At 50.9% G+C, this 88,433-nt stretch carries 77 protein-coding genes, 1 tRNA gene, 3 rRNA genes, 1 pseudogene and 1 riboswitch; of the genes and pseudogenes, 32 read left to right on the forward strand and 50 right to left on the reverse strand.

The window, feature by feature from the left end:
* On the forward strand, positions 1-205 hold a 205-nt coding region (locus tag A9B99_RS24180; RefSeq protein ID WP_231889171.1), incomplete at its 5' end, for a hypothetical protein.
* Between the two features lie 355 nt (positions 206-560).
* On the opposite strand, the gene A9B99_RS08740 is transcribed toward A9B99_RS24180, so the two are convergent.
* On the reverse strand, positions 561-1,511 hold the full coding sequence (locus A9B99_RS08740; RefSeq protein ID WP_064596694.1) for a LacI family DNA-binding transcriptional regulator: 951 nt from the start codon (positions 1,509-1,511) through the stop codon (positions 561-563).
* A gap of 291 nt (positions 1,512-1,802) precedes the next feature.
* Between A9B99_RS08740 and A9B99_RS08745 the strand changes: the two genes are divergently transcribed.
* From A9B99_RS08745 to A9B99_RS08765, 5 genes are all read left to right on the forward strand, one after another.
* Entirely contained in the window at positions 1,803-2,117 is a 315-nt protein-coding gene (locus tag A9B99_RS08745; protein WP_064596696.1) for a PTS sugar transporter subunit IIB, read from the forward strand.
* A gap of 13 nt (positions 2,118-2,130) precedes the next feature.
* Positions 2,131-3,456 carry a PTS sugar transporter subunit IIC gene (locus A9B99_RS08750; protein ID WP_064596697.1) on the forward strand — a complete coding sequence of 442 codons (1,326 nt, stop codon included), beginning with the start codon at positions 2,131-2,133 and terminating at the stop codon, positions 3,454-3,456.
* 18 nt (positions 3,457-3,474) lie between these two features.
* The gene (locus tag A9B99_RS08755; protein WP_064596699.1) at positions 3,475-4,863 is read left to right on the forward strand and encodes a glycoside hydrolase family 1 protein; all 1,389 of its coding nucleotides are present in this window, start codon (positions 3,475-3,477) and stop codon (positions 4,861-4,863) included.
* Positions 4,864-4,869: 6 nt separating this feature from the next.
* Positions 4,870-5,172, forward strand: a complete 303-nt coding sequence (locus tag A9B99_RS08760; protein WP_064596701.1) for a PTS lactose/cellobiose transporter subunit IIA — start codon at positions 4,870-4,872, stop codon at positions 5,170-5,172.
* A gap of 160 nt (positions 5,173-5,332) precedes the next feature.
* A complete protein-coding gene (locus A9B99_RS08765) occupies positions 5,333-6,709 on the forward strand; it encodes a carbohydrate porin (RefSeq protein WP_064596703.1) in 1,377 nt (458 codons plus the stop codon).
* Between the two features lie 932 nt (positions 6,710-7,641).
* On the opposite strand, the gene A9B99_RS08770 is transcribed toward A9B99_RS08765, so the two are convergent.
* From A9B99_RS08770 to soxR, 3 genes are all read right to left on the reverse strand, one after another.
* A complete protein-coding gene (locus A9B99_RS08770) occupies positions 7,642-8,991 on the reverse strand; it encodes an NCS2 family permease (RefSeq protein WP_064596705.1) in 1,350 nt (449 codons plus the stop codon).
* Between the two features lie 334 nt (positions 8,992-9,325).
* Entirely contained in the window at positions 9,326-9,988 is a 663-nt protein-coding gene (locus tag A9B99_RS08775; protein WP_064596707.1) for a glutathione S-transferase family protein, read from the reverse strand.
* 347 nt (positions 9,989-10,335) lie between these two features.
* Complete coding sequence (gene soxR / locus A9B99_RS08780) at positions 10,336-10,794, reverse strand: redox-sensitive transcriptional activator SoxR (RefSeq protein ID WP_064596709.1); 459 nt, start codon at positions 10,792-10,794, stop codon at positions 10,336-10,338.
* A gap of 84 nt (positions 10,795-10,878) precedes the next feature.
* Here soxR and soxS point away from each other — a divergent pair, with 84 nt between their 5' ends.
* Positions 10,879-11,202 (forward strand): superoxide response transcriptional regulator SoxS, encoded by a 324-nt coding sequence (soxS, locus tag A9B99_RS08785; RefSeq protein WP_064596710.1) that lies wholly within the window; start codon positions 10,879-10,881, stop codon positions 11,200-11,202.
* 9 nt (positions 11,203-11,211) lie between these two features.
* On the opposite strand, the gene A9B99_RS08790 is transcribed toward soxS, so the two are convergent.
* Complete coding sequence (locus A9B99_RS08790) at positions 11,212-12,801, reverse strand: EAL domain-containing protein (protein WP_064596816.1); 1,590 nt, start codon at positions 12,799-12,801, stop codon at positions 11,212-11,214.
* 358 nt (positions 12,802-13,159) lie between these two features.
* The gene (locus A9B99_RS08795; RefSeq protein WP_064596712.1) at positions 13,160-14,575 is read right to left on the reverse strand and encodes a GGDEF domain-containing protein; all 1,416 of its coding nucleotides are present in this window, start codon (positions 14,573-14,575) and stop codon (positions 13,160-13,162) included.
* A 617-nt stretch (positions 14,576-15,192) separates the two neighbouring features.
* Here A9B99_RS08795 and A9B99_RS08800 point away from each other — a divergent pair.
* Positions 15,193-15,474: a YjcB family protein gene (locus A9B99_RS08800; protein ID WP_064596714.1), complete on the forward strand. Its 282-nt coding sequence runs from the start codon at positions 15,193-15,195 to the stop codon at positions 15,472-15,474.
* Positions 15,475-15,645: 171 nt separating this feature from the next.
* On the opposite strand, the gene A9B99_RS08805 is transcribed toward A9B99_RS08800, so the two are convergent.
* The gene (locus A9B99_RS08805) at positions 15,646-16,233 is read right to left on the reverse strand and encodes an SMI1/KNR4 family protein (protein WP_064596716.1); all 588 of its coding nucleotides are present in this window, start codon (positions 16,231-16,233) and stop codon (positions 15,646-15,648) included.
* 113 nt (positions 16,234-16,346) lie between these two features.
* Positions 16,347-17,369, reverse strand: a complete 1,023-nt coding sequence (gene malI / locus A9B99_RS08810) for a Mal regulon transcriptional regulator MalI (RefSeq protein ID WP_064596718.1) — start codon at positions 17,367-17,369, stop codon at positions 16,347-16,349.
* 236 nt (positions 17,370-17,605) lie between these two features.
* On the opposite strand from malI, the gene malX reads away from it, so the two are divergent.
* Positions 17,606-19,177 (forward strand): maltose/glucose-specific PTS transporter subunit IIBC, encoded by a 1,572-nt coding sequence (malX, locus tag A9B99_RS08815; protein ID WP_064596720.1) that lies wholly within the window; start codon positions 17,606-17,608, stop codon positions 19,175-19,177.
* A gap of 75 nt (positions 19,178-19,252) precedes the next feature.
* The gene (locus A9B99_RS08820) at positions 19,253-20,431 is read left to right on the forward strand and encodes a MalY/PatB family protein (protein ID WP_064596722.1); all 1,179 of its coding nucleotides are present in this window, start codon (positions 19,253-19,255) and stop codon (positions 20,429-20,431) included.
* Positions 20,432-20,538: 107 nt separating this feature from the next.
* Here A9B99_RS08820 and ssb1 read toward each other — a convergent pair whose 3' ends face one another.
* On the reverse strand, positions 20,539-21,087 hold the full coding sequence (gene ssb1 / locus A9B99_RS08825) for a single-stranded DNA-binding protein SSB1 (RefSeq protein ID WP_064596724.1): 549 nt from the start codon (positions 21,085-21,087) through the stop codon (positions 20,539-20,541).
* Between the two features lie 259 nt (positions 21,088-21,346).
* On the opposite strand from ssb1, the gene uvrA reads away from it, so the two are divergent.
* Positions 21,347-24,172: an excinuclease ABC subunit UvrA gene (gene uvrA / locus A9B99_RS08830; RefSeq protein ID WP_064596726.1), complete on the forward strand. Its 2,826-nt coding sequence runs from the start codon at positions 21,347-21,349 to the stop codon at positions 24,170-24,172.
* 7 nt (positions 24,173-24,179) lie between these two features.
* Here uvrA and A9B99_RS08835 read toward each other — a convergent pair whose 3' ends face one another.
* From A9B99_RS08835 to dnaB, 6 genes are all read right to left on the reverse strand, one after another.
* Positions 24,180-24,533, reverse strand: coding sequence for an MmcQ/YjbR family DNA-binding protein (locus tag A9B99_RS08835; protein ID WP_064596728.1), 354 nt, complete (start codon positions 24,531-24,533; stop codon positions 24,180-24,182).
* A 5-nt stretch (positions 24,534-24,538) separates the two neighbouring features.
* Positions 24,539-24,955 (reverse strand): secondary thiamine-phosphate synthase enzyme YjbQ, encoded by a 417-nt coding sequence (locus A9B99_RS08840; protein WP_064596730.1) that lies wholly within the window; start codon positions 24,953-24,955, stop codon positions 24,539-24,541.
* Between the two features lie 134 nt (positions 24,956-25,089).
* Positions 25,090-25,800, reverse strand: a complete 711-nt coding sequence (aphA, locus tag A9B99_RS08845) for an acid phosphatase AphA (RefSeq protein WP_064596732.1) — start codon at positions 25,798-25,800, stop codon at positions 25,090-25,092.
* Positions 25,801-25,966: 166 nt separating this feature from the next.
* Positions 25,967-27,160, reverse strand: coding sequence for an amino acid aminotransferase (locus tag A9B99_RS08850; protein ID WP_064596734.1), 1,194 nt, complete (start codon positions 27,158-27,160; stop codon positions 25,967-25,969).
* Positions 27,161-27,388: 228 nt separating this feature from the next.
* On the reverse strand, positions 27,389-28,468 hold the full coding sequence (gene alr, locus A9B99_RS08855; RefSeq protein ID WP_064596736.1) for an alanine racemase: 1,080 nt from the start codon (positions 28,466-28,468) through the stop codon (positions 27,389-27,391).
* Positions 28,469-28,482: 14 nt separating this feature from the next.
* The gene (dnaB, locus tag A9B99_RS08860) at positions 28,483-29,898 is read right to left on the reverse strand and encodes a replicative DNA helicase (RefSeq protein WP_064596818.1); all 1,416 of its coding nucleotides are present in this window, start codon (positions 29,896-29,898) and stop codon (positions 28,483-28,485) included.
* Positions 29,899-30,032: 134 nt separating this feature from the next.
* Between dnaB and A9B99_RS08865 the strand changes: the two genes are divergently transcribed.
* A complete protein-coding gene (locus A9B99_RS08865; RefSeq protein WP_064596738.1) occupies positions 30,033-31,016 on the forward strand; it encodes a quinone oxidoreductase in 984 nt (327 codons plus the stop codon).
* 212 nt (positions 31,017-31,228) lie between these two features.
* Here the strand turns inward: A9B99_RS08865 and pspG are convergent, their stop codons facing one another.
* Positions 31,229-31,474 (reverse strand): envelope stress response protein PspG, encoded by a 246-nt coding sequence (gene pspG, locus A9B99_RS08870; RefSeq protein ID WP_036116536.1) that lies wholly within the window; start codon positions 31,472-31,474, stop codon positions 31,229-31,231.
* Between the two features lie 129 nt (positions 31,475-31,603).
* Positions 31,604-32,587: a tRNA dihydrouridine(20/20a) synthase DusA gene (dusA, locus tag A9B99_RS08875; RefSeq protein WP_064596740.1), complete on the reverse strand. Its 984-nt coding sequence runs from the start codon at positions 32,585-32,587 to the stop codon at positions 31,604-31,606.
* 265 nt (positions 32,588-32,852) lie between these two features.
* On the opposite strand from dusA, the gene A9B99_RS08880 reads away from it, so the two are divergent.
* From A9B99_RS08880 to A9B99_RS08895, 5 genes are all read left to right on the forward strand, one after another.
* On the forward strand, positions 32,853-33,260 hold the full coding sequence (locus A9B99_RS08880; protein WP_064596742.1) for an anti-virulence regulator CigR family protein: 408 nt from the start codon (positions 32,853-32,855) through the stop codon (positions 33,258-33,260).
* A gap of 200 nt (positions 33,261-33,460) precedes the next feature.
* The gene (locus tag A9B99_RS24375; protein WP_269448063.1) at positions 33,461-33,583 is read left to right on the forward strand and encodes a hypothetical protein; all 123 of its coding nucleotides are present in this window, start codon (positions 33,461-33,463) and stop codon (positions 33,581-33,583) included.
* Positions 33,580-34,233: a metal ABC transporter ATP-binding protein gene (locus A9B99_RS08885; RefSeq protein WP_064596744.1), complete on the forward strand. Its 654-nt coding sequence runs from the start codon at positions 33,580-33,582 to the stop codon at positions 34,231-34,233. The genes A9B99_RS24375 and A9B99_RS08885 overlap by 4 nt, the downstream gene beginning before the upstream one ends.
* Before the next feature lie 22 nt (positions 34,234-34,255).
* Complete coding sequence (locus tag A9B99_RS08890; protein WP_064596746.1) at positions 34,256-35,134, forward strand: metal ABC transporter permease; 879 nt, start codon at positions 34,256-34,258, stop codon at positions 35,132-35,134.
* The gene (locus tag A9B99_RS08895; protein ID WP_064596749.1) at positions 35,131-36,009 is read left to right on the forward strand and encodes a metal ABC transporter substrate-binding protein; all 879 of its coding nucleotides are present in this window, start codon (positions 35,131-35,133) and stop codon (positions 36,007-36,009) included. Before A9B99_RS08890 ends, A9B99_RS08895 begins: the two co-directional genes overlap by 4 nt.
* 44 nt (positions 36,010-36,053) lie before the next feature.
* Here A9B99_RS08895 and A9B99_RS08900 read toward each other — a convergent pair whose 3' ends face one another.
* Both A9B99_RS08900 and A9B99_RS08905 read right to left on the reverse strand, forming a co-directional pair.
* Positions 36,054-37,307, reverse strand: coding sequence for a conjugal transfer protein TraF (locus tag A9B99_RS08900; RefSeq protein WP_064596820.1), 1,254 nt, complete (start codon positions 37,305-37,307; stop codon positions 36,054-36,056).
* Positions 37,308-37,477: 170 nt separating this feature from the next.
* The gene (locus A9B99_RS08905; RefSeq protein WP_064596750.1) at positions 37,478-37,975 is read right to left on the reverse strand and encodes a cupin domain-containing protein; all 498 of its coding nucleotides are present in this window, start codon (positions 37,973-37,975) and stop codon (positions 37,478-37,480) included.
* Between the two features lie 107 nt (positions 37,976-38,082).
* Between A9B99_RS08905 and zur the strand changes: the two genes are divergently transcribed.
* Positions 38,083-38,595 carry a zinc uptake transcriptional repressor Zur gene (gene zur, locus A9B99_RS08910; RefSeq protein WP_064596751.1) on the forward strand — a complete coding sequence of 171 codons (513 nt, stop codon included), beginning with the start codon at positions 38,083-38,085 and terminating at the stop codon, positions 38,593-38,595.
* 57 nt (positions 38,596-38,652) lie between these two features.
* Here the strand turns inward: zur and A9B99_RS08915 are convergent, their stop codons facing one another.
* Positions 38,653-38,862, reverse strand: coding sequence for a CsbD family protein (locus A9B99_RS08915; RefSeq protein WP_064596753.1), 210 nt, complete (start codon positions 38,860-38,862; stop codon positions 38,653-38,655).
* Positions 38,863-39,127: 265 nt separating this feature from the next.
* Between A9B99_RS08915 and A9B99_RS08920 the strand changes: the two genes are divergently transcribed.
* Positions 39,128-39,565 (forward strand): MarR family winged helix-turn-helix transcriptional regulator, encoded by a 438-nt coding sequence (locus A9B99_RS08920; RefSeq protein ID WP_064596754.1) that lies wholly within the window; start codon positions 39,128-39,130, stop codon positions 39,563-39,565.
* Between the two features lie 96 nt (positions 39,566-39,661).
* Entirely contained in the window at positions 39,662-39,949 is a 288-nt protein-coding gene (locus tag A9B99_RS08925; RefSeq protein WP_064596756.1) for a DUF1330 domain-containing protein, read from the forward strand.
* Positions 39,950-40,652: 703 nt separating this feature from the next.
* Here the strand turns inward: A9B99_RS08925 and dinF are convergent.
* The 3 genes from dinF to A9B99_RS08940 form a co-directional block, all read right to left on the reverse strand.
* Positions 40,653-41,978 (reverse strand): MATE family efflux transporter DinF, encoded by a 1,326-nt coding sequence (gene dinF / locus A9B99_RS08930; RefSeq protein WP_064596758.1) that lies wholly within the window; start codon positions 41,976-41,978, stop codon positions 40,653-40,655.
* A 100-nt stretch (positions 41,979-42,078) separates the two neighbouring features.
* The gene (gene lexA, locus A9B99_RS08935; RefSeq protein ID WP_064596760.1) at positions 42,079-42,693 is read right to left on the reverse strand and encodes a transcriptional repressor LexA; all 615 of its coding nucleotides are present in this window, start codon (positions 42,691-42,693) and stop codon (positions 42,079-42,081) included.
* 168 nt (positions 42,694-42,861) lie between these two features.
* Positions 42,862-43,230: a diacylglycerol kinase gene (locus A9B99_RS08940; protein WP_064596762.1), complete on the reverse strand. Its 369-nt coding sequence runs from the start codon at positions 43,228-43,230 to the stop codon at positions 42,862-42,864.
* A 129-nt stretch (positions 43,231-43,359) separates the two neighbouring features.
* Between A9B99_RS08940 and plsB the strand changes: the two genes are divergently transcribed.
* Positions 43,360-45,798, forward strand: coding sequence for a glycerol-3-phosphate 1-O-acyltransferase PlsB (gene plsB / locus A9B99_RS08945; RefSeq protein ID WP_064596764.1), 2,439 nt, complete (start codon positions 43,360-43,362; stop codon positions 45,796-45,798).
* A gap of 126 nt (positions 45,799-45,924) precedes the next feature.
* Here plsB and ubiA read toward each other — a convergent pair whose 3' ends face one another.
* From ubiA to malK, 5 genes are all read right to left on the reverse strand, one after another.
* Complete coding sequence (ubiA, locus tag A9B99_RS08950; RefSeq protein ID WP_064596766.1) at positions 45,925-46,806, reverse strand: 4-hydroxybenzoate octaprenyltransferase; 882 nt, start codon at positions 46,804-46,806, stop codon at positions 45,925-45,927.
* Entirely contained in the window at positions 46,791-47,318 is a 528-nt protein-coding gene (gene ubiC, locus A9B99_RS08955) for a chorismate lyase (RefSeq protein WP_064596768.1), read from the reverse strand. The genes ubiA and ubiC overlap by 16 nt, the downstream gene beginning before the upstream one ends.
* A 183-nt stretch (positions 47,319-47,501) precedes the next feature.
* Positions 47,502-48,422, reverse strand: coding sequence for a maltose operon protein MalM (malM, locus tag A9B99_RS08960; RefSeq protein WP_064596769.1), 921 nt, complete (start codon positions 48,420-48,422; stop codon positions 47,502-47,504).
* A gap of 121 nt (positions 48,423-48,543) precedes the next feature.
* Positions 48,544-49,818, reverse strand: a complete 1,275-nt coding sequence (locus A9B99_RS08965; protein WP_064596771.1) for a maltoporin — start codon at positions 49,816-49,818, stop codon at positions 48,544-48,546.
* Positions 49,819-49,857: 39 nt separating this feature from the next.
* Positions 49,858-50,967 (reverse strand): maltose/maltodextrin ABC transporter ATP-binding protein MalK, encoded by a 1,110-nt coding sequence (gene malK / locus A9B99_RS08970; RefSeq protein ID WP_064596774.1) that lies wholly within the window; start codon positions 50,965-50,967, stop codon positions 49,858-49,860.
* A gap of 375 nt (positions 50,968-51,342) precedes the next feature.
* On the opposite strand from malK, the gene malE reads away from it, so the two are divergent.
* The 3 genes from malE (at position 51,343) to malG (ending at position 55,057) form a co-directional block, all read left to right on the forward strand.
* Positions 51,343-52,533 (forward strand): maltose/maltodextrin ABC transporter substrate-binding protein MalE, encoded by a 1,191-nt coding sequence (gene malE / locus A9B99_RS08975; RefSeq protein ID WP_064596776.1) that lies wholly within the window; start codon positions 51,343-51,345, stop codon positions 52,531-52,533.
* Between the two features lie 76 nt (positions 52,534-52,609).
* Positions 52,610-54,154, forward strand: a complete 1,545-nt coding sequence (gene malF, locus A9B99_RS08980; RefSeq protein WP_064596778.1) for a maltose ABC transporter permease MalF — start codon at positions 52,610-52,612, stop codon at positions 54,152-54,154.
* Positions 54,155-54,166: 12 nt separating this feature from the next.
* A complete protein-coding gene (gene malG, locus A9B99_RS08985) occupies positions 54,167-55,057 on the forward strand; it encodes a maltose ABC transporter permease MalG (RefSeq protein ID WP_064596780.1) in 891 nt (296 codons plus the stop codon).
* A 134-nt stretch (positions 55,058-55,191) separates the two neighbouring features.
* Here malG and psiE read toward each other — a convergent pair whose 3' ends face one another.
* On the reverse strand, positions 55,192-55,605 hold the full coding sequence (gene psiE / locus A9B99_RS08990; RefSeq protein WP_036102976.1) for a phosphate-starvation-inducible protein PsiE: 414 nt from the start codon (positions 55,603-55,605) through the stop codon (positions 55,192-55,194).
* Positions 55,606-55,747: 142 nt separating this feature from the next.
* Here psiE and A9B99_RS08995 point away from each other — a divergent pair, with 142 nt between their 5' ends.
* On the forward strand, positions 55,748-56,401 hold the full coding sequence (locus tag A9B99_RS08995; protein ID WP_082917849.1) for an aspartate/glutamate racemase family protein: 654 nt from the start codon (positions 55,748-55,750) through the stop codon (positions 56,399-56,401).
* Between the two features lie 44 nt (positions 56,402-56,445).
* Positions 56,446-57,006, forward strand: a complete 561-nt coding sequence (locus A9B99_RS09000; protein ID WP_064596782.1) for a GNAT family N-acetyltransferase — start codon at positions 56,446-56,448, stop codon at positions 57,004-57,006.
* Here A9B99_RS09000 and A9B99_RS09005 read toward each other — a convergent pair.
* The 10 genes from A9B99_RS09005 to kduI all read right to left on the reverse strand — a co-directional run bounded on the left by A9B99_RS09005 (position 56,993) and on the right by kduI (position 67,810).
* Complete coding sequence (locus A9B99_RS09005) at positions 56,993-59,083, reverse strand: YjbH domain-containing protein (RefSeq protein WP_064596784.1); 2,091 nt, start codon at positions 59,081-59,083, stop codon at positions 56,993-56,995. The two genes, A9B99_RS09000 and A9B99_RS09005, sit on opposite strands and share 14 nt — an antisense overlap.
* Entirely contained in the window at positions 59,083-59,838 is a 756-nt protein-coding gene (locus A9B99_RS09010; RefSeq protein ID WP_082917851.1) for a capsule biosynthesis GfcC family protein, read from the reverse strand. Before A9B99_RS09010 ends, A9B99_RS09005 begins: the two co-directional genes overlap by 1 nt.
* The gene (locus A9B99_RS09015) at positions 59,838-60,473 is read right to left on the reverse strand and encodes a YjbF family lipoprotein (RefSeq protein ID WP_064596786.1); all 636 of its coding nucleotides are present in this window, start codon (positions 60,471-60,473) and stop codon (positions 59,838-59,840) included. Before A9B99_RS09015 ends, A9B99_RS09010 begins: the two co-directional genes overlap by 1 nt.
* 62 nt (positions 60,474-60,535) lie before the next feature.
* Positions 60,536-60,871 (reverse strand): exopolysaccharide production protein YjbE, encoded by a 336-nt coding sequence (gene yjbE / locus A9B99_RS24495; protein WP_082917852.1) that lies wholly within the window; start codon positions 60,869-60,871, stop codon positions 60,536-60,538.
* Positions 60,872-61,245: 374 nt separating this feature from the next.
* On the reverse strand, positions 61,246-62,895 hold the full coding sequence (gene pgi, locus A9B99_RS09025; protein WP_064596828.1) for a glucose-6-phosphate isomerase: 1,650 nt from the start codon (positions 62,893-62,895) through the stop codon (positions 61,246-61,248).
* Between the two features lie 262 nt (positions 62,896-63,157).
* On the reverse strand, positions 63,158-63,943 hold the full coding sequence (locus A9B99_RS09030; RefSeq protein WP_064596787.1) for an IclR family transcriptional regulator: 786 nt from the start codon (positions 63,941-63,943) through the stop codon (positions 63,158-63,160).
* A gap of 85 nt (positions 63,944-64,028) precedes the next feature.
* Positions 64,029-65,336 carry a TRAP transporter large permease gene (locus tag A9B99_RS09035; RefSeq protein WP_064596789.1) on the reverse strand — a complete coding sequence of 436 codons (1,308 nt, stop codon included), beginning with the start codon at positions 65,334-65,336 and terminating at the stop codon, positions 64,029-64,031.
* 3 nt (positions 65,337-65,339) lie between these two features.
* Entirely contained in the window at positions 65,340-65,849 is a 510-nt protein-coding gene (locus tag A9B99_RS09040; RefSeq protein ID WP_064596791.1) for a TRAP transporter small permease, read from the reverse strand.
* Positions 65,850-65,911: 62 nt separating this feature from the next.
* Positions 65,912-66,901: a TRAP transporter substrate-binding protein gene (locus tag A9B99_RS09045; RefSeq protein WP_064596793.1), complete on the reverse strand. Its 990-nt coding sequence runs from the start codon at positions 66,899-66,901 to the stop codon at positions 65,912-65,914.
* A 60-nt stretch (positions 66,902-66,961) separates the two neighbouring features.
* A complete protein-coding gene (kduI, locus tag A9B99_RS09050) occupies positions 66,962-67,810 on the reverse strand; it encodes a 5-dehydro-4-deoxy-D-glucuronate isomerase (RefSeq protein WP_064596794.1) in 849 nt (282 codons plus the stop codon).
* 310 nt (positions 67,811-68,120) lie between these two features.
* A riboswitch (Lysine riboswitch) is annotated at positions 68,121-68,314 on the forward strand.
* 154 nt (positions 68,315-68,468) lie between these two features.
* On the opposite strand from kduI, the gene lysC reads away from it, so the two are divergent.
* Together lysC and panS are read left to right on the forward strand one after the other, a co-directional pair.
* Positions 68,469-69,830, forward strand: coding sequence for a lysine-sensitive aspartokinase 3 (gene lysC, locus A9B99_RS09055; RefSeq protein ID WP_064596797.1), 1,362 nt, complete (start codon positions 68,469-68,471; stop codon positions 69,828-69,830).
* A gap of 127 nt (positions 69,831-69,957) precedes the next feature.
* Complete coding sequence (gene panS, locus A9B99_RS09060) at positions 69,958-70,890, forward strand: ketopantoate/pantoate/pantothenate transporter PanS (protein ID WP_064596799.1); 933 nt, start codon at positions 69,958-69,960, stop codon at positions 70,888-70,890.
* Positions 70,891-70,951: 61 nt separating this feature from the next.
* On the opposite strand, the gene A9B99_RS09065 is transcribed toward panS, so the two are convergent.
* Positions 70,952-72,580, reverse strand: a complete 1,629-nt coding sequence (locus A9B99_RS09065; RefSeq protein ID WP_064596802.1) for a Na/Pi cotransporter family protein — start codon at positions 72,578-72,580, stop codon at positions 70,952-70,954.
* Positions 72,581-72,739: 159 nt separating this feature from the next.
* Positions 72,740-73,699, reverse strand: coding sequence for a LysR family transcriptional regulator (locus A9B99_RS09070; RefSeq protein WP_064596804.1), 960 nt, complete (start codon positions 73,697-73,699; stop codon positions 72,740-72,742).
* A gap of 81 nt (positions 73,700-73,780) precedes the next feature.
* Here A9B99_RS09070 and A9B99_RS09075 point away from each other — a divergent pair, with 81 nt between their 5' ends.
* Together A9B99_RS09075 and A9B99_RS09080 are read left to right on the forward strand one after the other, a co-directional pair.
* Complete coding sequence (locus tag A9B99_RS09075; RefSeq protein ID WP_064596805.1) at positions 73,781-74,602, forward strand: MBL fold metallo-hydrolase; 822 nt, start codon at positions 73,781-73,783, stop codon at positions 74,600-74,602.
* A 3-nt stretch (positions 74,603-74,605) separates the two neighbouring features.
* A complete protein-coding gene (locus tag A9B99_RS09080) occupies positions 74,606-75,946 on the forward strand; it encodes an amidase (RefSeq protein ID WP_064596807.1) in 1,341 nt (446 codons plus the stop codon).
* A 127-nt stretch (positions 75,947-76,073) separates the two neighbouring features.
* Here the strand turns inward: A9B99_RS09080 and metH are convergent, their stop codons facing one another.
* Positions 76,074-79,757 carry a methionine synthase gene (metH, locus tag A9B99_RS09085; RefSeq protein ID WP_064596830.1) on the reverse strand — a complete coding sequence of 1,228 codons (3,684 nt, stop codon included), beginning with the start codon at positions 79,755-79,757 and terminating at the stop codon, positions 76,074-76,076.
* Between the two features lie 197 nt (positions 79,758-79,954).
* Here metH and iclR point away from each other — a divergent pair, with 197 nt between their 5' ends.
* Together iclR and A9B99_RS23820 are read left to right on the forward strand one after the other, a co-directional pair.
* Entirely contained in the window at positions 79,955-80,791 is an 837-nt protein-coding gene (gene iclR / locus A9B99_RS09090; protein WP_064596809.1) for a glyoxylate bypass operon transcriptional repressor IclR, read from the forward strand.
* Positions 80,792-80,827: 36 nt separating this feature from the next.
* Complete coding sequence (locus tag A9B99_RS23820) at positions 80,828-81,427, forward strand: hypothetical protein (protein ID WP_156519027.1); 600 nt, start codon at positions 80,828-80,830, stop codon at positions 81,425-81,427.
* 57 nt (positions 81,428-81,484) lie between these two features.
* Here the strand turns inward: A9B99_RS23820 and aceK are convergent.
* From aceK to A9B99_RS09130, 8 genes and pseudogenes are all read right to left on the reverse strand, one after another.
* Positions 81,485-83,206: pseudogene (gene aceK, locus A9B99_RS09095) on the reverse strand (bifunctional isocitrate dehydrogenase kinase/phosphatase); the annotation flags it as partial.
* A 90-nt stretch (positions 83,207-83,296) separates the two neighbouring features.
* The gene (gene aceA, locus A9B99_RS09100) at positions 83,297-84,604 is read right to left on the reverse strand and encodes an isocitrate lyase (RefSeq protein ID WP_064596811.1); all 1,308 of its coding nucleotides are present in this window, start codon (positions 84,602-84,604) and stop codon (positions 83,297-83,299) included.
* 102 nt (positions 84,605-84,706) lie between these two features.
* Positions 84,707-86,305 carry a malate synthase A gene (aceB, locus tag A9B99_RS09105; protein WP_064596812.1) on the reverse strand — a complete coding sequence of 533 codons (1,599 nt, stop codon included), beginning with the start codon at positions 86,303-86,305 and terminating at the stop codon, positions 84,707-84,709.
* A gap of 252 nt (positions 86,306-86,557) precedes the next feature.
* Positions 86,558-87,487, reverse strand: coding sequence for a homoserine O-acetyltransferase MetA (gene metA / locus A9B99_RS09110; RefSeq protein ID WP_064596814.1), 930 nt, complete (start codon positions 87,485-87,487; stop codon positions 86,558-86,560).
* Between the two features lie 387 nt (positions 87,488-87,874).
* Positions 87,875-87,990 (reverse strand): 5S ribosomal RNA (gene rrf / locus A9B99_RS09115).
* A gap of 34 nt (positions 87,991-88,024) precedes the next feature.
* Positions 88,025-88,100, reverse strand: a tRNA-Thr gene (locus A9B99_RS09120).
* Between the two features lie 36 nt (positions 88,101-88,136).
* A 5S ribosomal RNA gene (gene rrf / locus A9B99_RS09125) occupies positions 88,137-88,252 on the reverse strand.
* A gap of 98 nt (positions 88,253-88,350) precedes the next feature.
* Positions 88,351-88,433: ribosomal RNA gene (locus tag A9B99_RS09130) — 23S ribosomal RNA — on the reverse strand; the annotation flags it as partial.

The raw sequence follows: 88,433 nt of genomic DNA on the forward strand, positions 1-88,433 counted from the left end.
GGACATTCGGCTTACCCCGGCGGCCTGTTCGGGTACCGCTCCGAGTCGGCTTCCTGCCTCCCGTCGCTCTGCCTGCGTCCTGCAGGCAGCCCCGGCCCGCCAGGCACGCCTCAACGATTTAGAGGCCACACCCCACACCCGCCTGTCATATCTCAGCAAAAATCAAAGAAAACAGACAACGCATAAATCCAACAGCCACACCTGACAACACAAAAAACCCCGCTACTTGCAGCGAGGCCTGTATCGCGTAAGACCGGTGAACCGCAGAAAGGAAGACAAGGTTATTCCGCCCGGATGGCGGAATAAGGCGAACCGAGGCATGGACGCCGAGTCGAGCCGGCCGCAGGCTGACTGCCCGGAGGTGAACGCAGTGCGCAGCACCGGTCGCCAGCGAAAACGGGGATTGCAAAGGGGGCGAGCCCCCTTAGCCCGTTCACTGGCTGTGAAGCCACATTAGCCCCATCACTTCAGGTGAACGGAACTTTCACCACACTGGAAGTGAATGGAAACAGCGACACATTACACTAAGCAAAGTGAACCGCCCCCCACCACACTTATTCTCAGCGCTTACGCATATCCGGAATAATCAGATCGCCACGGAGTACACACCCACCAAGCATCTGCGTTTTTTCATCCAGCCAGGCCACAATTCTTGCTGCCATCGCATCCAACGAATATTCAATTGCCGGTATCGTCGGTATGCCCGGTAAATGCAGTGAACCTGCCAGGCTAAACACCATGACATCCTCAGGTACTGATTTATTAAACGCCTGTAATTGCGGAATCACTCGCTGGGCTTCCAGCTCATTAGCAACCAGCAACGCATTGAAATTGAACGTACTGGCATTGTTAAGCAGTTCCTGCAATGCCACAGAAGACGAGGAAGAGCCCATAAACACCAGGTTGCGATTAAACGGCAGGAAGTTTTTCTCCAGTGCCTGTTTATAACCGAACAACACCTGATCGGCAAACCCACTACTGAGCGGGTGAATCAATGCTATCTGGTGACGCCCCTGACTTGCCAGGTAGTTGCAGGCAGTTTCCGCTGCAAAGGCATGATCAAACTGAATATTATTGGAATTCTCTTGCTCTATACAATCGACCAGAATGACGTTTTCTTGTTCAATATTGAGCACAAAACGCGCACCGATGATGAGTATGTCATCACACAGACCACTAGAAAGCTCATGTAGAGCACGTAACACTTCCGCTTTAGTATTCGCAAATCGCAACAGCAAATGTTTTTGGTGTTCGCTAAGCTGCTTTTCCAGTGCGTAAAGATAATCGGTTGTCTGATGAATATTATCCTGTGCACAAATCACACCGATACAGCCAGTGGACTGACTGAGCAACGACTGTGCAATCACGTTGGGTCGGTAGTTCAGTTCATCAACCGCTTTTAGTACCGCCTGACGACTCTCTTCCTTTACACCGCGCGAACCACTCAACACCCGTGACACAGTGGCTTTGGACACCCCGGCCAGACGTGATACATCGTTGATTGTAGACATCGTTCTCCCCTGACAAGTCTCACATAATCCTTGTAATTGTGAATACGGCATAGCTCATCGTGCCGATTTTTCCAGTATATCTGTTTCCGTTTTTCATGGAAACCGATTTTCCACACCAGTACTAAGCGCTGTAAAAATAAGCAATTCCGTGAGGTAAATCTGATTATTTACCCTATTAATTAGTAGAAATTGATAAGCATCACACTTCTTAATCTCAAAAATGGAAACCGGTTTCCACATGATATCCAATCATGAGCGCAACAACTTTTTATCTTTCGAGGATGGTCGTCAATGTTCAAGATTATGCTGTGCTGCTCTGCCGGGATGTCCACCAGCCTTCTGGTGCGGAAAATGGTTGAAGTAGCCGAAGAAAGAAATCTGCAAGTCAAGATTGATGCATATGGTGTTTCCGAATTTGACACTCAGTTTCCACAATATCAGGTAGTGCTTCTCGGGCCACAAGTTAAATATATGTTAAAAACACTCTCTGATAAGGCCGCCACTCAAGGCATTCCTGTACAAGCCATCGATATGATGGATTACGGCATGCAGCGTGGCGATAAGGTACTCGATTTTGCTCTGTCGCTCATCGACGCGACGCACTAAGTAAGGTGAATTCATGAGTTCGTTATATCAGTCTATGATTGCTTTTATTGAGCAATCCCTCACTCCTCTGGCGGGGAAACTCGGGCAGCAAAAATACGTTATCGCGATTCGTGATGGTTTTACTGCCGCGTTACCCTTTATGATAATCGGCTCGTTTATGCTGGTATTTATCTTTCCACCCTTTTCTGCTGATACCACTAATTCATTTGCCCGTGGCTGGTTGGATTTTTCCCAAACATATCGTGCACAACTGATGTTACCGTTTAACCTCAGTATGGGCGTGATGACATTCTTTATTTCGGTTGGCATTGGTGCCAGCCTTGGACGTCAGTTCAACCTTGACCCGGTGATGTCTGGTCTGCTGGCATTCATGGCATTCTTGCTGGTCGCTGCACCGTATGCAGATGGTAAAATTTCCACTCAGTACTTGTCTGGCCAGGGCATTTTCACCGCCCTGGTCACCTCCATCTACTCAACGCGAGTCTATGCATGGTTAAAACAGAATAATGTGACTATTCGCCTGCCAAAAGAAGTACCAACCGGCGTGGCACGCTCATTTGAAATACTGATTCCGGTACTGGTAGTTATTGCCACATTGCACCCATTAAACTTGTTTATTGAAGCGCAAACCGGAATGATCATTCCGCAGGCGATTATGCACTTACTGGAACCACTGGTTTCCGCATCAGACTCCTTGCCTGCAATCCTGCTTTCCGTTTTACTCTGTCAAATCTTCTGGTTCGCGGGTATCCACGGCTCACTGATTGTTACAGGCATTATGAACCCGTTCTGGATGGCTAACCTGTCTGCAAACCAGGCTGCACTGGCCGCAGGCGTGGCACTACCGCACGTCTACCTGCAGGGTTTCTGGGATCATTATCTGTTAATTGGCGGCGTGGGCTCCACTTTACCACTGGCTTTCCTGTTACTGCGCAGCCGTACCACACACCTGCGTACCATCGGCAAGATGGGTATCGTCCCCAGTTTCTTTAACATCAACGAACCTATCTTGTTCGGTGCCCCTATCATCATGAATCCGATGCTGTTTATCCCTTTTGTCTGCGTGCCGTTGGTTAACGCCGTGCTGGCGTATACAGCAACCCGACTGGGCTGGCTGGAACAGGTAGTTTCACTCACACCCTGGACCACGCCCGCACCAATCGGCGCGTCGTGGGCAGCTAACTGGGCATTAAGCCCGGTGATTATGTGCCTTATCTGTATGGTGGTTTCTGCTCTGATTTACCTTCCATTTTTGCGCGCGTATGAGCGTTCTTTAATGAAAACAGAAGAACAGAAAACGCAAGCGAGAGTAGGTGCTGCAGAAACTATCAGTAACTGAGACGCAGAGGTAAGAATAATGAAATATGTATTCCCCGAAAATTTCTGGTGGGGCAGCGCCAGCTCCGCACTACAAAGTGAAGGCGAAGGTTATTACACCAGCAGAGGGGAGACCACATGGGATCACTGGTTTGCCCGCCAACCCCACCGGTTCCATCAGGAAATTGGCCCTCAGGATACATCCCAGTTTTACCGTTACTGGCAAGAGGATATTCAGTTACTGAAACAGCTTAATCACAACAGTTTTCGTACATCTTTAAGCTGGGCACGTCTTATCCCGGACGGCATTGGTGAGGTTAACCCTGAGGCAGTTACCTTCTATAACCAGGTTATTAACGAGTTAATTGAACAGGGCATTACACCTTTTATTACTCTGTTCCACTTCGATATGCCGATGGCAATGCAGGAAATAGGCGGATGGGAAAACCGCGAAGTTGTCGATGCCTATGCCCGCTACGCCAAAATCTGCTTTGAGCTGTTCGGAGACCGGGTTCTGCACTGGTTTACCTTCAACGAGCCCATTGTGCCAGTGGAAGGGGGATATCTGTATGATTTCCATTATCCAAATGTCGTTGATTTTCGCCGTGCTGCAACAGTGGCATATCACACTGTACTGGCACATGCTAAAGCTGTTCAGGCATTCCGGGCAGGGCATTATGCGGGAGAAATCGGTATCGTTCTGAATCTCACGCCATCTTATCCACGCTCACAAAATCCGGAGGACCAAAAAGCAGCACATCATGCGGATTTACTGTTTAACCGCAGTTTTCTCGACCCGGTACTGCGAGGCAAATACCCTGCTGACCTGGTGGAGTTACTCAAAGACTACGACCAGTTACCAAAATGCCAGGAGGAAGACAGCGGCACTATTGCTGAAGGAAAAATCGACCTGCTGGGTATTAACTACTATCAGCCACGCCGTGTGAAATACCGTGATAGCATCGTGAACCCCTTAATGCCATTTATGCCGGAATGGCTATTTGATAATTACGAAATGCCGGGAAGGAAAATGAATCCGTATCGTGGATGGGAAATCTATGAACCCGGCATTTACGATATCTTAGTTAATCTGCGCGATAATTATGGTAACCCGCGATGTTTTATTTCAGAAAATGGAATGGGTGTTGAAAACGAACAGCGTTTTATTGAAAACGGGCAAATTAACGACCAATACCGCATCGACTTTATTTCCGGCCATCTTAAATGGTTACACAAAGGAATTAGCGAAGGTTGTAATTGTCTTGGTTACCATATGTGGACATTCATTGATAACTGGTCGTGGTGTAATGCATATAAAAACCGCTACGGTTTTGTACAACTGGATTTAGCTACACAAAAACGCACTATCAAGAAAAGTGGAGAGTGGTTTGCCATTACCGCTTTTAATAATGGTTTCAATGAGGAGTAACTAATAATGGTTGAATTGGAAGATGCAGTAATGGAAATAATCACCAACGCAGGTCAGTCCAGAAGCTTATGTTTTGAAGCCCTGCATGCTGCGCGTACTGGTGATTTTGACGGGGCAAAAAAACTGTTACATGAGGCCGATGGTTATGCTCGCCGGGCGCATCATATGCAAACTAAATTGATAGAACAGGATGCAGGAGAAGCTCGCCAGCCGATGACATTAATTATGGTACATGCACAGGATCATTTAATGAATTCGCTACTGGCCCGTGAATTATGCGAAGAGATTATTCACCTTTACCAGCGTTAACAGCCACAATATTTATCATGGAGAAATTATTCCGGTAATTTTTTAATACTCTGTACCTCTGGATCTATTCCTGAATACTGATGACAGATGAAAATTCTGTCATACCAGTACAGGATGATTATTGCCAAAAAAAATAACTTAATATAATGAGATAGACAAAATGAAAATGAAAAAACTCCCATTAATAATGGCAGTTATGGCTGCATTTTGCCCAATATCCGTACTCGCACAAGAATTTACTCAGGAGCAAATTGACGCCATAGTAGCAAAGGCCGTTGATAAAGCACTGGCAGAACGGCAGGCAAAAATAGATGCAGCAACCGACAAAAAAGCCGATGTCATCACTGAGCCACAAAGTGCGGCCCAGTCGCCGGATATGGCGATTCCGTTTGGCGTGAAATTTACTGGTTATGCCCGCTATGGTGCGCATTTTCAGTCTGGCGATCAGAAATACGTTGGTGTGGATGGCTCCTATAATGGTGCGTCGGCAATTGGGCGGCTTGGCAACGAAGGTAATGGCGGTGAATTCCAGCTTTCTAAAGCGTTTAAAGGCGATAACGGCGCAATCTGGGACGTTAACGTCATGTTTGACCATTGGGGTGACGAAGTTAACCTGAAAAAGGCTTATGCTGGGGTAACAAACCTGCTGGACTCTAACCCGAACGCCTACTTCTGGGCTGGTCGGGATTTCCACCAGCGCCCTCAACAAGGTATCAATGACTATTTCTGGATGAACCACGACGGCCAGGGTGCCGGGGTGAAAAACTTTGATATTGGTGGTGTTCAGTTTGATGTCGCGGCCGTGGCGGCGGTGGAATCCTGTAGCCCGGAAGTGATGCAGGATGAGACTAACCCGTCTCGTATCACCTGCACCGGTGGCTCAGGTACTGGCGATAAAGGCAACTACGCCCTGACATCCAAAATCCACGGTATGAAAGTCGGCCCACTTGATTTGGAACTGTATGCTAACTATGGGTTTGATTCCAAAGCAATTGATAGCAGTGAGCGAATGAAAGCCTGGCAAGGAGGTGTGGTGTTGAGCCATACCAATGACAGTGGAGTGAACAAAATTATCGCCCGTTACTCTGATCATTCAGATAACAGTGTATTCAACAAAACCAAAGATCTCACAACTGTCTATGCCAGCTTTGAGGGTCTGCATAAATTCTCGCAACGTGCGCAAGTTGAATACCTGCTGGCGTTCCACGATTACGATAACAAAGCAGACAATACTGACAACCGTAAGAACTATGGTGCAATTATTCGTCCAATGTACTGGTGGAACGATGTTCATTCTACCTGGCTGGAAGCGGGTTATCAGCTTGTCAGGTATGATCAGGGCGGAGAGAATAAAGGCTGGAAGTTGACACTCTCACAAAATATTTCGATCGCGATGGGGCCGGAGTTCCGCCCGATGTTGCGCTTCTACGTGACAGGGGGCCAGGTGGATAACCAACGTACTGCGCATGTTAGCGGTACAGATGACCAGACTCTCGATGATTTCAACGTTGGCGCAATGTGGGAAGCCTGGTTCTGATGCTTTGCACTGTCTCCCGCAGTTCACTGGCTGCGGGAGTACCAGTCGTGGTGAACGAAACAGTCACCACACTGGTAACAGGTTCAGTAATCAGTACTCCGCCACAGTAAAATGCTCTGCCAGCACGGAGCAAATTGCGCGCCGAATCTATTACACTGCTTCCTCTCGCCAACTGCGCCCGGCGCCCGCAGGGGGCACTGGCCCCCTGCCCCCCCTTTTGTGGCCGGCAAAATCGCCGCTTCGCGGACATTCGGCTTACCCCGGCGGCCTGTTCAGGTACCGCTCCGGCCCGCCAGGCACGCCTCAACGATTTAGAGGCCACACCCCACACCCACCTGCATGCTCACAGCAAAAAACACACAAAGACATACCAGGCACAAATCCCCCAGCCACACCAGACAACACAAAAAGCCCCGCTACTTGCAGCGGGGACAGTTCGCGTAAGACCGGTGAACCGCAGAAAGGAAGACAAGGTTATTCCGCCCGGATGGCGGAATAAGGCGAACCGAGGCAGGACGCCGAGTCGAGCCGGCCGCAGGCTGACTGCCCGGAGGTGAACGCAGTGCGCAGCACCGGTCGCCCGCGAAAAACCGGATTGTTAAGGGGCGGGGCCCTTAACACGTTCACTGGCTGTGAAGCCACATTGAGCGCATCACTTCAGGTGAACGGAACCTTCACATCAGTCCAGGTGAACGGAAACAGCCACACTGCAAGTGAACGAAAATAACCACCCCCGGTGAGCATACTATACTGCACCGGTTGCCCGCGAAAACGAGGATTGCAAAGGGGGCGAGCCCCCTTTAGCCCGTTCACTGGCTGTGCAGCCACATTAGCCACCCGACTTCAAGTGAACGGAAATAAGCACCCCCGGTGAGCGTACTACACTGCACCGGTCGCCCGCGAAAACGGGGATTGCAAAGGGGGCAAGCCCCTTAAATCGCCCATCCCCCGGCATAAAACACCACCAAAGCAACGGCAATCACCAGCGTACCCACATTCAGCTTACGCCACTCACCAGACACAATACGGCCAATGACCAGCGCAGCAAAACCCAGCATAATTCCGGTCACAATGTTACAAGTCAGGACAATAAACACCGCTGTGATAAGTCCTGCCATTGCATCTACAAAATCATCAAAATCAAGGCGGGACACATTACTCAGCATCAGCAGCCCCACATACATCAGTGCCGGTGCAGTAGCATAAGCAGGCACCAGGTAAGACAGTGGAGACAGGAACATAATCAACAGGAATAACAACCCAATCACCACAGCTGTCAGGCCGGTTTTCCCGCCAGCCGCTGTACCCGCAGCAGACTCAATATAGACAGCCGCAGGCGCGGCCCCCACCAGCCCGGAGAACACACTACTCACAGAATCACTGGTCAGTGCTTTACCGCCATCAATAATCTGCCCGTCTTTGTCCAGCAGATTTGCCTGCCCTGCCACAGCGCGAATAGTACCGGTGGCGTCGAATACAGCGGTCATAACCAAAGCCAGCACACTGGGTAAGACAACCGGGTTCAGCGCCCCCATGATATCCAGACTGCCAATCAGTGAATGCCCATGCTCATCCTTCAGAGAAGGCATTTGGAAGAAACCGTGAAAATGAACTGAAGGGTCGAAAATCAGCCCAACAACAGAAACCCCAATGATAGTTATCAGAATCCCGCCCGGCACTTTCAGTTTTTCCAGGCCAATTATCACTGCCAGACCAATCAGTGACATAATCACAGGGAAACTGGCAAAATCCCCCAGAGCAACCGGCAGACCATCCAGTGGGTTTTTAATCACCAGCCCCACCCCATTGGCGGCAATCAATAACAGGAACAGACCAATCCCAATTCCGGTGCCTTGCGCAACGCCCGCTGGCAGGTTACGCAGGATCCAGCTACGAATGCCCGTAGCGGAAATAACGCTGAACAAAACCCCCATCAGAAATACCGCTCCCAATGCAACCGGGATACTGATGTGTTGACCCAGCACCAGACTGAATGCCGTAAAAGCAGTTAATGAGATAGCGCAACCAATAGCCAGTGGCAGGTTGGCCCACAGCCCCATAAGCAGGGAACCAAAACCCGCGACCAGGCATGTTGCCACAAATACGGCTGTGGGTGGAAAACCTGCTTTACCGAGCATGCCTGGTACGACAATAACGGAGTAAACCATGGCGAGGAAGGTTGTCAGGCCAGCGATGACCTCCTGGCGCACGGTGCTGCCACGAGCTGAAATTTTGAACCAGGCGTCGAGAGAGCCCCCGGCACGCGGAGAAGGTGTAGACATACTGAAAATCCTCTGAGATTTCTTGGCTGGTTTTACTGCGAAGAGGCAACCCGGTAAACATAAACTTCCCGCAACTGACGTGAGGTAAAGCGAGGCACCACAAAAGCAAACGTTTAACTTCGCAAGCGAAAACACTGACTGTTTTTTAAGGCCTGCGATTATCAAGCCTTCTCACAGCCCTTTTCAACTTTACTGTGCAGCTTTTAGCGAAAAAAAACGTTCTGTTGACCAGAGATTAACCAGCTCATGCGCAATCGTTATCGTATATGCGCAATGCTGCAACAATATTGCAGCATTCAACCTGCCAGAGTGGTAAAAGGCACCACACTTGTCATCAGGTGCTTAGGGCCAGAGGCCCGCCAACCTCGATAGCTTTCTGCCAGGCTACGCGTGATTCCACCGCGGTAAGCCAACGGCGAGTGTGAGGCAACTCTTCGGGAAGGCTCCGGGCAAGCATGGCAATCACCGGGAAGCTCATTTGAAAGTCCGCACAACTGATAGCGTCGCCAGCAAACCATTCATGAAGCCCCAGGTGTTTTTCAATGAAATTAACATGAATATCAATTCGACGATTAAGCCAGGTTTTTTGTACTGCCTCACCGAACATCGCGCCAATCGTGCGGAAGGTTTCTGGTACCGGGGGCTTATCCAGGTTACCAAATACCGTTTTCATTACCATCAGTGGCATCAGCGAGCTTTCAGCATAATGCAACCAAAATCGGTAATCGGCACGAGACTGGGTTGAGGCTGGTTTAAATCGACTTTCAATGTCATAGGTCTCCTGGAGATATTCCAGAATGGCCCCCGACTCTGCGAGCACAAGGCCATTATCTTCCAGGACAGGTGAGCTTCCCAGAGGATGGACCCGTTTCAGTGCATCCGGCGCTAACAATGTACTTTCCCGTTTATAACGCACCAACTCATAGGGTAAGCCTAACTCCTCCAGCATCCAGAGGACCCGGTGAGAACGTGAGTTAGTGAGATGATGCAGTTTCATACTTGTCCCCTAAAAAGAACACACTGCTTTAACTATATTCAAAATAAGCAAATTTGCCGGGAGGCAATGCGCAAAACAAACCATACACTGACAATATCAAACTGAAAACTATAAAGAAGTGTCGGCAAACTTATGAAAATATTTAGAGAATAAATACACAACAAAAAATTGTGTGTTTTTCATACAATGAACTATAATTACTGATGTCGGGGTATACCGGTACCTGAAAGCACAGGCTGTAAGGGGCTCCGATGTCGGGGGAAACCCTCCTGCCCAATGCGGGATAGAGCGAAAGACAACCGGCAAAACGAAAGCGCCAGTAATGGCGCTTTCGTCGTTATTGCCGCTTACTTATCTTCCAGCAGACGAGCACCGCTACCTTGCTCGCCCAGTTTATCGCCCGGGTTGCGCAATGGACAGTCACTGCGCGACAAGCAGCCACAGCCAATACAACCATCCAGTTCATCCCTCAGTGCTTCCAGCGTTTTGATACGATGATCCAGTTCTTCCCGCCAGCCCGAGGAAAGCTGTTTCCACTCCGCGGGAGTCAGGCGGTGCCCTTCCGGTAAGACACTAAAAGCATCACCAATGGTTGCCAGGGGAATACCTATACGTTGCGCAATCTTGATAATTGCCACATAACGCAGCACATCACGCGTATAACGCCGCTGATTACCACTATTTCGCGTACTTTTGATTAGGCCTTTAGTTTCATAAAAATGCAGCGCAGAAACCGCCACGCCACTACGTCGGGCAACCTCACCAGGCGTGAGGAGCGCTTTTATACGGGGAGATTTATTTTGCATAATTCGCTTTACCTCAAGTTAACTTGAGGAATTATACTCGCCCCAGATGAAACTTTCTAATTGAGAGCAACGCGAGGGAGTCTTATGTCACATCAGGATATTATCCAGACGCTGGTTGAGTGGATTGATGAACATATTGATCAGCCTTTAAACATTGATGTTGTGGCGCAGAAATCAGGCTATTCGAAATGGTACTTACAGCGGATGTTTCGGGGAGTAATGCACCAAACGCTGGGCGATTATATCCGCCAACGCAGGCTGGCAATGGCAGCGGAGGCGTTACGAACAACCGAACGCCCTATTTTCGACATCGCCATGGACTATGGCTATGTGTCGCAACAAACCTTCTCACGCATTTTTCGTCGCCAGTTTGACCGGACACCAACCGACTACCGGTTACAGGCCTGACTGGAAAAATTAAAAGACCCAGTGTGGCTTGCCGGGAAAAACAGCTTTTCGGGCAAGCCAGGCTTCAAACTCATCAGAAGGCATTGCCCGGGCGAAATACCAGCCCTGGCAATACTGAACCCCGCGCTTAAGCAACCAGGCTACCTGCTCCATATTCTCAACACCTTCCGCTATCGTTTTGAGTTGCAGGCTGTGCGCCATTTCAATGATATGTTCCGCAATCAGGTGGCTGGTATTCGGCCCAATCAACGTATCAATGAAGGATTTATCGATTTTAAGAATATCTACGTTCAGGGAATAGAGATTTTGCAGGTTAGAGTACCCGGTACCAAAATCATCAATCGCCACTTCAAATCCCGCAGCACGAAAGGCCTGAATAACCGGCGTTGTTTTCGCTACATCAATAAAACCGCGCTCAGTCACTTCAATCTTGATTTGACCTGTTTTCACGCCAAACTGATGTGCTTTATCAGAAATCCAGTCAATCAAATACGGGGAGTGAAAATCCGTGGCAGACAGGTTGATGGAGATGTAAATATCCGGCGTTTTTGCCAGGTAATCACCCAAATCGTCAAAAACGTAATCTATGACATATTCAGTCAGGTGAGACATCAACCCTTCCCGCTCAGCGACAGGAATAAACACCGCAGGGCTCACCAGAGGACCAGAATAACCATGCCAACGCAGTAACGCCTCCGCCCCAACACAACGCCCAAGCTTTATATCGACAATTGGTTGATAATGCAGGTGAAATTGTTTTTTCTTCATGGCATTCATCAACAGACGACGGGGTGAATTCAGTTCCCGCTGCGCCCACGACCAGCCCATAAAGATCAGTAAACTTAAAATAACCCCCAGAGGTACAGTCACTGTCATTTGATGGGACCAGAAACCGTAAAACAGGGCATTTGAGGTGGAAACAATGACAGCAACTGGCCGTTTGGCATGACTTATGCTGTAAAAACGCTGGTTGGCACGAAACATCTTGCTGTCATGCCGGATTAGACCAGACAAGGCCTGTGCATCGACACCGGGGCTCAAAGAGAAAAAACGCATCGTTCGGGTATCGAAAATCCCCCACTGCATTGATTTGTCGTTGGTCATGACATTACCAAACGCCAGCGGGTTCACCACCGCAACATAATTCCCCTTCCGCATATAAACCATTTTGTGACCGGAAAAAAACGGCGTATCGCGGAAATAATAAATAGCGACATCTCCTTCACGAGAATAGTCCGGAGAGCCAAGGTAATAAGGGTGCGACGGGTGTAAAAAAGTAGAACACAGCAGATCATCGTTGTGCGCGTAAATCAGCTCCTCCACATCCATGGAGGTCCGCAGACTACTCAGCATACTTACCTGATGAGCAGGAGAACAAGGGATCCCACGGAAACGGCTGGCATCTTCACGAACATCGTTCACATGGCTAATCACACTTTCACTTTTTTCGAGAACCATCGAGGCAAATGCCTGCAAGTGCTGTTGCGTATCATTTTCAGCACGGATTCTCGCGAACCAGATTGCAAAGACAATTGGTAGCATGACTATCAGCAAAACGCCGATTATTCGCAACGTTTTCTTCCACGGCTGGAGAGTCATAGATGCCTCATAAGCGCGGTTATAGCACCTGGTAATGAGAATCAGTAAAAATAGACGTTTACGTTGCATGAATCGTTAAAAATTAGCAATAGGGAATACCTTTAATTTTCTTAAATTTCAGAGAAAAAGCCGTCACTCGTCATAAATTAACGTTATAAATAAAATGATCTGGCGTTTTGATAATCAATTGCAGGTATTGACTGAGAAATACGCTAATGAAGAGGAAACCATGATAATGGAATGGTAGACATGATAAAAACGAACCCTAAGGGAAATAATAGTCAGAACACCACCAGAAACAGATAAAAACAGCATTTTCATATCATACAATTAAGATAATTCTTAATTGTATGATGCCTTAGCTACCCATTGCGGGAGTATCTCCGGCGATAACAGACATACCGCGGCCATTGCGTTTCGCACCATACAGCGCTTCATCCACTTGCTTTAATACTTCACTGACAGGCATGACCTCTCCAGAACGCAAAGAAATAATACCAGCACTGAAAGAAATACGCAGATCATAGTAGCCTGGCATTACCTGGCTGTTGGTGAGACGCTGGCGAAACTGCTCAATAAACCGCCAGGCTAACTGGCTATCAGCAGCGGGTAAAATAGCCAAAAATTCTTCTCCACCAAGGCGACCGGCAACCATGCCAGGGAGAGGGTGTGCCTGTAATTCCCGACCAAAACAAGATAAAGCAATATCACCAACCGAGTGCCCCCAGCGGTCATTAATGCTTTTAAAATAATCCAAATCAAACATAACAACCGACATACCATTTTGAATCGCATGATGCCTGTTACGCAGCAGAATCTCATTAAGTTGCGCAAGAATACCAGCCCGGTTGAGGCACTGAGTGAGGTCATCGGTAATAGCTTTACGCGCCAGTCGCTGCTCTTCACGTTTACGAGCCGTAATATCAACACCAATATTTAAAATAGAATGATCCGGCAATAAAATATTTGACCATAAGGTGGTTAATACGCGCCCATTTTTATCAATCGGGTACCATTCCTGCATTTTTTCCCCAGGCACCGTTGTTACCGAAGCCCGTACCCGCTCACGAACTGCCAGGTCAGGATAAAAAAGAGCCAGTGGGTCCGGAAAATGATTTAATTCATCTTTGCTCCAGCCAAACAATCTTTGGCATTCTCCGTTCCATAATATACAACGATTTTCTGCACTAAATGAATTTATTAATATTGGCGCATTAAAAAAAAGAGTTGTGTATTGCGCAACTATCTCTTGTTTATCGTTTGAAAAAAATGAGTTCACAGAATGCTTAATTAAGTATTCCTTTATTGCACTGGAGATAATCGCAGAAATATTTCGGAGTAATTTTTGTGAATAAAATCGATGGGAAAATGCGAGAAAAAAATAACCAGCAACATCACCTTGTTGATAACGAAGCTTACCTAAAACAGCAGACTCAAGGGCACACAAGTTACCCTCAGACTGGGAAAAAAAATGCTTACCCACACCATGTTCCCAGACCACAGTATTCCACTTGTATGCCTGCAGGCGTCGGTCCGCAAGCATTTGGTAAACATCCTGCTCCCGGCAAGGACAGTAACCACTCACCCTGACACTAAGAGTTTGTGGCTGCTCAATAAGCGCCACCCAACCCAGGCGCGCATCAAGTGCACGGGTAAAGGCCCCAATCACTTGTTCAAGAGATGTACTTTCAAAAATAGCCGGAAGCACCCCGGCCAGAGCATTCAATACTGCATCAGGCATCTGTATATAGTGCTCAGTATTATCATTTTTCATTTAGAATTATTCACATAACCATATGAATTCGAATATAATTTACTGAACAACGCTATCGCATTACACTATAAATACAGACTTAAAACAGCTTTGGATACAGTGTGATGCGCCCAAAAAATATAACGATATTAACCAATATTTAGAAAGGTTCCGCAGGGTCTGAAAAAACCCACCATGATATAACACAGTGTAATAGGTCATAAAAAAGTATTAGTAATCAGTATACTGGCATACAAGCGCAGTTAATAATCACTCCGGTCATAATAAGTCAGCCTGATACTGCTGTAAATAACACAGCACAGAGCTGACCATATAATGCTATTCTTAATTATCTGATTTTACTTATATAATTAGCGACAGCCAGGATTATTCCCAGCAGCTTTTCCATCCGCAACAAATCGGGCCAGTATTTTCCCTTTATAAAATAATCACATAAAACATCGGTGTGTTTTATAAAAAAATTATCACCGTCAACTGGTGAATAAAACAACAAATGTGATATAGTTCACAAAAATAAGTTAAACAACGCTTCATCACCTGCAATGTTACAGTGCTTTCTCAAGGCTGACGTCAGAGACCTGCCTCAGAAAGCCACCGAATTACTGAGGATTGTTTTCATGGCTACTCTAACAACGAGCGTAATGCTGATGCGCTGGCCACTGTTCAGCGCGGTACTGATGTTTATGGCCAGTACTCTTAATATTCGTTTTCGCCGTAATGAACGTTACGCACTGGCGTTTGTCAGCACCAGTTGTGGCCTGGCAGCATCTTGCTGGTTTGCAACGACCTTACTGGGGCTGTCATTGGTTGATTTGAGTATCTTCTGGGCGCATTTCAAAGATGTGATGGTTGATATTATGAGCCATACTCCCCCGGAATGGCCGGTCATGGTTAGCTAGGTTCAGCGGTAATCTTCCCTCATCTTCTGCAATAGCGGATCAAAGCGAATAAACAAAACGTTATCGAAAAACGTGATAATTTTTATCGATCTGGCAGAATAATACTGCCAGAGAGTGAACATCCTTGTTCTTATACTCAGGATGATACTTTTTATTTCACTTTCTGGTGAGTTAATACTCGCTGACAAACGCGTAATTGCTTTCCAGTACCCCGGCTATATATGCTTCAAAGCTCTCTGCCAGCACGATATAACTGTCAGGGTCATGCAGAAAACGCACCACCTGCCCACAAGTACCACCTGGGGCCGGGTGGAAATCAATATACAGGCGGGAAGTACCACCATTATTCAGGCAATGAGCAAAGCACAGCCGTTCACTCATCGCGACAGAGGTATCAATCCGGTTGTCTACATAAATGGCATCCGTTTGCCCAAGCCACTCACCATAAATGTCGCTAATTGAATCCCCAAAATGTTGCTCTTCCTGAATTTGCTCACAGGAAAGCAGGTAGTAGCCAAAATCCTCACCGGCATCGGATGCCAGTAATAGCAAATTAACCATCTTCCCGTCATACTTTTTCCAGTATGTACCATCAACCTTACTTAACAGTTGCTGTAATTCAGGCGGACACAGTGGATAAAGCTTTACCAGTTGCGCAAGTGCCTGTTCTGTTGCACCACACAACACAGCCCACTGTTTCTGGTTTTCCTCACTCAGATGTAACCTGACTTTTTCGAGGTGGCGTTCAACCAACGTCATACCCTCTCCCTGATGCATAATTAACCAAGGCGCTATCTTGTGTTTTCCAGGTGAAGGCGTCAATCAGCCTGAAGCTATTTCTTCCAGATGCTCTTATTGTATTGTTTTACAGCCTACGCCGATTCGCGAATGATAAGTTTTGGCGGCAGGATCAGGCTGTATGTTTCACTGTTACGCCGCCCAAACTGGCTGATTAACCGTCTGGCAGCCTGTCGCCCCATTTCACGCGCATTGAAATTGACAAAAGTAAGAGAAGGTTCAGTTAATTCCGCTTCTTCAACATCGTCAAAACCAATCACGGAAACTTGCTGACCAATAAACTGATCTTTGCCAATTGACCGCCCCGCCCGGTGTACACCATAAACCGCACCCAGCGCAGTTGAAGAATGGTGACACAGCATCGCGGTCACTTGTGGCTGCGCTGACAGTAATTGCTCTACCGCCTGAGCGGCAGACGACTGGCTTTTCCCGCATTCCACCACCCACTCAGGCCTGAATGGTAAACCAAACTGCAAGAGTGTTGAGCAGTACCCACCAATACGTTCAGCCCGGCACAAAGAGTGGCTTGCCCCGCCAATGTAAGCAATTCTGCGGTGCCCCTGGCGGATAAGATGTTCAGTCGCGAGTTTCGCCGCAGACATATTATCCGGCCCGACATAATCAACCTGCTTATACACTGGCGCACGGGCAATACAGACCAGAGGTAAATCATACTGTTGCAGATTCTCAAGATTGAATGGCTGGCTTTCGTCAACAGGGCAAAACGCAATACCGCCAACGCCTTGCCGCGCCATGGTTAACAGACACTTCTCGAATTTTTCCTGGCTGTCACCACTCTGAGCCAGAAACAGCATAAAACCCTGCCGCTCTATCTCCTCACTGATACCAGAGGCCACTTCTGCGTAGTAAGGATCACTGATATCTTTCAGTATTAATCCAATGATTTCGCCCACCCCGGAACGCAGGTTAGCCGCAGCCCGGTTACGTATGTAACCCAGCTCTTCAACTGCACCATTCACTTTTTCTATCGTGTCAGTAGAAATCCGCCCTTTGTTGCCCAACACCATCGACACAGTAGAAACCGATACACCGGCATGTTTAGCCACTTCTGTGATGGTCACCTTTTTTGCAGACATAGATTCACTTTCGGGATGAGAAAACGTTTTATCAGAAAACTTTAACCCTGGAAGCCAGATTTTAAAAGCTCACCTTTTCAGTAAAACAAACTTGTTTAACACGATCACAGATATTTTGATAAAACGTTTTATCAAAATTTTACCTCTGTATATTGTGCGGATAAAGACAAAAACCCCCTGCACATAACCAGTTGATGGCTTGTGCGCTAAAAGTTCTCAAACTCTGGAGACGTGATATGTCGAATGCTAATAAATCGACCATTTGGGAGTTCCTGCAAAGCCTGGGCAAAACCTTCATGTTACCCGTGGCACTGCTGGCATTTTCCGGCATCTTACTCGGGGTCGGTAGTTCATTTTCAAGCTCGGCGGTGAAGACAGCAATTCCTTTGCTGGATAATAACGGGTTGCAATACTTGTTCATGTGGATGACCAAAATTGGTCTGGTCGCCTTTATCTTTTTGCCGGTGATGTTTGCCGTTGCCATTCCACTGGGTTTAGCCCGCGAAGAGAAAGGCGTCGCAGGGTTTGCGGGGTTTGTTGGCTATGCAGCATTCAATCTCGCCATCAATTTTTTCTTAACTGTCGCGGGCGTGCTGGATAACCCAACCGCGCGCGCAGCTTATAGCGTAAAGAATATTATCGGTATTGAGTCTATTGATACCGGTATTCTTGGCGCAGTTATTGTGGGTGTCATTGTTGCCAGGCTCCACCAGCGTTATTACACGTTCAAAATGCCGGATGCGCTGGCTTTCTTCGGCGGTGCGCGCTTTGTGCCAATCATTTCAGCCATTGTTCTGGGTGTGGTGGGCGTATTTATTCCCTATATCTGGCCTTACTTCGCTGCGGGGATTAACAGCATAGGACATATCATTGAAAAGGCCGGGGTCTTTGGCCCAATGCTGTTTGGCACTGGCGAGCGCTTGCTGCTTCCTGTTGGGCTTCATCATATTTTGGTGGCACTTATTCGTTTCACTGAAGCGGGCGGCACAATGGATGTCTGTGGGCAAACCGTCTCTGGTGCGCTCAATATCTTCTATTCTGAACTTTCCTGCCCCACTACCACGGCTTTCACGCCAGAAGTTACTGCGTTTCTGTCTCAAGGGAAAATGCCTGCTTTCCTGGGCGGCTTACCTGGCACAGCCCTGGCAATGTACCATTGCGCACGCCCGGAAAACCGGTCAAAAATCAAAGCGCTGCTTATTTCTGGGGTTGTAGCCTGTGTTATTGGTGGCATTACCGAACCACTGGAATTCCTGTTCCTGTTTGTTGCGCCGGTTCTGTACTTGATTCACGCCATCCTGACGGGCATTGGTTTTATGCTGATGGGGATGCTGAATGTCACTATCGGCAATACCGATGGCAATCTGATCGACTTCCTGGTATTTGGCGTGCTGCAGGGCACGGCAACCAAATGGTATTTAGTGCCTTTGGTGGCAGGTATTTGGTTCGCGGTTTACTACGGCGTGTTTAAGTTCGCTATTACCCGGTTCAACCTGAAAACGCCTGGCCGGGAAGTGGATAACACAGCGGTTGATGAAGAGCTGCAGGCAGTATTTGTCAATGAATCAGGTAAAGGGGCAGCAGTCCTCGCCGCTCTGGGCGGGAAAGAAAACATCACTTCTCTGGACAACTGCATAACGCGCCTGCGCCTGTCCGTTAACGATATGAACTTAGTAGACGACGCCAAACTGAAGGCGCTGGGTGCATTGGGCGTGGTGAAATTAGACAAACACAGTTTACAGGTGGTAATTGGCACACAAGTTCACCTGGTGAAAAACGAAATGCAGGCCATTATTTCCGCAAGCTAAGAAAGGTTTGCATTAATGCCCACCTTCGGCACGTTTCTTTCCTGTGCCGAAGGTACGTAACCCGGGGTGAAACGCATGACGCAGAACACTGACTTTGATACACCGATTGACCGCACTGGCACTTATTGCACACAGTGGGATTATGTCCAGGACAGATTTGGCCTGCCCGGCCTGCTGCCCTTTACCATTTCAGATATGGACTTTGCCGTACCAGAGCCCGTGCTGGCCGCGCTTAAGCAGCGGCTCGCACACCCAGTTTTTGGCTACAGCCGCTGGAACCATGATGATTTTAAATCGGCCATCAGCCACTGGTGCCAGTCCCGTTTTGGCTGTGCCATCGATAAGCAACATGTGGTTTACGGGCCATCCGTTATCTACATGGTTTCTAAACTGATTGAGCAGTGGACTGAGCCTGGGCAGGGTGTTATTTTTCATACACCCGCTTACGATGCGTTCGACAAAATGATTACCGGCCAGGGAAGAGCGTGTATTCACAGCCCGCTGGTTAACAGGCAGGGCCGGTTTGAAATCGACTGGGGCGATTTAGAGCGCAAGCTGGCTGATGCCAGGAACACACTATTTTTATTATGCAGCCCGCACAACCCAACCGGGCGGGTGTGGAGCCGCGACGAACTACAAACACTCGCAGACCTTTGCGAACGGCACCATGTCAGGGTTATCTCTGATGAGATCCATATGGATCTCTGTTTTAAACCTCATACGCCGTATGTCGGTTTTGGGCCATCTAACCACTGGGCACTGGTAACTTCCGCATCCAAGTCGTTCAATATCCCGGCACTGAACGGTGCCTGGGCGTTGATTCCCTGCCCACAGGCCAGAGAGCAGTACCTGCATAAACTCAAAGACGTGGATGGCCTTTCATCACCCGCTATTTTAGCTGTGCTGGCAACCATGGCAGCTTACCACGAAGGCGCTGCATGGCTTGATGCACTGAATAGCTATGTTCGGGCGAATCATGTGTATTTACAGGAAACACTGCACAAGGCATTCCCTGAAATAAGCTACCAGCTACCCGATGCAACTTATCTGGCGTGGCTGAACCTGAGGCCGTTGAAGCTCAATATGGCAGAGCTTAACCAGGCATTAATCGAACAGTTTCACGTAGCCATTATGTCGGGTGAGGTGTACGGGGAAGCAGGCCGGGGTTACTTGCGGCTCAACCTTGGGTGCCCACGCGCCAAAGTAGAGCAAGGTGTGGCGGCATTAATCCAGGCGATTAAACTGCAACGGTAAGCATGTATTTTGCCGGGAAAAAGCCTGGAACTATGACCGTTTTGTGGCCTTCACACGAGAAGAAAAACAAAAGCCCCAGTTTGGGGCTTTTGCGCAATACCGGGAAATCAGAACGGAATATCGTCGTCGAAATCCATTGGTGGTTCGTTAGATGGTGCTGGCGCGCTCGGAGCCTGTTGTGGACGAGACTGCGCGCCACCACTGAATGCAGCGTTATTGCCTTGCGGCTGCTGCGGCTGACCCCAGCCACTTTGCCCGCCCTGGTTACCCTGGTTGCCACCCATTGGCGCGCCACCCTGGCCACCCTGACGACCACCCAGCATTTGCATGGTGCCGCCAACGTTAACCACGATTTCAGTAGTGTAACGTTCCTGGCCACTCTGATCCTGCCATTTACGGGTACGCAACTGGCCTTCAATATAAACCTGTGAACCTTTACGCAGATATTCACCTGCGACCTCAGCCAGCTTGCCGAACAACACAACGCGGTGCCATTCAGTCTGCTCTTTCATTTCACCGGTCTGCTTGTCACGCCAGGATTCGGAAGTAGCCAGCGTAATGTTGGCTACTGCGCCACCATTTGGCATATAGCGTACTTCCGGGTCCTGGCCCAGGTTACCGACGAGAATCACCTTGTTTACGCCTCTGCTGGCCATGATAGTCTCTCCTGAAAAACGGTTAGCGATAGTTTAAACGCGGCATTCTAACACGCCAGTTAAGCAGATTATAGTTGCGATAATGCTTCCAGGATATCGTTGTACGTTACATGCTTTACATAGAAACACTGGATATTCATTCAGGTTTTATTGTGTCATAATTAGCCGTTTCGGATCGCCGGCTTTTCGTCTTGCTGGTTTTTAGTTGTAAAAACAAGGGCGAGAACCGGGATGACTGCATTTACTCCGGGGAAGGTGAATGGACAAGATAGAAATTCGGGGCGCCCGCACCCACAATCTGAAAAACATCAATCTGGTTATTCCGCGTGACAAACTGATTGTTGTGACGGGGCTGTCTGGGTCGGGTAAATCATCACTGGCATTTGATACACTGTATGCAGAAGGGCAGCGCCGCTACGTTGAGTCGCTTTCAGCCTATGCGCGCCAGTTTCTCTCACTGATGGAAAAACCGGATGTTGACCATATTGAAGGACTCTCCCCGGCGATTTCTATTGAACAGAAATCCACATCGCATAACCCACGTTCCACCGTTGGTACTATCACTGAAATTCACGATTACCTGCGTTTATTGTTTGCCCGTGTAGGTGAGCCACGCTGCCCGGATCATGATGTCCCGCTGGCGGCACAAACAGTGAGCCAGATGGTTGATAATGTGCTGGCGCAACCTGAAGGCAAACGCCTGATGCTGCTGGCGCCCATCATTAAAGAACGTAAGGGTGAGCACAGCAAAACGCTGGAAAACCTGGCAAGCCAGGGCTATATCCGTGCACGTATTGATGGCGAAGTTTGCGATCTGTCCGATCCGCCCAAACTGGAATTGCAGAAAAAACACACCATCGAAGTGGTCGTGGACCGGTTTAAAGTACGCGAAGATCTGGCACAACGCCTTGCGGAATCATTTGAAACCGCACTGGAATTATCCGGTGGTACGGCTGTTGTTGCCGACATGGACGACACCAAAGCAGAAGAGCTTCTGTTTTCTGCGAACTTCGCCTGCCCGATTTGCGGGTACAGCATGAGCGAACTGGAACCTCGCCTGTTTTCCTTCAACAACCCGGCAGGTGCCTGCCCCACCTGCGACGGGCTGGGTGTACAACAATTTTTCGACCCCGAGCGGGTTATCCAGAATGGTGAGCTGTCACTGGCTGGCGGCGCGATCCGTGGCTGGGATCGCCGTAATTTTTACTATTTCCAGATGCTGCGCTCGTTAGCAGACCACTACGAGTTTGATATCGAAGCGCCCTGGGACAGTCTGGGTGCCAATGTTCAGAAAGTGGTGCTGTATGGTTCCGGTAAAGAAACCATTGAATTCAAATATATTAACGATCGGGGCGATACCTCAATACGCCGGCACCCGTTTGAAGGGGTGCTGCACAACATGGAACGCCGCTACAAAGAAACGGAATCCAATGCGGTGCGTGAGGAACTGGCGAAATTTATCAGTAACCGCCCCTGCACCAGTTGTGGAGGCACCCGGCTGCGCCGCGAAGCCCGCCATGTATTTGTGGAAAACACACCACTGCCGACGATTTCTGATATGAGCATCGGCCACGCTATGGATTTTTTCAGCAACCTGAAATTGTCCGGGCAACGGGCCAAAATAGCTGAAAAAGTATTGAAAGAAATTGGCGACCGCCTGCAATTTTTGGTGAATGTCGGGCTGAATTACTTAACGCTGTCCCGCTCTGCGGAGACGCTTTCCGGTGGGGAAGCACAACGTATTCGTCTGGCAAGCCAGATTGGTGCTGGTCTGGTTGGGGTGATGTACGTGCTGGATGAACCCTCTATTGGGTTACACCAGCGTGATAACGAACGCCTGCTGAAAACCCTGATTCACCTGCGTGACCTGGGTAATACAGTGATTGTGGTGGAGCACGATGAAGACGCCATTCGTGCGGCCGACCACATTATTGATATTGGACCCGGAGCCGGAGTTCACGGTGGGAATGTGGTTGCCGAAGGCCCGCTGGCAGATATCCTGGCGGTGCCTGAATCACTGACCGGACAGTACCTGAGTGGTGTGCGCGAAATTAGCGTGCCGAAAAAACGCGTCCCGGCAGACCCGAATAAAGTGTTAAAACTGAGTGGCGCCCGGGGCAATAACCTGAAAGATGTCACTCTGACTCTGCCCGTCGGGTTATTTACCTGCATTACCGGCGTATCAGGTTCAGGTAAATCGACACTGATTAACGACACCCTGTTCCCGATTGCCCAGAAGTTACTGAATGGTGGCTCCAGCATAGAGCCTGCGCCTTATCGGGAGGTTCAGGGTATTGAGCATTTCGATAAAGTCATTGATATTGACCAGAGCCCCATTGGCCGTACCCCACGTTCTAACCCGGCAACCTATACCGGCATTTTCACCCCGGTGCGTGAGCTGTTTGCCGGTGTGCCGGAATCCCGCTCCCGTGGTTACAACCCCGGCCGTTTTAGTTTCAACGTGCGTGGTGGCCGCTGTGAAGCCTGCCAGGGTGATGGCGTGCTGAAAGTGGAAATGCACTTTTTGCCGGATATCTATGTGCCCTGCGATCAATGCAAAGGGAAGCGCTATAACCGCGAAACTCTGGAAATTAAATACAAGGGTAAAAATATTCACGAAGTGCTGGATATGACCATTGAAGAAGCCCGCGAATTTTTTGATGCCGTTCCGGCGCTGGCCCGCAAACTCCAGACATTAATGGATGTGGGGTTGTCCTATATTCGCCTTGGTCAATCAGCAACAACGCTTTCTGGTGGCGAAGCACAACGTGTGAAACTGGCCCGGGAGTTGTCCAAACGCGGCACAGGCCAGACACTGTACATTCTTGATGAACCCACAACCGGCCTGCATTTTGCCGATATTCAGCAGTTGCTTGAGGTGTTGCACCAGTTACGTGACCAGGGCAACACCATCGTGGTGATTGAGCATAATCTGGACGTGATTAAAACAGCCGACTGGATTGTTGACCTTGGGCCGGAAGGCGGCAGTGGCGGCGGGGAAATCCTGATTTCCGGCACACCAGAAACCGTTGCCGAATGTGAGGCTTCCCATACTGCGCGCTTCCTGAAACCCATGCTCAAATAAGCCGGGTTTAACGGGAATATTGCTGCCGCAGGGATGCTGGCAGCAATTCCAGCGCCTGTTGCCAGGCATCATCTACCAGGTAATAAATTTGTGAGTCTGGCAGGCTGCCATCCAGCCACAGTGTGCTCCAGTGCGCTTTGTTCAGCAGCTCGCTGGGGAAAACATCTTCATGAGACTGGCGTAACAGCTCGGCCAGTGCCGGACTGGTTTTTAACGAAATTGCCGGGCGGCCATCCACGTCGTGCAACATAGCGAACATCACATCCGCCAGTTTAATTTGTGTGGCAGCCCACTCACGGTGTGCCGACTGCGTTACACCCGGTTTATTCATGCAAAACATCAATAACTGTGACTGATTCATGGTCTTTACTCTCCTTGCAGCGTCACGACAATTCGCCGCGCGCCACCGTGGATTCGGTGTTCCCCTAACCAAATCCCTTGCCATGTCCCCAGCAACACACGCCCGCGCTGTACGGGCAAAGCTAACGATACGCCAAGCAAAGAAGATTTGATGTGCGAGGGCATATCATCTGCCCCCTCGTAGTCGTGCTCATAATCACCCTGGTCCGGAACTGCACGTAAAAAATGCCGTTCCATATCGCCCCGCACCGTGGGATCACAATTTTCATTCAGCGTAAGTGAAGCAGAAGTATGCTGCAGCAATAAGTGCAACAGACCCGTATTCACCTGGCTGATGGCAGGAATATTGCCGAGAATTTCCTCCGTGACCAGGTGAAAGCCACGAGGTTTAGCGCTGAGTGTCAGAATCTGTTGATGCCACATAGTGTTGGTTCCTGGTTAACAAAAAGCACACGCAGGAAATTATGCCTGCGTGTTTAAGTGTGCAGCATTTTGCTAAAAGGTAAACCCTGTGGCATCACAAGCGGCACAACCGGGTCGCGCCGCCGCTCTGGCTCTCAGTATTCGGAATTAACAATCACTTCTTCGCCAAATTTTCCGGCAGAAGGTAATGGGCGATAGGTGGAGTTGGAGGCACGCAACACGCGAATACCACGGATACCGGCATCTCGCGCCGCAGTGATATCGCCATCAGAATCGCCGTAGAAAATGCGGATCTTTTTATCCACCAGCCAGTTTGTTTTCGTGTTCTGGCCTGGGTTATCACCTGCAAAAATCACCGGGTTCATGTTACTGGCGGGAATATGGAAATCGTCCTGCAAGGTTTTAGAGACCGTTTCTGTTTTTGTCTGGCTGCGCCCGGTAATAAACCAGATGCTGTCACCCCGCCGGACGTGCATATCAATCAAGGCGCGGGCCACTTCTTTAGGGATACTGAATTCATCCCAGCCATTATTCATTTTTTCCCAGAATGCCGGGTTTTTCAGGTAGGCATTGCTGTCCGGGGAGAACATTTTTTTGCCGCGGTAAAAGCCCGGGCTTGAGAACAGCACAGTGTCATCAATGTCAAACCCGACAGCTATTGGCGGGCGGCCAAGCAGGCTATTTTCAATTTGCGCCACAGATACCCAGTGAACCGGTGCCTGTGCGGCCAGTTGTGCAACGTTAATACCACTGTAAAGGGGTGGTGTGGATTCTTTGGCAACTGCGGTATGAGACAGGGCCAGGCCCAGGAAGAGTGCGCCTAATGCGCGGGTCAGTTTATGCATGTTATCCCTGTGTATCACGGTGTTAGTTAATCTCGTTTTGCTCATCGCGTGAATCGAGGAAAACCTTAACGTTAAGCCGGCCATGAGGGAAGGTTTTTTTAGGCAGAAATAAGCAGAAAGTGTGATACCTGCCGGAATATTGCCACCCCGACAGGTAAGTAAGCACTCACATTACAGCAGCAAAGGCTTCGGCAACGCGGTTAACGTTACGGGAGTTAAGCCCGGCCACACACATACGCCCGCTGGCTATCAGGTAAACCCCAAATTCATCACGCAGGCGGTCAACCTGAGCGGCACTCAGCCCGGTATATGTAAACATACCCCGCTGTTTCAGGAAGTAGCTGAAATCGTGGTTTGGCAGCGCCTGTTTCAGTGTTGCTACCAGTGCCTCACGCATGCTCAGAATGCGAACCCGCATTTCTTCCACCTGGGCCAGCCAGTCGGCTTTCAGCGCCGGATCATTCAGTACCAGCGATACCACTTGCGCGCCGAAATTCGGCGGACTGGAGTAGTTACGGCGCACCGTAGCTTTCAGTTGCCCTAACACCCGGCTGGCGGTATCGGCGTCTTCGCATACCACTGACAGACCACCAACACGCTCGCCATACAGCGAGAAAATCTTGGAGAACGAGTTACTGACCAGTGCCGGAATGCCTGCGTTAGCAATGGCGCGGATAGCATAAGCGTCGTCATCCATACCCGCACCAAACCCCTGATAGGCGATATCCAGGAACGGAATGAGCTGGCGAGCTTTGAGTACTTTCACCACGGCATCCCATTCATCCGGCACTAAATCAGAGCCAGTCGGGTTATGGCAGCAAGGGTGTAACAACACGATGCTTTTTTCAGGCAACCCGGCGAGGGTGTCCAGCAGAGCCTGTGTGCGAACCCCTTTGGTTTCGTCATCAAACCAGGGGTAAGTACTCACTTCGAAACCTGCACCCGCGAAAATGGCAACGTGGTTTTCCCATGTTGGGTCGCTCACCCACACGCCTGATTCAGGGAAATAGCGTTTCAGGAAATCGGCCCCAACTTTCAGTGCCCCTGAGCCGCCTAATGTCTGAATAGTTGCAATTCGCCCGTCGCGCAGCGCCGGGTGGTCTGCACCAAAGAGTAAAGGGGCAATGGCATTGCGATAGCCACCCAAACCTTCCATAGGCAGGTAAACAGATGCGCCATGAGGCGCGGCATTCAGACGAGCTTCGGCTTGCGCCACTGCGCGCAGTTGCGGAATAGTACCGTCTTCATCGTAATAGAGACCGATACTCAGGTTCACTTTATCCTGGCGGGGATCGTCTTTGAAACGTTCCATCAGCGACAGAATTGGATCGCCTGCGTAGGCGTCAACGTTCTGAAACACGCGGGGGTTCTCCTGATATCCATTAAGTAGGGATGCCGCAAACTAAAACTGTGTTATCCCAGGCTTATTACAGGTAACAACACAGTGTTTAACGGAAATAACACAATAAACCGGAAGTAGTGGGAAAGCGAGAGTAAAGCGGCGTGGATTAACGGTGGAACAACGATTTCAGGCGGTGTAACAATTTCAGGTTATATAACACCGGGCGGTAACCGCCCGGGCAATTGATCAGTCAAGGTAGTGCATAGCGACACGAGATGTCAGGCGGGTAATAAGTTCGTAAGCACTCACTTTCGTTACTTCCGCGATGCGCTCGACGGGCAACCCTTCACCCCACATTACCACGCTGTCGCCGGGGTGTTCCTGGGCATCTGGCCCCAGATCAACACAAATCATATCCATAGCGACCCGGCCAACCAGTGGCACTTCACGGCCATTCACCAGCACAGGTGTGCCTGATGGCGCACTGCGTGGATAACCGTCTCCATACCCCATCGCCACCACGCCCAGGCGCGTATCGCGCTGGCTCACCCAGGTGCCGCCATAGCCAACCGGTTCACCGGCTTTGTGGTCACGTACCGCAATCAGGCTGGATGTCAGGCTCATCGCTGGCTGGAAGCCAAAATCTGCCCCCCAGGGTTTGTGGTCCAGCGGCGAAACACCATAGAGAATAATCCCCGGGCGTACCCAGTCAAAATGTGACTGAGGCCAGAGCAAAATACCACCTGAAGCTGCAATTGATTTCAGGCCTGCTTTCCCTTCGACAAAATGGTTAAAAATGGCCAGTTGCTGTTCGGTTGCCCCCACTTCCGGTTCATCGGCACGGGCAAAATGGCTGACAATGTTCACTGGCTGGCGCACATTTTTGCACTGGCTCAGGCGGGCATAAAACGCTTCTGCTTTTTCCGGGCGAACCCCCAGGCGGTGCATGCCGGTATCAAGCTTCATCCACACTGTAACTGGCTGGCTCAGTTGTGCCTGCTCGAGGGCTTCAAGTTGTTCTTCGCTGTGCACCGCAGTATGAAACTGCTGGCTGGCGATAACCGGCAGGTCACTGGCGTTAAAAAAACCTTCCAGCAGTAAAACAGGTTGAGTGATGCCCCCTTCGCGCAGGCGGATGGCCTCTTCCAGGCGGGCAACGCCGAACGCATCGGCATCTGGCAGGGTACGGGCAGTTTCTAACAAACCATGCCCATAAGCGTTTGCTTTCACAACTGCCACCAGGCGGCTGGACGGAGCCAGTTCACGCAGGCGTTGCAGGTTATGTCGCAGAGCGCGGCGGTTAATCACAACAGTTGCCGCTTGCATGTTTATTCCTTCAATTATTCTTCGTCGTATTGCGGGCCTGCATAGTTATCGAAGCGCGACCATTGCCCGTTAAAGGTCAGACGCACAGTCCCGATAGGGCCGTTACGTTGCTTACCGATAATAATTTCCGCGATGCCTTTTAGATCACTGTTTTCGTGATACACCTCATCGCGGTAGATAAACATAATTAAGTCGGCATCCTGTTCAATGGAGCCGGATTCACGCAAGTCTGAGTTTACCGGGCGTTTATCTGCACGCTGTTCCAGTGAACGGTTAAGCTGTGACAGCGCCACCACTGGCACCTGCAGCTCTTTTGCCAGCGCTTTCAAAGAACGGGAGATTTCAGCGATTTCCAGAGTACGGTTGTCTGACAAAGACGGCACGCGCATGAGCTGGAGGTAGTCGATCATAATCAGGCTTAAGCCATCGTGTTCACGGAAAATTCGCCGGGCACGAGAGCGAACCTCTGTCGGTGTCAGGCCGGAAGAGTCATCAATGTACATATTGCGCTTCTCCAGCAAAATCCCCATGGTACCGGAGATACGCGCCCAGTCTTCATCATCCAACTGGCCGGTACGGATACGTGTCTGGTCGACGCGAGATAAAGACGCCAGCATACGCATCATTATCTGTTCCGCGGGCATTTCCAGGCTGAAAATCAGCACCGGTTTATCCTGCAACATGGCGGCGTTTTCACACAGGTTCATGGCGAATGTGGTTTTCCCCATGGAGGGACGCGCCGCGACAATAATCAAGTCTGACCGTTGCAGGCCCGCGGTTTTCTTGTTGAGGTCCTGGTAACCGGTATCAACCCCGGTCACACCATCGTGCGGTTGCTGGTAAAGCGTTTCAATACGCGCAACTGTCGCTTCCAGGATCTGGTCAACAGATTTGGGGCCTTCATCTTTGTTGGCGCGGTTTTCTGCTATCTGGAAAACCCGTGACTCCGCCAGGTCGAGCAAATCTTCACTGGTGCGCCCTTGTGGGTCAAACCCGGCATCGGCTATTTCGTTGGCAACGGCTATCATTTCACGCACAACAGCACGTTCACGGACGATATCTGCATAAGCGCTGATATTCGCTGCACTTGGTGTATTTTTTGATAACTCAGCCAGGTATGCAAAACCGCCAACACTTTCCAGTTGTCCCTGGCGCTCCAGCGATTCCGACAGCGTTATCAGGTCAATGGGGTTGCCAGTTTCCTGCAGACGGTGCATTTCAGTAAAAATAAGCCGGTGCTGCCGGGTATAAAAATCGTCCGAGACTACGCGCTCGGCAACATCGTCCCAGCGTTCATTATCCAGCATTAACCCGCCCAACACTGACTGCTCCGCTTCAAGAGAGTGCGGAGGAACTTTCAGCCCGGCTACTTGTGGATCGCGCTGTTCACGCGGTTCAGCGGGTTTGTTGAAGGGTTTATTTCCTGCCATAGTGAAAGGGTTTACCAAAAATTGAACGGGGAAACGTGGCATTATACCTGAAAACCGTCAGTTTGCAGGCAGTGGAATGCACTTACCTGTATCAGTAAACCACTGATACCCACACAGGAGGCAGCGAAACAGTTATGGCAACGCGTATTGAATTTACCAAACATGGTGGCCCCGACGTGTTACACGCCGTGGACTGGACACCCCCTGAACCCGGTGACAACGAAGTTCAGGTTGAAAATAAAGCCATAGGTATCAATTACATTGATACTTATATTCGTAGTGGGTTATATCCCCCGCCATCGTTACCCTGTGGGTTGGGAACGGAAGCAGCAGGCATCGTCACCAAAACGGGTAAAAATGTCACCCATTTTCGCCCTGGTGACCGGGTAGTTTACGCCCAAAGTGCGTTAGGTGCTTACAGCAGCGTACACAATGTACCTGAACATAACCTGGCACAGCTTCCCCCGGCGATTTCCTTTGAGCAGGCAGCCGCTTCTTTTCTCAAAGGGCTGACAGTGTTCTACCTGTTGCGTAAAACCTATGAAATCAAACCCGGTGAAATGTTCTTGTTTCACGCAGCAGCCGGTGGTGTTGGGCTGATTGCCTGCCAGTGGGCTAAGGCGCTGGGGGCAAAACTGATTGGTACTGTTGGTTCAGCACAGAAAGCTGAGCGGGCTATGCAGGCCGGAGCCTGGGCCACCATCAACTACCGTGAAGAGGATATTGCCGGGAGGGTTCGGACTCTCACCGGCGGGAAAAAATTGCCGGTTGTGTATGACTCGGTTGGCAAAGACACCTGGGAATCTTCGCTTGATTGCCTGCAACGCCGTGGGTTGATGGTCAGTTTCGGTAATGCTTCCGGCCCGGTAACGGGCGTGAACATTGGGATCCTCAACCAGAAGGGCTCACTGTATGTAACCCGCCCATCACTCACCGGCTATATCACGAACCGCGCAGAATTGCAGGAAGCGAGCAGTGAACTGTTTTCCCTGATTGCCAGCGGTGTGATTAAAGTCCAGGTGGAGGAAGCGCAGAAATTTGCTCTGGCAGATGCTGCCCATGCGCATAAGGTTTTGGAAAGCCGCCAGACTCAGGGCTCAAGCCTGTTAATTCCCTGACGGAGAAAATGGAATAATACAAATGATTAGGGCTTCCCGCAGGAAGCCCTTCATTTTTATAGTTCGCGCTGAATTTGTAGGGTACAGCTGCGATGAATTTGGTAGATAGCGAAAACATAGTGACAGATTTAATAAGCAAATCATATGTTGTTAACAGGAAAGTTGTAAAAAAGTTCCAGGGTTGTGATCAGCCGCTCAAACAACCTGTCATATCAACGCATATCACGGCGATAATGTGAGCGTGATTGGGTATTGTTGCCATTATTTATAGCCCGGATAACCCACACAGCGACAATAGCCAGTAGTAACCAGGGCAACATTTTGAGCATTAACACCAGCAGCCCGCCAAAAAACATCACGCCCACAGCCACCAGCAGCGCAACAAAAACCCCCACCAGCGACACACCAGTCACCAGCAGCATAATAAAAAATCCCAGCACAAATAATAGTTCCAGCATCGTCAGTACCTCCAGGTAATAATCAGAGGTATTACAAGAACCATGCCAGAATATAATTACATGATTTTGAAACAAAAAACCCCAGCACACAGGCCGGGGCATAGCGAATTTAACGATTATTGCGTCAATTTAATCAACACGAGCCACTTTGCTCAGCGCGGTTTCCAGAACCTGAATATCTGCGCCAGGTTTATGGGCATTTTCACTTAGATAACGCCGCCACTGGCGGGCGCCGGGCACGCTCTGGAATAAACCCAGCATATGGCGGGTAATATGGCCCAGGTAAGCACCCTGGCTCAGTTCCCGTTCAATATACGGGTACATGGCTCGCACAACATCAGCCGGGGACGGGCTGCCTGCGGTGTCGCCAAAAATTTCGCGGTCAACAGACGCCAGTAAACCCGGATTTTGGTAGGCTTCACGCCCCACCATAACACCATCCATATGTTCCAGATGCTGTTTCGCCTCTGCCAGCGTTTTCACGCCGCCATTAATCGACATTGTCAGGTGTGGGAAATCACGCTTCAGTTGCCATACTCGTGGGTAATCAAGGGGCGGAATTTCGCGGTTCTCTTTCGGGCTCAAACCAGACAACCAGGCTTTACGGGCATGGATAATAAACATGTCACACCCGCCCTGTTGGGAAACAGTTTGCACAAAGTCACACAGGAATTCATAGCTGTCCTGGTCATCAATGCCAATACGGGTTTTCACTGTAACCGGAATCGACACTACATCGCGCATTGCTTTAACGCAATCCGCCACCAGTTGCGCTTCCCCCATCAGGCACGCACCAAAGCGCCCGTTTTGCACCCGGTCAGACGGGCAGCCAACATTAAGGTTTACTTCATCATAACCACGTTGCTCAGCCAGTTTCGCACACTGTGCCAGGGCCGCCGGGTCACTCCCTCCGAGTTGTAACGCAACCGGGTGCTCTTCTTCGTTGTAAGCCAGGTAGTCGCCTTTGCCGTGAATAATCGCCCCGGTTGTCACCATTTCGGTGTACAGCAGCGTATGGCGTGACAGCTGGCGCAAGAAATAGCGGCAATGGCGGTCAGTCCAGTCCAGCATGGGGGCAATGGAGAAACGCGACGCTGAATACGCTGAGCACATAGAAACAACCTTTATGAAAAGTAGCGGTAAATAACAGTAACCCCACCAACCTGCACACCGGAGCAGGCTGGCGTAAAAATGGGCTACGGATTATACAGTCCAGGCCACAGCGGGGCAACGTGGAGGGAGCAGGCGATGCCGGCACCGCCGGTAGCACCCCGGCCAGGTGCCGCATTTTGCCGCGATACTCACCCACCCGGTTTATACTTTGGCTATGCACAACCACAGCTGTGTGCACAGATATGCGCTAACAAGGAGAATTTTTATGCGTCACCGTCATACACTCTGGATAAACGCACTACTCGCCATTAGCCTGGCGTCACTTCCTGCTGCAGTTCTCGCCAATAATGGCAACGGGCAAGCCAAACACAGCCAGGGAAATAACCACGGCAGCAATAAACAGGATAAAGATATCGACTGGAGTGATTTCCGCCTGAAAGCAAAGCATATGGGATACACCGGGTATAAACCTCTGCCACCGGGGATTGCCAAAAAACTGGTACGTGGGCAGCCATTACCACCGGGGATTGCCAAAAAAACGGTTCCCGGAAATTTAGAGCGTTTGTTGCCCTATTACCCTGGCCGGGAATGGCGCATTGTAGGAAATGATTTAGTGTCTGTTGTGATAAGCACAGCCATTGTTGCAGAAATTATTCATGATGCGTTTGACTGACCCTGTTCCGAACGGTGCAGACAACCTGCGTGGCTGCATGTGGCACGGTAATGCTTCATTTTTTCTACTGCTTATAGCTCAGCCTGCAGGCACATCGGTCTATACGAAACATTCCGATACTTTTTTCTAATGAAATCGCTTCACATTTTTCATTTCGCCATTTATGTTATGTTATAACATTATTTACGGGCGTTTTTACGATGTACTCTTCTGCAAACCACCACTCCTTGTTAACGCTGTCCTCACTACTGCGTATTGTGTGCGCACTGGTGCTGCTGGCCGGATTGTGGTGCGCCATTGACTGGGCTAACGCACTAGCATGATACACCTTGAGAATTTAGCCACAGGCTACCGCCGCCAGCGTATTAGCCCTCCTTTTAATGGCACCTTCCATACCGGTAGCCTGACCGCCATTGTAGGCGCAAACGGCACCGGGAAATCCACTTTACTAAAGACACTGGCCGGTATTTTGCCACCGGTTTCCGGCCAGGTGAGCTTCCCGGAAGGCCGGCCACGGATTGCCTGGTTACCTCAACAAGCTGAACTGGACCATCAATTTCCAATGACCGTGTTTGATGTAGTGTCTATGGGCTGCTGGCCTGCATTGCGCTTCTGGCAACGTTTCTCTCGCCAGCATATGGCACAGGTCTGGCAGGCTATTGAGCAGGTTGGCCTGGTCGATATGGCGAAAAACACCATCAACACACTTTCTGGCGGGCAGTTCCAGCGCATGCTGTTTGCCCGGTTACTGCTACAACAGGCACCACTGGTTTTACTGGATGAGCCATTTACGGGTATCGACCAGAAAACTGCGGAGTTACTGGTCAGCGTAATGCAACAGATGCATCACAACGGGCAGACACTGATTGTTGTTCTCCATGACAGCAGCCTGGTAAGGCGCTGTTTTCCGGACACACTGCGCCTTGAAAACCAGCATTACCAATGGGGGAACACCCTGGAAGTGATGGCGTAAATGCTGTCCGGGGTTAACTGATATGTTTTATCACACCGTTATCGATCCTTTTATTCAGTTCGGTTTTATGCGCCGGGCGCTGGTCGCCTGCCTGGCGCTGTCACTGAGCATTACTGTACCAGGCGTATTTTTACTGCTGCGCCGTATGAGCCTCGCGGGAGATGCGCTTTCCCATGCCATTTTACCTGGGGTTTCAATTGGTTATTTGATGTACGGCATGTCACTGGTAGCCATGGGGTTTGGTGGGTTTATCGCCGGGCTGTTAGTTGCACTGGCTTCCGGCTGGGTGAGCAACCTGACACCATTACGGGAAGATGCCAGTTTTGCCGGGTTTTACCTGGGTTCACTGGCGCTTGGTGTAACCCTGGTGTCATTACATGGCTCCAGCGTCGATTTGCTGCATATGCTGTTTGGCTCCATTCTCGCGGTAGACAGACAGGCGCTATTTTTCGTGGGCTATATCGCGACGTTTACCTTGCTGTGTATTGCCTTGCTCTACCGTTTACTGGTGATGGAAGCATTTGATAAAGCATTCCTGACAGTGAATGCCCGCCGGGCTCCGGGCATCATCAATGCGCTGTTTATGACACTGGTGGTGCTGAACCTGGTCGCGGGGTTTCAAATCCTCGGTACGCTGATGACTGTCGGCCTGATGATGTTGCCTGCCATTTCAGCCCGCTGTTGGGTGAACCGACTTCCGGCTTTACTCACTGTCTCGGCAATATTAACCGCGCTGTCTGCTTTCACTGGGCTGGTGCTCTCGTTCAATGCAGGGATACCCGCAGGCCCGGCTATTGTGCTCACTGCCGCACTTTTCTTTATGGTCTCAATTCTCTTTGGGGCTCACAACGGGCTAATTCCCGTCTTTGGCAAGCGAACCACTCAGAAGGAAACGTCATGAAATACATTAAGCCTTTATCTCTGGCTGTGCTGTTGTGCAGCCCGGCCGCCGTTTTTGCCGCCACGCTGAACACTGTCGCCAGTTTCTCTGTGCTGGGTGATATTGTGAAAGAAGTCGGTGGCGCACATGTGCATGTCACTTCACTGGTGGGCCCGAATGGTGACCCACACACCTTTGAGCCAAAACCGGCAGACAGCCAGACCCTGCACAATGCTGATGTCGTTTTTGTCAGTGGTCTGGGCATGGAGGGCTGGATGAACCGCCTGATAGACGCATCAGGTTATAAAGGCGAAGTGGTCACGGCTTCACAAGGTGTGAACTCACGCCAGATGCAGGAAGATGGCAAAACTGTGACAGACCCTCATGCCTGGAACAGTGCGGCCAATGGCGCAATTTACGCACGTAACGTAATGAATGCGTTAATTAAAGCAGACCCGCAAGACGCCGATTATTTCCGCCAGCACGGCACTGCCTATATTGAGCAACTGAACAAACTGGATGCCTGGGCGAAAAAAACCTTTGCCGCTATTCCACAAAGTCGCCGCCATGTCATCACCAGCCATGATGCTTTTGGGTATTTTGGTGCAGAATATGGCGTGAAGTTTCTCGCACCAGTAGGCTTTTCCACTGAAGCCGAAGCCAGCGCCAGCGATGTTGCCGGGCTGATTAACCAAATCAAGCAGGAGCATATCCACACCTACTTTATCGAAAACCAGACAGACCCGCGCCTGGTCGAGCAAATTGCCGCAGCCAGTGGGGCCAAACCAGGCGGTGAATTGTACCCGGAGGCGTTAACCACCAAAGACGGTGTTGCCCCGACTTATGTCGCGGCGTTTAAACACAATGTGGAAACTATCGCCGCCAGCATGAAATAACGGGCAAAGTACCCCCCGGCGAGCGACTGCCGCCGGGGGGTTTATCAGAAGGTGAAAGTCAGTTGCGCACCCGCGCCCCAGGTTTCTTTTTCTCCCACCAGGCCATTAAGATCCAGGTGAACCCGGTTAAAGGGCGCAAAACCCAGGCCTGCTGTCACCGCATTGTTATCATTGCCTTTGATATCTGCCTGATAACCGGCACGCACCGCCAGCCAGCTGAGTGGGCGAACTTCTGCCCCGGCCCTCAGGTATTGCGAGTTTTTTTCACTTTTAAAACCTTTGGTTTCAGTCAGGTCACCATCGGCAGTCAGTGTCAGTAACTCGTTGCTCCACGCAACCCCCGCAGTTACCAGTGGTGAAATTTGGAAGGTATCTTTGTAGCCGTTGATTTCTTTGGTATCGATATTGCGTGGAACCAGGTTTTGCCCACTCAGGCCAACTGTCCAGTGTTCACCAAAATCTGCTGCGACCCCCGCATCCACGTTAAACCCGGTGTCGGTATTGCGGTATTTACTGTCACGCAGGTCGTCACTTTTATAGTTGTAGATAGAAACGGAGTAGTTATATAGCCAGGTTTTTTGCAGCTTTGGTGTCACGCCAACGGATACCGGAACACCGCCAATATCAAACTGTTTTGCCAACGCAATCCCGTAATCAGAGACAATCGCTGCCCGGCCAAATCCGGTTGATTTCAGGTTGTCCTGAACCGCACTGGGATCCAGCGCAGCAGCGGCTGCGGCAGCAGTACTGTTCTCAATTGTTTGTAAGAAAGTGACATCGTTGGGGTCAATATAGGAACTCACCCGCGCACGCGCCCAGGCTTTCGTCACAAACGCCATCGAGATAGTGCTGCCAGGAATACTGACCGCCAGGCCTGCCGCTGCTTTGGCACTGGCTGTTTTACCATCCAGATAATTCAGTTCATCAGCGAGGTCACCTGCAGCAGCCTGGATGCGGGGTAACTGCTGAAGATAATTGGAAAAATTGATGTTACCCAACTCATCTTTCCAGGTATTCACCGTATCACTGATATGATCAATTTCATTGCGCAAATTGTCTTTATCAGAGACTTCCACTCCCACTGATGGCAACACCACCGAGACATTGTCATCCTCATGGGCTTTCGCCAGCAACGCTGGGTTAATCAGCACGCCACTACCATAACTGGCAGAGGCAACCCCTGTTCCCCCCATCCCATCACTCCGCGATTCGGCCCAGGTATTTGCCGCCAGCGCCGGGTGAGCAATCAAAAATGTGGCAGCCATGGTCGCCACTGAAACTTTGCTTATTCTGTTCACAGGCATTCCGTCCAGGTATTGTGAATAATTTTCGACCACCCCCTTTATCACCCAGGTAGCCGCAAGCTATTGCTGTGAATAACGACGAAAAAAGCAGTTTATTGCAGTGTTTAAACAAACGTATCCATCCTGGATAAATTGTTATTTTGTGACCCATCTATATGTATAGTTCAGTGTTTTGATTTCTGTGAAGGTTTTCCATCGTGAGAACCAAACACCTGCTCAGGTGGATTGAGCCAGCGATCTGTGCGGGTCGCTGCGTAATCGGGGTTAAGAGGGTAATAAATTCGGTTTTCTGCTTTGTTAGCTTCCCCCACAACCAGTAAACACACGAGTGCCTGAGTGTTATTAATAAAGGTGTGGCAGATACCCGTTCCGGCAGGGAAGCCAACCGCATCGCCTGGTTGAAGTCGGTATAACTGACCATTAATCCAGGCATCTGGTGTACCTTCAATCACGTAGATAAATTCCTCTTCCGCACTTTCAGCGTGGGGGTAAGAGGTTCGCCTTCCCGGCAGTAAACGTTCATGGTGGATCCCCAAACGGGTTAACCCCAGCATTCTCCCTAACGGTACTCCCAATGAAAAATGCTCCGGGCTGTCCGGGTAACCCGGAGAATCAGAGGATTCAACTGACTCCCAGTGGCAAATCATAGCTGGACGCTCCATTTTTTTACTCCTGAATAGTGATGTAATGGTTGCCATGCGGCACAGATATCGGCGTTTTTAACGGTTCATGGTACAGTAGCTTATTTACGACCATGTTGAGGGCCGGGATGGATAAGTCTGGGACACAAAACCTGTTAGCTCGGGCAGAAAAGCTTTGCCAGCAGCGCAATGTACGCCTGACACCACAGCGCCTTGAAGTGCTGCGCCTGATGAGTGAGCAGGACGGGTCGATAAGCGCATATGACTTGCTGGACTTATTGCGTATCGCAGAGCCTCAGGCCAAGCCTCCCACAGTTTACCGTGCTCTGGATTTTTTGCTGGAGCAGGGGTTTGTGCATAAAGTTGAATCCACCAACAGCTATGTGCTGTGCCACTTGTTTGACCAGCCTACTCATACTTCCGCCATGTTTATTTGTGACCGTTGCGGTTCAGTGAAAGAAGAGTGTGCAGAAGGGGTGGAAGATATCATGCACGGTCTGGCGGCCAGTATGGGGTTTGCATTGCGCCACAATGTTATTGAAGCCCATGGCTTATGCTCACAATGTGTAGAAGTGGAAAGTTGCCGCCATCCGGAAAGTTGTGGTCATGATCACTCTGAAACTGGCAAGAAAAAACGCTAACTACTGTGTGGTTACAGAGGGCCGGGTAGCCCTCTGTAACTATGAATCAAAGAGGGATTACCACCGGTAGTCGTCACGTTTTTCCCAGGCGGCCACTTCTTCTTCGGCCCGTTCTTTCGCGTAACCATAACGTTCCTGAATCCGGCCTACCAGTTGGTCACGTTTTCCTTCAATAACGTCTAAATCGTCATCGGTCAGCTTGCCCCACTCTTCTTTCACCTTACCTTTGATGATTTTCCAGTCTCCACTGATTTCCGTCATATTCATCGCAGCGTCCTCACGGTTGGTTAATTGAAACAGTGCCGTTTACTGACAGCTTGTTTGGCTTACTTCATGATAAATTGTAGTTCATCAAATTAAGTTTCATTCTTTTTTAAGAATGTTTAACTAACAAACTCGAGAATGCCACCTGCAAATTCCGCTCACCTTCACACTACTGTTGATAACGTGTAAAACCCACCAGGGAAAATGATTTTCCCCCTAAAATAAGTTGCGGTAACATTGCCGTTATCCTCCGTAAAGGCCTCCGCTTATGCCACCAGAAAATTTGCTCCTCGATAACCAACTGTGTTTTTCCCTCTACTCGGCAAACCTGGCACTGAATAAAATTTACCGTAATGTGCTTAAGCCTCTGGAGATAACCTATCCACAATATCTGGTGTTATTGATCCTCTGGGAAGCAGACCAACAAACGGTTTCTGCCATTGGTGAGCGTCTTTATCTGGATTCGGCAACACTTACTCCGTTACTGAAACGGATGGAAGCGGCAGGCCTGGTTACCCGCCAACGCTCCACACAAGATGAACGCCAGGTGATTGTCAGCCTGTCAGATAAAGGCCGGGGCTTGCAGCAACAGGCCGAAGCCATTCCCCAACATATTCTGTGCGCCTCGGCCTGCGACCAGGCTGAACTCATCACGCTGAAACAACAGCTCGATACCTTACGCAACCAGTTGATCAAAAACGCCTGACGGTGTTAAAGGCAAGAAACACGAAAAACATGTCCCGGCGCTCTGCCATGATAAGGGTTATCTTTTAGTTACCCTGTTCAATTCCGGAGAAAAATGATGAGTGCTTATGTAATTTTCGTGCGCAAAACCACACATGATGAACAAGAAATGCAAACCTACGCAAAACTGGCCGGTGAAGCACGCGGCGATCATCCCATTACTCCGCTGGCTTTTTACGGTGATATCACCACCCTGGAAGGCGATGATGCAGAAGGTGCGGTTATTCTGTCATTCCCGGATATTGAAGCCGCAAAAGCCTGGTACTACAGCGATGCATACCAGGAAGCCAAAAAACACCGCAATTTGGGTGCCGACTACCAGGTGTTATTGATTCAGGGGGTTTGATTAGCAGGTTGTTCCGCTCAGGGAACAGCACATGTACCATCCCGAGGTAACCTTTTGTAGTAGAGCCAGCCATACCTGGTAGGTTACATATTCTGCCACTGTAAAATGCTCTGCCAGCACAGAGCAAATTGCGCGCCGTGTCAGCCACACTGCTTTTTCTCACCTGCTGCGCCCGGCGCCCGCAGGGGGCACTGGCCCCACCCCCTTTTGTGGCCGGCAAAATCGCCGCTACGCGGACATTCGGCTTACCCCGGCCCGCCAGGCACGCCTCAACGATTTAGAGGCCACCCAAACCCACCCGTTTGTAAGCCAGCAGCAAAAAATAAATAAAGACATACCGGGTACAAATCCTCCAGCCACACCAGACAACACAAAAAGCCCCGCCACTTGCAGCGAGGCCGGTTCGCGTAAGACCGGTGAACCGCAGAAAGGAAGACAAGGTTATTCCGCCCGGATGGCGGAATAAGGCGAACCGAGGCATGGATGCCGAGTCGAGCCGGCCGCAGGCTGACTGCCCGGAGGTGAACGCAGTGCGCAGCACCGGTCGCCCGCGAAAAAGGGGATTGCAAAGGGGGCGAGCCCCCTTTAGCCCGTTCACTGGCTGTGGAGCCGCATTAGCCCCATCACTGGAAGTGAACGGAAACAACAACGCATGACACTATGCAAAGTGAACAGAAGTAACCACACTTAAAGCGCCCCCCCTTCACTTCACCTCAAACCACGTTCCATCCCGCCAGTGCCGCCGCCAGCACCACCCCAGGGTCACCCCGCGCAGCACCAAAAACACCACCAAAGAAAACCACAACCCATGATTCCCAAACCCAGGCAGTGTCAGCAGACACACACCAAAACCGGCCGCTGAAAGCGCCATACTGTTACGCATTTCAGCTCCCCGGGTTGCGCCAACAAACATTCCGTCCAGCAAATAGCACCACACCCCTGCAACCGGCAACAGTACCTGCCAGAACAAGTACTTATCTGCCAGCTGGTGTAATTCCGGCAACGAAGTGAGCAGACCAATAATTTGTGGCCCGGCAAGGGCATAAACCAGAGAAAATCCCAGGGCTACCACACCAGCCTGGCGGCAGGCTGCTCCCCATACAGCCAACAATTGCCCTTTGCTGTGGGCACCAAAAGCCTGGCCGGAATGCGCTTCTACCGCATAAGCAAAACCATCCAGTGCATAAGCGGTAAAAGCCAGCAACGTCATCAACAATGCATTTACAGCCACAATGTCACCGCCCAGCCTGGCGCCCAGCACAGTGATGGAAGCAAAGCAGCCCTGAACCAGTAAAGAACGCAACATGATGTCACGGTTTAACGCCATTAAACGCCGAATATTGCCGAACCATGCCGTTTTCAGGCCCACCAGGGGAATACCCCGCATCACCAGAACCCGCCAGACCATCACCAGCCCCAGCAACAGCGTGACATACTCAGATACAGTGGTTGCCAGCGCGGCCCCTTGCACATTCATACCCAGCCCCATCACCAGCCAGATATCCAGCGCGATGTTCAGCACATTGCCCACCACCAGCAAAATAACCGGAGCTCGGGCATATTGCACCCCCAGTAACCAGCCCAATAAAACCAGGTTAGCCAGTGAAGCGGGAGCACCAAGCAAGCGAACCGCTAAAAACACCTGTGCCTGGAACAATACAGCCTCACTGCCGCCTGTCACGGTAAGCGCAAGGTGAATTAATGGCGCACGAAACACCACAATGGCAACACCGGCCACCAGCGCCAGCAACAAAGGCTGCATCAGTGCCCGCAGCAACCCCTGGTCATCTCTTGCGCCATAAGCCTGAGCTGTTAACCCGGTAGTACTCATCCGCAAAAACAACAGCAACATAAACAGGAAACTGGTTACCGTTGCACCAATTGCCACACCACCGAGGTAATCCGGGCTGTCCAGGTGCCCAATCACCGCTGTATCAACCAGGCCCAATAACGGTACGGTGATATTGGACACAATCATGGGGATTGCCAGGCGCCACAACGCCCGGTCAGTTCGGGAAAAGAATTGCATCACTTACCCCAGATAACATTTGGGAAAGAAACCCACAAAAAAGCCGTGGCACAGGCTGGCTGTGACACGGCTGTAAAAGCATAGCAGATTAAGGATTCGCTCAGAGCCATTCGCCGTTGCGAATAACGCCCACTGCCAGGCCCTCGATAGTAAAGTTTTGCTCACGTAAATCGACAACAATCGGGGTGAACTCGTTGTTTTCCGGGAGCAGCTGCACAGTATTGCCCTGCTGTTTCAGCCTCTTAACCGTTACTTCGTCGTCGATACGGGCCACCACTACCTGGCCGTTGCGCACATCCTGCGTTTTATGTACCGCAAGTAAATCGCCATCCATAATACCGATGTCTTTCATTGACATACCGCTAACGCGCAGTAAGAAATCCGCATGCGGTTTAAACAGGGAAGGATCGACCTGATAGTGACCTTCAATGTGCTGCTGAGCCAGTAAAGGCTCACCGGCGGCAACCCGGCCAACCAGTGGCAGACCGTCGTCATTAGTTTCTTCCAGAAGCAGGCGAATACCACGGGAAGCGCCAGAAACAATTTCGATAACCCCTTTGCGGGCAAGCGCTTTCAGGTGTTCTTCTGCCGCATTGGGTGAACGAAAGCCAAGGCGTTGTGCAATTTCCGCACGGGTTGGAGGCATCCCCGTCTGATTAATGTGATCCCGGATGAGATCATAGACCTCCTGCTGTCTGGTAGTAAGTGCTTTCATTCCTTCTGCCCCCTGGGTGTATATACAGTTATGCTGTGAGTATATACAGTTAATGGTGATTTTGAAACCACAATTGAGCAAAAAACCAGGGACTTATCCCACAAAATAGCCAGAGGTAACCAGACGAAGCCTTAAATACCCGTTTTGGAGCATTTTTTCCGGAAAAACTCAGAAAAAATGAGACCAGAGCACGCTTCCCCAGGTAAACAGGGCGAGTATAATTGCGAACAACACTGCAGCGGACCCCATGTCTTTAGCCCTGCCAGAGAGTTCGTGAAAATCTGTTCCCACCCGGTCAACTATTGCCTCAATAGCACTGTTGAGGATTTCGATTATCATAACCAGAGTGACGGAACCGATGAGTAACACGCGGGCAATGGCACCGACATCAAGCCAACAGGCAATAAAGATAGCCAGCACAGTAGTGACCCCTTCCTGGCGAAAAGCGGCTTCATTGTTCCATGCAGCACGAATACCTTTCCAGGAATAGCCAGCTGCTTTAATGATTCGGGTGAGTCCAGTGGTGTTACTTGCCATGAAGGAACCTTTTTAGCTTAGTGGCGTCAATGCCTGTAGCGTCGCGCAGGCAACTTCCTCAGAAATCCACGCGGGTTTCTGTTATTCTTGCGACGCATTGCGTTTTTAACCAGAGGCTTTACAACGTTTATGTCCGGTTGGCCACGAATTTACTACAAATTGCTGAATTTACCACTAAGTATGCTGGTAAAAAGCAAATCTATTCCGGCGGATCCTTGCGCCGAATTGGGTTTAGATACCTCTCGCCCTATTATGTACGTGCTGCCTTATAATTCAAAGGCAGACCTGTTGACATTACGGGCGCAATGTCTGGCACATGATTTGCCCGACCCGCTGACCCCCCTTGAAGTAGACGGAGCTTGTTTGCCACGCTATGTCTTTATTCATGGCGGGCCGCGTGTATTTACCTATTACGCGCCGAAAGAAGAATCCATCAAGCTGTTTCATGATTACCTGGACTTGCACCGCAGCAATCCGAATCTGGATGTCCAGATGGTGCCGGTTTCAGTGATGTTTGGCCGCTCACCTGGCCGTGAAAAAGGCGAAGAAAACCCGCCACTGCGCTTGCTTAACGGCATCCAGAAGTTCTTTGCCGTATTATGGCTGGGCCGCGACAGCTTCGTACGCTTTTCTCCGCCAGTTTCTCTGCGCTGGATGGCGACAGAGCATGGCACAGACAAAACTATCGCTCAGAAGCTGGCGCGGGTTGCACGTATGCACTTTGCCCGCCTGCGCCTGGCCGCAGTAGGCCCACGCTTACCCGCGCGCCAGGATCTGTTCAATAAATTATTGTCTTCAAAAGCCATTGCCAAAGCGGTAGAAGATGAAGCGCGCAGCAAGAAAATCTCTCACGAAAGAGCGCAGCAAAATGCTGTTGCCCTGATGGAAGAAGTTGCCGCTAACTTCTCCTATGAAGCCATCCGCATGACTGACCGTGTGCTGGGCTTTACCTGGAACCGCTTATATCAGGGTATTAACGTTCATAATGCTGAGCGAGTACGCCAGTTAGCCCATGAAGGCCATGAACTGGTGTATGTTCCCTGCCACCGCAGCCATATGGATTATCTGTTGCTGTCTTACGTGCTTTATCACCAGGGGCTGGTGCCACCGCACATTGCAGCAGGTATTAACCTGAACTTCTGGCCTGCCGGGCCGATTTTCCGCCGTCTGGGTGCATTCTTTATTCGCCGTACGTTTAAAGGCAATAAACTCTACTCAACCGTGTTCCGTGAATACCTGGGTGAATTGTTCAGCCGTGGGTATTCGGTGGAGTATTTTGTTGAAGGGGGGCGTTCGCGCACCGGTCGCCTGCTTGATCCGAAAACTGGCACACTGTCTATGACGATTCAGGCCATGCTGCGTGGCGGTACCCGCCCGATTACGCTGGTGCCGATTTACATTGGTTATGAGCATGTCATGGAAGTGGGCACCTACGCGAAAGAGTTGCGTGGCGCCACTAAAGAAAAAGAGAGCCTTATCCAGATGATGCGCGGCCTGAGCAAGCTGCGTAACCTGGGCCAGGGGTATGTCAACTTTGGCGAGCCAATTCCACTGACCAACTGGCTGAACCAGCATGTTCCGGAATGGCGTGATGCGATAGACCCTATCGAAGCGATACGCCCGCCGTGGTTAACCCCCAGCGTGAACGAAATTGCTCATACACTGATGGTGCGCATTAACAATGCTGGTGCGGCTAACGCCATGAACCTGTGTTGCACGGCTTTACTGGCCTCTCGCCAGCGTTCACTTACCCGTGAGCAACTGACTGAGCAGTTAGAATGTTACATGAGCCTGCTGCGCAATGTGCCTTATTCACCGGATGCTACCGTTCCTGCGTCATCTGCCAGCGAGCTTATCGATCACGCCTTGCAGATGAATAAGTTCGAAGTAGAAAAAGACACGATTGGCGATATTATCGTTCTGCCCCGTGAGCAGGCCGTGTTAATGACCTACTATCGCAATAACATTGTGCATATGCTGGTGATGCCGTCTTTACTGGCCTCAATTATTACGCAACACCGTAATATCACACGCGAAGATCTGCTGAGCCGGGTAGAAGTCCTGTTCCCGATGCTTAAAGCAGAGTTGTTCCTGCACTGGGATAAAGAAGCGTTAAGTTCTGTAGTGGATGCGCTGCTCAATGAGCTGGTGCAGCAGAACCTGATTCTGGAAGACAGCGGCCGTTTCCGCCTGAACCCGGCACGCTCCCGGACTCTGCAACTGCTGGCAGCAGGGGTGCGCGAAACGATTCAACGTTATGCAATCACCTTCTGGCTGCTGAGCGCCAACCCAACGATTAACCGCGGGACTCTGGAGAAAGAGAGCCGGACTGTTGCACAGCGTTTGTCCGTACTGCACGGTATCAACGCCCCTGAGTTCTTCGACAAAGCGGTGTTCTCTTCCCTGGTGCTGACACTGCGCGATGAAGGCTATATCAGCGATACCGGTGATGCAGAGCCAACAGAAACCATGAAGGTTTACCAGTTGCTGGCCGAGCTGATCACCTCGGATATCCGCCTGACGATTGAAAGTGCTGCATCACAAGGCGAAGACGCACCCGCTCAATAACCGTTGAATGAGTGCGAAGCAAGGTGAAAAAATGGCGGGAATAAAAATCCCCGCCATTTTTTATGCCCGATAATTTTATGCCCGGTAAACAGTGCCATTACTCAGGGCCGTTGCTCAGGGGCCTGATCAGGATAAAGGCGGCAGATAATGGACAAACAGCCCTAAAAATAACACCAGCCCCACATAGTTATTATTCATAAAGGCTTTAAAACAGGCATCCCGGTCACGCCCGGCAATGAGTTTTTGCTGGTATGAAAACAGCCCCGCCGCAAGCAACAGCGACCAGTAAAACGCCCCGCTCAGGTGATTAAGCCAACCTACCAGCACCAACAGCGCCAGAACCGCCACCTGTAAGATGCCAATAATCAGTTTGTCGTAGCGCCCAAACAGAATCGCGGTGGATTTCACGCCTATCTTCAGGTCGTCATCCCGGTCTACCATGGCATATTGCGTGTCATAAGCGACAGCCCAGAGGATATTGGCTAAAAAAAGTAACCAGCAACTGAGCGGCAACTGCTCACTAACAGCCGAGAACGCCATGGGAATTGACCAGCCAAACGCGGCCCCTAACACCACCTGGGGTAAATGAGTGTAGCGTTTCATAAACGGGTATATCCAGGCCAGCGCCAGCCCGGCGACTGACAGCAGAATCGTCATGGTATTCAGGGTGAGAACCAGCAAGAAAGACAGCAATACCAGTACACCAAACAGCGTGATAGCTTCTCGCTCTGTGACATCGCCACTGGGTAATGGGCGGCGTGCCGTGCGCTTGACATGGCCGTCAAATTTGCGGTCGGCAAAATCATTCACCACACAACCTGCGGCACGCATTAACCAGACACCGGCAATGAACACCAGAAGAATAGTTACCGGCGGAATGCCCGGTGTTGCGAGCCACAGCGCCCATAAAGTAGGCCAGAGTAACAGTAACGCGCCAATCGGTTTGTCAGTACGCATGAGCCGGTGAAATGCCAGCAGTTTATTCTTCTGCGTCAGACTCCACTCCATTTTTCATCCTCTTGATACAACGGTGATGCAGGTAAAAACAGTTCGGTAAGCAGTAATGGTTTGCCCGACAAACGGAGGCGGGAACGGCGCCCCCATAAGGTTTCACTGCGCCCCGTGTGAATAAAATCGCGTGTCAGGGCCGATGCGGTAAACAAGTACCGGCCAAGCGGGGTAGTGCCCAGGCGCTGTAGCGCCAGTTCAGGGCCATTCAGGGTGGACAGTGGTACCACTGTGCGCCCCACCAGCCAGGGCGTATCATCGCCCAGCAAAATAATTTCCCGTAACCAGTATTGTGATTCACGGGGTAACCAGTTGACGTCTTCGCCCACCTGTTCCGCCGTCACAAAGCCTTCGGATAGCAGCGTCACACTAACCTTGCTGCAACAGCGTTCAAAACGCTTTGTCATTGAGTCTTCCAACAATAGCCAGTCACGCAGCCAGGCTGACAGGTTATCCGGCAGGGTGTCGGAGAAAGACAGCGCCCGTAATTGCGCCAACGCAGGGTGCATCATGCCCAACAGTCTCCAGAACAGAACAGTGGACATTGTAACGCAGAACACGAAAAGGGTGTGGCAGGAAAATAGCAGAAACCAACAGCCATGTAACAAAAAGCCAACGGCCGCAGGCACGTCTGCCGGTGGAAAAAAGGTGCGCAGACGCGCACCAAGGCTTACAAGATCAGCAATGTGGGGTGATTACCCCTTGCCTTTTACACTACTGATAAAGGTTTTACGTGCGCTGGTAGATCCAAGACGCTCAGCCTCATCAAGTAATTTCAATGCCTTATCTACATCACCTTTGGCCACTGCCTGCTTAATGGCATGGTTAAAATAGGCCTCAGTGTCATTCAGCATAGGTTCCGCTTTTGGTGCCGGTGCGGATGCAGCAACAGGCGCAGCAGCTGTGGCTGTATTTCCGACGGTGACCGTTGGGGTACTGGCTGAAGAGCCAAAAATAGGCCCAACCAGGATACTGGCACCAGACGTCGTTTTCACTTTCAGTTTGAGCGTACCTTCTGCAGCGTGCTGCGCTACCGGGTCTGGAATATCCGGAACGGCGTTACCCGTGCCTTTTGCATAGGCCTTGGCAGGAGCAATCAATGTGGTTGTACGTTGTAAATCCTGCGGAGTGGTGAAGATCAGTAAGTAAATCTTCTGCTGCCCCAGAGCGGGAGTCAGTTTCAGGGTACCTTCCAGCCGGTCAGCGGCCATTACCCCTGGTTGTTGGTAAGTGAAGAAATTCGCCGGGAACCAGGCTGAAGGGTTCATGTTCTGGTCCAGCACCAGCACATTCGGGGCATAGACCCGGTTCTGTGCCACTTCGCTGGTGAGCGTAATCGAGAGTTCACCAATATTAGCAGGAACACTGTAAGCCGCTACCGGCCCGGTAATTCCTGGGTTACTAAGCCTCTGGCCCTGGGTTGCCAGATTAGCCTGCACATTTTGCCCGGCATTTAACGGCTGCCAGGTAAGCTGTTGGAGAGACTGAGCGCTGAAAGTGGGTGCCCCGGCGAGGTTTTGCGGCACCAGGTCCACTTCAGCGAAGGAGGTTGCGGGTACAGCGGCGAGCAGCCCTGCACTCAGGCAAAGAGCAACGAGACGTTTTTTCATTGTTATGACCTCGGTAGCAACGGGATACGGTGGCCAGGCAATAGCGCGTATCCGTATTCAGAATATATTTGGACTAGTGAAAGAGGGGGTTGCCCCCCTCTGCTTTAACACGTTACTGACTTCAGGCTTACCACCAGATTTCCATCTGGGCACCGAAGGTCCATTCATTGCTGTCACCACGGCTGTAAGTGGTGGTGCTGGTATCGGCAACTGCATAACCGTTGTCGTTATAGCCCCATTTTTCATTCCACTTAGCGTAGGTGGCGAACAGACGCAGAGCCGGGCGAGACCAGATGCTGTCGCCAGCCTGCCATTGCTGTGCCAGGGTCACTTTGTACTGGTCGTTGTGCTTGCCAGCGCTCTGTGATTTGACATTGTCGTAGCCCACTTCCAGCAAGGTGCTCATGATTGGCGTCCATTTGTACATTGGGCGCACGCCCACGGTGTACCAGGTGCTGCCGTTCTTGCTGTCCATGTCGATATCCTGATACATACCGACATACATCAGTGCCCATTTGTCGTTGAAATCGATGGCACCATGGTTCAGCACACGAATCATGTGGCCGTCGTTGTTCAGAGTGCCCTGCGCATGGCCGCTGTTCCAGGTGGTCATCGCATCGGTAGCATACTGAACCACAAACTTGTTGTAGCCGCCGCTAATAGACTGGGTATGTTCAGCGGTGAACATATAACCGTCTTTGGTTGCGCCATCTTCGAGGCGGTAGTTGTCACGCGGGTTGGCACGGCCATAATCCACACCCAGTTCCAGCACACCACCTGGGTTCACTTCCAGGCCCGCTAAACGCACGTCGAATACATCATTGGCGGTTTTGGATGCATAATCGCGTTCACGATCGCTGGTGAAGGTGTAAGAACCACCTGTTTCAGAGTTACGGGTAGCAGCGACAGACAACTTACCAAAGCCAAGATCTACGTTTTCCAGACCGGCACCAGGACCTGAAATATCCCAGTAGTAGAAGTCGATCATGTGAACGTCATGACGTTGGTAGAAGCGTTTACCGGCCCAGAGAGTGGAACCTGGCAGTGCATCAATCAGGTTTTTACCCTGAACGTTGGCTTCACGAAATGCCGGACTGGTAGATTCCCAGTCATCCATCTGAGAAACCGAGTAAGCGACGTTAGTATCGAAATAGAAGCTTTTATCGCCTTCTTTCCACACTTCCTGTCCCAGTTTTAATTCCGCATAGGTTTCACATTCGTTACCCAGACGGTATTTGCTTTGTGCGCCGGTGGCTTTAAAGCACTGCTGTTCACCGCCACTCCCCGTCCAGCCAATACCGGAACGGGCATAACCGTGGAAGTCAACGGCCAGCGCCTGAGCAGACATAACACCCGCAGCCACTGCGATAGCCAGGGGAAGTTTGCGCAGAGTAATCATCATTCTATCTCCTGAGGTCATTGCTTTTATTGTGAGGGTCACTTAAACACCTGGCTCCTGATGCAACCGACGGCAGGCTGTGCCATCTTCCTTGAATAAGTGGCAGCGCTCTGGCGGCAAGCCAATGGCGAATGTCGCGCCCTCTTGCACCAGCACCACGTCGTTCTGGCGGTAAACCAGGTTTTGGCGCAGCGCCGGAATCTGAATATGGATTTGTGTTTCATGCCCCAGTTGTTCCACCACCTGCACTTCCCCTTCGAGAGTGACATCGGCGATTTCACTGGGCAGTAAATGTTCAGGCCGGATCCCCAACGACATGTTGGCTCCCACCTGAACGCCCGTGCTTTCCACCGGCAGCCATACTTGCTGGCGGTTAGGCAGCTCAACCTGCACTTGTTCCAGTGCGGTTGCGGTGACTTTAACGGGCAGGAAGTTCATTTTGGGGGAGCCAATAAAACCGGCTACAAAGCGGTCTGCCGGGTAGTGATACAGTTCAAGAGGCTTACCGACCTGCGCGATACGGCCAGCATCCAGCACCACGATTTTATCGGCGAGGGTCATTGCCTCTACCTGGTCGTGGGTGACGTAAATCATGGTGCGCTTCAGGCGCTTGTGCAGGCGGGAGATCTCAATACGCATTTGCACACGCAATGCCGCATCAAGGTTAGAAAGGGGTTCATCCAGCAGGAATACACGAGGCTCTGCAACCAGTGTACGGCCAATCGCCACACGCTGACGCTGCCCACCGGAGAGCGCTTTCGGGCGGCGGTCCAGTAAATGCGCCAGTTGCAGTACTTCTGCAACCTGGTTAACACGCTGGTTAATCAGATCTTTTTTGGCACCAGCCAGTTTCAGGCCGAAAGACATGTTTTCCGCCACCGACAAGTGCGGATAAAGCGCATAAGACTGAAATACCATGCCCACACCACGTTCAGCGGGAGGGACATCATTCATACGTTTTTCGCCAATGAACAAATCACCGCTGGTGATGGTTTCCAGACCCGCAATCATGCGTAATAACGTTGACTTACCACAGCCAGACGGGCCAACAAATACGACAAATTCGCCGTCGTTGACTGTTAAGTTGATGTCTTTCGACACCACCACGTCTCCCCAGGCTTTGGTTACGTTCTGTAACTGCACGTTTGCCATCGAACTTCTCCCTTCATCCATCACTCAACCCGCCAGAGGCAGGTAATACAAGATGTGTCCGACTATGAGGGAGTTTGTCGTCAGGAAAATCCTCCACCCATGGCTTTTTTATGGGGGAGGAGACGGGAGGATGAGAAACGCGTGCAGGCAGGGAAAATCATGGGCTGACAGGGATTTTCGTGATCCTGATTTCAAAAACCAGTACTGTTTTGTGTGCTGTGGGCCACATAACCAGGATTTATGAGAAGTAGATCACATAAACCTCCCTTACGGCGTAGTGCCAGGGAGGATGAGATTTTTCTGTTCTAATCCGACACTGGCGCAGGTAAAGCCACACAGTGTCTCCACGTGCATATCACCTAAAGGAAGGAACATATGAAAATCAAAACCGGCGCACGTATCCTCGCGTTGTCTGCGCTGACGACAATGATGTTTTCTGCCTCTGCTCTGGCCAAAATCGAAGAAGGCAAACTGGTTATCTGGATTAATGGCGATAAAGGCTATAACGGTCTTGCCGAAGTGGGTAAAAAGTTTGAACAGGACACCGGGATTAAAGTCAGTGTTGAACATCCGGACAAACTGGAAGAGAAATTCCCGCAAGTTGCTGCAACAGGTGATGGCCCGGATATTATCTTCTGGGCACATGACCGTTTTGGTGGTTATGCACAATCTGGCCTGTTGGCAGAAATCCACCCTGATAAAGCATTCCAGGACAAACTGTATCCGTTCACCTGGGACGCCGTCCGTTATAACGGCAAACTGATAGCCTACCCAATAGCTGTTGAAGCATTATCACTGATTTACAATAAAGACTTGCTGCCAAACCCGCCCAAAACCTGGGAAGAAATTCCGGCACTGGATAAAAAACTGCGTGCCAAAGGTAAGAGCGCGCTGATGTTTAACCTGCAAGAACCGTACTTCACCTGGCCGTTAATCGCCGCTGATGGTGGTTATGCCTTTAAATATGAAAACGGCAAGTACGATGTCAAAAATGTTGGTGTGGATAACGCAGGGGCGAAAGCTGGCCTGAGCTTCCTGGTTGATTTAATTAAAAATAAACACATGAACGGTGACACCGACTATTCTATTGCTGAGGCGGCATTCAACAAAGGCGAAACCGCCATGACCATTAATGGTCCGTGGGCCTGGGCAAATATTGATAAGAGCAAAATCAACTACGGTGTAACGTTGCTGCCAACCTTTAAAGGTAAAGCGTCCAAACCCTTTGTCGGAGTACTGAGTGCCGGGATTAACGCCGCCAGCCCGAACAAAGAACTGGCAAAAGAGTTCCTGGAAAACTACCTGATAACTGATCAGGGCCTGGCAATGGTTAATAAAGATAAACCATTGGGAGCTGTTGCACTGAAATCTTACCAGGAAATTTTGGAAAAAGACCCGCGCATTGCCGCCACTATGGCTAACGCCAAAAATGGCGAAATCATGCCGAACATCCCCCAGATGTCTGCATTCTGGTATTCCGTTCGAACTGCTGTAATTAACGCTATTACAGGCCGCCAGTCTGTTGATGCAGCGCTGAAAGACGCAGAAACACGTATTACAAAATAAACCATCAGTCACCACCTTCTCCCCTACGGGAGAAGGTGCCTGATACCCCGCAGTTCCCGTAGTAGAGGAAGACCCCATGGATGTGATGAAAAAGAGCCACTGGTGGCAAAGCGACAGTCTGAAATGGTCTGTTATCGCCTTGCTTGGGTTACTGGTCGGTTATCTTGTGGTAGTGATGTACGCCCAGGGGGAGTACCTGTTTGCCATAATGACCCTGATTATCAGTAGCCTGGGTTTATATATTTTCGCTAACCGCCGTACCTATGCCTGGCGCTATGTGTATCCGGGGCTGGCCGGGATGGGGTTATTTGTACTTTTCCCACTGGTTTGCACCATTGCCATTGCGTTCACCAACTACAGCAGCACCAACCAGTTAACTTTTGAACGGGCGCAACAAGTGTTGATGGACCGCCAGTACCAGGCGGGCAAGAGTGTCCGGTTTGCGCTCTACCCTGCAGGCAACAAATGGCAGCTGGCCCTGACCGATACTGCGGAAGGGAAAAACTACCTCTCTGAACCCATTACGCTAAGCGGTAAGCAACATATAACGCTGTCCCCGGTTGATGCCCTGCCGGCAACAAACCGCGCCAACCTGCGTGTGATTACCCAGAACCGCCAGGCACTTGGCGAAATCACCGCCGATATTCCCGGCAACCCGGGGCTGGTGATGAGCTCCTTACATGAATTTTCTGGTACGCGCCCGTTATATACACTGGGCAAAGATAACAGCCTGACCAACAACCAAACCGGTGTGATGTATCGTCCGAATGATAAAAGCGGTTTTTACCAGGCTGTGGACGCCAAAGGCAACTGGGCCAGTGAACAACTCAGCCCGGGCTATACCGTAACCATTGGCTGGCATAACTTCACGCGTGTATTTACCGATGAAGGCATTAAAAAACCCTTCTTCGCCATTTTTATCTGGACCATTGTTTTCTCTGCCCTCACCGTTTTTCTGACGGTTGCAGTTGGTATGGTGCTGGCCTGCCTGGTGCAGTGGGAATCCCTGAAAGGGAAGGCGATTTACCGGGTACTGCTCATTTTGCCTTATGCGGTCCCGTCATTTATTTCAATTTTGATTTTCAAGGGGTTGTTCAACCAAAGCTTCGGTGAAATCAACATAATGCTGAGCGCGCTGTTTGGCATCAAGCCAGCCTGGTTCACCGACCCGACCACCGCCCGCAGCATGATTATTATCGTTAACACCTGGCTGGGTTACCCGTACATGATGATCCTGTGCATGGGGCTGCTGAAAGCTATCCCGGAAGATTTATATGAAGCGTCAGCCATGGATGGAGCGGGTCCGTTCCAGAACTTCTTCCGCATAACTCTGCCTTTGCTGATTAAGCCACTGACGCCACTGATGATTGCCAGTTTTGCATTTAACTTTAACAACTTTGTTCTGATTCAGTTGTTAACCAACGGCGGCCCGGACCGGATCGGCACGACCACACCGGCAGGTTATACCGACTTACTGGTGAGCTACACCTACCGTATCGCCTTTGAAGGTGGCGGCGGACAGGACTTCGGCCTGGCGGCAGCTATCGCCACGATTATATTCCTGCTGGTTGGCGCACTGGCTGTGGTGAATCTGAAAGCCACCCGCATGAAATTTGATTAAGGAGGAATCATCATGGCTATGGTGCAACCCAAATCGCAAAAATTACGTTTGCTGACCACTCACTTACTGTTGCTGCTGTTTATTGCGGCCATTATGTTCCCGTTATTAATGGTGGTGGCGATATCACTACGCCCCGGTAACTTTGCAACTGGCAGCCTGATTCCTGACCAAATTTCATGGGAGCACTGGAAACTGGCGCTGGGATTTAGTGTGGAACATGCCGACGGGCGCGTCACCCCGCCCCCGTTCCCGGTGCTGTTGTGGCTGTGGAACTCAGTCAAAATCGCGGGTATTACCGCGATGGGTATTGTGGCGCTCTCCACCACCTGCGCTTACGCCTTTGCGCGGATGCGTTTTCCAGGAAAAGCTACACTGCTGAAAGGGATGCTGATATTCCAGATGTTCCCGGCGGTACTGTCACTGGTCGCGTTATATGCGTTGTTTGACCGTCTGGGTCAGTACATTCCGTTTATTGGCCTGAATACCCATGGCGGGGTGATTTTTGCCTACCTCGGCGGTATTGCACTGCACGTCTGGACGATTAAAGGCTATTTCGAAACGATCGATAGCTCGCTGGAAGAAGCGGCAGCGCTGGATGGCGCCAGCCCGTGGCAGGCATTCCGCCTGGTGTTGCTACCGCTATCGGTACCCATTCTGGCAGTGGTCTTTATTCTGTCGTTCATTGCCGCAATTACAGAAGTGCCCGTAGCTTCACTGCTGTTACGCGATGTGAACAGCTACACCCTGGCCGTCGGTATGCAGCAATACCTGAACCCGCAGAACTACTTGTGGGGCGACTTTGCCGCGGCCGCAGTGTTGTCCGCCATACCGATTACTGTTGTGTTCCTGCTGGCTCAGCGCTGGCTGGTTAATGGCCTCACCGCTGGCGGTGTTAAAGGCTAACCTTGTTCCACCCCCGCGCGAACCTGCCTGTACGCGCGGGATGTAATGCCACTGTAAACCCTCATTATTAAGCCTACTTGTCTCTGTCTTTGGCGGCCTGAAGAGCCGCCACTTTTTTTGTGCGTCACGCACATTTATTCACGGCGCAGCCTGCTACTGTTGCATAACCACAGCGTGATAACCAACAGCAGGATAGCGGCAGAGTAGATAAGGACATCTATTGGTGATTTATGGTCGATGATTATCAGGCGCACAATCGCCGTAATACCGATATAGACAAAGTAGCGTAACGGGAAGTGAAAACCAGACTGAAAATACTTAACAATCAGAGCGATAAATTCGAAGTAAAGAAAGTAAACCACCAGGCCTTCAATCAGCAGATACTTACTGGCCTGCTCATTAGGGGTGAACAGCACATCAGCAAGATGCAGAGTTTCTTTACCGAGAAAAATGACCAGTATTAACCCAAGGCAGGTCAGCCCCAGGTTGAGAATGGTTTGCAAAATTGTCGAAATTAATTCGACACGGGCACGCGCTAATGACGTCATAACAGACTCCACTTTATTGCGGTCTCTTGCCTGTTATACGGCAAAAATGTGATCCAGATCCATATTTTTTTCTTTAGCATAGTGTGCTATCCATGCGTGAATCTGTTCATGCGGAGTGATACCGATACAAGCGGAGGTCCTTATGATTCGCATTGCCTGTTTACATACGGCACCCGGTAATGAAACGTTATTTGAACAGGCCGCTCAGGATACAGGCCTGCCCGCTGGGTGTTTAAAACACACTGTGATGCCGCAACTGTTGCGCACGGCGGAAGCCAGTGGCGGGCTAACCTCAGCGCTGGAAGATGATGTAATACGGGTGCTTCTGGCGCTCAGCCATCACGCCGATGCTGTATTGCTGACCTGCTCAACGCTTGGCCCGGCGGTGGACAAACTTAACCAGCGTTCACCTGTCAGCATTCCGGTGCTGCGCGTTGACCGGGCACTGGCACAGGCGGCAATGGCACAAGGTAAACGCACAGTGGTCCTGTGTGCTACTCAAACAACGGTTGAACCCACCCGGGTGCTATTTGAACTGTCACGCCAGCAACCTGAACAGGAGCTGGAGACCCGGCTGATTCCCGGGGCATGGGATGCTTTTTTGCAGGGTGACCAAATCCTGTACCACGAGCGGATTATTGCAGCCGTACAACGGGCACTGACAGAGGGTGCTGAATGTGTTGCCCTGGCGCAGGCCTCCATGAGCAGTGTCAGTAAATATTTGCCAGCCTGCTCCCCGGTACTGACCAGCCCACACCTGGCGTTGGAGCAGTTAAAAACACTGCTCCTGGCGTAGCACAGCTTTGCCCCTTTGCCAGTCTGTATTACCTTATGGTAACTATGAAAACATTCACATTTCGCATAGCGCAGGAAGACGATGTCTTCCTGCTTCATCAGCTTGGCACCGAGAGTTATCAGCACCACTTTGCTCACTTGTGGAATAACCCACATGAGATGCAGGACTTCATGCGCAAATCGTTTGATCCTGCCGCAATTCGTGAGCGGATGAGCACACCCGGTAACCAGTGGCTGGTTGCCGAAGCAGGCAAACCTGTTGGTTTTGCAGAACTGACCTGGCATGAACAATTAGCGCACCCTTCGCCTCAGGGTGCATTTCTGAACAAAATCTATTTGCTGCCGGGGCTTACCGGGCAAGGACTGGGGCAGGCTTTTTTTGACGAGATAATCACCCGGGCAATGGCGCATGGTGAAACGTCACTGTGGCTGGAGGTTCTGGCAGAAAACCATGGAGCCCGGCGCTTTTACATGCGCCAGGGGATGCATGTTATGAAGAAGCTGGTGTTTCAAAGTGCAACGCAAACCAGTGATATTTTACTGATGGCAATGTCACTTCCCCGGCCCGGCACTACACCGGGGAAGCCTCAGGTTAACGGAAGTTAACGTTGCGGTCGCTGGTCATACTGTAGAGGTCAAATTTACGGCCCAGCATCTGCCCGCCATCACGCGTGAGCGGCGACCAACTGACTTGTGCACGGCTGCGTGTCGGATAGGCGCTGAACAGATCCATCGGGACTGAGATATACACCCCTTTGGTGAAATCGCCTTCACCGTATTCTTGTGGCGACACATTAGTGATAGTGGCGTAAGTTCCCACCACAATCCCGCTGTCGAAGTGTTTTGCCACTTCGAATGTAGCCCCTTTGTCACCGGCCAGATACTGCCCTACACTCAGTTTCATCAACACATCCGGCGCAAATGATGGATTCCAGTATGCAGTCAGATGGCCGGTTTTCACGCTGTAATTAGTAAATTTCATCATGTCTGTCGGGCTGGTCCAGTCACGCTGTTTTACATAGTTAGCATTCACCCCTATCGCCCAGTCGCTGTCCAGGGGGCGCCACAGTACTTCTGTCCCGACACCGCCAAACATGGTTTCCAGGTAGCCACCGTACACCTGGCCATAAAAACCATTACCCAGATACTGGAAATAGTTGGCCTGCAGGTTATTGATGTAGTAATTATTTTCCACATATTCACGTACACGGGTACGTACACGCGGCAACACAGAGTCACTACTGGTGTAATTAAATTTGCTGTAGTTGTTAGCCAGGTTCACAAACAGGCTACCAGTGGTTAATAAATGGTCGGTCAGCCAGTAATCCGCTGTTCCCATTACCCCTAACTGGTACATGTAGAAGTTTTCCGGGCCACCGACAGACTGGTTCAGCACCGGGTCGAGCGAGTAATTAAAGCGGCTTTTCTCAATATACCAGCCTTGCTCAGTATTCTCTGGAATATCCGGATTTTCCCGTTTTTGCAGTAACGGCGTTTCCTGCCCCAGGGGTTCGCCTTCCAGGTGGCGCTTCAGGCTGGCGACATCAGTTTCGGTGGTGACCTGCGGTAAATTCACGCTATTTTCCGTAACCTTAATAGTACGAATATCCGCCGGAAGATCATTCATGATGATGCGATTCGCACGCACCACACCTTCGTCTCCGTCGCGGTATTTCTCCTGGTCACCCGAGACATACAGGGTATCACCTTTGATTTGGATTTTCGGGTCGATATACCCGGCATTGTATTTCAGTTGGGTTAACTGGTTAGCCACTACGGTATGTTGCAGCACGGCATCCTGCGGTTGCGGTTCATATGCCGGGCGACGGCTGTCTGTCCAGTAATGGCGCAAATCATTAAAGTTGGTATGCAGTGTAAAACCGAACATGAACGTGTTGCCGCGCTCATAACTCAGACTGGCATCAGCCCAGTTCGATAAACGGTAAACAGCGCCGACGTTAAATTTACTTTTTTGCTCGATTACCCCGGCGTATTCATCACTGTAGTTGTTGCCTTCATATTCCAGTTTCAGGCGCAGTGGCTGCCACGGGGTTTGGTATTCTACACCACCAAATAACGCGCTTGGGCCATGGAACATATTCCCCGCACTGAGCGAGCCTGCTGAGTGGTAGCTGGTGTCACGGTAGCAATAACTGCCACTGACACTGCAGAACGGATTTTTAATATTGCCGCTGGTGCCCAGGTAGCCCCAGCCAATGCCGAGCGAGAAATCGAACGGCCCCCAGGCTTTACTGGCAACCAGATATTCACTGTCAAACAACCCGGTACCGCCAATATCTCGCAGGCCAATAGCTACTTGCGGCAACCAATAGCCTTCTTCCCACAAACGCAATTTCATATCGAAGGATTTATCTTTGTAGGTTTGGTTGCCCGAAAACGCCTCTACGTTACTGTATTTACGGGTACGCACGTCGGTATAACGTAGCGTGGTTTCCAGCCAGGGGAATAACTGTATGGAGCCAGAATAAAAGCGGTACTGGTCGTTATCATGGTAATTAAAGCTGAAGGCGCCTTCGCGGGCCATCCGGGCAGTGGGGGTTTGCAGTAAGCCCACACCACCAAAGTCTGATTGTGTTGTGTTGTCTGGTGGGACATAAGTTTCAGCATGACAGGCCGCTGCTACGGCCATCGCCATCAGACTGTATAAATATTTTTTTTTCATCAATCTGGTATCCGATGGGTCAGGGAGGTCAGGATGCGTTTATTCAACTCGTCCCACGACGATGAGAACAAATGCGAACCAAAGCCGACAAAAATAAGGCTGCCCGGAGAGGGTTCAATATGGCGCTTATTCCAGTACGCCACCGGCACTTTCTCAGTGCTGCCATCCGGGTAAATCACCCAGGCATAGCTCCGTTCTGCGCCACTGAGCAGGCTTTGATCATCCAGGTAATCCGCTACAGATTTTCCTGATGTAAACGCTACTGTTTCGGGTTTGCTGACCAGGCCCAGTATGGTTACGGTATTGGGTTGTGCGGGTAGCCAGAGCTGGTACTGCCCTTCGAGTGGTACATTCTGCTGGCTGTGTAACCGTAACCAGTCCGGGTCGAGACGTACCAGTTGGCGCCCTGTTACTTTCACCAGAGCCAGCTGTGCCCGCAAAGCCTGAATAGCCGCCCCACTGTCACCACCTTCATCCCGGGCAAGTGCATCCAGGTCTGCCAGTAATTGCCGGTGTTCTTGTTGCATTTTGATGCTGGCGCCCTGATAGCTGATCACTGCTCCCCGCCACCAGTCACTGTGCACTTCTGGTGCCGTGACGGCATCGACCAGACGGGCGACATTATTCAGTTGTACTGGTGTGCTGTTGCCGGGCATATTCACAGTGACTGTGCCTGCAGCCCAGCTGGAAGCCGGGCCAGCGGCAAACCCCATCATGATGGAACATAGAATCAGTGCGGTTTTTGTCAAATTCATTATTGTGCCGCCTTTAACAAGATCTGGGTGACCGGGTAATAATCGCCACCTAAATACTGACGGGACTGGATAATTAATCCTGAGGAAGAGACCCAGTAGCGGTTCTGCCAATGTGTATCATCTGTGGTGACATCTTCATCAAGTACGCGTAACGTCAGAGTTTGACCGGCAATTTTCAGGGTATCGGTGCCATCCCAGTGGAATGTTGAACGGGCGATGGCATAGCGTACCTGCTGGTGTTCAGTCCAGCCCATGCGCCGTGTCCACTGTGCACCATCCTGCAGTGTTGCCACATTTGCCAGTGGGTCTACGCTCAGGTTATCCACTTCGAGGAGGTTATCCGTCAGGCCCAGTGTTTTCACCAGACGCCCGTGTTGTTCCACCATCACAGCGCCATCCTGAGTCGCCCATTTTTGCTGGCCTTGTTCATCCCAGGCCAGAACGACAAAGATACGAGGCCCGCCATTTAAAGAAACGTACTGGCTGGCATAAGGCATGTTTTGAATTTCATCGTCAGTGAGTTTGACGCCGTTATCGCCCCACAGACTGTCCCACAGCGATACCCCAAGCCCTTTTGTGGTTGCTGAACACGCCTGAAGAAGCAGGCAAATCATAATTATTAGCAGTCGTTTCACCACAGATCCCCGGGGTCAAAATAACCACACCGGAGTGTGGTTATGATTAAAACACTCGCTAATTAACGAGTGGCCGTACTGGTCGTCGTTGTTGTAGTGGTCCCGGTATTTGCACCGTTACCACCACCGGTTGCGGCTAATGCCATGCCCATTGCGGAACCCATTGTGCTGGCACCGGTTGCTGCTGAACTACCAACAGAAACTGAACTGGCGGCAGCGCCAGCAGCATGACCGAAACCAACCTGGCTCAAACCGGCTGCCGGGCCAGAAGCCTGGCCAAAACTAACCGGAGTCGCACTGGTTGCTGCACCGCCCTGGCTAAAACCAGGTGCTGCACTGGCAGAGCCAGCCGCAGCAAGGGCAAATATGGCAAATGCGCCATAGACGAGTTTCTTCATAACAATTTCCCTTCACTAAATGAATGGAGATTTACCTGAAAACTTTTCAGGCGCGATCGAGTATACACAACAACCCGGTGTGATTTGGCTCACAGCGAATATCCCAATGGGTTTTCAGAAAAGATGAAGATATAAAGAATTCCAGTGCAAGGATTAATTGTTAGATGATTTAAAATCAAATAGTTACATTTACATAATCAAATTAAATAATCCGTTTTGTCTGAAAAGAAAGGCTGAGGGTAATAATAACTCAAACGATTTTCAGAATAACCTTACTCACAGTTATTGGTTGAGTGTATTTTTTCACAGATTTATCTTATAAAAAATGCCGGTATAAAACCGGCATTTTTAAATATATAGCGAAACTTAATAAATTAAGCGCGCCAGGATTTATAACGGTTAATTAGGCCATTAGTGGAACTGTCGTGGCTTTCCACCGTACTCTGGTCACCCAGTTCCGGCAAAATGCGGTTAGCCAACTGTTTACCCAGTTCAACACCCCACTGGTCAAACGTGAAGATGTTGAGAATAGCGCCCTGAGTGAAGATTTTGTGTTCATACAGCGCAATCAAAGCGCCAAGGCTGAACGGAGTAATCTCACGCAACAGGATAGAGTTGGTTGGGCGGTTGCCCTGGAAGACTTTAAACGGTACCACATGTTGCAGTGTGGCCGGGTCTTTACCCTGGTCACGGAACTCTTGTTCCACTACATCACGAGATTTACCGAACGCCAGCGCTTCTGTTTGGGCAAAGAAGTTGGACAACAGTTTCTGGTGGTGGTCGCTCAGCGGGTTGTGAGTGATTGCCGGTGCAATAAAGTCACACGGAACCAGTTTAGTGCCCTGGTGAATCAGTTGGTAGAACGCATGCTGGCCGTTGGTGCCCGGCTCACCCCAGATAATTGGCCCGGTCTGGTAATCCACTGCGTTGCCGTTACGGTCAACATATTTGCCGTTGGATTCCATATTACCTTGCTGGAAATAGGCCGCGAAACGGTGCATATACTGGTCATATGGCAGAATAGCTTCGGTTTCAGCGCCGAAGAAATTGTTATACCAGATGCCAATCAGTGCGAGGATAACCGGCAGGTTCTGCTCAAGCGGGGTGCTGGCGAAATGTTTGTCCATTTCGTGTGCACCACTTTGTAACTGAATAAAGTTATCGAAGCCCACAGACAGAATAATGGACAGGCCAATCGCAGACCACAAAGAGTAACGGCCGCCGACCCAGTCCCAGAATTCGAACATATTGGCAGTATCAATACCAAATTCGCTTACCGCTTTGCCATTAGTCGACAGCGCAGCAAAGTGTTTGGCAACGTGTTTTTCATCACCAGCTGTTTTCAGGAACCAGTCACGGGCACTGTGCGCGTTAGTCATGGTTTCCTGAGTGGTGAAGGTTTTAGACGCCACCAGGAACAGGGTGGTTTCCGGGCTAACGTTTTTCAGCACTTCCGCAATATGGGTGCCATCTACGTTAGACACAAAATGCATATTCAGGTGGTTTTTGTACGGGCGCAGAGCTTCTGTCACCATGAATGGGCCAAGGTCAGAACCGCCGATACCAATGTTAACTACATCAGTAATCGGTTTACCGGTGTAACCTTTCCATTCGCCGCTAATGATGGCTTCAGAGAAGTGTTTCATTTTCTCAAGCACAGCATTCACTTCCGGCATCACATCTTTGCCATCCACCAGGATTGGCGTGTTGCTACGATTGCGCAACGCAACATGCAGAACGGCACGGTCTTCAGTACGGTTAATTTTCTCGCCGGAGAACATAGACTTAATAGCAGAAGCCAGGTCGGTTTCTTTTGCGAGATCCAATAGTTTATCAAGCGTTTCCTGCGTGATGCGGTTTTTGGAATAATCCACCAGCATCAAATCGTTAAAGGTAGCGGAAAAACGAGAAAAACGGTCGCTTTCTTTGGCAAAGAGTTCACTGATAGTGACTTCTTTCATGTCGGCGAAGTGTTTCTCAAGCGCCTGCCAGGCTGCGGTTTGCGTTGGATTGATATTTTTCATAGCAACACTCTTTTGATTTGAGAATTGTGACTGAACACGATTGTAGCGCTTGTATGCCGCATTTGTGATGATTTTCTGTGTCATGGCGCGATGTTACCCATAACATTTGATGTATTTCAGTTTCCTGGCGGTTTCAGTCAAGCGTTTTAGCCCCGTATTGCACATTCTGGAGCTAAAAAGTGGGGAGAAAGAATCAGAGAAACGCCAGCCTGCAAGGAAAAAAACAAAAAGCTGGCTCAAAAATGTTACCTGTATCTGACTGTCAGGTGCTGCTTTCACTTCTGTCACAACGTGAAATGATGTGCTGACTGAGCTGGCTGGCGACCACCAACAATGCCTGCCGGGTGTGTTCAATATCTTCTACCGGGTGGTGCACCGTGCGGGTATTCAGTGTCATATAGGGCACGGTTATCACAGCCAGCAAATCCCCCCGGGCACCAAATATCGGCGCACTAATGTTCGTAACCCCGGAAATTTGCGGGCTTTCCCCCTGGTAATAGCCTTGTTCAAGGGTGGTCGCTATCTGGCTGCGGGCATAGGCCACCTGTTCATCTGTGGCGTCGTCCAGCGCAATCATACGCTGGCGCTCCCTCTCTTCACTGTAACTCAACAGCACAATCCCTGAACCAGAAGCGCAGATATCCAGATGGGCACCGGTCCGCAGGCTGAAACCCATTTTATACGGGCTTTCCTGGCGCGCGATAACCACCAGTTGACCATTACTGTACTGGCTAAGGTGGCAAGACTGGTTTACCTGCAGGCACAGTTGCTCCATCAGGCTGCCAGCCCGTTTGAGCAGTATGGCAACCGGTGGGTGCTGGTTAGACAGGGTAAACATTTTGAGTGTCAGAACGTAACCTGACACATCTTCTTTATAATCAATGTAATGCTGTTCCTGCAGCACTGAGAGCATGCGGAAAATTTCATTGATGCTGCGGTTCAGCCGTTCTGCAATTTGCTTTTTGGTTAATGGCTCATCTTGCGCAGCCAGTAACTCAAGGATAGCCAGCCCTTTTTCAAGGGCGGGAGCACGGTACTCAGTCGTCATAATCGTGGGGCCACAGGCGAAAAATCGTTAACAGGAACAGACTTTAACCTGGTGGCACACAAGAACAAAGTGCCACCAGGCGCGCTTATTTAATCAACCCCATCAGTTGGGGCACTGTCATGGAAATGGCCGGGATGTAAGTCACCAGCATCAAGACGCCGACTATCACCACGAAGAAGGGCAGCAGGGTTTTCACCACCGCATCAATGGAAATTCCACTCACTTTGCACCCGGTAAACAGAATTGGCCCGACAGGTGGCGTAATAGTCCCGAGAGACAGGTTAAACACCAGCAGGATGCCAAATTGTACCGGATCCATCCCCAGGCTCGTGCAGATGGGCAGAAAGATAGGTGTAAAGATCAGTACCGCTGGGGTGGGATCCATAAAAGTACCCACGAACAACAATACGACGTTAATGATCAGCAAGATAATGACAGGGTTACTGGTCAGTGAGAGGAGCGAGTCAGCAATCATGCCGGGGATCTGGGTAAATGCCATCACCCAGGACATAATCGACGATGTTGCCAGCATAAAGATAACAATTGCCGACATTTTTGCTGTGCTCAGAAAAATAGCCGGTAAGGTTCTGACATCCAGAGAGCGGTAGCACAGGCTCAAGAACAGTGAATACACAACGGCAATTGCCGAGGCTTCTGTTGCCGTAAATACGCCACCCAGAATTCCGCCAATCACGACCACAATCATGGATAAACTGGGAATAGCGTCCACCGCCACTTTCAGGCATTCCCGCAATGACATGGTGTGGCGCAGTACGTAACCCCGGCGCTTTGCCATAAAGCCCGCCACCAGCATCACACCAAGCCCCCACAAAATACCGGGAACATAGCCTCCCATAAACAGCGCGGAAATCGACACGCTCCCGGCCACTGTTGCGTAGACAATCAGCGTGTTACTGGGTGGGATCAACATGCCCGTTGGTGCAGATGCAATATTCACCGCGGTACTGAACGCCGGGTCATAGCCTTCTTTGCGCTGAATCGGCGACATAATGCCACCAACCGCCGCGGCCGATGCCACACCTGAGCCGCTAATCGAGCCGAACAACATATTGGAGACAATATTGGTTTGCGCCAGTGAACCGGGCAAAAAGCCGCTGAAAATTTTGGAGAAATTAATCAGCCGAATAGCTATCCCGCCGTTATTCATAATGTTGCCTGCCAGAATAAAGAAGGGAATAGCCAGCAGTGCAAACGAATCAAGGCCAACAAAAATACGCTGGGCAGAGGTAATCATCGCGCCTTTCATGGGCAAAATGACCAGCATTGCCCCAAACGAAGAGATCCCCACACTAATACTGATGGGCGCGCCAATAACCAGGAAAAACACCGTGCCACAAAACATGATTAATGCTGCAATCAGGGCTATATCCATTGTTTATTCCTCCCCGCCTGGTACGCTGTTCAGCGTGTTCAGGCGCCGGAACAGGTGAATTTCGTTGTACAGGAAATAGAAAACAATCAGCCCGCCACTCAATGGAATGGCGCTGTAAATGTACCCCATGGGAATTTGCAGGGCGGAATCCAGTTGCCACATTTGCCGCAACACGGTGTACCAGCCGCCAATTATCATGACGGTGAAAGTAAAAACAGCGATAGCCAGTTCGGTAAACATGTCAGTAATAATTTTCACCCGTGGGGAAAACTTTTCTTTAATAAAGCTGATAGCCATATGTTCACGCAGCCCAAACACATAAGCGCTGCCAAACAAAATGAGCCAGATAAACAGGTAGCGCGATAATATTTCGCTGACAGCGCTGGGGCTGTTAAATAAATAGCGGGTAATTACCTGCCAGGTGATCAGCACTGTCATCATGCCGACAATGCCGATACAAACCCAGGCGACGAAGGTATCAAGGTATTTTTTGAACGTCTCGAGCACCGCCATGGCTTATGTTCCTTTGTCGATAACGGCAACCCGGCAAGCGCTGGCTTACCGGGCGAGGGAGTTTACTGAAGTGCGACAACTTTTTCGTAGAGCGCTTTTTGTTCCGGTGTTTTCACCAGTTCAGTTTGCAGGCCTTTGCAATTTTCCTGGAACGGCTGGATATTCACTTCATTGAATTTCGCGCCTTTTTCTTCCGCTACTTTTTTGGCCTGCTCAATCTGCTCAGCCCACAGGCGGAATTCTGTCAGCGTGCTTTCTTTTGCCAGCTTGCGTAACGTTTCCTGATCCTGTTTTGACATGCTTTCCAGGAAATCGGTGCTGACAACAACAAGGTCCGGCACCATCAGGTGGCGTGTGGCAGAGAAATAAGGCGCAACTTCATACTGCTTAAGGTCGGCATAGGTGATTTCATTGTTTTCTGCACCATCCAGTACGCCCTGTTGAATAGCGGTGTAGACTTCGCTCTGGCTCATAGGCACACCAGTGCCGCCCATGCAGGTCAGCATTTTCAGCATGGTGTCAGACTGCATGACACGAATTTTCTTCCCTTTCATATCGGCCGGGGTATTCACCGGACCAGCTTTGGTGTACATGCTGCGCGCCCCGGCGGTATAAGCGGTTAACACCGTAAAACCGAAACGGGAGGTGGAAGCAAATAACGGGTCCAGCACACCGGAGGTAAAGACTTTTTCCTGGTGAGCCGGGCCGCTGTAGATATACGGCAGGCCAATCACGGTAAAGGTTTTATCGTAATTCTCCGCCAGCGGGTTCGCGACCACCGCCATTTGCACCGCACCGTTTTGCACTAATTCCAGCGCGGCACGCTGGTCACCCAGTAATTCGTTAGGGAAGATATTCAACTGGTAACGCCCCCCGGTTTGCTGCGCCAGCTTATCGCCCAGCTCTTTCAGTGCCAGGTACTGAGGGTGCTTATCCGACTGGTTAAAAGCGGCTTTAATCTCTTTCGCGGCATGCGCCAGAGAAGAGACGCTTAACAGGCCACTTAATACCGAACACAGCGCCAGGCGTTTAAAGGTCGTTTTCGTCAACATAATCGGGTCTCCATCAGAGGTTTTAATCAGTCATTCACTGTTATTTTGTTATCTGCGTTCTCAGCGCAGGTCAGTCATGGCAACAAAATCCATGTCATCGAAGGTTTGGTTTTCACCCGCCATTCCCCACACAAAGCTGTACTGACGAGTGCCGCAACCAGAATGAATCGACCAACTGGGTGACAGCACCAGTTGTTTGTTACGCACCACCAGGTGGCGGGTTTCCCGGGGGTCGCCCATAAAGTGGAACACCACCTGGTCGGGTGCCATGTTGAAATAGAGGTAAGCTTCCATACGGCGGGCGTGGGTATGGGCGGGCATGGTGTTCCACACATTGCCCGGGCGCAGATGAGTAATGCCCATGCAGAGCTGGCAGGTGGTGAGCACGTCCGGGTGCAGGTATTGGGTCAGCAGGCGCAGGTTAGCATTTTGCTGGCTGCCCAGTTCCACCTGGCGCGCCTCTTCACGTTTGATAATGCGGGAAGGCCAGCTGTGGTGAGCGGGGGCACTCAGGCAGTAAACCGCGGTTTCTGTTGGTGGGTCTTCGCTGAGTGAACGAAAGCTCACTGCCTGTGTGCCCATTCCCAGATAGAGCCCGTCAAGGTAATCCAGTTGGTAGCTGTCACCTTCGTTACATGTTACCTCAACCGGCCCCCCCAGATTCACCAGGCCCATTTCCCGGCGGGCAAGAAAAAAAGGCGTACCAAACGCTTTGGTATCAATCACTTCATCCAGTGCCAGTGGTGTTGCTTGTGGGCAGACACCAAGTGCCACCACCCGGTCTATATGGCTGTACACCACATTAATATCACCGGGGGTGAACAGGGATTCAGTAAGAAACATGTCACGCAACCGCTCGCTGTCGTAAGTGCGGACATCATCAGGATGGGTATTCCAGGCTGTTTTCATCGGGGTCTCCTTGGTTGGATTTCAGTGTAAAAACTATTCATAGGTGATCAACAAGATTTATATATGAATAATCAAACCTGTGAATACCGGCCCTCTTTTTAATAGCCAGAAAAAACACACAGAGCTGTTGATAAAACAAACAGGAATAACGACCGGTCTGGAGAGGAAAACAACCCGGTTAAAAATACGGAGGGAGCACTTCTGAACGGCGGGTTACTCGGCGGAATGAAAAATCCACAATCAAAGAGCGTTGACAATGTTCGCTGAACGAATTATTTCTATTAGCGCTACTTATGCGAAGTGATTCGTGTAAGCCAGAAGAGGCGCGCCGCCCAGGTATTATGTCTGAGTAACCAGTACGAAGACGGCATAAGAGGGGGAGCGGCGCCGAGGTAACACGTATCTGGTTGTATGTGTTATCGGCTGCAGGGGCTGAATCCCCTGGGTTGTCACCAGAAACGTCCGGCAGTCGTTCGTTTCGCAAGGTGGGGCGCTTCTGGGTGTATCGTAGTGCTTGTTTTAACCTGTCTACGTCTCCCGTTTATCGCTCTTCCCTTGTGCCAAGGCTGATGAAATACCCGCGGCTTCCTGTTTAGTCCACATGGAATGCCGGGTATAAAGATATTGCCACCTCAAGTGGCCCTGACACGAGGTTATAATGACTCACGCACTTTCCCAGACAGTGGTTGCCAAATTCGGTGGTACCAGTGTCGCTGATTTCGATGCCATGAATCACAGCGCTGATGTCGTGCTGGCAAACAAACAGGTACGCCTGGTTGTTTTGTCTGCATCTGCTGGCGTCACCAACTTACTGGTTGCCCTGTCTGAAGGACTGGAAGCAACAGAACGTTTTGTTAAGCTGGATGCCATTCGTAAGATTCAATACGATATTCTTGAGCGCCTCGCCAACCCGCTGGTCATTCGCGAAGAGATAGATCGCCTGCTTGAAAATATTACCACGCTTGCCGAAGCCGCCTCACTGGCGACATCCAACGCACTCACTGATGAACTGGTCAGCCATGGTGAGTTGATGTCCACGCTGTTATTTGTGGAAGTATTGCGTGAGCGTGGTGAAGAAGTGCAATGGTTTGATGTGCGTAAAGTCATGCGTACCAGTGACCGGTTTGGTAAAGCCGAGCCCGATATTGCGGTACTGGCGGAACTGGCGCAAACCCACTTGCAGCCTCGTCTGGTTGAATCACTGGTCATCACTCAAGGGTTTATTGGCAGCGAACCAAAAGGCCGCACTACGACGCTTGGCCGTGGCGGCAGTGACTACACAGCCGCACTGCTTGGTGAAGCGCTGCATTTAAGCCAGGTGGATATCTGGACTGATGTTCCCGGTATTTATACTACCGACCCGCGTGTCGTACCTGCGGCGAAACGCATAGATAAAATTGCGTTTGAAGAAGCCGCTGAAATGGCAACTTTTGGTGCCAAAGTACTGCACCCGGCCACCTTACTGCCTGCGGTACGCAGCGAAATCCCGGTGTTTGTTGGTTGCAGTAAAGACCCGGCGGCTGGCGGAACCATGGTCTGCGGCACCACCGAAAACCCGCCATTATTCCGGGCGCTGGCGCTGCGCCGCCGCCAGACATTACTCACCTTACACAGCCTGAGCATGTTGCATTCCCGTGGTTTTCTGGCTGAGGTATTTACCATTCTGGCGCGCCATAATATTTCAGTTGATTTAATCACTACCTCTGAAGTCAGTGTGGCTATCACGCTGGATACCACCGGCTCAACCTCAACGGGGGATTCTCTGTTAACCACCGGGCTGCTGACCGAGTTGTCGTCATTATGCCGGGTCGAAGTTGAAGAGAACCTGGCATTGGTGGCATTGATTGGCAATGAGTTGTCTAAAGCCTGCGGTGTTGGCAAAGAGGTATTTGGTGTCCTGGAACCTTTCAACATTCGCATGATTTGCTATGGTGCATCCAGCCACAACTTGTGCTTTTTGGTGCCTGGCGGTGAAGCCGAAGATGTGGTGCGCAAGCTGCACCGTAATCTTTTCGAATAAACATCAGGCTCAACCCGCTATTTTTCCCAGGGCGCATCAGCGCCCTGTTTGTTAGTGAATAGCGGCAAAAAATATAAGAAACACCCAATAAAAACACTATAAACACCACAACCTGCAAGGAAAAACCATGTTAACTGTTCTCACGCGGCTGTTCCCACTTTGGGCCGTACTGCTTTCTGTTATGGCGTATTACACGCCTGCCACGTTCACACCCATTGGCCCCTGGATTACCACGTTGTTGATGCTGATTATGCTTGGCATGGGCGTGCACCTGAAGATGGATGATTTCAAGCGTGTGCTGTCACGCCCGGCACCAGTTGCTGCCGGGATTTTCCTGCATTACCTGGTTATGCCGTTAGCCGCCTGGGCACTGGCCAAACTGTTCCAGATGCCACCCGACCTGGCTGCCGGGATGATTCTGGTTGGCAGTGTTGCCAGTGGCACGGCTTCGAATGTGATGATCTTTCTGGCAAAAGGCGATGTGGCGTTGTCTGTCACTATTTCGTCTGTTTCCACTCTGGTGGGCGTATTTGCCACACCGCTGCTGACCCGGCTGTATGTTGCTGCCGATATTCAGGTGGATATCGCAGGCATGCTGCTGAGTATCCTGAAAATCGTCATCATCCCAATTGCGCTGGGACTGGTCATTCACCATACTCTGCCACGGCTGGTCAAAGCCATTGAGCCCTGGCTACCCGCGTTCTCGATGGTGTGTATTCTCGCCATTATTACTGCGGTGGTGGCAGGTAGCGCGGCAAACATTGCCTCGGTTGGCCTGGTGGTGATTGTGGCCGTTATTCTGCATAACGCGATTGGGTTGCTGGGTGGTTACTGGGGCGGGCGGCTGTTTGGTTTCGATGAATCCACCTGCCGTACTCTGGCGCTGGAAGTCGGTATGCAGAACTCTGGCCTGGCTGCGGCTCTGGGGAAAATTTACTTTACGCCGCTGGCCGCATTGCCTGGCGCTCTGTTTTCCGTGTGGCATAACCTGTCCGGGTCGTTGCTGGCGGGTTACTGGTCCGGGAAGCCGGTAAAACAGAAAACAGAAGCCCAAAAATAACCCCGATTTCCGGGGCTGTTGTTGGGTTACTCGCCAGGCACAATATGTGCCTGGCGGGCAATTAACTCTCTTCGCGTTCGTCGTCGTCAGGTTGTTCCAGCACAGTGTAAGCCACTGCGCAGAACAAGGAATTCAAACGCCGCATATCCCCCAGCAAACCAAGGTGCAGTGAACTGGTTTCAATGCTTTGCACGTTTTGCTCATGCAGGCGGTTAACATGGGCGTGAGAATAACGGCGAATCATGATCCGCAGGCGGTGCTTGTGCCTGCGCAAGCGTCGGGCGCTGGATACGTCCCCTGAGTAAAACACCGACACGCCAAGCTTGAGGTTCTCTTCCAGTTGGTTTATCAAATTATCCAGTTCTTCCATACCTTGTGGTGAGAACGCCCGCCGGGCAGACAACGACTTATCCGCCACCTCAATCCCCATCCGTTCAATAATTTCAGCAGACTGCTGCAGGTTCATGGATGTTTCAATGATATGCGCCCAACGCCGGGATTCCTCCTCAGCCAGTTCATCTCGTGGAATACGAGCCAGATACAGCTTAATAGCGTTATGCAGTACATCAACTTCTTCCGCCAGATTACGCAATATCTTTTCCAGCCGCGGCTCGCCTTTCAGTTCTCTTTGCCACAATGAGAGCATTTGCTCCACACGGTCACCCATGCGCAGGGTCTCCCGCGACGCATTCGCCAGCGCCAGCGCAGGGGTGCTCAGGGCGGAGCTGTCCAGGTGCTTCGGCCGCACACTGTTATCCAGCTCCGGTGGTGATTTAACCAGCGTGCTGCACAACCGCGCCATCCGGTCCACAAAAGGCAGCATGGCCAGGCAACGAATCAGGTTGTAAAACACATGGAAATAAATGATAAGTTCTGAGTCAGACACTGGCAGGTGCTGCATTCCCCGGGCAAGGACATGCACAAAGGGCAGTACCAGCAGGCTGCCAATCAGTTTGAATAACAGGCTCCCCAGCGCAACCCGCCGTGCAGCGGGTGTGGCGGCACTGTTGTTAATCACCGCCAGAATGCCGGAACCCAGATTTGAACCAATCACCAGACACAGCCCAACCGGGAAAGCGATAACGCCGGTTGCGGTTAATGTGGCAGTCAGCAATACTGCCGCCAGGCTGGAATAACTGATAATCGCAAACACCGCGCCAATTAACGCATCCAGCAAGATATCGCCGGTCAGCGAAGCGAAAATCACTTTAACGCCATAAGCCTGAGTGATGGGTGTGGCCGCCTGCACAATCAACTCCAGTGCCAACAGAATCAGCCCGAGGCCAATCCCTACCCGCCCCAGTTGCCCGGCCCGTGTTTGTTTGCGACCAAGGAAAAAGATTACGCCAATAAATATCAGCAGCGGCGACAGCCAGGAAAGGTCAAATGTCAGAATTCGCGCCATCAGCGCAGTCCCGACATCGGCTCCCAGCACAATCACCAGGGCAGGTGCCAGAGCCACCAGGTTCTGTGAAACGAACGATGTCACCAGTAACGTAGTCGCGTTGCTACTTTGCACCAGGGCTGTAACACCAATACCCGCGCAAAACGCCATGGGTTTACGTGAAATACTGCCACTGAGCACACTGCGTAAACGCGCGCCAAACACGCGCATCACGCCGGTGCGTACAATATGTGTTCCCCATACCAGCATGGCAATCGCCGAAAGCAAATGAAGTAATGTCAGCAAAGGCACTCCTTTTTTATTGTCAGCCGGGGTTTATACCCACCGGTCTTGTACCATTTCATAGCAACCTGATTAATCAGTATATGTGCTGGCTTGTAAAGAAAAGACAAGGGGCAAAAGCATGGGCAGATGTGCCTGGCTTTGCCCTCCCCCGCAGGCCTGCTAACCAGGCCTGGTGACTCGTGCGCTCTGTGCCGCGAGTTTACTGGTAATGCATTCGCGCACCGTAGCGCGCAGCCAGCGGCTGGCCGGGTCTTCGTGGCGGGCGTTATGCCACAGCAACGACAACGTATAATCCGGCATGTTTACTGGTACCGGAGCCGCCTGCAGGCCATATAACTCACACCATGAATGAACCAGCCCTTGTGGTACTGTGGCGAACAGCGGCAAACGGCGCAGCAACAACGGTAGTGCAGAAAAATTCGGCGTGACATAACGTACACGGCGCGCCCGGCCCCGTTGTTGTAGCTCGTTATCCAGCGCACTTTCACTGGCTCCACGGTACGACACCAGCACATGTTCATAACGCAAAAAGGTATCCAGCGTTAACGGCCCATTGCAGGGAATTTGCCGGTAATCCCACAGGGAAGAAAAACCAGCGCAGGCGATGTTTTCACGGGTGAGATCCCTGCTGGTCTCATTACCCACCGTTACCGCAAGATCTGCCTGTTGCTGCTCCATTAATGGCACCGCCTGCCAGGGATCAGTTACCACTACTTTAATAGTAATGTGGGGGGCGCAGGCCGATAACTCCGCCACAAGCTCTGGCATTAACCAGTGTTCTACCCAGTCGCTCATGCCAATGGTAAAGCTGCGCGAGTCACTCGCCGGGTCAAAATGTTCTGGTGTGAAAATAGCGCGGTGCAAACCCTGCATCAGCGGGGCAAATTGTTGTACCAGTTTTTCAGCTCTGGGTGTAGGTGCCATTCCTTGTGAGGTGCGCACAAATAGCGGGTCATTAAACATCTCTCGCAGCCTTTTTAGTGCCGCACTCACCGCAGGCTGGCCTAAATACAGCCGGTTTGCGGCCTGAGTAACGCTACGCACCTGGTACATCACTAACAAAACAACCAATAAATTCAGATCAATACGCGAAAAATCACTCTCATTGATGCTTTCCATAAATTTAATCAATTTAATTAATTACATTCAAAAAAGTATAGTCAGCTGCTCTGGTTTTCACCATAAAGTAAGGAGTCTGTAATGACTATCCAAATTGGTAACTGTCTGATTCAAAAAGTCACAGAGCAAACGGCAGCGTTTCCTTTCGCTACGTTGTTTGCGGCACACAGTGGCGAGATGGGCAACCAGTTAGCACAACAGCCTGCGGATATTTCCATTCACAGCTGGCTGGTGCGTAGCGGTAGCCATACCGTGGTTATTGATACTGCCACGGGGAACGGGCGCGACCGGAATAACCACCCACTGTTTCACCAGTTGCAAACACCTTACCAGGACAATCTGGCCCAAACCGGCATAAAACCGGAAGAAGTAACGCTGGTAATGATGACCCATATTCATACCGACCATGTTGGCTGGAATACCTGCCTGCAAGACGGGAAATGGCAGCCTGGGTTCCCCAATGCACGTTATGTTTGCTCTGCCACGGAACTGGCACATGTGCAGAACAACCCGGCAACTCAGGCGTTGTACCACGACAGCATTCTGCCCCTGCTCAAGAACGGCCTGCTGGACGCCGTGGATGTACGCGAAGATACGCTGTTTGCCGGGGTGCTGCGTTATACCTCAACACCAGGCCACAGTGTGGATCATGCATCCATTGTGCTGGAAAGTGCCGGTGAACACGCGATATTTGCCGGTGATGTCATGCACCACCCCATTCAGTTTCAGCACCCCCACTGGAACTCCCGGTTTTGTGAAGATCTCCCGCAAGCCATTGCCTCACGCCAGCGCGTTATAGACTGGTGTGCAAAACATCAGGCAATCTGGTTCAGTTCACACTTTGCCGGCAGCTCGTGTGGGCGCGTAACACCTGACCGGCAATGGCTACCTTTGGAGGTGTAATTCATGCAGTACACTGACTACCTGGCTGCCTCACTCAGCGAGTTACAACAAGCTCTGGCAGAAAAAACAGTGACGGCTGTTGAGCTGGCAAAATTTGCTCTCAGACGTATCACTGAAGTGGACGCATCACGTTATAACGCTATCACCTGGCTATTCGCTGATGAAGCCCTCGCAGCAGCGCAGGAAAGCGATATACGACGACAGCACGGTGACGACACAGGCCGACTGGCCGGTATTCCGGTGCTCATTAAAGATAATATTGAAGTAAAAGGCTGGCCCACCAGCGCAGGCTCCGTTGTACTGCGTGAGGTCATCGCTACACAGGACGCGCCACTGGTACAAACATTGCGTAATGAAGGCGCGATTTTAATAGGTAAAACCGCCATGCATGAATTGGCCGCCGGAATAACGGGTGCCTCTTCACTGAGTGGGTTCACCCATAACGCCTGGGTTGAGGAATTATCGCCTGGTGGCTCCAGTAGCGGTTCTGCCGTTGCCGTTGCCGCAGGTTATGTCCCGCTGGCAATAGGTACGGACACTGCGGGTTCGGTGCGTATCCCTGCGGCATTTAATGGCCTGCCGGGGCTGCGTATGACGCGCGGTGCCCTGAACACACAGGGTATCGTGCCCCTGTCGCCGACTCAGGATATCCCTGGTCCGCTGGCCCGTTCAGCGCATGATTTACGCCTGGCCGCCGAGATCCTGAGTGGTAAGGTGTTTGCACAACCCCATGAATCGTTGCGGATTGGCTTCTGGCAGGAAGGTTTTGCGCCACAGGAAACAGAAATAAACCAGTGTGTGCGTGAATCTCTGGCCCCGTTTATGCCGCAGGATGTGAGCTGGCCACAGCTGGCAAACCTGGCCGCAGAGGCAAATATTATTGCCTGGGAATTTGCCGACGCACTGGCAGTCTGGCTGGCAGATAAACCCCAGGTGAAGTACCACACGCTCCCTGAAATAGCGGCCTCTGGCCTGTATCACCCACAACTGGAAACGGTACTGAAAACCCGTGCACAGCACCCAGGCACAGACAGCGATTCTTACCCGCAAGTGCAACAGCGCCAGGAAGCGCTTTACCAACAACTGGAGCAGTTTTTTACCCACCAACAGATTAACTTGCTGGCGTTTCCTGTAGTGCGGCACCCGCCTGTCAGGCTGGGTGAACTCCAGGAAGGCAGCAACGCGCTGATCTCTGCTGTGACTGGTGCACCAGCAATCAGTCTTCCGGCTGGCCTGAGCGCGAATGGCTACCCAATAGGTGTAGAGCTACTGGCGCTAAAAGGGCGTGAAGATTTGTTGTTACAGGCAGCAGAAGAGATTGAGGGAGCCAGAGGCCGCATCTGAAAAACTGCCGAAGCGTTGGTGTAATGGTTCATTAATATTGAGCACCGGGGAAGGATGCAAAAAATAAAGCGGGCAGTATGCTACATACCACTCGCTTTAATTCGAAATAGCCGGTTACCTGGCAATACTAATCTGCATCGTAACCTAAGTTAGGAGCCAGCCAGCGCTCAACGTCTTCAACAGACATCTTTTTACGCCGGGCATAATCTTCCACCTGGTCACGCTGAATTTGGGCAACTGCAAAATACTTGCTGTCCGGATGGCTGAAATACCAGCCGGAGACCGAGGCTCCCGGCCACATAGCGTAAGACTCAGTGAGTTTCATGCCAGTGTGGGTTTCGACATCCAGCAATTCCCAGATGGCAGCTTTTTCAGTATGTTCCGGGCAGGCAGGGTAACCGGGTGCCGGGCGAATACCGCGGTAGTTTTCCCGAATTAACTCTTCGTTACTCAGGTTCTCTTCCGGCGCATAACCCCAGTACACTTTGCGCACGCGTTCATGGAGATATTCAGCAAAGGCTTCCGCCAGGCGGTCAGATACGGCTTTCACCATGATTTTGTTGTAGTCATCATGCTGTGCGTCAAAGGCTGCAGCCAGTGCATCTTCTTCCAGCCCGCCGGTTACGGCAAAAGCGCCCAGGTAATCCGCTTTACCACTGGATTTCGGTGCAACAAAGTCTGCCAGACAATAGTTGGCAAAACCGGTTTTTTCTGTTTGCTGGCGCAAATGGTGGCTGACTACTTTTATGGCTGAACGGCTTTCATCGGTATAGATTTCGATGTCGTCACCAACCCGGTTAGCCGGGAACAGGCCCACCACACCACGCGGTGTCAGGGATTTATCTGCCACCAGCTTGTCCAGCATGTCATTTGCATCTTTAAACAGGCGTTGCGCTTCCTCGCCCACCACTTCATCTTCCAGAATTCGGGGGTATTTACCAGCCAGTGACCAGGTCATGAAGAAAGGCGTCCAGTCGATATAGTTACGCAGCGTATCGATACCTACGCTGACAGGCTGAACCCCCAAACGGTGAGCAACAGGCGGCGTATACAATTCCCAGTCAAAAGCGAGGTCGTTTTCACGGGCAGCAGCCAGGGTAACTGGCGGTGTGCGGGGCTTTTTACGGCCATGCTGGATACGCACGGTCTCGTACTCTTTACGCACCCGGGCCACAAAATCGCCATACTGAGTCGCGGAGAGCAGCGATGAGACCACCCCAACAGTGCGGGACGCGTTCTGTACATAGACCGTTGGCCCACTGTAGTTTTGCTCAATTTTAACCGCCGTGTGCGCTTTGGACGTTGTCGCGCCGCCAATGAGCAGCGGAATGGTGAACCCCTGGCGCTCCATCTCTTTCGCCACATTCACCATTTCATCCAGCGACGGGGTTATCAGCCCGGATAAACCAACAATATCGGCATTCTGTTCGCGCGCTGTTTTCAGAATTTTTTCTGTCGGCACCATTACGCCTAAATCGATGATTTCGTAGTTATTACACTGCAACACCACACCAACGATATTTTTACCGATATCGTGCACATCACCTTTAACCGTTGCGAGAACGATTTTCCCGTTAGTGGTACCGGCCTGTTTGCTGGCCTGAATGAAAGGTTCAAGATAGGCAACAGCCTGTTTCATTACCCGGGCAGATTTCACCACCTGCGGCAGGAACATTTTGCCTTCACCAAATAAATCACCCACCACATTCATGCCAGACATTAACGGGCCTTCAATAACTTCAATAGGCCGGTCGGCGTTCTGGCGTGCTTCTTCGGTATCCTGCTCAATAAACTCGGTGATACCTTTGACCAGGGCATATTCCAGGCGTTTCACCACTTCCCAACTGCGCCACTCAGCTTGTTGGGCATTGGCGCTGTCATCGGTTTTACTGCCACGGTATTTTTCGGCTAACTCCAGTAAACGCTCGGTGCTGTCGTCACGCCGGTTCAGCACCACGTCTTCCACGGCGTCACGCAGTTCAGCCGGGAGATCGTCGTAAATGGCCAGTTGCCCGGCATTCACAATCCCCATGTCCATGCCGTTACGAATGGCGTAATAGAGGAACACGGCGTGAATGGCTTCACGCACCGGGTCGTTGCCACGGAAAGAGAACGAAACGTTAGAAACACCGCCCGAGATCAGGGCGTGAGGCAATTCGCGTTTAATGTCTTCACAGGCACCAATAAAATCCAGTGCATAATTGTTGTGTTCTTCAATCCCGGTGGCAACGGCAAAAATATTCGGGTCGAAAATAATATCTTCCGGCGGGAACCCCACTTGCTCAGTGAGGATTTGGTAAGCCCGGCGGCAAATTTCAATTTTCCGTTCGCGGGTATCAGCCTGGCCGGTTTCATCAAAGGCCATCACTACCACAGCCGCGCCATAACGCCGTACCTGGCGGGCGTGTTCAATAAAGATGTCCACGCCTTCTTTCATGGAGATAGAGTTGACAATGCCTTTGCCCTGAATGCATTGCAGCCCTTTTTCAATGACTGACCATTTGGATGAGTCAATCATGATAGGTACCCGGGCAATATCAGGCTCACCGGCAATCAGATTCAGGAAGCGCACCATAGCCGCTTCGGCATCCAGCATGCCTTCGTCCATGTTGATGTCGATGATTTGCGCGCCGTTTTCTACTTGCTGGCGCGCGACATCCAGTGCTTCACCGTATTTCTCTTCTTTGATAAGCCGTTTGAACTTAGCTGACCCGGTGACGTTGGTACGCTCCCCCACGTTTACAAACAAGGTTTCCGGGCCAATATTCAGTGGCTCAAGGCCGGATAACCGGCAGTTCACCGGCAGTGACGGGCGTTTACGCGGTGCAACACCTGAAACGGCCTCATGTATGGCCGCAATATGTTCAGGTGTGGTGCCGCAACAACCCCCTACGATATTCAGGAAACCAGCCTGCGCCCACTCTTTTATCTGGCGCGCCATTTCAGCGGCGCCTAAATCGTATTCACCAAAGGCATTGGGCAACCCGGCATTGGGGTGTGCGGTAACATAACATTCCGCAATACGGGATAACTCAGCAACATACTGGCGAAGTTCATCCGGCCCCAGGGCACAGTTCAGGCCAAAAGAGAGCGGTGAGGCATGGCGTAAGGCATTGTAAAACGCTTCAGTCGTCTGGCCTGATAAGGTGCGGCCTGAGGCATCGGTAATAGTTCCGGAAATCATGATGGGCAATTCAACGCCCAGTGCCTCAAACTCGGTTTCTACGGCATAAATCGCCGCTTTCGCATTCAGCGTATCAAAGATGGTTTCAACCAGAATCAGATCTGCACCGCCGTTAACCAGCGCCCGGGTAGATTCCCGGTAAGCATCCACCAGTTGATTAAAGGTGATATTACGAAAAGCCGGGTCGTTAACATCAGGCGAGATAGACGCGGTACGGTTTGTCGGGCCAAGTACCCCGGCGACATAGCGTGGTTTTTCTGGTGTGCGCGCAGTCCACTCATCGGCACACTGGCGAGCCAGGCGAGCTGCCTCATAGTTGATTTCTGCCGAGAGGGACTCCATCTGGTAATCGGCCATCGCAATGGTCGTGGCGTTGAAAGTATTGGTTTCAACAATATCTGCGCCCGCAGCAAAATACGCGTTATGAATATCAGCAATCAGCGCCGGGCGGCTCAATACCAGCAGGTCGTTGTTACCTTTGACATCGCAAGGCCAGTCGGCAAAGCGCTCACCCCGGTAATCCTGTTCGCCCAGACGGTGGCTCTGGATCATGGTACCCATACCACCATCGAGGATAAGAATGCGTTTTTCTAACGCCTGATGAAGTGTTTCGACCTGCTTGCTCACTCTGACTCCCAACTTCTGATTAACGCGGTGCTGCTGGCGAAAAGACCAGCAGACCATACTGGCACAAGTTACGTCAGGGGAAAAGTAGCCAGACATGAGACATGTTCAGGTTGGTAATATCTGGCAGTTTTTTTTCAGTTGCATTATCGTTAGATAAAACGAAAACAATTTCCACGATACAGAAAGAGGAGCCCATCATGGCAACAGCGATTCCGGCAAAACGCGGGAAAAAACCCCGTTCTGCGGCGGCAGCGCCCGCTCCAGCAACCGGCCAGGTGCAATCCCTTACGCGCGGGTTAAAACTGCTGGAGTGGATAGCAGAATCAGGAAGCAATGTAGCACTGACTGAGCTGGCTCAGCAGGCTGGTTTGCCAAATTCCACCACACACCGCCTGCTAACTACATTACAACAACAGGGTTTTGTGCGCCAGGTTGGTGAATTAGGACACTGGGCGATTGGCGCACATGCGTTTATTGTTGGCAGCAGTTTTTTACAGAGCCGTAACTTGCTGGCCATCGTTCACCCGGAACTGCGCAAGCTGATGGAAGCATCTGGAGAAACCGTTAACCTGGCCGTGCTGGATATGAGCGACCACCAGGCAATTATTATTGACCAGGTACAATGCACGCAACTGATGCGGATGTCAGCCCCCATTGGTGGAAAACTGCCTATGCATGCTTCCGGTGCAGGTAAGGCATTTCTGGCAAATTTAAACGAAGACCAGGTTTCCGGGTTACTGCACCGCCAGGGCCTGCATGCTTATACCCCCGCGACACTGACATCCCCGTTATTGCTGAAAGAAGACCTGCTGCAAATCCGCAAACGTGGCTATTCATTTGATGACGAAGAGCATGCGCTGGGCCTGCGTTGCATTGCCTCCTGCCTGTATGATGAACACAAAGAGCCATTTGCCGCAATTTCGATTTCTGGCCCGATATCCCGGATTACCGACGACCGTGTCACTGAGTTAGGCGCAATGGTGATTAAAGCCACGCGTGAGCTGACACTGGCGTGGGGTGGGCAGCGCCAGTAAGTAAATATACATTTACCCATGGAAGGAAAGTTAACAATGTTAACCACCACATTTTCGACACAACTCACCGCCTTGTATGAGCAACGCGCACGTTTCACGCCCATACCGAGGAAGAACAGTGCATTCCAGCAAATGGCAACACCTGCGCAGAAATTTGTGCTCATGCGCCATAATGCTGAACACTACTTTTTGCGCCCTTCTCCGGGGTGCAGTGAAATGCCTGCGCTGCAGGGCAATTTCATTTTCGTCGTTCTGGTTTCAGAGCCAGGTACAGTCTATTGCGGTAAGATCCTTGATATGCTCACACATACTGTGGACATGGAGCCGTTTTATATCGATGGACATACGTCACTGAGCAACAACCAGGCTGTTCTGTTTGCCGGAGAAATGCATTTTGTTAACGCAGCACTGACTTCGTGGTCGAACCGCAGTGGGCATTATCTCCCACCCTCGCACTTGCGTACCAACCTGTTGCCACATATCCGGCTCTTGCTTCCCGAGTATCTGTACAACAGAATCGACTTCTCTTCACAGGGCTCTTTGTCGAGTGGCGGAGCCTTGAGTTCGGTGTCCTCCTGGCAAAGCAGAGGCAGTAGCTACAGTAGTTTCAGCAGCTTTGAGGAACCGGGTATCTGAAGACCCTGGCGTGTTGTGACCAGCTGTAGCCGTAGCTGATTCACAATCCAGAATTTCATAGCGCTGATTAAAGCGTTGTTTACGCCGGTAAGCATAGACATCCTCCACATGGCCTGAGCGGATTCGGGCCTGTAAAGTACGCCAGTATTCGGCTCTGAATAAATCCCCGTGCATTTCGTCAAACAATGGTCCAATGCGCGGGTCAACACACAACCAGTGGCGGAATTCCTCGGGGAAAACATCTCCCGGAGAGACGCTATACCATGGCTCACCTGACAGTTCATCTTCCGGATAACGGGCTGGGGGAATATCACGAAAATTCACTTCGGTCATGTAACAAATTTCATCGTAGTCATAAAAGACGACGCGCCCGTGGCGAGTGACGCCAAAGTTTTTAAATAGCATATCGCCGGGGAAAATATTCGCGGCAGCCAGTTGGCGAATCGCGTTTCCGTATTCTTCTATTGCATCCCGCAGGGCCTGGCCTTCCACTTGTTCCAGCCAGATATTCAGCGGCACCATACGGCGTTCAATATACAGATGTTCAAGGATGATGTTGTTCCCCTCTTCGGTGATTTTCTTGGGGGCTTCTTCACGCAGTAATTGCAGTAAGGCAGGGCTTATCTGGCGTTTATCGATAACGAAATTTTCAAAAGCCTGGGTGTCGGCCATGCGCCCGACTCTGTCATGCTCTTTTACCAGTTGGTAGCAGGCGCGTACTCGTTCTTCATTCACCTCTTTCTGAGGAGCAAACTGGTCTTTAATCACTTTAAACACCCGGTCAAACCCCGGCAAGGTGAACACCAGCATCACCATGCCACGCACCCCAGGTGCCTCAATAAACTGCTCGCTGGTGTGGTTCACATACTCCAGATATTCGCGGTAGCTTTCTGTTTTACCGTGCTTCTGGCAGCCTATCGCCATATAAAGCTCAGCGGTGGTTTTGCCCGGCAGGATGCCGCGCAGCCACTCCACTAATGCCGCAGGCAGTGGGGCATAAACCATGAAATAGGAGCGTGCGAAACCAAAGACAATACTGGCATCGCCGGGGTTGGTCAGGCAGGTATCAATGACCAGTTGTCCGTCTGATGTGCGGTGTATGGGTAACAAAAATGGCAAAATATCACCACCGGGTTGTACCAGCTTTGCTACCAGCCACGCGGCTTTATTGCGGTAAAATAATTCAGTTGCGACATCCAGCGAACACTCCGCCAGTACTTCTTCCCCTAATGTTTCCCGCAAATGACGCAGGATGTAGTTCACATCCCTTGGCAAATTTTGCCAGGGCAGGCGTAAAGGTAAATCAGTTAACAAGGTAGTCAACAGTGCCTGCCAGCCATGATGGGGAATGCACTGTTTCGCCAGTGGGCGTGGATTTGGACGGAAACGTTGTGGCGGCTGGGAGCTGAAAATAAACAGGCGCTCAGGCGTGAGAGAGCGATGTTCGAACAGGCGGCAATAAACGGAATTAAAGAAGCTTTCGGCTATTTCAAACCGTGGGTAGTCTGGCAACAGTGCGGTGTACTCTTTTTTTACCCGCAGCAGAAATGCGCTGTCCGTGGCTTTGCCTTCAGTAATACAGCGTAACTGCTCAACCACCAGTCCGACATGATGGTCGTATAAGTTAATTCGCTGTTTCATTGCCTGCTGAACCGCATGCCAGTCTGCCTGCTCGAAACGTTGTTGTGCCCCTGAGGTCACTTCAAGAAAACGGCCATATTGAGCGTCAAAACCTTGCAAAATGGTTTGTGCAATCAACAATTCCAGCCCACGAGACATAGGTATCCCCTGATAAAAAGCGCACACAAAGAGAAATGCGGGTGAGCATCCTGCCCACCCGCACAGATTCCCGGAGGAAGTGACGGGAAATCAGAACTGTGCTTCTTCCGTTGAGCCAGTCAGCGCGGTTACAGACGATGTTCCACCCTGAATTATATTGGTCACTTTATCGAAATAGCCGGTGCCCACTTCCTGCTGGTGAGACACAAAGGTGTAACCCTCTTTACCCGCAGCAAACTCAGGCTGTTGTACTTTTTCCACATAATGCTTCATGCCTTCTCCCTGAGCATAGGCATGGGCAAGGTCAAACATGTTGAACCACATGCTGTGGATCCCCGCCAGTGTAATGAACTGGAATTTGTAACCCATGGCGCTCAATTCTTCCTGGAAGCGGGCAATCGTGTTGTCGTCCAGATTCTTTTTCCAGTTGAAGGAAGGCGAACAGTTGTAAGCGAGTAATTTGCCTGGGAACTGCGCGTGAATGGCATCGGCAAAACGGCGTGCCTGCTCCAGGTCTGGCGTAGAGGTTTCGCACCACACCAGGTCGGCATACGGCGCATAGGCCAGGCCACGGCTGATAGCCTGTTCCACTCCGGCCTGGGTGCGATAGAACCCTTCGCTGGTGCGTTCACCAGTAATAAACGCCTGGTCGTATGGGTCACAATCTGAGGTGAGCAAATCGGCAGCATCGGCGTCTGTACGTGCAACCAGCAAAGTGGGAACGCCCATTACATCCGCTGCCAGGCGAGCGGCGACCAGTTTCTGAACCGCTTCCTGAGTTGGCACCAGTACCTTTCCGCCCATGTGGCCGCATTTTTTCACTGAGGCCAGTTGGTCCTCAAAGTGAACGGCCCCTGCACCTGCGGTGATCATGGATTTCATCAGTTCAAAGGCGTTAAGTACGCCACCAAATCCTGCTTCTGCATCCGCAACGATCGGCAGGAAGTAGTCGATATAACGCGAGTCTTCCGGATCAATACCCGCAGACCACTGAATTTGATCGGCACGCCGAAAGGTGTTGTTAATACGTTCAACAACCGATGGTACCGAGTTCGCCGGGTAGAGCGACTGGTCCGGATACATGCTGGAAGCCAGGTTGGCATCGGCGGCTACCTGCCAGCCGGAAAGATAAATCGCTTCAATGCCAGCTTTGGCCTGTTGTAATGCCTGTCCACCCGTCAGTGCGCCAAGACTGTTTACATACCCTTTTTTGGATTCGCCATTAAGCAGACGCCACAGCTTCGCCGCCCCCAGCTGTGCCAGCGTGCATTCCGGATTCACTGAGCCACGCAGTTTTACTACGTCTTCAGCGCTATAAGGGCGGCGGATGCCTTCCCAGCGGGGTTGTTGCCATTCTTGTTCTAATTGTTTGATTTGTTGGGTACGGGTAAGGGTCATTTGCAGTGCTCCATGTGTTTTGTTTACCTGGCAGACCAGGTGCAATTTGTTACAGCGATTTCGCCTCGTGAGGTTTGTTCGCCGCCAGCAATTCAGGGACTGTCAGGCCAGTAAGCGGTAGCCAGCCAGCGTCAGGAAGTCGATCAGTTCATCCGATGTGGTGATTTGTTCCATCAACCGGGCGGCTTCATCGAAACGCCCTTGTGAGAAACGCTGTTCACCCAGTTCTTCCTGAATCACTAACATCTCTTCGGCGAGCATCTGGCGGAACAGGTCTTTAGTGACTGGCTGACCAGTGCTCAGGGTTTTCTCATGATGAATCCACTGCCAGATTGAAGTACGGGAAATTTCCGCGGTTGCAGCATCTTCCATCAGGCCATAAATCGGAACGCAGCCATTGCCGGAGATCCAGGCTTCGATGTACTGCACCGCCACACGAATATTGGCACGCATGCCTTCTTCAGTACGTGCTCCCGGGCAGGGCTCAAGTAGTTGTTCTGCAGTGACAGGTGCATCCTGCTGCCTGGTAATAGCGAGCTGGTTCTGGTTGCCACCCAGCGCTTTGTCAAAGACCTCCATAACGGTGTCTGCAAGACCTGGGTGAGCAATCCAGGTGCCATCATGCCCGTTGGTGGCTTCCATCTCTTTGTCCGCTTTGACTTTGTTCAGCACCCATTCATTCCGTTCGCTGTCTTTGCTGGGAATAAATGCCGCCATGCCGCCCATCGCAAAAGCGCCACGCCGATGACAAGTTTTAATGAGCAGGCGGGAATAGGCACTCAGGAATGGTTTATCCATCGTGACACTCTGGCGGTCTGGCAACACGCGGTCCGGATGGTTTTTCAGCGTTTTGATATAGCTGAAAATGTAGTCCCAGCGGCCACAGTTCAGGCCAACAATATGGTCACGCATCGCATGGATAATTTCATCCATCTGGAAAACAGCCGGAAGCGTTTCAATCAGCAATGTGGCTTTAATGGTGCCGCGTGGCAGTGAGAAGCGGTCTTCCGTATAACTGAATACTTCGCTCCACCAGGCCGCCTCTTGCCAGCTTTGAGTTTTTGGCAGGTAGAAATAGGGCCCACTACCTTTCGCAAGCAGTGTTTGGGCGTTGTGGAAAAAATAGAGGGCAAAATCGAACAGGCTCCCCGGAATTGCTTCACCGCGCCAGGTGGCATGTTTTTCAGGCAAGTGCAGGCCTCTTACACGGCAAATCAGTACCGCCGGGTTGGGCTTAAGTTGGTAGATTTTGCCGTTCTCATTGGTCCAGGTTATCGTGCCATTGATAGCATCACGCAGGTTGATTTGGCCTTCGATAACTTTATCCCAGGAGGGTGCCAGTGAGTCTTCGAAGTCTGCCATAAAGACTTTGACGTTGGCATTGAGTGCGTTGATCACCATTTTGCGCTCAACGGGGCCAGTAATTTCTACACGGCGATCCTGCAAATCCGCCGGAATACCACGAATTTTCCAGTCACTATTTCTTATGGAAGCAGTTTCCGAAATGAAATCTGGCAAATTTCCGTTGTCAATATCCTGCTGAACTTTCACTCGCTCAGCCAGTAAATCATTACGTTGATCCGTGAATGTGCTCACCAGATCATTGAGAAATGCCACGGCATCTGGCGTTAATATCTGTTTTTCCTTTTCAGTAAGTTGCTGATTAAAAATAATTTCTTCTGTTATCGTTGGTTGTGTCATGTCACTGTCCTCCGGATTTTGCCTTGCCAACGCGCTCCCATGAAGGATGAGAAGCACTGTTGTGTACTTTTCACCCAGCAAGAATAAGCCTAATCCAGTTTTATATAAAATCAAAAACAATTTCCATTTTTTGATTTATTTTGTTTTAACTCATTGTTTAATAATGAATTAAATTTATTTTTTTGAAGGAAGTAAATTTCACAAATAAAAAAGGCACCCGAAGGTGCCTGATAACTTGCTGAAACGCTTTAGTTAATCGAGCGTAGGATTCATCTGGCTCAGATCGTATGGTGTGATCTGGTAAACGAAGTAGTTCAGCCAGTTGGTGATCAACAGATTACCGTGGCTACGCCAGGTGGCACGAGGTTTATTTTGTGGATCGTTATTGGGAAAATAATTGTGCGGTATGACCGGCGCGATCCCGGCCTCTATGTCACGAAAATACTCGTTGGCCAGCGTTGTTGCATCGTACTCAGGGTGGCCGGTGACGAATGCCAGGCGTTTGTCACGGCTGGCAAACAGGTAAGCATCACCATCCTCAGATTCGGCAAAAACTTCAAGGTCGGTATAGTCACGAATCATTGATGCCGGGAAGTCGGCATAGCGTGAGTGCGGTGCCAGAAATGAATCATCAAACCCTCGCGTCAGCAGTGCGTGGGGTTGCAGAATATGGTGTTCATACACTCCTGACAGCTTTTCCTCGCGTGTCTGCTTCGGGATATTGTAGAGAATGTTAAGCGCCGCCTGTACCGCCCAACAGACAAACAGGGTGGACGTAACATGCTCTCTTGCCCATTCCAGAACCTGTTTGATTTGCGGCCAGTATGCCACATCATTGAACTCTACCAGGCCAAGAGGTGCACCGGTGACAATCAGACCATCGTAGTTGTCGTGGCGTATATCCTCAAAATCACAATAGAAGTTATTGAGGTGTTCTTCCGGTGTATTACGGGATTCCCGGTGGTCAATACGTAATAACTGGATATCCAGCTGCAGCGGTGAGTTGGAGAGTAAACGCAAAAACTGGTTTTCCGTTTCGATCTTCTTCGGCATCAGGTTGAGAATCAACACCTTAAGTGGCCTGATTTCTTGTACTCGTGCGCGTGATGATGTCATCACAAATACATTTTCATTCCGCAAGAAGTTGACTGCTGGTAACTCATCAGGTACCCGAATTGGCATAACCTTATATCCTCACTGCATACGTTTAAACGTTTAGACATCCAGACAGCCAACAATAACCAGGATTGAGGAAAATGTCGAGTCTGCATCCAGAAGGTGAAAATGTTTCACGACTGTGCACGGGGAGCACGTCTTCTGTGTTCAAAATATATACTGATGCATTTATCAGAAAAGTAAAATACCAACCAGGGATGTGGTGTGTAGTGGGCTGGGTGAAAATAACGGGCTGGGTGAAAATAGTGAGGGATATCGTGTAACAGCAGAATGGCGGCTGAAGCGTGTTTGTATTTTCAGACCGGAAGGTATATAGCCGCAGATTAACAGGCAGGATGAGGATTTATAAAGCAAAAAACCCCCAGCTTTCGCTGAGGGTTCTTCTTAATTGAAGCCTGGCAGTTCCCTACTCTCGCATGGGGAGACCCCACACTACCATCGGCGCTACGGCGTTTCACTTCTGAGTTCGGCATGGGGTCAGGTGGGACCACCGCGCTGTTGCCGCCAGGCAAATTCTTTCTTTGCCGAACTCTACCGAATAACTGGTGCTGATACCCAGAGTCGAACTGGGGACCTCACCCTTACCAAGGGTGCGCTCTACCAACTGAGCCATATCAGCACAACAAAACCTGCTTTAGCAGGTTTTTAAATTAAAGCCTGGCAGTTCCCTACTCTCGCATGGGGAGACCCCACACTACCATCGGCGCTACGGCGTTTCACTTCTGAGTTCGGCATGGGGTCAGGTGGGACCACCGCGCTCTTGCCGCCAGGCAGATTCTGTTTCATTCACCGCCTCACGGCCATGAATCTTAATCCGTCAACAGGCTGAAAATTTCGTCTCTCTCACACCAAAACATCTTTGGCGTTGTAAGGTTAAGCCTCACGGTTCATTAGTACCGGTTAGCTCAACGCATCGCTGCGCTTACACACCCGGCCTATCAACGTCGTCGTC

Source organism: Mangrovibacter phragmitis (assembly GCF_001655675.1).
In the GTDB taxonomy this organism is placed as follows: Bacteria; Pseudomonadota; Gammaproteobacteria; order Enterobacterales; family Enterobacteriaceae; genus Mangrovibacter; species Mangrovibacter phragmitis.

Coding starts and splice junctions, on each gene's coding strand:
- A9B99_RS08770 (WP_064596705.1), bottom strand. CDS start 8,991: ATGTCTACACCTTCTCCGCGTGCCGGGGGCTCTCTCGACGCCTGGTTC.
- A9B99_RS09035 (WP_064596789.1), bottom strand. CDS start 65,336: ATGGATATAGCCCTGATTGCAGCATTAATCATGTTTTGTGGCACGGTG.
- A9B99_RS08925 (WP_064596756.1), top strand. CDS start 39,662: ATGAGTGCTTATGTAATTTTCGTGCGCAAAACCACACATGATGAACAA.
- ssb1 (WP_064596724.1), bottom strand. CDS start 21,087: ATGGCCAGCAGAGGCGTAAACAAGGTGATTCTCGTCGGTAACCTGGGC.
- metA (WP_064596814.1), bottom strand. CDS start 87,487: ATGCCAATTCGGGTACCTGATGAGTTACCAGCAGTCAACTTCTTGCGG.
- A9B99_RS08750 (WP_064596697.1), top strand. CDS start 2,131: ATGAGTTCGTTATATCAGTCTATGATTGCTTTTATTGAGCAATCCCTC.
- lysC (WP_064596797.1), top strand. CDS start 68,469: ATGACTCACGCACTTTCCCAGACAGTGGTTGCCAAATTCGGTGGTACC.
- dusA (WP_064596740.1), bottom strand. CDS start 32,587: ATGTGCTCAGCGTATTCAGCGTCGCGTTTCTCCATTGCCCCCATGCTG.
- A9B99_RS09000 (WP_064596782.1), top strand. CDS start 56,446: ATGAAAACATTCACATTTCGCATAGCGCAGGAAGACGATGTCTTCCTG.
- malX (WP_064596720.1), top strand. CDS start 17,606: ATGTCGAATGCTAATAAATCGACCATTTGGGAGTTCCTGCAAAGCCTG.
- soxR (WP_064596709.1), bottom strand. CDS start 10,794: ATGCAAAATAAATCTCCCCGTATAAAAGCGCTCCTCACGCCTGGTGAG.
- A9B99_RS08835 (WP_064596728.1), bottom strand. CDS start 24,533: ATGAATCAGTCACAGTTATTGATGTTTTGCATGAATAAACCGGGTGTA.
- A9B99_RS08920 (WP_064596754.1), top strand. CDS start 39,128: ATGCCACCAGAAAATTTGCTCCTCGATAACCAACTGTGTTTTTCCCTC.
- iclR (WP_064596809.1), top strand. CDS start 79,955: ATGGCAACAGCGATTCCGGCAAAACGCGGGAAAAAACCCCGTTCTGCG.
- panS (WP_064596799.1), top strand. CDS start 69,958: ATGTTAACTGTTCTCACGCGGCTGTTCCCACTTTGGGCCGTACTGCTT.
- A9B99_RS09010 (WP_082917851.1), bottom strand. CDS start 59,838: ATGAATTTGACAAAAACCGCACTGATTCTATGTTCCATCATGATGGGG.
- ubiC (WP_064596768.1), bottom strand. CDS start 47,318: ATGATGCACCCTGCGTTGGCGCAATTACGGGCGCTGTCTTTCTCCGAC.
- kduI (WP_064596794.1), bottom strand. CDS start 67,810: ATGAAAACAGCCTGGAATACCCATCCTGATGATGTCCGCACTTACGAC.
- A9B99_RS09070 (WP_064596804.1), bottom strand. CDS start 73,699: ATGGAAAGCATCAATGAGAGTGATTTTTCGCGTATTGATCTGAATTTA.
- A9B99_RS08755 (WP_064596699.1), top strand. CDS start 3,475: ATGAAATATGTATTCCCCGAAAATTTCTGGTGGGGCAGCGCCAGCTCC.
- malF (WP_064596778.1), top strand. CDS start 52,610: ATGGATGTGATGAAAAAGAGCCACTGGTGGCAAAGCGACAGTCTGAAA.
- malI (WP_064596718.1), bottom strand. CDS start 17,369: ATGTCTGCAAAAAAGGTGACCATCACAGAAGTGGCTAAACATGCCGGT.
- A9B99_RS08880 (WP_064596742.1), top strand. CDS start 32,853: ATGCGTCACCGTCATACACTCTGGATAAACGCACTACTCGCCATTAGC.
- A9B99_RS09045 (WP_064596793.1), bottom strand. CDS start 66,901: ATGTTGACGAAAACGACCTTTAAACGCCTGGCGCTGTGTTCGGTATTA.
- aphA (WP_064596732.1), bottom strand. CDS start 25,800: ATGCATAAACTGACCCGCGCATTAGGCGCACTCTTCCTGGGCCTGGCC.
- yjbE (WP_082917852.1), bottom strand. CDS start 60,871: ATGAAGAAACTCGTCTATGGCGCATTTGCCATATTTGCCCTTGCTGCG.
- A9B99_RS08885 (WP_064596744.1), top strand. CDS start 33,580: ATGATACACCTTGAGAATTTAGCCACAGGCTACCGCCGCCAGCGTATT.
- lexA (WP_064596760.1), bottom strand. CDS start 42,693: ATGAAAGCACTTACTACCAGACAGCAGGAGGTCTATGATCTCATCCGG.
- A9B99_RS08895 (WP_064596749.1), top strand. CDS start 35,131: ATGAAATACATTAAGCCTTTATCTCTGGCTGTGCTGTTGTGCAGCCCG.
- soxS (WP_064596710.1), top strand. CDS start 10,879: ATGTCACATCAGGATATTATCCAGACGCTGGTTGAGTGGATTGATGAA.
- A9B99_RS08820 (WP_064596722.1), top strand. CDS start 19,253: ATGACGCAGAACACTGACTTTGATACACCGATTGACCGCACTGGCACT.
- A9B99_RS08915 (WP_064596753.1), bottom strand. CDS start 38,862: ATGAATATGACGGAAATCAGTGGAGACTGGAAAATCATCAAAGGTAAG.
- A9B99_RS24375 (WP_269448063.1), top strand. CDS start 33,461: ATGTACTCTTCTGCAAACCACCACTCCTTGTTAACGCTGTCCTCACTA.
- A9B99_RS09005 (WP_064596784.1), bottom strand. CDS start 59,083: ATGAAAAAAAAATATTTATACAGTCTGATGGCGATGGCCGTAGCAGCG.
- A9B99_RS09030 (WP_064596787.1), bottom strand. CDS start 63,943: ATGACGACTGAGTACCGTGCTCCCGCCCTTGAAAAAGGGCTGGCTATC.
- A9B99_RS08840 (WP_064596730.1), bottom strand. CDS start 24,955: ATGTGGCATCAACAGATTCTGACACTCAGCGCTAAACCTCGTGGCTTT.
- A9B99_RS08775 (WP_064596707.1), bottom strand. CDS start 9,988: ATGAAACTGCATCATCTCACTAACTCACGTTCTCACCGGGTCCTCTGG.
- psiE (WP_036102976.1), bottom strand. CDS start 55,605: ATGACGTCATTAGCGCGTGCCCGTGTCGAATTAATTTCGACAATTTTG.
- aceA (WP_064596811.1), bottom strand. CDS start 84,604: ATGACCCTTACCCGTACCCAACAAATCAAACAATTAGAACAAGAATGG.
- alr (WP_064596736.1), bottom strand. CDS start 28,468: ATGCAAGCGGCAACTGTTGTGATTAACCGCCGCGCTCTGCGACATAAC.
- A9B99_RS08790 (WP_064596816.1), bottom strand. CDS start 12,801: ATGACTCTCCAGCCGTGGAAGAAAACGTTGCGAATAATCGGCGTTTTG.
- A9B99_RS08805 (WP_064596716.1), bottom strand. CDS start 16,233: ATGACGTTGGTTGAACGCCACCTCGAAAAAGTCAGGTTACATCTGAGT.
- A9B99_RS08740 (WP_064596694.1), bottom strand. CDS start 1,511: ATGTCTACAATCAACGATGTATCACGTCTGGCCGGGGTGTCCAAAGCC.
- A9B99_RS09075 (WP_064596805.1), top strand. CDS start 73,781: ATGACTATCCAAATTGGTAACTGTCTGATTCAAAAAGTCACAGAGCAA.
- A9B99_RS08760 (WP_064596701.1), top strand. CDS start 4,870: ATGGTTGAATTGGAAGATGCAGTAATGGAAATAATCACCAACGCAGGT.
- A9B99_RS08865 (WP_064596738.1), top strand. CDS start 30,033: ATGGCAACGCGTATTGAATTTACCAAACATGGTGGCCCCGACGTGTTA.
- uvrA (WP_064596726.1), top strand. CDS start 21,347: ATGGACAAGATAGAAATTCGGGGCGCCCGCACCCACAATCTGAAAAAC.
- malK (WP_064596774.1), bottom strand. CDS start 50,967: ATGGCAAACGTGCAGTTACAGAACGTAACCAAAGCCTGGGGAGACGTG.
- A9B99_RS08995 (WP_082917849.1), top strand. CDS start 55,748: ATGATTCGCATTGCCTGTTTACATACGGCACCCGGTAATGAAACGTTA.
- A9B99_RS09040 (WP_064596791.1), bottom strand. CDS start 65,849: ATGGCGGTGCTCGAGACGTTCAAAAAATACCTTGATACCTTCGTCGCC.
- A9B99_RS08890 (WP_064596746.1), top strand. CDS start 34,256: ATGTTTTATCACACCGTTATCGATCCTTTTATTCAGTTCGGTTTTATG.
- A9B99_RS08800 (WP_064596714.1), top strand. CDS start 15,193: ATGGCTACTCTAACAACGAGCGTAATGCTGATGCGCTGGCCACTGTTC.
- dnaB (WP_064596818.1), bottom strand. CDS start 29,898: ATGGCAGGAAATAAACCCTTCAACAAACCCGCTGAACCGCGTGAACAG.
- dinF (WP_064596758.1), bottom strand. CDS start 41,978: ATGCAATTCTTTTCCCGAACTGACCGGGCGTTGTGGCGCCTGGCAATC.
- A9B99_RS08765 (WP_064596703.1), top strand. CDS start 5,333: ATGAAAATGAAAAAACTCCCATTAATAATGGCAGTTATGGCTGCATTT.
- plsB (WP_064596764.1), top strand. CDS start 43,360: ATGTCCGGTTGGCCACGAATTTACTACAAATTGCTGAATTTACCACTA.
- pspG (WP_036116536.1), bottom strand. CDS start 31,474: ATGCTGGAACTATTATTTGTGCTGGGATTTTTTATTATGCTGCTGGTG.
- pgi (WP_064596828.1), bottom strand. CDS start 62,895: ATGAAAAATATCAATCCAACGCAAACCGCAGCCTGGCAGGCGCTTGAG.
- ubiA (WP_064596766.1), bottom strand. CDS start 46,806: ATGGAGTGGAGTCTGACGCAGAAGAATAAACTGCTGGCATTTCACCGG.
- A9B99_RS08940 (WP_064596762.1), bottom strand. CDS start 43,230: ATGGCAAGTAACACCACTGGACTCACCCGAATCATTAAAGCAGCTGGC.
- A9B99_RS08965 (WP_064596771.1), bottom strand. CDS start 49,818: ATGATGATTACTCTGCGCAAACTTCCCCTGGCTATCGCAGTGGCTGCG.
- malE (WP_064596776.1), top strand. CDS start 51,343: ATGAAAATCAAAACCGGCGCACGTATCCTCGCGTTGTCTGCGCTGACG.
- A9B99_RS08745 (WP_064596696.1), top strand. CDS start 1,803: ATGTTCAAGATTATGCTGTGCTGCTCTGCCGGGATGTCCACCAGCCTT.
- A9B99_RS08795 (WP_064596712.1), bottom strand. CDS start 14,575: ATGAAAAATGATAATACTGAGCACTATATACAGATGCCTGATGCAGTA.
- zur (WP_064596751.1), top strand. CDS start 38,083: ATGGATAAGTCTGGGACACAAAACCTGTTAGCTCGGGCAGAAAAGCTT.
- A9B99_RS09080 (WP_064596807.1), top strand. CDS start 74,606: ATGCAGTACACTGACTACCTGGCTGCCTCACTCAGCGAGTTACAACAA.
- malG (WP_064596780.1), top strand. CDS start 54,167: ATGGCTATGGTGCAACCCAAATCGCAAAAATTACGTTTGCTGACCACT.
- A9B99_RS23820 (WP_156519027.1), top strand. CDS start 80,828: ATGTTAACCACCACATTTTCGACACAACTCACCGCCTTGTATGAGCAA.
- aceB (WP_064596812.1), bottom strand. CDS start 86,305: ATGACACAACCAACGATAACAGAAGAAATTATTTTTAATCAGCAACTT.
- A9B99_RS08905 (WP_064596750.1), bottom strand. CDS start 37,975: ATGGAGCGTCCAGCTATGATTTGCCACTGGGAGTCAGTTGAATCCTCT.